The organism is Paenibacillus sp. MER 180 (assembly GCF_023713665.1).
GTDB lineage: Bacteria > Bacillota > Bacilli > Paenibacillales > Paenibacillaceae > Paenibacillus_B > Paenibacillus_B suaedae.
This window is the reverse complement of sequence record NZ_JAMAVT010000018.1, coordinates 1-115,343: the sequence shown is the minus strand read 5'-3', so window position 1 is coordinate 115,343 and position 115,343 is coordinate 1. Positions and strand designations below refer to the sequence as shown.

At 46.6% G+C, this 115,343-nt stretch carries 61 protein-coding genes (1 of these 61 running past the window's edge); 49 read left to right on the top strand and 12 right to left on the bottom strand.

The window, feature by feature from the left end; translation table 11 throughout:
- The 6 genes from M3661_RS23920 to M3661_RS23895 form a co-directional block, all read left to right on the top strand.
- Positions 1-2,474 carry the final stretch of a glycine-rich protein gene (locus M3661_RS23920; protein WP_251489257.1) on the top strand. Its footprint begins 3,088 nt before the window's first position, so the window shows 2,474 of its 5,562 coding nt (coding positions 3,089-5,562); its start codon lies off the left edge, out of view; its stop codon occupies positions 2,472-2,474.
- Between the two features lie 164 nt (positions 2,475-2,638).
- Positions 2,639-3,781, top strand: coding sequence for a copper amine oxidase N-terminal domain-containing protein (locus tag M3661_RS23915; RefSeq protein WP_251489255.1), 1,143 nt, complete (start codon positions 2,639-2,641; stop codon positions 3,779-3,781).
- A 248-nt stretch (positions 3,782-4,029) separates the two neighbouring features.
- Positions 4,030-4,467: an immunity protein Imm33 domain-containing protein gene (locus M3661_RS23910; protein ID WP_251489264.1), complete on the top strand. Its 438-nt coding sequence runs from the start codon at positions 4,030-4,032 to the stop codon at positions 4,465-4,467.
- A gap of 118 nt (positions 4,468-4,585) precedes the next feature.
- Entirely contained in the window at positions 4,586-5,188 is a 603-nt protein-coding gene (locus M3661_RS23905) for a DUF5071 domain-containing protein (RefSeq protein WP_251489253.1), read from the top strand.
- Between the two features lie 297 nt (positions 5,189-5,485).
- Complete coding sequence (locus tag M3661_RS23900; protein ID WP_285853262.1) at positions 5,486-5,902, top strand: DUF4279 domain-containing protein; 417 nt, start codon at positions 5,486-5,488, stop codon at positions 5,900-5,902.
- A gap of 62 nt (positions 5,903-5,964) precedes the next feature.
- On the top strand, positions 5,965-6,468 hold the full coding sequence (locus tag M3661_RS23895; RefSeq protein WP_251489249.1) for a hypothetical protein: 504 nt from the start codon (positions 5,965-5,967) through the stop codon (positions 6,466-6,468).
- Positions 6,469-6,682: 214 nt separating this feature from the next.
- Here M3661_RS23895 and M3661_RS23890 read toward each other — a convergent pair whose 3' ends face one another.
- Positions 6,683-7,156 (bottom strand): hypothetical protein, encoded by a 474-nt coding sequence (locus tag M3661_RS23890; protein WP_251489262.1) that lies wholly within the window; start codon positions 7,154-7,156, stop codon positions 6,683-6,685.
- A gap of 407 nt (positions 7,157-7,563) precedes the next feature.
- On the opposite strand from M3661_RS23890, the gene M3661_RS23885 reads away from it, so the two are divergent.
- The gene (locus M3661_RS23885; protein WP_021260465.1) at positions 7,564-8,370 is read left to right on the top strand and encodes an AraC family transcriptional regulator; all 807 of its coding nucleotides are present in this window, start codon (positions 7,564-7,566) and stop codon (positions 8,368-8,370) included.
- A gap of 77 nt (positions 8,371-8,447) precedes the next feature.
- Entirely contained in the window at positions 8,448-9,410 is a 963-nt protein-coding gene (locus tag M3661_RS23880; protein ID WP_251489247.1) for a proline dehydrogenase family protein, read from the top strand.
- Between the two features lie 22 nt (positions 9,411-9,432).
- Here M3661_RS23880 and M3661_RS23875 read toward each other — a convergent pair whose 3' ends face one another.
- Both M3661_RS23875 and M3661_RS23870 read right to left on the bottom strand, forming a co-directional pair.
- Positions 9,433-10,650: a cytochrome P450 family protein gene (locus M3661_RS23875; protein ID WP_251489245.1), complete on the bottom strand. Its 1,218-nt coding sequence runs from the start codon at positions 10,648-10,650 to the stop codon at positions 9,433-9,435.
- Between the two features lie 529 nt (positions 10,651-11,179).
- Complete coding sequence (locus tag M3661_RS23870; protein WP_251489260.1) at positions 11,180-11,653, bottom strand: hypothetical protein; 474 nt, start codon at positions 11,651-11,653, stop codon at positions 11,180-11,182.
- A gap of 854 nt (positions 11,654-12,507) precedes the next feature.
- On the opposite strand from M3661_RS23870, the gene M3661_RS23865 reads away from it, so the two are divergent.
- The 6 genes from M3661_RS23865 to M3661_RS23840 all read left to right on the top strand — a co-directional run bounded on the left by M3661_RS23865 (position 12,508) and on the right by M3661_RS23840 (position 20,491).
- Complete coding sequence (locus M3661_RS23865) at positions 12,508-13,464, top strand: S41 family peptidase (RefSeq protein ID WP_251489243.1); 957 nt, start codon at positions 12,508-12,510, stop codon at positions 13,462-13,464.
- Positions 13,454-13,717, top strand: a complete 264-nt coding sequence (locus tag M3661_RS23860; RefSeq protein ID WP_251489242.1) for a S41 family peptidase — start codon at positions 13,454-13,456, stop codon at positions 13,715-13,717. The genes M3661_RS23865 and M3661_RS23860 overlap by 11 nt, the downstream gene beginning before the upstream one ends.
- A 168-nt stretch (positions 13,718-13,885) precedes the next feature.
- On the top strand, positions 13,886-14,488 hold the full coding sequence (locus M3661_RS23855) for a YdcF family protein (protein WP_251489240.1): 603 nt from the start codon (positions 13,886-13,888) through the stop codon (positions 14,486-14,488).
- Positions 14,489-15,014: 526 nt separating this feature from the next.
- Positions 15,015-17,363 carry a S9 family peptidase gene (locus M3661_RS23850; protein ID WP_251489238.1) on the top strand — a complete coding sequence of 783 codons (2,349 nt, stop codon included), beginning with the start codon at positions 15,015-15,017 and terminating at the stop codon, positions 17,361-17,363.
- A 150-nt stretch (positions 17,364-17,513) separates the two neighbouring features.
- On the top strand, positions 17,514-18,389 hold the full coding sequence (locus tag M3661_RS23845; RefSeq protein ID WP_251489235.1) for an S-layer homology domain-containing protein: 876 nt from the start codon (positions 17,514-17,516) through the stop codon (positions 18,387-18,389).
- Between the two features lie 128 nt (positions 18,390-18,517).
- The gene (locus M3661_RS23840; RefSeq protein WP_251489233.1) at positions 18,518-20,491 is read left to right on the top strand and encodes a S9 family peptidase; all 1,974 of its coding nucleotides are present in this window, start codon (positions 18,518-18,520) and stop codon (positions 20,489-20,491) included.
- A gap of 132 nt (positions 20,492-20,623) precedes the next feature.
- Here the strand turns inward: M3661_RS23840 and shc are convergent, their stop codons facing one another.
- The gene (gene shc / locus M3661_RS23835; protein ID WP_251489231.1) at positions 20,624-22,516 is read right to left on the bottom strand and encodes a squalene--hopene cyclase; all 1,893 of its coding nucleotides are present in this window, start codon (positions 22,514-22,516) and stop codon (positions 20,624-20,626) included.
- A 421-nt stretch (positions 22,517-22,937) separates the two neighbouring features.
- Here shc and M3661_RS23830 point away from each other — a divergent pair, with 421 nt between their 5' ends.
- Positions 22,938-23,267, top strand: a complete 330-nt coding sequence (locus M3661_RS23830; RefSeq protein WP_251489229.1) for a DUF2834 domain-containing protein — start codon at positions 22,938-22,940, stop codon at positions 23,265-23,267.
- Between the two features lie 361 nt (positions 23,268-23,628).
- Here M3661_RS23830 and M3661_RS23825 read toward each other — a convergent pair whose 3' ends face one another.
- From M3661_RS23825 to M3661_RS23810, 4 genes are all read right to left on the bottom strand, one after another.
- Positions 23,629-24,396: an amino acid ABC transporter ATP-binding protein gene (locus M3661_RS23825; protein WP_251489227.1), complete on the bottom strand. Its 768-nt coding sequence runs from the start codon at positions 24,394-24,396 to the stop codon at positions 23,629-23,631.
- A 12-nt stretch (positions 24,397-24,408) separates the two neighbouring features.
- Positions 24,409-25,077, bottom strand: a complete 669-nt coding sequence (locus M3661_RS23820; RefSeq protein WP_065293289.1) for an amino acid ABC transporter permease — start codon at positions 25,075-25,077, stop codon at positions 24,409-24,411.
- 107 nt (positions 25,078-25,184) lie between these two features.
- Positions 25,185-26,030 carry a transporter substrate-binding domain-containing protein gene (locus M3661_RS23815; RefSeq protein WP_065293290.1) on the bottom strand — a complete coding sequence of 282 codons (846 nt, stop codon included), beginning with the start codon at positions 26,028-26,030 and terminating at the stop codon, positions 25,185-25,187.
- 110 nt (positions 26,031-26,140) lie between these two features.
- Entirely contained in the window at positions 26,141-26,659 is a 519-nt protein-coding gene (locus M3661_RS23810; protein WP_251489224.1) for a thioredoxin domain-containing protein, read from the bottom strand.
- 186 nt (positions 26,660-26,845) lie between these two features.
- Here M3661_RS23810 and M3661_RS23805 point away from each other — a divergent pair, with 186 nt between their 5' ends.
- The 4 genes from M3661_RS23805 to M3661_RS23790 all read left to right on the top strand — a co-directional run bounded on the left by M3661_RS23805 (position 26,846) and on the right by M3661_RS23790 (position 30,678).
- Positions 26,846-27,283: a MarR family winged helix-turn-helix transcriptional regulator gene (locus tag M3661_RS23805; protein ID WP_065293292.1), complete on the top strand. Its 438-nt coding sequence runs from the start codon at positions 26,846-26,848 to the stop codon at positions 27,281-27,283.
- A gap of 51 nt (positions 27,284-27,334) precedes the next feature.
- Positions 27,335-28,552, top strand: a complete 1,218-nt coding sequence (locus M3661_RS23800) for a serine hydrolase domain-containing protein (protein WP_251489222.1) — start codon at positions 27,335-27,337, stop codon at positions 28,550-28,552.
- A 388-nt stretch (positions 28,553-28,940) separates the two neighbouring features.
- On the top strand, positions 28,941-29,096 hold the full coding sequence (locus M3661_RS23795; protein WP_155987265.1) for a hypothetical protein: 156 nt from the start codon (positions 28,941-28,943) through the stop codon (positions 29,094-29,096).
- Positions 29,097-29,175: 79 nt separating this feature from the next.
- Positions 29,176-30,678, top strand: a complete 1,503-nt coding sequence (locus M3661_RS23790) for a malate:quinone oxidoreductase (protein ID WP_065293294.1) — start codon at positions 29,176-29,178, stop codon at positions 30,676-30,678.
- Between the two features lie 105 nt (positions 30,679-30,783).
- Here M3661_RS23790 and M3661_RS23785 read toward each other — a convergent pair whose 3' ends face one another.
- Complete coding sequence (locus tag M3661_RS23785) at positions 30,784-31,554, bottom strand: MerR family transcriptional regulator (protein ID WP_065293295.1); 771 nt, start codon at positions 31,552-31,554, stop codon at positions 30,784-30,786.
- 302 nt (positions 31,555-31,856) lie between these two features.
- On the opposite strand from M3661_RS23785, the gene M3661_RS23780 reads away from it, so the two are divergent.
- Together M3661_RS23780 and M3661_RS23775 are read left to right on the top strand one after the other, a co-directional pair.
- The gene (locus tag M3661_RS23780) at positions 31,857-32,150 is read left to right on the top strand and encodes an RNA polymerase alpha subunit C-terminal domain-containing protein (RefSeq protein WP_065293296.1); all 294 of its coding nucleotides are present in this window, start codon (positions 31,857-31,859) and stop codon (positions 32,148-32,150) included.
- A 124-nt stretch (positions 32,151-32,274) separates the two neighbouring features.
- Positions 32,275-33,048 (top strand): CPBP family intramembrane glutamic endopeptidase, encoded by a 774-nt coding sequence (locus M3661_RS23775; RefSeq protein WP_251489220.1) that lies wholly within the window; start codon positions 32,275-32,277, stop codon positions 33,046-33,048.
- Positions 33,049-33,286: 238 nt separating this feature from the next.
- On the opposite strand, the gene M3661_RS23770 is transcribed toward M3661_RS23775, so the two are convergent.
- Entirely contained in the window at positions 33,287-34,945 is a 1,659-nt protein-coding gene (locus M3661_RS23770) for a S41 family peptidase (RefSeq protein ID WP_251489218.1), read from the bottom strand.
- Positions 34,946-35,207: 262 nt separating this feature from the next.
- Here M3661_RS23770 and M3661_RS23765 point away from each other — a divergent pair, with 262 nt between their 5' ends.
- The 5 genes from M3661_RS23765 (at position 35,208) to M3661_RS23745 (ending at position 39,555) form a co-directional block, all read left to right on the top strand.
- Positions 35,208-35,384 (top strand): hypothetical protein, encoded by a 177-nt coding sequence (locus M3661_RS23765; protein ID WP_251489216.1) that lies wholly within the window; start codon positions 35,208-35,210, stop codon positions 35,382-35,384.
- Between the two features lie 194 nt (positions 35,385-35,578).
- Positions 35,579-35,941, top strand: a complete 363-nt coding sequence (locus M3661_RS23760; protein WP_251489214.1) for a TMEM16 family protein — start codon at positions 35,579-35,581, stop codon at positions 35,939-35,941.
- Positions 35,942-36,025: 84 nt separating this feature from the next.
- Complete coding sequence (locus tag M3661_RS23755) at positions 36,026-36,268, top strand: hypothetical protein (protein WP_065293300.1); 243 nt, start codon at positions 36,026-36,028, stop codon at positions 36,266-36,268.
- A 264-nt stretch (positions 36,269-36,532) separates the two neighbouring features.
- Complete coding sequence (locus tag M3661_RS23750) at positions 36,533-38,023, top strand: leucine-rich repeat domain-containing protein (protein ID WP_065293301.1); 1,491 nt, start codon at positions 36,533-36,535, stop codon at positions 38,021-38,023.
- A gap of 299 nt (positions 38,024-38,322) precedes the next feature.
- Complete coding sequence (locus M3661_RS23745) at positions 38,323-39,555, top strand: S41 family peptidase (RefSeq protein WP_251489212.1); 1,233 nt, start codon at positions 38,323-38,325, stop codon at positions 39,553-39,555.
- A gap of 107 nt (positions 39,556-39,662) precedes the next feature.
- On the opposite strand, the gene rluF is transcribed toward M3661_RS23745, so the two are convergent.
- Entirely contained in the window at positions 39,663-40,376 is a 714-nt protein-coding gene (gene rluF / locus M3661_RS23740) for a 23S rRNA pseudouridine(2604) synthase RluF (protein ID WP_251489210.1), read from the bottom strand.
- Positions 40,377-40,672: 296 nt separating this feature from the next.
- Between rluF and M3661_RS23735 the strand changes: the two genes are divergently transcribed.
- From M3661_RS23735 to M3661_RS23645, 19 genes are all read left to right on the top strand, one after another.
- Positions 40,673-41,485 (top strand): MBL fold metallo-hydrolase, encoded by an 813-nt coding sequence (locus M3661_RS23735; RefSeq protein WP_251489258.1) that lies wholly within the window; start codon positions 40,673-40,675, stop codon positions 41,483-41,485.
- Positions 41,486-41,760: 275 nt separating this feature from the next.
- On the top strand, positions 41,761-42,237 hold the full coding sequence (locus M3661_RS23730) for a phage tail protein (protein WP_251489208.1): 477 nt from the start codon (positions 41,761-41,763) through the stop codon (positions 42,235-42,237).
- Between the two features lie 238 nt (positions 42,238-42,475).
- Positions 42,476-42,853 carry an SH3 domain-containing protein gene (locus M3661_RS23725; protein WP_251489206.1) on the top strand — a complete coding sequence of 126 codons (378 nt, stop codon included), beginning with the start codon at positions 42,476-42,478 and terminating at the stop codon, positions 42,851-42,853.
- Between the two features lie 15 nt (positions 42,854-42,868).
- Positions 42,869-43,264: a DUF6508 domain-containing protein gene (locus tag M3661_RS23720; RefSeq protein ID WP_251489204.1), complete on the top strand. Its 396-nt coding sequence runs from the start codon at positions 42,869-42,871 to the stop codon at positions 43,262-43,264.
- Between the two features lie 213 nt (positions 43,265-43,477).
- Positions 43,478-44,608, top strand: a complete 1,131-nt coding sequence (locus M3661_RS23715) for an amidohydrolase/deacetylase family metallohydrolase (RefSeq protein WP_065293306.1) — start codon at positions 43,478-43,480, stop codon at positions 44,606-44,608.
- The gene (locus tag M3661_RS23710) at positions 44,562-45,674 is read left to right on the top strand and encodes a DgaE family pyridoxal phosphate-dependent ammonia lyase (protein ID WP_065293307.1); all 1,113 of its coding nucleotides are present in this window, start codon (positions 44,562-44,564) and stop codon (positions 45,672-45,674) included. Before M3661_RS23715 ends, M3661_RS23710 begins: the two co-directional genes overlap by 47 nt.
- Complete coding sequence (dagF, locus tag M3661_RS23705; protein WP_251489202.1) at positions 45,667-46,422, top strand: 2-dehydro-3-deoxy-phosphogluconate aldolase; 756 nt, start codon at positions 45,667-45,669, stop codon at positions 46,420-46,422. The genes M3661_RS23710 and dagF overlap by 8 nt, the downstream gene beginning before the upstream one ends.
- A complete protein-coding gene (locus M3661_RS23700; RefSeq protein WP_083189500.1) occupies positions 46,415-47,452 on the top strand; it encodes a sugar kinase in 1,038 nt (345 codons plus the stop codon). The genes dagF and M3661_RS23700 overlap by 8 nt, the downstream gene beginning before the upstream one ends.
- A gap of 9 nt (positions 47,453-47,461) precedes the next feature.
- Entirely contained in the window at positions 47,462-48,175 is a 714-nt protein-coding gene (locus M3661_RS23695) for a GntR family transcriptional regulator (RefSeq protein WP_065293309.1), read from the top strand.
- Positions 48,176-48,814: 639 nt separating this feature from the next.
- Positions 48,815-68,779 carry a non-ribosomal peptide synthase/polyketide synthase gene (locus tag M3661_RS23690; protein WP_251489200.1) on the top strand — a complete coding sequence of 6,655 codons (19,965 nt, stop codon included), beginning with the start codon at positions 48,815-48,817 and terminating at the stop codon, positions 68,777-68,779.
- A gap of 166 nt (positions 68,780-68,945) precedes the next feature.
- Positions 68,946-88,232: a non-ribosomal peptide synthase/polyketide synthase gene (locus M3661_RS23685; RefSeq protein WP_251489198.1), complete on the top strand. Its 19,287-nt coding sequence runs from the start codon at positions 68,946-68,948 to the stop codon at positions 88,230-88,232.
- A 263-nt stretch (positions 88,233-88,495) separates the two neighbouring features.
- Positions 88,496-97,999: a non-ribosomal peptide synthetase gene (locus tag M3661_RS23680; protein ID WP_251489196.1), complete on the top strand. Its 9,504-nt coding sequence runs from the start codon at positions 88,496-88,498 to the stop codon at positions 97,997-97,999.
- A gap of 275 nt (positions 98,000-98,274) precedes the next feature.
- Positions 98,275-100,086, top strand: coding sequence for an ABC transporter ATP-binding protein (locus M3661_RS23675; protein WP_251489194.1), 1,812 nt, complete (start codon positions 98,275-98,277; stop codon positions 100,084-100,086).
- Positions 100,083-101,924, top strand: coding sequence for an ABC transporter ATP-binding protein (locus tag M3661_RS23670; RefSeq protein WP_251489192.1), 1,842 nt, complete (start codon positions 100,083-100,085; stop codon positions 101,922-101,924). The genes M3661_RS23675 and M3661_RS23670 overlap by 4 nt, the downstream gene beginning before the upstream one ends.
- Positions 101,925-102,147: 223 nt before the next feature.
- Positions 102,148-102,708 (top strand): glycerol-3-phosphate responsive antiterminator, encoded by a 561-nt coding sequence (locus M3661_RS23665; RefSeq protein WP_072730802.1) that lies wholly within the window; start codon positions 102,148-102,150, stop codon positions 102,706-102,708.
- Positions 102,709-102,881: 173 nt separating this feature from the next.
- The gene (locus M3661_RS23660) at positions 102,882-103,682 is read left to right on the top strand and encodes an MIP/aquaporin family protein (protein WP_251489190.1); all 801 of its coding nucleotides are present in this window, start codon (positions 102,882-102,884) and stop codon (positions 103,680-103,682) included.
- A 140-nt stretch (positions 103,683-103,822) separates the two neighbouring features.
- Positions 103,823-105,313 carry a glycerol kinase GlpK gene (glpK, locus tag M3661_RS23655; RefSeq protein WP_251489188.1) on the top strand — a complete coding sequence of 497 codons (1,491 nt, stop codon included), beginning with the start codon at positions 103,823-103,825 and terminating at the stop codon, positions 105,311-105,313.
- Positions 105,314-105,490: 177 nt separating this feature from the next.
- Positions 105,491-107,161, top strand: a complete 1,671-nt coding sequence (locus tag M3661_RS23650; RefSeq protein ID WP_251489186.1) for a glycerol-3-phosphate dehydrogenase/oxidase — start codon at positions 105,491-105,493, stop codon at positions 107,159-107,161.
- A gap of 251 nt (positions 107,162-107,412) precedes the next feature.
- Positions 107,413-108,312 carry a chitosanase gene (locus M3661_RS23645; protein WP_251489184.1) on the top strand — a complete coding sequence of 300 codons (900 nt, stop codon included), beginning with the start codon at positions 107,413-107,415 and terminating at the stop codon, positions 108,310-108,312.
- A 65-nt stretch (positions 108,313-108,377) separates the two neighbouring features.
- On the opposite strand, the gene M3661_RS23640 is transcribed toward M3661_RS23645, so the two are convergent.
- Positions 108,378-109,550, bottom strand: coding sequence for an MFS transporter (locus tag M3661_RS23640; protein WP_065293513.1), 1,173 nt, complete (start codon positions 109,548-109,550; stop codon positions 108,378-108,380).
- Positions 109,551-110,039: 489 nt separating this feature from the next.
- On the opposite strand from M3661_RS23640, the gene M3661_RS23635 reads away from it, so the two are divergent.
- The 4 genes from M3661_RS23635 to M3661_RS23620 all read left to right on the top strand — a co-directional run bounded on the left by M3661_RS23635 (position 110,040) and on the right by M3661_RS23620 (position 115,203).
- Positions 110,040-110,498, top strand: a complete 459-nt coding sequence (locus M3661_RS23635; RefSeq protein ID WP_251489181.1) for a GNAT family N-acetyltransferase — start codon at positions 110,040-110,042, stop codon at positions 110,496-110,498.
- A 410-nt stretch (positions 110,499-110,908) separates the two neighbouring features.
- Positions 110,909-114,079 (top strand): collagenase, encoded by a 3,171-nt coding sequence (locus tag M3661_RS23630; RefSeq protein WP_251489179.1) that lies wholly within the window; start codon positions 110,909-110,911, stop codon positions 114,077-114,079.
- Between the two features lie 215 nt (positions 114,080-114,294).
- Positions 114,295-114,732: a LytTR family DNA-binding domain-containing protein gene (locus tag M3661_RS23625; RefSeq protein WP_251489177.1), complete on the top strand. Its 438-nt coding sequence runs from the start codon at positions 114,295-114,297 to the stop codon at positions 114,730-114,732.
- A gap of 12 nt (positions 114,733-114,744) precedes the next feature.
- Positions 114,745-115,203: a DUF3021 family protein gene (locus M3661_RS23620; RefSeq protein ID WP_065293516.1), complete on the top strand. Its 459-nt coding sequence runs from the start codon at positions 114,745-114,747 to the stop codon at positions 115,201-115,203.
- The last annotated feature ends 140 nt before the right edge of the window (positions 115,204-115,343 follow it).

The window sequence follows — 115,343 nt, the reverse complement described above, 5'->3', positions numbered from 1 at the left end:
AAACTAATGGTTCGGATGGGTCAATGAATGACTACCTCTTTGCTGACAATCTGAAGCTGACCAACCAATCAGATAATGAATGGGTTGGACTTGATCCTGTATATCAAAGAATAGAAGTATCAGATCCTAACTATAAACCGCCTGTTACTGGTATGACTAAGACATTCACATCTCTCGGAGCTAACACCTTTGACGTGCCAGCAACTGGTACGTATACGTTAGAAGCATGGGGAGCAGAGGGAGGTACCTCCGGTTACGGAGGTAAAGGTGGATACGCGAAAGGTACGATTACGCTTAACGCAGGAGAAACCTTAACAGTAATGGTGGGAGGTCAAACCGGAACTAACGGCGGTGGGTCTGGACACGGACGCAGCACTGATTCTGGTGGCGGTGCATCTGATATCCGAAAAGGTGGAACAGCTCTATCTAATCGTATCCTAGTTGCAGGGGGCGGCGGAGGTTACGGTGGTGGTAGTATCAAAGGTGGAGATGGTGGAGGTTTAACCGGAAGCACTGGAGAGAAGAAGTACGGTACACCTGGTCAAGGAGGAACCCAATCTTCAGGAGGTACCGGAGGAGATAACAACGGTGGCTCCGGTTCTCTAGGTAATGGTGGATCTAACACAGCCGGAGCTAATTCTGGCGGTGGCGGAGGTGGAGGAGGTTACTACGGCGGTGGTGCCGGAGGTAACGACTATCCTAGCTACGACGATATGGATGACTCGGGTGGCGGTGGAGGTTCTTCCTACATCGGAGGAGTCCAAGGAGGAACCACGACAGCAGGTATGAACTCTGGAAATGGTAAAGTTGTAATAACTATACCGGATAGTCCCGGAACAGGAGCACCTACCAGAGTGGAAAAGGTAATGCTAAACCTTGGAGGTGCTGAGCCGCCTCCTGACGCTTATGAGTATATACCTAAAGTGTCAGATCCAGAGAAAGAAGTCGACGTTCCTGGGCTTGGTAAATTTAAGCCAGGTAACTTCATCAATCTCGATTATGGATTCAGTATCTACTTCCCTAACAACGGTGATTTCTACGGTAACGGTGCTTGGGGAATAAGCAGACCAACTGCGATAGAAGGTAAGGGCTTTGTCAATAATATGGATACAACAGAGTGGACAAAATCAAAAGCAGTTCGATTCGAATATCCAGTTATATACAAGGATCAGATGTATCTTCAAAATGAATGGATAGAGCTTCCGGTAGCTGAATCTAATTTCGACTTCTATGTGCCTTTAGCGGCAAAAGAAAAGATGAGTGCACTGGTCGAATTCAGGGCGATTGCTATTAATGGTGAAGAAGACAATGAGGTGCCGATTAATAAGGTTCGGTATAATAATCTCGCAGCCAGACATAGTGCTATCAAGAGATTCAATATTGATGTAGTAGGTAATATAGGCAACCTCGTCATAGAGGACACAGGTGATTTCAGATTTTCTAATCTATTCAAAAAACCTGTATCTTCTAATCAATGGTTTATACCGAACCTCGTAAAGAAAGTCGATCCTAATAAGCAGAACCAAATTGTTGGGGATACCATCGATATACGAGGTAATAAGGTAAGTGATGAGACAAAGTACTTGAATACTTATGGGTTGTTACTTCACAAGCAGAAGATGCCTATAGAGTTGCCTTTATCTCCAGAGAAGAACAATATAACCGCATTGCAAAAACAACCAATGCGTCTGGGTTATAACGTTCTTGCTGATGTAGAGACTACAGGCAACTATTACGCTAACTTGCAGATAATCCCTTACTACTATCAATTGAATTTACAAACTGGCAAATACACACCAGTGGATGTATACATGTTGGTGAATGGTGAGTATAAGCCGATAAATAAATTCGATATTGTAAAACCTGGATGGGATAACAAAAGTGTCTACCCGTATACCTACTCGCTTAAGTGGGCAGAGGAATCAGGTCGTAGGAATTATTCGAAAGCGGAGGAAGACAATACAGACGCAGTAACTTACTACTCTAAAATGAGAGATACGGATACTGCTACAGGGAAGACTTCTCAACCATCAGGTAGTGACTACCCGTTTGGTACAGCTCAGATCTCCTCACTAACCGGTCGAAATAGAACCTATATCGGATCTGAAAACACTTATGGATATTTCAAAAATCCTGGTTATAAAATGGATACTGAAGAGTTTGGTATGCAAGCACAACGTTGGCACTTTACGTACGGATTACCTTCTTCGGCTGTAGTAGTAGCTAAAGGTAAACCAATTACGAAAGGCAATATTGAGGACTTGCGTAACAACACAAGCGTTATAGTGATGGCCGCGGACATCAAAGCTATTGGAGAGATTTATGCACTTCAATACAAGGTGCCTGGTGGCAATAATGAAATTAAGATAAGCGGTACTAGATATTCAACTACAAGTATTCCTTATTCGGTAATTAACGTGTTCTCAGGAAACAAATCTTCTGCCGATGATTTAGAGATTTCTGGAACACACTAACAACAGCGTTCTGCTGGGTGTAAAAGCCCAGCAGAATTTCTTTTTAAAGGGGATATGTAAATGTATATGGATGAAGCCGGAATTAATATAGCTTTTCTTAGGGTAAGTCGAATGCTGGGTAAATTAGCAATAGATTAAAACGTATAAAAGGAGAAGTGATAAATGTGTTTAAGAAAATTTTGATGGCAATCATCGTTGGTACTACCGTTTTCTCGTCGGTCACTGTGGCGAGTGCAGAGCCTTCTTTACCTGAGGTACGGAAACCGTCCCTTGCAATTGATCTTATTGTAGATGGTAAGAAAGTAACTCTACCAGATATAGAGCCTTATATTGATGATGCTGGCAATACGATGGTTCCTATCCGATTCGTGAGTGAGAAACTAGGGGCCGATGTTAAGTGGGATAATGCGAAACAAATCGTGACTATCACCCACAAAGGCAATACGATTGTAATGCCGGTTGGTTCGAAGAATGTTACTGTAAACGGAAATACTACCACACTTGATGCAATGGCAATCAAGAAAGAAGGTAGGGTCGTAGTTCCTCTTCGGTTTGTGAGTGAGACTCTCGAATCTTCAGTTACTTACGATTCTGGTTATGGTGGTATCAATATGACAAGTTCTTCTTATCAAGAAAAGTTAGATTCTGGTACTGTCACTTTAGATAGATGGGGTCGTGAGCTTCGTCCTAACCAAAGTTCTAAAGAATGGAATTTGATGTCCGACACTCCAAACAATGTGTATTCGATTAAGAAATATATGATCTATCATATGGATGGAGAAATTGTAGCTAAAGATTATAGTAAAAGATTTACTAAAGAAGATCTTGATCGTATTGCTAAGAACGTAAAAGAGTATTACAAACTTGCTCTGAATATCGACTACAGAACTATGAATCCTACTTCTTACTTTAATAAATCTTTCGATCTACTTGGACACAATGGCTATATGGATCGTGAGCCTTTCGATCAGTTTGTGAAATACATGCAAAATAACAAGGTAATAGTAGAAGGATATGCTTTTCCAGATACTAGTGCCATTTATTCTTATCATGGAACTCAGTTCATTAGAACAAAGTTCAAATTCCGTGTACTGAGCGCTAACGACTACACTCAGTTTAACGCTGATAGTTACAAACCAGGAAATAAATCTGATAAGGTAACCTGGGTGAAGAAGGGTCAATGGTACGAAACTTATTCTGACGTTTCCTTATTTACAAATAGTCAAGATATCCAGGGTACTCTAAAGATAGGCTCTACTGGTAACATGTTTACAAAAGGTGCCTATCTGTACAAGGAGTTGAAGTAATTGCATAAGAGGAAACTTACTTCCCTACTTTGTCTAATATTGATATTAGCTCTATTTCCTGTAGACGCCTATACGATTTGTCCATCTAAATTTGGAGGAATACATGGAGATAACAACAAAACAAGTACAACTAGAGGATCTTAGCAAAATTCGTTATGAAGTTCATATTGGAACTTCCAAAAAAGTAGACTATCTAGACATTATGATTCTAAAGTTCTGTGGAAAATATGGGTACGGATCCAGTGGAAATGCGGACATTTTCATTTCCGGTTTCATCCTCTAAAAATACGTTTATTTACATTTGTCATGGCTTGGGGAAAATTAGACATACTATGTTAGCGGCTATTCAAATTACTACCGGTCGTAATTTGGATGGAGTGTCTTTTTCCCTGTGTACACAGAAGGTTGTTGTAACGAACGATGTGCTGGAGCGAAATGAATTTAATTTTATGGCAAGGGACTTTCCGAATGAAGGCTCGGATACGGGATGGAGTTTCTTTACGGGGTATGAAGAAGAAAACGATCCTGATGATATCGATAATTATCAATTTATTTCGATCGGGAAGGTATTGAATATAGATGATTCGATTCTTTCTTTTATAAATCGGGAGCCTCAATGTGCCTTTGAGAGGAATCTTGAAACGAAAGAGTTTTATGAGGTATTTGATTATGAATGGGAAGAGTAGATGCAAGGATTGCAAAAAATTGAGCATCAGCTAATCAAATTTTTTCTTGCTCTAGTATTTTTACAAAGGACGAAACAGTGTTATCAAAATAGTATGGAGCTGGAGGGGGCAGGGCAATATGGACGATCTTAAACAGTTACTAACTTATCTGCATTGGGATACTCCATTAGATAAATTTGAAGAAGCAAAGATTCAATTCAAGAAATTGAAGGATGAAGAGCTCAGAATTCTAGTTCAACCGATTGATAAAAGCCATTGGGATAGTGCTGCTGATGTATTAATAGAAATTGGATATCCGCGAGTACATAAAATACTTCCCGATCTTTTAGAATGGCTTATGGATATAAATTGGCCAGGAGCTAATAGAATATCTGAGTTTTTGGTTTCAATAAAAGCTCCCTTGATACCGTCTATTAAAGAAGCGTTGAATAGTAATGATATGATGTGGAAGTATTGGATTATAGAGTGCGTATTACTAAAATGGTCAGTAGATTTAGTGGAACAAATAACTGATGAATTACTATTCGCAGCTTCTGAATCTGATGAAGAAGCAGTGCATCTATCAGCATTGAAGTTATTGCTTCAATATAAAATGATAGAATCTAAAGAAGTTTTGAATTTAATAGACAGTAAATTACAGGATTTTCGAAACCGCGATATTTTTGAAGAGCTTAATGAATTGAAAACGATGGTGCTAAATGGAAATTCCACAATAGATTGAAATCTTAGAGGTAGGGATGATCAATTAAAGGGTCAAGTTGCCAACGTAAAAGCACCTCCAAGGTTGACGCCCGTATCTTACGATATAAGGGCATATCAAATAAGTAATTCCTTAAGTGTTGATGGAGAATACATTAGAAATGTTTCTATATTAGTAGAGAATGTAGCAGCTCAATTATATTTATATCGCAATGATGAGAATTAGTTTGGGTATCTATTTCATAATGTTGATGAAAACAAAGAAAAACTAAAAAGTGAACTAGCAAGACTTGTGTAAGAAAAGATGAGGTGAAGTGAACTGGGGGAGAAAACAAAAGTAAAAGTTTACTACAGTCTGTTCGGAGATGATTTTGATGTAGACGAAGTGACAAGACGAATAGGGATAAATCCCAGCTCTGTATCACTAAAAGGTGAAAGAATAAATGAAAATCGGACTAGAAAAGAAACATCGTGGACAATTAGTACTGATTATGAGGAATCACTAGATGTAAGTGGTCAATTAAATCAGATCATTATACAGCTTCGCGATAAGTGCGAAATAATTAATACAATTCAAAAAACGTTTCAAGCTACCAACAAGCTTTTTATCGTGATAATCATTGAGGAGGGAATGACTCCAGCATTATACTTAGATTCAGAACAGATTAAATTTGCAAACGATATTAATGCCGAGTTCGATATTGATATCTATGCTAATAATTCGGATTGGGATTGATCAGTCTAGAATAGGATATTGCAAAAGTTTTCAGAGCTATTCCGTTAGTTAAAGGAGAAAAAATGAAGAAAATCAACTTTTTATTAATTGCTGCCTTGATTATTTCTAATGTTATTTGGGGGTACTTATACTTTACGGTAGATCATCCTGCTGTCCATGTATATAACCTCAAAGGTACCGGAGAAATGTGGGACATTACGGATTACAAAATAATTGTGACTCCTAGTAATATACTGCGCGGACATGGAAAGTTAGCGTACAAAGGTGATCCAAAGAATTTTGAGAAGATTACTTCTTATCAATTGAAAGTTGAAGAATTGAATTTGGATGGGAATTATGAAACCGTTTATGTGACTGAAGCAAGTTCTAAAGAAGGGACTGTAGCTATTCCCGCCAATCTAAATGATATAGGTTCTATAACCAGAGAATATTCTTACGATGAACCAAAGAAGGATATACATAACTATAATAGCACTACGTTAACGATTACATGGAATGATAATGATGGTAAGCTTTACTCTGAATCCATACGTCTTTCCATTGAAAATGAGATTAATTTTGATTAATGCATGTTGTGTTGCGAATGAACGTAAATATGATCTTGGAGATTGTTGAGAAGAAAATGCGGAACAGAATTAGGTAAAGAGATGAAATTATTATCTGAATCAGCTGAACCAGTGAAGCCATGTCAAGTTTCCAACGTAAAAACACCTCCAAGCTTGACGCCCGTATCTTACGATATAAGGGCATTTGCTTGAAGGTGTTTTGATTTGTCTCACGTTAGTTATTTTTTATTTTCACTAAAACTTTTGAAATTGCCATCCATAAATTGATAAACATCAAAGTTCCGAAAATATCAGCCACAACTACATTATATCCTGTAAATAGGTTTTCAAAGCGAAATAATGGCGTGTTATAAATGGCTATGAATAAAGATATGATCATTGATAACAGAAACAGCTTTTTCTTGGTTATCATATAAATGCAATACAGGAACGTATAGTAAGCCCAAAATTGCGCGGCATACCATGCATGAGAGAGTCGAATGCCTGCTTTTGTATGTAGAGTTGTTAAAACCAGTACGAGTAATACAAGCAAAGCAATGAAAGGAGCAAATTTAACGAACTGCAAAAGCTTTATGATAAAGCTTTTTTTTGTGCTTGGATGATTAACTTCATTTTGAATCATCTGGTTTGATAAATAATGAATGAAGAACATTAAACCCAGACTAATAGCCAACATTAAAAACATCATCATAATTATTCCTTCTTTTCTAATGTAATCAACTAAGATGTCGTAAGACTGAAAACTTATTTTTAACTTTTATTATTTTATTCTTTATTTAGTAATTTTCAAGTTTTTTTTAGGAGAATGGTTCAGTCGAATACTCCGATTAGGTGGGGATGCATTGAAGTATGTAATGAGTTTTCTGATTACAGGTTCTCTACTTGTATTGCTGTTTCTTTCATGCGATGATCCGGTTACCACAACAGCTTCTTATATTCACTACCTACGAGTATACCGATATAAACAAGAGGGTGGAACATAAAATATCCATCATAACCACAAAACAGTCATAATGATGTGAATGTCTGTTGTTTGCAATGCGATTGGCGAAATTTATGATTGGGAAGTATAGTTGAACATTTGGAGGTTAGAAAATGACAGATGTAACCTTTTACCGTGATGAAGCGCTCCCTTTTCTGGAAGCGAAGCGCTGCCATAAGAGTGACCTGGCATATCAGAAGCATTTTCACGAAGAGTATTCCATCGGTTTAATCGATGAAGGCGAAACGCAGGCATGGTGTGATGGCGACTTGTGGCGCGTTGAGAAGGGGAGAATAATCAGCTTTCCGCCGCTTATCCTACATGCCTGTCAGCCTGCGGAAGATGAAGAATGGAAATACAAAATGCTGTTCATTAAGCCGAAATGGTTCGCTCATCTTGAAATGCCTGATATTAATCGTCTTCAAATCCCTTTCTTGCTCGAAACTGGGAGGAATAAAGCTTGCAGCATGCTGCTCAATCGCACCATGGAGGCACTGACTCGCAGTGCTACTCCACTAGAAATTGAAACATCGTTAATCGAACTGGTGCACAAGCTTGTAGATAAGCATGCATACGATCTGACGCTTGAGCCATATGGAATAATGGAAACGAAGTACGTCAATTTGATCAAGGAATATATCCATGCGCATTATACGGATCGGATCACGCTCGACACGTTGGAGCATGAAGCCGGGATCAGCAGATATCATCTTATCCGCATGTTCAAAAAAGGAACGCATTTGCCGCCTCATGCGTATCAAAATCTACTTCGTATCAATCATGCCAAGAAGGAACTGAAAAAACGGCGCTCTATTGCCGAAATTGCCGTAGATGCCGGCTACTATGATCAAAGCCATTTTATAAAAGCCTTTGCCAAAATAGTAGGGGCAACACCTCAAGCTTATGCTATCTCCGTTTAGATAAGCGCAATTTTTTACAATCGTAACCTCCTCTTATCCTGTAGATTGAACCTATAGATAAGAGGAGGTATCATTTGATGATAACAACGACTAATGTGGAAGAGCAATTTTCTAAAACGATGAAATCCATTGCCCGTCGAGCTGATTTGAAGGCTTTTGTTGAACAGACACCCGCCATTTATCAGCTTTTGCAGCGCGCGGCAGCAAAGTATGTGACAGGGGAGAATCGCCAGGATGGCCTTGAGGTAGGACGAACGCTAGCCGATAAAGGGTACGCTATATCGCTTGAATATATCGGTGAAAATACGACGGATATCCAAGACTGCGAACATGCGGCTCTGGAGCTTACGCTGCTTATTCATACGTTGGCTCAACATGGAATACCAGCTCGCGTATCGTTTGATCTATCTCACATTGGCTTATCGATAGATAGCGAATTGGCCTATAAGAATTTGACAGCAATGGCCGCACTAGCTCGACAGGCCGACGTCGAGCTGTTTGTCAGCATGGAGGAATCAGCTAAGACAGACGCCATACTTTCGATTTATACAAAAGCAGCAGCCGTATATGCGAACCTCGGCATCACACTTCAGGCACAATTGAACCGTACGGCACAGGATTTGAACGATATCTCAGGACGGATTCGCATTGTGAAAGGTGCGTACCAAGAAACGGAGAAGATCGCCATGCCGCGTTCATCTGCCTTAAATGAGCGATATATACAGCTTATAGAGCAGGCCATCCGCAAAGGGCATCGTCTGTCGATCGCTACTCATGACGAGTCTATCATTGATCAAGTTATTAAACGGGGATGGATCCATGAGCCAGGCGTTGAATTCGAGATGTTATATGGGATTCGGCCTGATTTGAGCAGTCGATTGAAGAAGGCAGGTTATCCTGTTCGGATTTATCTGACGTTTGGTCGTGAATGGTATTTGTATCTATGCCACCGGATTGCGGAATACCCGCCAAATGTATTTCAAGCAATTCTAGATATGACGGAGGCTGGAGCAGCAGATCCCGTAAAGAATTATGAATAAATCGGTTCGCATCCCCGCATTTTTATTGGAATTGAAGAGGCAAAGAGACGAAACCCCGCATAAGATAAGTGGGCTGCCATTCGAGTTGCTCGGGCGAAACGGCCAGCTTTAACCGGCTTTGGCGACGTAAGAACGTATCAATTGCAATTCGTCCTTCCAGGCGGGCGAGAGGAGCTCCCAGGCAATGATGGATACCCACTCCGAACGCGATATGATGGTTCCGTTCCCGGGACAAGACCAGCCGATCTGGGTCGTTGAAGTAGTCAGGATCACGGTTGGCCGAGGCAAGTGCGATGAGCACCATGTCTCCCTTCGAGATGAGCTTGCCGTTCCATTCATAATCTTCTCCTATCCAGCGATTCGTTGCGAATTCGACCGGGCCCATGAACCGCAGCAGCTCTTCGACGGCGGAATCCATCAAGGAAGGGGTGTTCCGAAGTTTCTCAAGTTCGTCCGCATGATTCAATAATGTGAATATGCCATTTCCAACCAGGTTGACGGTCGTTTCATGTCCGGCTATGATCAATAGAATAATTGTCGATATCAGTTCCTTTTCCGACAAGGAGTCCCCTTCGGATTCCGCTTGCACAAGCAAAGATAACAAATCTTCCTTCGGATCTTGGCGGCGCTGCTCAATCAAGTTCGTAATATAGTCCGTAAAAGCGTCTATGTCCGATTCGATTTGCTTATATTTCTCCGGGACATTGATGGCTGAGACGAGCGCATGGGACCATTCGCGGAACTTATCCCGGTCTTCGTTGGGCAGACCCAGCATCTCCGATATGACAATAATCGGAAGGGGATAGGCATAATCTTGAATCAGCTCCATGGAGCTCTGATTCACTACTTGATCCAGCAGCGAATTCGCTATGTCCTGGATCCGTTCCTTTAGCTTCTCAATCATGCGGGGGGTAAATGCTTTTTGCACGAGGCCACGGAGCCGGGTATGATCCGGCGGATCCGAATTCAGCATATGTCGAACCATCAGATCCATTTGGGACGAGGGAAGTCCCATTTCCTCGGGCGTGACGAATTGGAACAAATTTTTCTTCAAATAATCGGTCTTCAGTGCGGCTACGGCATCTTTATAGCGTGTCACGATCCAGGCTGTCCTGCCGTTCGGCAAAGTAATTCGGTGAAGCGGATCATGTTCTCTGAGCTTCTCATACAGCGTATAAGCATGATCCTTGAAATCGGATGAAAATGGATTGAACGACGGCAATGTTGGGCTTATGGTCATTCAAGCGCCTCCTTCATTCATATTTGGCGGTTGCCGGACAGACATAACCACACTTTATAATTATACTAATAATAGGTAAATATGACACATGGTACATATATTTCATTTCATTGTCCCCGTCCCATTGAGGATTGAGCGAAGTATGACTGTGGGAATTATGAATCTGTATAAATTATGATATATTTTGTAGAATACAAAACAGCTACGAACTAGCAATTGTACATAAAGAAGAATAAGTTGTAATCGGAGCTAAAGCACTGAGACAACATGTGAAAAATGGGGTGAATATGAAGACCTCATTTGTTGCGGGCTCTTAAAGAACGAGTACCTTAATCAATGAAACCTTGCAATAGATTGAATCTTATAGATAAGCATGATCCTGTAATGGATTATCCCGTTTATCTCGAGATGAGCATATCGAATTGTTAAGAAAGACATGGCAAGTTGCCTACGCAAGAACATCTCCGAGGTTGACTCCCGAATCTTATGAAATGGGAACTTGCTTGAAGGTGTTTTTATTTGTCTCACGTTACTTATTTTTTATTTGCACTAAAACTCTTGATATTTCCATCCATAAATTGATAAACATCAAAGTTCCGAAAATATCAGCTACAAATACATTATATCCTGTAAATTGGTTTTCAAAGTGAAAAAATGGCGTGATATAAATGGCTATGAATAAAGAGAAAATCATTGAAAGCAAAAAAAGTTTTTTCTTGGTCATCATATAAATGCAATAGAGGAACGTATAATAAGCCCAAAATTGTGCAGCATACCATGCATGAGAGAGTCGAATGCCTGCTTTTGTATGTAGAGTTGATAAAATCAATACGAGTAATACAAGTAAAGCAATGACAGGAGCAAATTTAATGAACTGCAATAGCTTTATTATAAATCTCTTCTTTGAACTTGGAAAATTTACTTCATATTGAATCTTCTGGTTCGATAAATAATGAATTAAAAATAGTAAACCTAGACTAATAGCCAACATCAAAAACATCATCATAATTATTCCTTCTTTTCTCATGTAAATTAACTAAGATGTCGTACGATTGATAACTTATTACAACTTTTATTATTTTTATCTTTATTTAGTAAATTTCAAGTTTTTTGAGGGAGATGTTCCCTGAGGACGATAAATAATCCGATTAGGTGGGGATGCGAGTCAAGAATCCATATGATAGCGATGCAATAACATTCACGATGGCAATTTCGGAGGAGAATCTATGGAATTTAATTCAGGTGGATCAAATTTATTTTGCTACCTATGAGTATACAGATATAAACAAGAAGGTCGAATTAGTTTCTATAAAATATCCATCATAGCCGTTGATGGGAAAGAATACATTTAGAAGTGTTATAATAGACTCATTTGAAATAGTGAATCTAGCCTATTTGGTTGAAGATATTGACGAAGAAATTAGGGCGAAAATGACTTTTGTCCAGAGAGACTATGAAAGCCAAGGAACAAAGCGATTGGAGATCTTGACTATTTAGTTGAGAACTATTGGGGTATGGAAACGACCATATTAATTGGAGGAAGTTCACCAATTAAAAGCCAGATGGCGGTATCTAATGATGCGCCTTTTTTGCATTTATATTAAAACAAAAAAGCAGAAAAATAACTGGATTTCATTCTACTTCTAGATTCGGCACCTTGTGCTCCTTTTCCACTGGATGTATAATCATGGGAAATTAATGGAAATCAACAACCCGAACTAAGAGGTAAGCTATCTAGAGTCTGGTTAATTCACAACGGGGGACTATTTTATGTAGCAATACTATTGAGTTAGAAATTGCTGCTCGACCGTTTCGTTTAGATGTTGTTCAAGAAGAGATTCGGAGGGAAAGAATAATATGAACTACGTAAATATATTTGCTGAAATTGTTTCTATCATGCATCAGGATTATGCAGGGTATGAGGAAAAAAAAGGTTGGGATAATCCTGATTATTTTACAGAAAAAATAGAGCGCCTTGAAACCAGTGAATTAATGACACCGCAACTGTTTGCTGAAATTGTGAATGAATACCTTGTTAGTTTCCAAGATCGTCATATGTATTTTCACTTACATAATTCAGAAAAGGTAGAAGTTAAAACATGTGGTTTTTTTGTAAGGAATTACGAAGACACCTTATACGTAACAGAGGTTTATGAAGAGAACAGATTTGGAAAAGGGGCAAGAATTGTTTCTGTCGACGGACAATCGATTTCTTCGATAAGAAAACAGCAACGTGCAATGCTTAGAGAATCTCATCCGGAGAGAGAGGAATGGGATGAAATCCTAAACAAAGCTAAGTATTTTGAGCTTATTAACGAAAATGAAGATGTAGTTAAACTGGAATTGAATTTATATCGACGAACCCCTAAAAAGTCAACTTACGATATTCGTTCTATTAACGAAGACACTTTATTAGTAACCCTTTCTGATTTTGGAGATACCGATCGTATCGTGAATCTAATTGAAAAGCATAAGGATGACCTGCTTGCAAGTAAAAATGTAATTGTTGATGTCCGGCATAATAGTGGAGGAAATGCTCATGCTGGCAATTCTTTAGTGAGATATTTTTATAAAAAAGGAGAAAAGCCAAGTTCTGAACTGAAAGTACGAGAATTTAATTGTTCTGACCGTAATGTGGAACTATTTTTAAAATCGGCCGAGAAAGTTCGAAGCTCAACAGATGATGAAGATACGCTTAAAATGCTAGAGTTTGGTGAAAATCAATTTAAAACCTATCGAAATCAAGGATTTGTTGCTTTTGACTTTATCGGACTATTATTGTGCAAGTGCCGGAGAGGAATTTGTGGGGACTAGTAAAGGATCATCCAAAGTAACAATAGTAGGACGTGCTACTATGGGACTAAATGATTATAGCGACTTAGTTAGTATCAATTGGGACAATCAGTTTACTCTATATTATCCCATATCAAGACTTGAACAGAAAACCGAAGTACACCCAATACACGGAAAAGGAATTCAGCCAGATATCTATATCAAATGGACACCTAAACATATTGAAGAAGATATAGATTTACAGCAAGCCTTGAAATTAATTAATAGAAGATAAGCAATGCACGAATAGATTGTCGAGACTCGGGCCATACCGGTGTCCCAATCTAGTTTGACAAAGTGCTCTATTTGGGGACACCATCATGTGAAATGCCCGAAAAGCCATCATTATTTTGCCCTTCGAGCGATAGATTGCATATATATGATTAGGAGAGGGGGATCAACGTTGTATCTATCTGAGTTAGAAGAAGGAGAGGTATCCAAGGAGCTCGCACATCAGATTTTGTTTCAGGGAATACGAGATGATGACGCTAAGTGCGATTGTATTATTGTGCCGTCTAGCAGAACGAGCAATAAATATAGAACGCCCGCTGCAGTGGAGTTGTATTTCCAGGGACGTTCGTCTAGATTACTCTTCTCAGGCGGATATAATGGGGAATTTATTGAGTCTGAATCCATGCGATCGTTTGCGATAGAAAGAGGTATTCCGGAGAATGCGATCATCATAGAGACGATTTCAACCAATACGAAGGAGAATGTGATTGAATCCTTAGCTGCATTGGATAAACAAATCGGGCTGAACAGTATGAAGCGAATCTTGATCTGCACAGCCTTTTATCACATGCGAAGATGTCATTTAACATTTTTAAGATATGCGCCTTCATGGTTTGAATATAGTTTTCATCCAGTATTAGATCAAACAACTAGGCCAGATAATTGGTGGAAGTATGAAAATGGAACGAAAAGAGTTCAAAAAGAAGTCAATGGATTGATACACTACGCGAAACATGGAGATATTATGGACTTTAATATTGATGAATTGAGATGAGTTAATGGAACTTTGAGGAACACCGATGAATTAGTTGCAAAATAACGAAAGCTTTGATCCAGCTAGATTGTTTAAGCTAAAGGGACACGATAGTTGAATACTTTACATTGTTGAGCAGACTACCACAGTCTGCTCATTTTATTATGCTGATGGGCAGGATAGTTTGAACTATCTTCAACAATTGGCTCGTGGTTGATAGAGGCTAAAATCAGCTTCGTGGGTCGTTACTTGAGCAAAGAACACATATGTTTTTGAACAGCGGCTATTATTGCACAAATAGTCAGCTTAAGAAAATCGTAAGAGTAATGTAAGAAAAAAGAAGATTACGTCCTATAAGATATAGTTATTGAGAGACCGAGAGAAGAAAAGAGTATGGAGCATATAGTATGAACGATTCGATTGACCAAGGCCTTTCAAGGGCTGGGAGTCGTCTCGGATGCAGTAAAAATCAATATTTTCCAAACGAATGTAAATAACATTCATCCTTAAAAATTCAGGGTACCGGCAGAGAGGGGAAACTTAAAGCATGAATGCAAGAAAAAGACTAGTCTCCACAGCGATTGCGGCTATTATGGCCGTATCCATTCCCATGTCAGTCATGGCACAGGATGGAGCGAAACAAGCAGCACCATGGTATCAAGATGGAGTACAGACGCTCATAACGAAGGGAATCGTTGACAAAGGGGTACAACAAAATCAAGAGATTTCTGTTAAAGATTTTATCCGCTATGCGGTGGTATTGCTTACCTATCAACATGGCATCGATCCGATGAAGGTTGCTTCCGAGAAGGGGTGGTTGAAGGAAGGAGAATTCACTTCCGTTGACGCTCCAATCAAACGCGGTGAGATGGCACGCATGATGGTGCGGGCACTCGGCAAGGAACAGGGAGAAACGAGCTTGGCCGAATATGCAACAAGCGCCAAGGCACTTGGGCTCATTCAAGGGAATGCAGATGGAAGCTTGCACGAAGATCAGCCAGTGACTGTAGCTCAAGCGGCTGTTGTGCTTAAAAATTACAGCAATAAAATGCTAGCAACGTTGGACGACAGAGGTGTGGCACAAATTTCCGTGGAAGACTTCATGCGGAGTCCGGGCAGCTTTGGGTATAAGCTTTCTCCAGATGGCAAGTATCTTTCTTATGCGGGTACTTGGGAGAACCGTTCCAATGTGTTTGTAGAGAAAATCGGAGGGAAAAGCGAGCCTATTCGCGTGACAAGCTCAAAAGATCGCGATATCGCCGGCTTCTTCTGGAAAGGCGATAACATTCTATATCGCAAAGATAAGGGCGGAGATGAGAATTTCCATGTATATTCGTCCACTTTTAATGGCAATAAGGAAGTGGATTTGACGCCTTACGACAAGGTCAGTGTTCAACTCGTGAGCGAATTATCTGGTGTGAAAGACGAAATTCTGATCTCGATGAATAAAGAAGATGCTACCATCTTCGATGTATATAAATTGAATGTAAAGACAGGGGAAACGAAGCTGATCGCCAAAAACCCAGGGAACATTACGGCATGGGTAGCTGATCGCCAAGGCAAGATTCGACTCGCTTCTGAAAGCGACGGAGTCGTAAGTACATTGTTGTACCGCGATACGGAGGAAGAAGCGTTCAAACCGCTGGCTACGTTACATTTTGGAGATACGATAAATCCGCTTGGTTTCTCGGCAGACGGTAAATCGATCTATGCGGTCTCTAATAACGGTCGGGACAAGACGGCGCTCGTCAAGCTGAATGTAAAGGGTAAGGAAGAAGTTCTGTATCAGCATCCTGAAGTTGACGTGACTGGAGCATTGTACGACAAGAATCAAGATAAAATGCTGGCGGCTATCTATGTGACAGATAAAACGCATTTGGAGTTTTTCGATGATAAATTCGAGGCGTTACACCGCAAGCTGCAGCAGAAGCTTGGCGTCAGTGAAAGTGAAATCGGACTAAACGATTATAACGAGGATATGACGAGGCTGATCGTTAGTGTTTCGAATGACAAGACTTACGGGATGTATTATTTGTATGATAACGTATCCGGTGAGTTAACATTCTTAGGTAATATGAGTCCGTGGCTAAAACCAGATCAGATGGCTGATATGTATCCGATCTCTTACAAGAGCAGAGACGGATTAACGATTCACGGATACTTAACATTACCGAAAAATAAAAAGCCTCAAAACCTTCCAATGATCGTCAATCCGCATGGTGGGCCGTGGATACGTGATATGTGGGGCTTCAGCCCGGATGTACAATTGCTCGCAAACCGCGGGTATGCCGTACTTCAAATGAATTTCCGTTCATCCATGGGATATGGGAAGTCCTTTATGGATTCAGGAAATAAACAATGGGGATTGAAAATTCAAGATGATATTACTGACGGTGTGAAGTGGGCGATTCAGCAAGGGATTGCTGATCCGAAACGAGTTGGAATTTATGGCATATCGTTTGGCGGATTCTCAGCCTTGACGGGCATTACGAAAACGCCGGAATTGTATGCTGCTGCTGTTGATCATGTAGGTATAACGAATATGTTCTCGCTCTTGGGAACGGTTCCACCGTATTGGGAGAACATGAGAAATCTCTATAACGAACGTGTCGGCAATGTCGAAAAGGACAAAGAAATGTTGAAGCAAGTTTCGCCGGTGTTCCACGTCGATAAGATCGTAACGCCATTATTCGTGGCTCAAGGGGCGAATGATCCGCGGGTGAAAAAAGCAGATTCCGACCAATTTGTCGAAGCACTCAAAAAACGCGGCACGCAAGTGGAGTATATGGTCAAGGATAATGAAGGACATGGCTTCACCAACGAAGAGAACTTGATCGATTTCTTCAGTACAATGATCAAGTTTTTGGATAAATACTTGAAGCCGCAGAGCAAATAAGGTATCCATAGGCGAGGAGTATGGCGTCTGACAGTTGGTGTGGAGTGAACTGCAATGTGATTATAAAGGTTTATTATTTTTCCATCTATGTAACATATTTCAGCATATTCACGTCTAGGGGAATAATAAAGATATGCGGAGGAAAACGAGATGAGAAATGTAATGAAAAAGCCACTGATACTACTCATGTTAATCGCCGTCTTCAGCATGGGCATTAGCGGTTCCGCTTTTGCTCATAAAGAGAACAAGCAGAGTAAGGAAAACGGGAAAGAAAGCTTGAACGCGTCAACAGCAGTGACAATGATCGTAAAAGGCTTGGATTTAAACATCGATAATATTAAATTTATCAAGAAACCGGAGGCAACCGACTATTATACGAAGGTTAAAAACAACTCTTCATACGCGGAAGACTTCATCATCGCTCAATATAACGGGCTAGGCATTGCGAAAGACATTAATCCTTCTGCTAAAGTCACAAGGGAGCAATTCGCCAAATGGCTATTTGGGCAAGTAAGCCATAAAGGAAATTATGCATGGATCGAAAATTTCCAAAGCGTTTCGGATGCCGACCAGGTGACAGACGGATACATGGACAGTATTCAGAAGCTGCTCATTGCCAAAATCGTATCCCTAGACAGCAAGCAACGCTTCTATCCTAAGAGCTATATCACCCGCGCAGAAGCTGCCGATATGATCCGCAAAACGTTAACATTCATTAAAAACACAAAACCGGAAACACCTGATACTTCCGATCTCAACCAAGTAAAAATCATTTCGGAAAAAGAAACGGATTCTGTCACACGAGTTACGTTATCCGCCCTAGCTCCTCACTCTGGATATGGACTCGAGATCACGGGCATCCAATTCTCGAAAGGCGTGGCCACTATTCAATATAGAGTCGTGCAGCCTGATCCTGACAAAATGTACATGCAAGTCATCACGGAGTTAAAAGCTGTGACTTATATACCTTCGGACTACAAAGCTGTATTAGGGGTAGTAAAACCCACAGCTCATTTTCAAGGCTAGTATTGTTGAGCAGGCTGCCGAAGCCTGCTCATTTTGCTAAGCTACCGGGTAGGAAAGTTGAATAATACCCCGAATATAGTATGGAGAGTTTAAAAGCGTATCTTTAGGCACTACGAGGGGGGTTATTAATGGAAATGAATGAAAAAGCATATCTAAGTATAGAAGAGATTATTTCATTACCAACCTTATCAGGTACAAATATAAGTGAAAATGGCAAAAACGTAGCATTTGTCAAGAAGACAGCTAACTGGAAAGACAATACATATAGGAATCATATATGGATATATGAAAAAGATAAGAAGCAGTGTTACCCATTAACAACTGGGGATATAGATAGTACATACCCATTATGGTCTCCAGATTCTAGAGATATCGCATACCTTAGCCCAGTTGGTGACGGGGATAATAAGAAAAATCAGATCTTTATTAAGTCAATAGATGGTGATAGTGGGGTTCAAATTACTGATGAGAAAGAAGGGGTCAGTACATTCAAATGGGAGCCTACTGGCAAGGGTTTTTATTATGTTGCACAGTCAAAAGAATCAGAGGCGATAAAGAAACGTAAGCAACTATATGGAGATTTTCATCATATAGGTAAGGAATACCAGAATAATTGTTTATATTACATTGAAATAGAAAAAGTGATACAAAATGATAACTATGAACACGGAAATAGCGTTGTTTATCAACTAACTGATGGTAAGGATTTTCATATCCATGAATTTGATATTTCAAATGATGGGAAAAAGGCTGTATTTATGGCTACACCAAGCTCAAATATGGGTGATTATATAAATGGAGATCTATACATACTAGATATTAAAGCTCGAGAGCTACAAAAGATGAATATAGATAAGTTGTTGGGAGGGAGCGTCTGTTTTTCTCCTGATGGCAGCAAAATATGCTACTCGGCAAGTATAAGGGAGAAGGATTACTATAAGACCCATATACAAGACAGTACACTCGAGATATATGATATTAATAATGGAGAGCTAATTCAACCTTTAACAGATTTTGATAGTACGGTTATTCCATTACGGTGGACAGCTAAAGGAATATTAATTAGATGGCAGAATAAAACGAATTATCTTATTGGGTTGTTATCTGAGAATGGCACTGTGGAAATGGCAAGCGAAAAAGTAGATGGCTTTATAATGGACGCTTCTATAACAAGGGATGGCAATCATATATCCTATAATAAGGCTATAACAAATGAAACCTTTGAAATCTATGTAGACGATAAAAAAATAACGAATGAAAATAGCTTTTTCAAAGGAAAGCTTAAAAGTAACAGGAAAATAATCTCATGGAAAAGTAGTGATGGTCTTGAAATAGAAGGAGTGTTATCAACCCCAGTAGAGTTTGACGCAAATAAAAAATATCCCTTATTAGTGGTAATCCATGGTGGGCCGGCTTGGGCATCATTTCCGATATTTTCTGACTGTTTTAATGAGAAATATCCGATTGAACAGTTTATCGAAAAAGGCTTTATCGTTTTAGAACCAAACTACAGGGGAAGTTCTGGGTATGGTAATGAATTTTTACAAGCAAACTATAGAAAACTGGGAATTGCCGATTACGATGATGTTATATCTGGAGTGGATAGACTAGTAGACAAAGGGATTGTAGATAAAGATAGAGTAGGAGTTATGGGATGGAGCAACGGGGGATATATATCAGCTTTCTGTTCTACAAATAGTAGTAGATTTAAAGCTATTTCAGTTGGTGGTGGAATAACAAATTGGAGTACTCATTATGTAAATACAGATATACCTTACTTTATTAAGATGCATTTAGGAAATAATCCATGGAATGATCCAGAGATATATACGAAAACATCACCAATGACGTATATTAAATCAGCCTGTACGCCCACCTTAATCCAACATGGCGAAAAGGATGCAAGAATTCCAATTTCAAATGCATATGAGCTATATCAAGGATTAAGGGACATGGGAGTTGATACAGAGTTAATTATATTTAAAGGAATGGCATATAGTTCTGACCAGCCAGGAATTAATATGGCTATTATGAAGCAGAATTTGATGTGGTTCTCATACTATATTCTTGGAGAAGGAATGGAATATTTTAGAATTTATTGATTAATAAATGGATATCCTCACAGAATAGTGCTCAAGTTTATAATCGTAGGCCAAATAACGCGATAGTTGTAAAACTCACAATGGAAAAACGAGAACGGCCCGTAGCGATTGCGGCGCCGTTCTTTTTTAGATCTATGGATTTCCATATCGCTTCTTATAGTGGCTCAGCGTCAGAAGCGGCCAGATATAGCGATAACTGTGATAATGAGAATAGAAGTAACCGGGAAGGCCGGCACCTGTAGGATAAGTGCTCTTCCAGTCGTCTTCATGGAGTAATGCGATAAGTCTATGGATTCCTTGATCGACCTCTGGTGTTGGTTGTGTCTGAACAGCGATTAAGGCGTCTAACGCCCATGCGGTTTGAGAAGGAGTGCTTTCCCCTAAGGGCACATAGTGCCGCAGCCGATCGCTTTGACAGGATTCGCCCCATCCGCCGTCCGGGTTTTGGATGTCTAGAAGCCAACGGGCTCCCTGTTGTAAGGGTTTATGGCTAGCTGGAAGGCCGACCGCTGCCAAACCCGTCAGTCCCGCCCAAGTACCGTAAATATAACAAACGCCCCATCTCCCGTACCAGGATCCATCCTTCTCCTGGTGGCGAACTAGCCAATTTGTTCCCCGTTTGATGAATTCGTGCCGGCTATCGAGTCTGGCAAAGTTCCCGAGATACTCTAAGGTGCGCCCTGTAAGATCGGCCTCCGAGGGATCAATGGCCGCAGATTTGGCGCCGTCTATGGCGAGCCAGGTGAGTATTTCGTTGTCTGTATTTTTCTCAAATGCGGGCCAGCCTCCGTCTTTATTTTGCATGGATAGAGCCCAGTTCAGTCCGCGATTCCAAGATTCCAGGTAAGTAGAATTGGTATTAGATAACCTCCTGATCGCCCGTAGAGCTGCGGTTGTATCATCCACATCGGGATTGATTGTATTGGTCTCCGAGAATCCCCAGCCCCCGGGAATGGTGTCCGGGTTATGAATGCTCCAATCGGCAGTCTTATCCTGCTGTTTGGATAGCAGATACGTGGCGGCACGCCGGATCGCTAGATGATCAGCGGCGATTCCAGCTTCCTGCAATGTGTAGGCAAGCAGTGCGGTATCCCATACGGTTGAGGGGGAGTTCTGCATTGTAGTTGTCCCGTTAAAACGAAATTGCATGTCGGTAAGTCCCTGAATGGCACGGGTGATGAGAGGATGCTGTTGATCATACCCCAGGGCAAGCAGGGCGAGAATCATGAGAATTGTGCTGTTTGCATAGCTGTAGAGGGTACCATCGGCTTCAATTCTTTCTAACATGAACTGCTCGGCCTTGGTTGTAGCTGCTTCGTGGACATAACGGGGGGTGCCGATAAGCAGTTTTAGCCCTTCCTTTATCATGTTTTGTATCTCCTGGAAACTACGGGGGAGAGGATCTCCCTCGTCCATCGTTCGAACATAAAGATCAGATAGATCTGGCGTATGAGCGGAGCTCATCGAGAACTGCTTGTCGCCCATAATGAGCATTGGGATAAGATGAACCCTTGAGTATCCTGAGAAATCATAAATATTAATCGGAAAATAAGTTGGAAAAAGAACAACCTCGAGCGGAATGGACGAGATGGATGCAGGCCATTTCCTCTGACCTGTGGCGGCGAGGATGGCTGTGGTCATGATGTTGGACACTTTTCCGAGACCGCCTTTGGATAAAATATATTGCCTGGCTCGCTGAATAGGTTCGTCTGCCGTCTGGCTGTACCCGGAATAAAGCAGGGCGTAATAGGATTCAACGGAAGCGGACAAGTTTCCTTCTTCTTCATCGGCAAACAGTCTCCAACAGCCATCTGGCTGCTGTGCGGCAAGAATCCGGTTATGCAGCTGCCTGATCAACTCTTCATTCGGAACGTTCAGCAATCGAAAGATAATAATCACATAAGCATCAACTGACGTCCCGTTTTCAAAGCAAAAACGCCAGGATCCATCCTGTCGCTGCTGTTCGATAAGTGTTTTCGTCAGCCGCTCTATTTCATCATCCACTGCTCTTAGCACATCACTCATTTGCATGGTACCTCCGGGGTGGTTTTTTAGAATTATATGCAGGTGGTGTAGTCCATTGTATGAACAAGTTACACATATGGTCTATACGCGGAAAATGATACTGGCTGGGGTAATACAGAAACAAATTTTGATCTGCCATGGCCTTTTATCACATGCGAAGATGTCATTTAAAGTTCAAGGCTTGTACTGCCGCTCTTATTCGGATATGGTTTAATATGGAATTGTGTGATTTTTATAAAAATTTCGTGTGCTCTTTATTGCCTAATAAAGAAGTAGGAGGCAGCCGATGGGAATCGATTGGTATGACATGAACATGATCAACGGGAGAATTGGGTTCAAGGAACAAAAATACATCTGGAGCGCTGTGAAGCCATAGGCTGTTTCCATAAAGATGATGTCATTATTTTAGGGGGGGAATCGTATGAAAGTTCTATATGGGGTCTTATCGTTGCTTGGGATTGTGCTGCCGTACTCTCAGCTCATTCCATGGATATACGAACATGGATTGCAGTTACCTTTGCTTATCGAAGAAGCAGCGAGAACCCGAATTGGCTCATTTGCCTGGTTAGATGTCATTGTATCTGTGATCGTATTATTAGTGTTCATTCGATACGAGGGAAAACGAACCGGGATGAAAATGAGTTTGTGCTGGGTTCCGATACTTGGCACATTAACTGTAGGAGTTTCTTTTGGGCTGCCTATGTTTTTAATGTTGCGAGAACTGCATTTGAAAAAGATGACAGTTGAATAACCCTACGTATAATATCTCTGAAATTCGCTGGAATGGCTGCAGATAGGGGAAATTAATGTGGTCACATTTGTGAAAGACAAAAATTATCTTACGGAAAAAGGGCTCAACCTAATAATCATAACTGGTAGTAAAAAACGGAAAATTAAAGTACGAGGCAACGGCTGTGGAGCATTCGTGAGCAACAGCTTGATGCTGCTCGGTCTAATACCTATATTTACTCCTTGCAGATGGATGGCCAATTAATAGAACCATCTAATGTATGTAAAATATCCCTTTTAGAAGTGAACTTTTTATTACTTGCACAGACGCTGCTGACAATGATGATGCCAGCAGCGTCGTTGTAACATTGAGAAGAGAGGCTTTATATCGAATATTCCGTTGAATATCCATTGAGCGTGTTGACGTAATTTCTAATAAACTTCTTGGTTCTTTCATTTTGCGTGTGCAAAAATAGCTCCTCAGGTGTACCTTCCTCGATAATGTGACCATCAGCCATGAAAATGACGCGGTCGGCTACATTTCGAGCAAAATCCATCTCGTGCGTAACGATAATCATGGTCGTATTTTTCTTCGTAACTTCCTTAATGACATGCAGCACTTCTTCCACTAATTCCGGATCTAATGACGATGTAGGTTCATCGAATAAGATCACATAGGGATCAAGCGCTAATGCTCTGGCGATACCTACTCGCTGCTGCTGACCACCTGAGAGCGCGGCCGGATAATGATGCTCTCTGCCTTCCAATCCGACCTCGTGCAGCAATTGCATGCCGATCTCTACAGCCTGCGCTTTATTCATCTTGCGAGTGATGATTAGGGATTCCGTAACGTTCTCCAGAGCTGTTTTATGTTTGAAAAGGTTATAATTCTGGAACACCATTGCCGTTTTCTGTCGCAGTTGATAGACATCCTTCTTCGTATATTTCTCCGCGTTGATCTGAACACCATCGATTGTAATGTTGCCTTTCTGAGGCTGTTCCAATAAGTTGAGCGTACGTAAAAAGGTGGACTTTCCTGAGCCAGATGGGCCGATGATGGCGATAACTTCTCCCTTATCGATTTGAAGATTGATCCCTTTTAACACATCGGTATTTCCGTAGCTTTTATGCAAATTGTCGATTGTAATCATATGTTGCTCCTCCTATCGATAAGGCTTCTCCATTCTCCATTCAATTCGGGATTGAATCGAGGAGAAGATTGCAGTGACGACCCAGTAGATGAATCCAACTGCCAGAAATGCCTCCAGGAACTTATAAGTAACAGCCGCTTCCAGCTTGGCTTGTCCCAACATGTCTGTGACCCCAATTGTAAAGGCGAGCGAGGTTTCTTTGAAAATCATAATGAAATAGTTCCCGGTCGGCGGGATTGCGGTTCTTGCAGCTTGTGGCAGTACAATTCTTCGAATTGCTTGCCATCTTGTCATACCGACGGATAAAGCTGCTTCAGCTTGCCCTTTATCTACCGATGCCAACGCGGATCGGAAGACTTCCGATAGATATGCGGCGTTGCGCAAGCTTAATGCGATGATGACGGCTGTAACTGCATCCATCGAATTCATCCACGGGAACAGCTGCGGCATACCAAAATAAAATACAAAGATCTGAATGAGGGACGGCGTTCCCCGGAAGTAAGAAATAATTACGAGTAAGATCGGATATATAATCTTCGTTTTATTTGAAATGATCCAAGTAAACACCATGCCTAGCAAAATAGCGAATAAGAAAGCCAGCAGCGTGATGTACAGGACGAGCGGCAAATATTCGAGCAGCGATGGAAACAGCCCAAGCATATATTTCACATCAAAATTCATGGATAGACACCACCAATTGTAGTCTTAATTCATTTTGAATAGGGAATGAAGAAACCCCCTGAAATAGGGGGATCTGTAACATCTAATTATGAGCTGAATGACGAGCTTTAAGGTTTCGTCACGTCAATCTCACTCCATTTGTCCGAAAGCTCCTTCAATTTGCCGGAGTCTTTCAACTCTTGCAACGCTTTGCTGAACTGCTTAATGAACTCTTCATTCTCTTTGCTCTTCACAAATGGAAATGCATTCTCGGTTGTGTAGAGAGGCTTCTCCGAGAAAATCTTCAGCGGCAAGCCTTCCTTTTTAATTCGAGAGTGCGCAACAAAGTTACTGTCAATGAAGGCGTCAATCCGCCCCATGTCCACTTCTTTATATGTACCGCTTACGTCTTGATAGGCACGGATATTGATCTCATTCCCATGCTCTTCATTCCACTTTGTTGCATACTTGTGCATATTGTTGCCAAGCAGGGCACCTAGGTTTTTCCCTTTCAAATCATCCATGGACTTGATATCATCACGGTTATTTTTGACGACGAGAGTAACTGAATAATATGCATAGGGATCGGTAAAGTCATATTTTTCTTTCCGTTCATCGGTAACGGCAATTAGGTTGGCGATAGTGTCGATACGACCGCTGTCCATCATGCCGAATAATCCGGAAAATTCAGCTACCGTCCATTCAATTTCATAGCCTAGTTTTTCACCAACTAGATTCAATACATCGACATCATAGCCTTCAAGCTTTTGGTCCTTACCTTTTGATACAAAAGGCGGATAAATGCCAGAAGTCCCGACGCGAAGCACTTTTTTCGTTGATGCTCCTTGGGCATCCTTCGCGATATCCGAATTGGCAGAATTGCCAGTTTTACCTGTACCACAGGCGGTTAGAAATACGGCAAAGATCGTTAACGTTAACAATAGACGATAGGATTTAGATAAATGCTGCTTCATAATGTCCTCCTGTAGATTGTGCATGCTTGCATCTTATATGTAGTGTAAGCATATGCGTAAAGTCGGAATTGATAGATAAAAATTCAACAAAATGAATGATGACAAAGAGATTACTTTGCCAGCAGCGCTTCGATTTCAGCCTTCAATTCGTCTGCATCAATTTCTCTTGGGAACTGATATTCTTTATTGTTGATAAATACAGTAGGAACCATCCTCACGTTTCTGCGAATGGCTTCTGCCGTGACATGCAAGCTAATTTCCGTGTTATTCGGCTCTTCTTGCAGTTGATAATTGGAAGCTAGCAGATTTTTGATTTCTTGATTGTTCAACTGATCCCATTGGGATTGGGTTTTGAACAATTCTTTGATAATCTCTCTTGCACGCGCAGGATTTTTATAGTCCAAGAACAAGTTCACGAGCGTTCCATTTAACAGCATCTCTCTAGGCTTATCATAATGCTTGACGATAAATTCAACTTGACCTTGTTCCAAGTAGGCTGGCAGAACATCTTCCGCGATGCCGAAGAAGGTTGCGCAGTAAGGGCAGGTTAAATTCAAAAATACCTCAACCTTAATAGGGGCGTCTTTCTGTCCAAAACTCAATTGTCTGTTCTCAATGTGATTGGTCATGTTTAACCCGCTTTCTAAGAAGAATGTTGATACTAGTAAACTATAATTATTCCGACCTATATTGTCAACATTAATTGCCTATCGGTTAAAAGCTACCACACTACAATCCATCATCGAAAAATTTGACTTATTGTAGTTCCCCCTCTAATATATTAGGTATCTAACATATTTCAGAGGGTGAGCTACGTGAACATCTATGAACAAGTAAAACAAATTAATGAAGCTGATTATGCCATTAACCGCTTGATTTTTAAACACTATGAACCATATTTAGCTAGCTCTATCACCACTCAGCAAGCCGTGTTGCTGGATATTGTATACTCTGCCAACAAAATAACGGTAGGTGAGATTGCTATAGAAATGAACATTAGTTCTAGTGCAGTAAGCCAGCTTATTGCGAAGATGGAGAAAAACCAGTTTATTCATCGTGCTATCAATCCTGATAATCGCCGAGAAGTGTTTATTACGCTAGGAATTAAAGGCGAGGAGTACTTTGAAAAGCAAGAATATGTCGAGCGCTCTGTGGCCGATCGTTTATTTTCTAAACTAACTGTTGCCGAACGTAACGAGTTAGAAAGAATTACGAAAAAATTGAAACAAATTGCAGCTGAAGAGTTCATTTGAGTTCTTCTCATCCAATATGTTAGATGACTAATATATTTAGGAGGCTTACTTATGTTCAACTCTATTTATTCTACGCTTGAAAAAATCCAGTTCAATGGTGCAGTTTATGTAGAAACGAGCAATAACGAAATTGTAGATGTAACAATAGGTTTTGCAGATATGAAGAATTCAGTTCCGATTACGGGGGAAACACTATTTAACATTGCTTCTTTAAGCAAAATGTACACTGCTGTAATGGTTCTTCAATTAATAGAGCAGAAGGTGATTCATTTTAAAGACAACCTAACAAAGTGGTTTGATACAAGTATCTTTAAAGATGTAACGATTGAAGATTTGTTGATGCATACATCCGGTATCCCAGAATATATCGATAATTCTTCAGTTGAGAAAATTGAAGATATTTTACATAACAAGGAGCCTTATTTCCTTCCAGGTAGCGGTTGGCTTTATACAAATACAAATTATGTTTTGCTAGCTAAAATTATCGAACAGGCAAGTCAACTTTCTTATGAGGATTATTTACAAAGAATGATCGCCCAACCTCTTCAACTTCAAAACACGACAACGAAGCCAAAATTGAAACTAACTGCTGTCGGTAAGCTATTTGATTTTATAAATAAGAAATATATCCATGCAACAGACGATCCGATTTTTAAAGATATCGATAAGAAACACGATTTTTATGGTGACGGAGGAATTTATGCAACAGCTCAAGATATAGCCCGATTTGTAAAAGGGTTTCTTCAAGGTGAATTAGTATCGCTTGAAATGGTGAATCGCGCCCTTACTCCTTCACCGTTACATAGCTCATATGGTTGTGGGTTTATCATTCAAGACGGTTCTATTGGTCACTCTGGTGGTTGGCCTGGCTATTCGTCGCATTGCTTATGTTCTGTGACAAGCGGAGAGGTGACGGTTCTCTTAACGAATGAAGAGGTAAGCCCTTTTTACGAGCAGCAAATATTAGAATTCTTAAACCAAGCTAGTGAAAGTAAAGAACCTGATGCTCCAAAGCATCCTAGTATCATGAAATTCAATAGTGCTGATCATATTGTCGGTACCTATCAACTCGCTGATGAATATCAAACATCCTTCATAATTAAAGAGGGAATAAACTCGTATATTATTTCTTTCCATGACCAACATGATACCCATTTATTTAAAGTTAAACCTAATCTGTATTGGATTCGAAATACGATGAGTTATATCGATATTTCTGAAGGAATCTTTATTGATGAGGGTGTGGAAATACCGTTTCATAAACTATAGATTAATGAGTGAAACTTGATCATATGAAATAGGGACACACTGGAATACATTCCTAAGCCAAAGGAAGAGCAGTAATCTCAATAAAAATCAATGACTATCCATACATTTATGTTTAAAATCAATACTAACAAATGGATTTTTTTATGTTATGATAATATTAATCCTCTAAAGGAGTCACGGCACCCCAGATATACAGCAAATGAGGAGATTCAATCATTTTTGAATCTAGAGTTTAACAAAGGGGTCTCAATTGATATTCCTTTCCACTGAGAACATGGATCTTTGCTCTCAGGTTGAATTTTTTTTGCTGTTAAGATTGCTGTTTACAAGTCGTTGGTGAGAAAAGCATATTGGGGATGATCGCTAATCCAAAATTGGTGGTACCACGATGTTATTGCGAAGAGCATTTTTCAAGTCCAAAAAAGCAGTACAGCGCAAACTAGGGGGCTCGCAGGGCGGTTATTCACTGGAGTCGGAGCAAACCAAAGCAACATTCCTTGCAAGTAGTTGGGAGAAGGCCTTGGTTTTTATGCATCCCGATTGACTATCTGGATGAATGAGTCAAGCAGGCAGCTGCGCCTATATCTTTTCTACAAATACATTAGCATGTAAGGACGGTAAAAATGATCAACAGACAAACTAAAACAGACGTTATCTTAATTGGTGCCGGAATTATGAGCGCGACTTTGGGGACAATGCTGAAAGAATTAGCACCGGATTGGGAAATTACAGTTTTTGAAAAGCTCGCTAACGCAGGAGAAGAAAGCTCTAACGAATGGAATAATGCAGGAACAGGGCATGCTGCGCTGTGTGAGCTTAACTACACCGTCGAGAAGAAGGACGGAACCATAGATATTAGCAAGGCGATTAAGATTAATGAACAATTCCAGCTTTCAAAGCAATTCTGGGCTTATCTCGTAAGCAGCAATTTAATTCGTAATCCGCAGGATTTTATTATGCCCTTGCCTCATATGAGCTTAGTCCAAGGGGAAAGCAATGTCGCCTTTTTAAGAAAACGTTTTGAAGCGCTATCAAATAATCCGCTGTTTCAAGGTATGGAATTCTCCGATGATACGGCCAAACTATCGGAATGGATTCCGCTTATTATGAAAGGCAGAACTACGAATGAGCCGATGGCAGCTACCAAAATTGACACCGGAACGGATGTTAACTTTGGCGCTTTAACGCGCATACTGCTTGACCATCTGAAGAGCAAAAACGTTGCGATTCAATACAAGCATAGTGTGGATGATCTGAAGCGGACGAAGGATGGCTTATGGGAGCTGAAGGTTCGGAATATGCAAAGCGGTACCGTCGAACGCCATTCGGCAAAGTTTGTCTTTATCGGCGGCGGGGGTGGCAGTCTTCATTTGCTGCAAAAATCAGGAATTCCTGAAGGCAAAGGTATCGGTGGCTTCCCGGTAAGTGGATTGTTCATGGTATGCAATAATCCGGAAATAGTAGAGCAGCATCATGCCAAGGTATACGGGAAGGCTCCTGTTGGCGCTCCGCCAATGTCTGTCCCGCATCTGGATACTAGATATATTGATAACAAGAAGACATTGCTGTTCGGACCGTTTGCTGGCTTCTCGCCAAAGTTCTTGAAGACGGGCTCCATGTTCGATTTGATTACATCGGTGAAGCCGCATAATCTCTTCACGATGCTTGCAGCTGGAGCGAAGAACGTCCCATTGACAAGATACCTTATTCAACAAGTCATGTTATCCAAAGAAAAGCGCATGAAGGATTTACGGGACTTTGTCCCGGACGCAAAAAGTGCGGATTGGGATTTGGTGGTGGCAGGTCAGCGTGTGCAAGTTATTAAAGATACGACACACGGCGGCAAAGGCACACTTCAATTCGGCACAGAAGTAATTAGTGCTGCTGATGGATCGATTGCTGCTTTGCTTGGTGCATCTCCAGGTGCTTCAACAGCCGTTCATGTCATGCTGCAGGTCATTAAGCAATGTTTCCCACAGTATGTGAAGGAGTGGGAGCCCAAAATCAAGCAAATGATACCATCCTATGGTGTATCACTTGCGGAGAACCCGGAGCTATTTAAAGAAATTCATGCGTTAACTGAACGTACGCTTGGTCTTAACAGTGAGCTTCAGCCCGTTGTGTAGACGATAAACATAATGAACAGGCCTTAGTCCTGAGATTTACAGGATCAAGGCCTTTTTAGTAATCAAATATATCAGCTTATATGCCCATTTGTTCTGGGCGATGAGTTATGGATTTGTTGTCTCGAAAGACGCTGCCGAAGCTGCAAGATAATAAGCCAATCCAGTCTGCTGACTCTCGAGCATGTTAAGATGAAAATCATCACTAAGAAAAAATTGAGTCTGTGCGGCAAATTCTTTAGCAGACGTATTGTGCCCATGGTTATTCATAAATGCTAGATGGTATCGAATAAGACTGACTATTTTCTCATCGTTATGCTTAATTCCATCTCGTAAGGAATTAGCCATTTTGTTCATGAATGTCATGGCTTCAACTGCTTGTTCATTGATATTCTGAACTTCCTCAGGAGCAACCTCCAGAGAATCCATCCCGTACGAAGCCTTCAAATACTCATTTTGTTCAATCAGCGCTTTGTTCCACTCTTTTTCGCTTGCAAACCCTATGAACATTTCTTTGTTATCCATAGATTCACCATCCTTACTACACTCAATGGATTTACGTAATGTTTGAACAATGGTGTCCAATCTGTCTTTACGATGGAGGAGCAGCTCCTCTTGCTGGGCAAGAATAGACAATCGATCTGAATGATGTTCCATCATGTCCTTGATTTGATCTAAGGAGAAATCTAATTCTCTGTAAAATAAAATCTCTTGCAGACGTTCAAGCTCTTTCGTTCCATATAACCGATATCCAGCCTCGCTTCTCTTGCTAGGTAAGAGAAGACCGATTTTGTGATAATGATGAAGCGTTTTGATTGTAATATTGGACATCTCGGATACTTCTTTTACGGTGTACAAACGTTTTCTTCCTCCCTTCATTATGTAGTGTAAGGCCTTCCCTAAGAGGAGAGTCAAGACGATGTCAAGACATCCTTCATAACGTATTGACTCCTCCCATAACGTTAAATCCCCCTCAGATGTAAACAAATATCTTTTGTCATAACGTAATCGAATGTATAATCATGGGAGATATTATAAGAACCAGCACCCCGGCCTAAGGTATGGGTAAGGGAGTTATGAGAAATAGTCATAGATGTCGACGGATTGGACCAACATTTAAATAATGTGATGGGTATAATAGATACGTACTATTAACAGCAATAGGAGAGGTGACAACCACTATGACCGCATCCAATAAAACGCTAAGAACTTGCAAACAGGGGCATCAATACTATAAAAGCACGGATTGTCCGACTTGTCCGGTGTGTGAGCAAGCGCGCAAGCCGCAGGAGGGGTTCCTTGCGGTTCTCTCAGCGCCTGCTAGACGTGCGTTGGAGCACAATGGAATAACCACGTTGGCAGAGCTAGCTAAGTATAGTGAAAAAGAGATTATGCAGTATCACGGAATGGGCCCAGCATCATTGCCTAAGCTTAGAAATGCTTTGCAAGAAGCAGGACTGTCGTTCAAACCTTGAAACAAATGAGCATAAAAAGCAATATGAAACGCAACATGAAATGCGAATACGCAAGCTAAAGCAACAATTAAAAGATAGGAAAAAAGAACCGACAAACTTTTAGGTAGAAAGCGGGAGAATGTGGATGTCGCTGTGGGGTCAGATTTTACTATGCGGAGTAGTAGGAGCACTAGTGTACTGCGGTTTGTATGTTTGGACACCAAAGCTGGTGAACAGGGGCGTCTCTCTTTTGTTCTCGTTTTGGTTCTTTTTATGGTCACCAGTCCTTCTATTGATACCCTTGAGTATATTGCTGTATTGGATAGATGGCGGCGTTCTGTCTCTAGCATCCTTCGTAGAGCGATTTCGCTTAACGCCCATTAATAGCCAGGACTGGCTGTGGGTCATTGGAGCCGTTGTTTTTACTATTTTATTTGATCAGTTATTAGAACCGGTAGGTAAATATTTCGCACGCAAACGCCTTTTTGCTCCACCTCCATACCTTCCGGCGCCTTTCAATCCGCTTAAGAAATTTTCCATACCGCCTACTGAATTTTTTCATACACCGCTGCGTCGAAATGGGAAGCTGCTTGCTTGGTTCATTCCGCTGCATTTGATTGCTATGTTCAGCGAAGAGCTAATGTGGAGAGGGTATATGCTTCCCTTGCAAATCGAACTATTCGGTTCATACGCTTGGGTCGTTAACGGATTGCTGTGGGCTTGGTTGATACATGCATGCTTAAAATGGCATTTTATCGGGATGCTTCCGGGCATGCTCATTGCACCATGGATTGCACAGTATACGGGTTCGACATGGGCTTCGTTCGCTGCACATGCAATTGGCAATGCGCCACTCTGGGTCTTGCTATGGATTGGCGTTATGCATACGCCGACTACGAAGGTGGATAAAGGCTGCTAAAGGAGAAACTTCATCTGCACAGCAGTCCAGCAGCTCAGATGCTTCAGTGTAGCAATATCGAAGTGCCGCTCCCATCGCATTCACGTAGACAAGAGGTAGCGGAGCCATAGATTCATTGCTTACAGGAAACTGGAGTAGGGAGTGCGAACATGGTTAGTAATGAAGGAGCAACAGCTTCCACACATGGAAGACGGTTGCTCCTTCCTATGTCATCTAATTAGACCGGTCACATCTGAAGTTATTGCAGTGCTTGAATCGCATATTCCAACTCCACATCTATACTATCAACATACTTGGCCTTAAACGTTTCTCTTGTTAGCGGAATTTGAATATCTGGGGTAACGCCACCTTTTCCGCTAAAGTCGCTGTCGACTTGAATCTCATGGTTGCGGTTCAATGATCTGCCGTCTGGCAATTGTACGACATATCCCTCTGGCAGCTGAATGGTAATCGGAGCTGTGTATAGACCAAATGAGCCATTGGTAGACGTAAATCCAATGATTTTGACATTGGGTAGTCCTTTCAAGGCAAGTGGAATTCCTTCTCCAGAGCTGACCGTTTGACTGTTGATTAAGATGACGATTTTCCCGTTGAACGATGGTTTTGTAGGCGTGAGCGTTCTAGTTTCATTATGATTCAATTCGAATTTGTGGGTATACCTGTTATAATAGCTCGTAATTTCGTAAAAACGTTCCTCCTGTACAAAATGCCGGGCTATATCCGCTACTAATTGGTCCTCACCGCCTCGATTATCTCGAACATCAATGATCAATCCTTTCATTTGATTATCCAGATATGCTTGTAACTTGCTGTTCAATATTTCTTCTGGACTTGTAGCGAAGAGCTCCTTCTGAAAAGAATTAATCTTCAAATAGCCGTACCCGCTGCTTAATAATTGACCTTCAATGATGTCCTGCCCAGCATTCTCCCTTTGTAAAGTTAAAAAGTTGTCGTCGTATGCCTGAAGTGTAACTTTTTGGGTTTTCGTTTCGTTTAGATTGTTAAAGGCGACTTGCACCTCTCTGCCAATTGGGGCTCGTGTCATAAGCAGACCTTGATGATGCATCTTCGCTTGTTCTGTAGCTAATGAGGTAACAATGAAGCCTGAGTTATTATAAGCTTCTTTCGCATCACTGCCATCCCAAGTCACAATCTCTGCACCGACTTTGATTCCTATCTGTTCAGCAGGACTATCCTTAATGACCTTGTTCACGAGTATCGTACCATCATCCAGCCGGATCGCGGTTATGCCGAATCCGCCTCCAATTTCAGCCTTAAGCTCTGCCTTATTTTCTTTAAGACCGACATGACCATCGGGAATGGAGCTGACGTATTCCTTCAAGGTCTGGTAATAGAGCGCTTTATCCTGGTTTTTCTCAGCTTTTTGGAAGATAGGCTCGAACTTACTTCTTAGCGCATCCCAATTGACTTTTTTCCAATCACTGAACGGGTATTCCACTGACAGTCGCTCATTCATTTTTACAAATGCTTGGGAGTAGCTCAGGCTGCTTAAGTCGCTTACCGGATTGTACCTCAATTGCCCTGCGAACATCAGTGCAGCTACAAGCGGGATCACCCCGACGATACAAACTATAATCCGCCATATTCGATACTTAGGAACAAGGATGCGTCGAGAAGGCTTGAATACCTTTTTGATGGTGCAAATGAATACGAGGAATGTCCAAGAATAGATGAGCAAGGATAGATCTGAAGTATTCCCATCTAGAATGCTTATCACTGCTCCAAGAAGGGCGATACTCGGCACAAAGTCTAACCACCTGTAATATTTCTGAATCGGTACAGCATACCAGATCAGTACAAACAAATTCAAAGCGCTAAGGATTAAATCCCAGACCGTAAACCACTTAATGGAATCAATCGTGCCGTAAAAGCTCATGAAAGAGCACCTCTCCCCATAAAATCAGTTTCTATATAATGCCATTCTGAAGCTGCTTGAACGATACATAAATTGTTCCTAAATTTTCGCACGCTCGTGAATACTGCTCTACAGTGTGTCTGGTCTAAACAGCAATCTTATTTGAAATGAGCTGATACTTATGCATAAAAGAATCTTTACATTACTGCTTTTATTAATGTTGTTAGGCATTACCGGTTGTGGAAGTAAATCCATAGTTTCTATAGAGCTAGAGTGTCAAGGGTTGGAACGAGTGGAGAAGTGCAGCAATTATAGCAGTAGTAATGAGCAGATCATGAAGAAGTTCGAAAGGGCAACCGATACAGCGACGAAATTGCCAGGCGCATTAGATTACGCAGCAGAATATCGCATGACCATTACTTATTCTGACCATACGATTGCTAAGTACGATTATCATTAGGTGCAGAGAGAGGAAAGAAAGGGTTACTAGTCGACCTGAATCATTCTGAAGTAGGATACGAAATAGGAAAAACCTATGCCAATCAACTGCGGGAAGTTATCAACAAATCGGGGAAGAGCGAGTAGAAGGAATACGACTGCTTGAACGTACCCATGTAGAATTTCGAATCTGATAAAAATAAAGGGGTGAATACGATGCCCAACTCATCTATGATCTCATTTATCGTTCTTTTTATAGTGCTGCTTAAATCGATACTCAGCAGATTGATTATAGGGCCAGAAAAAACGGAGATTCGTGAAGAAGGCAAGAAACTACAATGGTGGGGCTTGATTCTATTTGCGATCATCTGTTTAGGTGTATTCTTCTACTATTATGATTACATCTATTCCAATACCATCGTATTGAAGATGTTTTGGATATCATTTTTGACGATTACAGGAGCGTTCAATTTTTTTATCGAATGGAAGTATTCCAGCAATCGAAAACAGTGTATCGTAACCGCGATCATTTTCCCTCTAGCTGCATTACTGGTTGCCATTGTTATTTATGAACCTTGATTTCGTACAGACGGCTTCATTTTGGTTTGTGCGCCACCATTTGTACCCGAAGATGTTGATTATACCGTTCAAGAGTTGTTTATATTGAAGAAATATCGGGGTACGAACATTGCATCGATCACAGTAGAGAAGGTGCTTGGGCAGCTTTCTGGGAAGATTTCCATCTGTCAGTTAGCAGCAAACCAACGAGCGGTAGCCTTTTGGAAGAAGTATTATCGGGAACATCATATTGATTACGTTGAAACTCGAGAGTGTATCCCGATAGATGGACTTGAAGGATTGCAAGAAATTATTTCTCAATCCTTTGAAATCCAGCGCACATGTTGAGTCCATATATGATAGATCTCTAGGTACGATGCTTGCTACCCTCAGGCAAATCCAAAGCATGTATCGGGAATAAGACTTGTTCGATTAATTCCTTAATCATTCGATGTATAAGCCAACCTCACGATACCCAACATTCTCCTATTTATTTAGAAAACTTTAGGTGTTACACTAATTTGTCGATAGCGTAACGGATATTCATTATGTCTATTCTTATCAAGAGTAGCTCAAGATAACAAAATACAGTCATCAGAGGGAATGATCATCATGAAGAAACGTGCTGTAAGCTTACTTATTTTTATTTTTCTCCTAAGTTTGGCCCTTCCAGGACAAGCTTCGATGGAAGCGGTTAGCCAAGAACCGATTATTAAAGATGGAAATCTCGAAAAATCGATTCGTTCATGGATAGGTATAAAAGACGATGAACCCCTTACCAAAGCGGATTTAGAATCTCTCACCGTTGTATCTTTGTCAGGTAAAGGAATTAAAGATCTGCAGGGATTGGAGTATGCCGTCAATATCACGGATCTCGATTTAGACATTAATGAAATTACTGATCTTGCACCGCTAAAGAAACTCTCAAAGATCCATACTCTCAGCCTCAAAGCCAATAAAATTTCATCAATTGAGGAATTGTCAGCTCTGAAGCAGTTGAAATATCTAGAAATAAGTTGGAATCGGGTCTCATCCCTAGATGTAGTGAAACAATTGCCTCGTCTAATTGAGTTGGGCGCCGCCCACAATCAAATTTCGAATGTTCCAGCACTCTCTAGTGCCGCAGAATTAGCGTATTTGAAAATGGACGACAATGCGATAGAAGACATAGCTCCTCTCGGCAACATGAAAAAGTTGACATATCTTAATGTATCTAACAATAAAATTAAGGATTTCTCGCCGCTACGAATGCTGTCCAAAAGTCTGACATATCTGGGGATTGATGGACACCAGGTAACTGATCTTAAGCTGCTAGAAGGATTCAACAATCTCGAAGGTCTCTCTGCTAACAACAATAACATCGAGAGTCTTGCTCCTTTAGCAAAATTAACTAACTTGTCTACTTTGGATCTTTCTTCTAACAAGATTAAAGATATAGAACCATTAAACCATTTGAACAAGTTGGATTCCCTCTACTTGAATAACAACCGAGTGTGGAATTTGGAACCGTTAAGAAATTTGAAAGCCCTAAAAATCCTACATTTGAACAACAACCGGGTGTGGGATTTGGAGCCGATTCAAAATAATAGTTATGATTTTCATTGGGATACGGGGGCAGAACGATACGGACTGCAGTTGAACGATAACTACTTGGACTTAAGCCAAGGCACCCAAACCTATAAAATATTTAAAAAATTAAATGCGGATAACTATGGTATTAAGTCTCAGCGTAAGACTCAACGCTTGGTGATCGGCAGCAAGACAGCCTATGTGGGCGACAGTATCTACAATCTAACAGCAGCGCCATTCATTCAGACAGGCCGTACCTACGTACCTATCCGTTTCATTTCCGAGAAACTTGGGGCAAATGTAAGTTGGAACCAGAGTACGAAGGAGGTAACGATTCAAAAAGACAGCAAAACGATTCGTTGGGTTGTGGGGAATAAGCAAGTTAAGATAAACCAGCAAACTGTGATGTCCGACGCTCCTTTACTACTGAGAAATAACAGCACGTTTGTTCCAGTACGCTTTGTGTCGGAGCAGCTTAATACTTCGGTTGAATATTTAGGCAGCAAAAAAATGGTCATCATATTCCCAGAATAAGACCGTATAACAGAACTCAATTTTGGACGCATCTAAGGACAACTGGATTGCGTCCTTTTTCTTTACTTGCTGTTACAGACAGCGCGGAGAACCGTATCGTAAGTTACGGCAAGTTTTTTTGGATTAACGTATAAAGGTTTCTGTTAAAGCTGCTTAATGGCTGGCATGGATTTGATCGAGGAGTGCAGCTTGAAAGTCTTGCTTTGTCATGATAATCTTCTTTCTTGCTTGTAGGGATTTTATAAGTTTATATCGAATATCTCTACCTAACGAGATTTTCGGGGAGAGTGGTGGTTAGGATGGACGAGAAGCATTTACAATTGGATCGTCGACTCTTTATCGTGTCGGAAACAATTCGGTTGGTAGAGCGTGCTTTCATACATTGGGATGATGCAAATCTAAAATCGGATGAGTTGGATCAGATGGCGGAAACATTTTTTGAAAAAGCAGTAGAAGCAGAGACACGTCTTGACTTTCAAAAGGTGATGTGGGAGTTGTTTGGGCGATTGAGGAATGCTCATTCTTGGTACTTCGACAAACTAAAGCCAGCACCTGAGAATGGAAGTCTTAGTTTTTCCTTATTGGAGCTCAAGGAGCAATGGGTTGTAAATCGAGATTTAACGGATACTTTAAAATCAGGTGATTTGGTTCTCTCCATTGAGGGAAAACATCCGTCTGAGTGGTTCAAGGCAATTGAACCGTATACAGGGATAACGAATAAAATCTCTCAAAATATTCGAGCTAACCAATTGCTCTCATCCTTTATTCATAGCAAATCAATCGAAGTCGAAATCGAGGATCAAAACAATTCCCGAAGAACGGTTATTCTACCACGATTAGCGCGCAACGATGATCGGTTTAACTTGTCCCCGAAACCCCTGGAAACTGAGGGGAAATGGATTCAGGAAGGCAAAGTAGCCTTCATTCGAATTCCCAGCTTCGGAGAACCCAAATATGAACAACGCGCATTGGAGCTTGTTCAAGAGTACGGTCATGCTCAAACAATTATTGTTGATGTGCGAGGAAACGGTGGAGGGTCTACGCCAAGCCAGTTGACCAAGAAACTAATGGATCGTCCCTACCGATGGTGGGTAGAACGGTCACGCCATCCTGAATGGCTAAGGAAGCGTCATAGCAGTGGAGATATCATTTTCCCGGAAAATTACAGCTTTGCTGAGTGGCGCCCGGAATGGCAAGAGCCAGCAGGGGAAAGGGAACGTTTTAATGGACAGCTTGTCTTACTTGCTGACAGGTTTGTCGGTTCTGCTGCTGAAGATTTTATCATGCCGTTTAAGGATAATGCTCGAGCAACGATTGTCGGGGAGAAAACTTGGGGGTCAACTGGTCAGCCAATTGTTCGGAATTTCGGTGAAGATATTCAGGTCGGAGTAGGTTCTCTACGCGCTTTCTTTCCAAACGGGGAACCGTTCGAAGGCATTGGTATCACACCGGATATCCAAGTGGAATACAAGCGTGAAGATATTTATAGTGCGCGGGATGCAGTTCTTGAAAAAGCGATCGAGTTAATCTAAGACAAACGTTAAGGAAGTCCATCCTTAAGCAGGATGGACTTGCTCAAAACTTGCCGTTGGATAATAATCCGATGATAAGTTAACTTAAACTTGATGTCCCTTAGTTTTTACCATTCTTTTGGCTCATAATTTAAGTCTCTAAATAATTGAGATAGCTCCTTCTTGGATAAATCTCTCCATTGTCCAACAGGAAGGTTGGTTAAATGAATATTCATGATTCGGATTCTTTTCAATCGGCGAACGTTGTATCCTAATGCAGTGCACATGCGGCGAATTTGACGATTAAGCCCCTGTGTCAAAATGATTTGAAAATCAAATTTTGATAATTGAACTACTTTACAAGGCAGTGTTGTTGTACCTAATATTTTGACACCCTCTGACATCCTCTTCAAGAATTCAGGAGTAATTGGCTTGTCTACTGTAACGATATATTCCTTTTCGTGCTTATTTTCAGCACGCAGAATTTCGTTAACAATGTCGCCATCGTTCGTAAGAAGGATTAAGCCCTCGGAATCTTTATCCAGGCGCCCAATATGAAATATTCGTAATGGATGGTTGACGAAATCAACAATATTCCCCTTTACACCTTTTTCTGTTGTACTAGTGATACCTACAGGTTTATTTAGGGCAATATAGACATTATGCTTTGCTTCTCGGTTTAAGATTGGATTGCCATCTACTCGAACGTCATCCCCAGCTTCAACTTGGCTTCCTATAGTTGCAAGTTTACCATTAATAGTAACTCTTCCATCGGTAATTAATTTATCGGCACCTCGTCTAGATGCTTTCCCAGATTCACTTATATATTTATTAATACGCATGCTGACACATCCTTAATGAGAGGATTATTTAATTAGATACTAACTATACTTTATTTTAAGGATGAATCACATACTATTATTCAGATATAACGGATAAAAATTTGTTCCATAAGTATCCATATCATTTCTGCAGGAGTTAGAAGAATAACGAAAAGAAGGAGTTTATCGAGACTCCTCGAACTTTTATAGTTGGAGTGGATAAATTAGGTAATTATTGTTCGGCAAACTGACGGATTAACTTTAAAATGCTACCTTTTTGATAGGCACGAATAATAAGGGGAAAAGGAAGGTTCATGATGATTCAATTCCAAAAAAATAATATTATTGTTTTTCAAAGTGCACTATATATGACTACCACGGCAATCATTCAAACTAATGAAGCAATCATTATGACAGATCCTAATTGGTTGCCTGCCGAAATTGAAGAAATTAAGCGCTATATAAATAAAATGAAAGGTGATAAGCAACTATATATTATTTACACACATAGCGATTTTGACCATATTATTGGGTCAGGGGCCTTTCCAGAAGCTAAGGTAATTGCATCTAAACAATTGGATGAAAATCCGAATAAAGAAGACAGCATTCAAAAGATTAAACAATTTGATCAAAAATACTATTTACATAGAAGCTATTCACCCGTATATCCAACGGTAGATATTGTTGTTTCAGCGGATGGACATAAATTAGAATTAGATTCGATAACCATGACATTTTATCAAGCACCTGGTCATACGAATGATGGTTTATTTACAGTGATCGAACCATATGGTCTATTTTGTTCTGGAGATTACCTGTCAGATGTTGAGTTTCCGTTCATTTTTAGCAGTTATGAAGACTATGTACATACGATCAATAAAGCAGAAAATATTTTGCTAAATCATCAAATAACGACTCACATACCTGGACACGGATCGACAACACAGAATCAGGAGGAAATTCAAAAAAGGATAAACAGTTCAAAATATTACTTAAAACAGCTTCTTCATGATAACGGAGAGTTAGAAAAATACTTAAGCAGGGAGTATCCATTTTTTGAAGGAATGAAAAGCATTCATGCTGACAATAAAGAGATGGTCAAGGTGCCTTCCCCTCCTTCAAGCGGCTAAATGTCTGCATGAACTGATCCTTCGTAATCGATACGGTCGATCCAATTTGGTTAAATACAGCATGCGATTGGCGGATTGCATCGCCCCGCTAGATGAAGGGATTGGATGCAACAACGTCGTATATCTAGAGATACATTTGTTAATACCAGTCTATGTGAACACCATTTAATAAACCAGCAAATTTGCCAGTCGAAATTTTCCCTTGAATCATCATTTTTGGCATTATATTTGGTAAGAGAATTAGGAAACCAAAGAAAGAGAAATGAGGGATCGAAGTGTCGTATATCGTTGATTTTAAAAATGTGTCTACGGTTGGTTTAGAATCTTCACCTGTAGCAGAAACACTTGCTGGTTTACGTGCTAACGAAGCCCGTTACTTCATGAATAAATACAAACATGAATTTACGGTTGTACCAGCTAGCGAAAGTCAGGAGAACCTTGATTACGTGAATCGAATCTTGAAAGAGGAACGTGATATTGAGTTTGCGGCCAAACCTTTAGAAACGTCGCACTTTCAAGTGGAAAATATTCAAATCACCTACGTTTTTTATGAGGATGGTCTTGGGCTCAATGTCATGTATACGGTGGATGACCCGAAGAAGCGAGCTGTTGGATTTAAGCTTTCTGAGGGGATGGAGGTACCACAGGAGTTAGAGGGGAAGTTTAAGTTTGCCAGACAGAAATCAAAATTGGCGGGAACAATTCGAGGCTCGTATTTTGTGATTAAAGGAGAATATGAATATACATTGTGACAATATGCAGGCCATCCACACTGGATGGCCTTAAAATTTGCCGTTAAAGAAGCGCGATGAACTGTATTACAAGTAAGGCGAGAATGATGTTTTGAGGGATGTGAATGTTCAGCCTCAGCAGCTAGTACGTGGGGTAAGTAACGTTTCATGATATCGAACATTTGTTCTTTTCTGGGAAAGGCTATGATGGTACAATACTCGTATGTGAAGCAGTAATTACATGATGAGGTGTGCGCAAATGAATGATTATATCGTGATCAAGAAGCATAGGTCCAATTATCCCAATCCGCTGACGCTAATAAAGGGACAATCCGTCATTATGGGGGAAAAATATGAAGGGCCTGAGAATTGGGAGAACTGGATTTTCTGCACGACGCAATCAGAGGGGAACCAAAAAATCAGCGGATGGGTTCCGATGCAGCTCCTTGACACTAAGGGGACAGAAGCAATTGTCCTTGAGGACTATACCGCACGAGAATTGAATGTTGATGAAGGCGATCAGCTCGTGGGTCATAGGGAGCTGAATGGTTGGAGATGGTGCACTCACCGGATGAACTCCGAAGAAGGATGGGTACCAGCGGGAAATCTACAACTTGCAGATGATTATTTTTTATAAGGGGTGGTTGGCGCATTGAGTAACTCGCATATTCTAACAAGGACGGAAATAGAAAGACTCCTCGTTTTCATTGATTGTTTTCAGGACGCCGATCATGAACATATTCGAATCGTGAACGGGTATCCTTGTGAAAGTGAAGTGGTTACCGCATTTCGAAAAGCGCTTGATGATAGTGGATTTTTGGTTGTGTTTGATTGGAAAGATTGGCTCGTGGAGCACGAAATCTATCAGGACATCAGGAATCATGTCGATGAACAGATCAGGAGAGCGGATATCGATACGCTTCGTAAACTTATGACCTGCTATATTCGTGGCGATCGATTCAATGAAGGAATGTTCGCAGCCGTTATTCAAAATGGGAATGTTTCGATAATTTTGCGTCGATTAAGAGAGTTATTTCCGGAGGAATAAAGAGAACTATTAGGTGTCTAGTCAACGAGTTATGGCGAAAAAACGATAACTCGTTTTTTATATCCATAAACATTATAACGTTATATTGACGTTGGTAACATGCGGTGCTACTATGAATTCAAACATTATAATGTTTGGCTTGGCCTTAATCCATCCACTATGAAATCAAGTTGTTAGATTGATAGATTGTTTACACGAAGCGAGGTGAGCAGCATGAGCGAACGGATCGTCGTAAGAGACGTGAAGAATGTGGACGGTACAGAAATAGACATCGTAGTTGAAGATGGAATTCTCTCAGCCATCACGGAAGCTGGCAAGGGTCAAGGTGACCGGATATTGGATTATAGCGGTACGGATACATACGTGTCGAGCGGCTGGATTGATATGCATGTCCATGCGTTTGAAGAATTTGATCCTTACGGCGACGCTATTGATAAGATAGGTGTCGAGCAGGGAGTTGCGACCATCATTGATGCCGGAAGTTTGGGGGCAGAGCGAATAGGGGAACTGAAGGAGAAGGCGGAACAATCTGTCACGAATGTGCTGGCATTCCTTAATATCTCCAAAATTGGACTGAAGCGTATCGATGAATTGTCGGATATGTCTTGGATTGATGAATCAGCGGTGAAGGAAGCGGTAGAACGATATAAAGACTTCATTGTTGGCCTCAAAGCGCGGATTAGTCGAAGTGTTGTGCTGGACAGCGGCATTGAACCGCTTCGCAAGGCACGGCAGTTTTCCGAAGACATGGGGCTCCCTGTTATGGTGCACATCGGGTCAGCACCTCCGGATATTGAAGAGATCGTTCCTTATTTGCAGCAGAAGGATGTCATCACACATTATTTAAATGGCAAAGCAAATAACTTATTTGATGCGAAGGGAGAACCGCTTCATGTGCTGAAGGAGGCGGTAGCACGCGGTGTCCATCTTGATGTTGGACACGGAACGGCCAGCTTCTCCTTCAAGGTTGCGGAAGCGGCTAAGTGTCATCACATTCCCGTGGATACAATCAGCTCAGACATTTATCGCGGTAATCGGCAGAACGGTCCTGTATACAGCTTGGCGCATGTGCTGTCGAAGTTCTTGTACTTAGGGTATACGCTTGAAGAAGTGATCGGCGGCGTGACGACACGTGCTGCGGGATGGTTAGGCAAGCCGGAGCTTGGTCGCATTCAAGTAGGAGATCGCGCGAACTTGACGCTGTTCGAAGTACGCAATGAGCCAATTGAACTCATCGATTCAGAAGGCGATGTCCGTATCGGGCATCAACATATCGTAACCAAGGGAGTGTTTGCGAATGGCGAGTACGTTGCATGTAAAGTACGGACTGAAGCGCGTCATTAATGCCAGCGGACGCATGAGTATTCTCGGCGTATCGGCTGTGTCCGATACAGTAATGGAAGCGATGAAGATCGGCGGACAGAGCTATGTGGAAATTGCCGACCTCGTCAATAAAGCAGGCGATTACGTTGCAGCGCTCATCGATTCCGAAGCAGCCGTTATTGTCAACTCAGCATCAAGCGGGATTGCACTATCTGTTGCGGCAATCGTGACGCAAGGCAACCGCCGCAAGAGTCTTCGCCTGCATCAAGATCCGATTGAGAAGAACGAGATCATTATTTTAAAAGGTCATAATGTCCAATACGGTGCACCTGTCGAGACGATGGTCTATTTAGGCGGCGGGAAACTCGTGGAGGTTGGGTATGCGAACGAAGGCAAGGCTGAGCATATCGAGGATGCCATTCATGAGAACACCGCGGCAATTCTCTATGTGAAATCTCACCATGCTGTGCAAAAAAACATGATATCCGTTGAGGAAGCTTGGGAAGTCGCGCAGCGTAATGGGGTGCCGCTCATCGTTGATGCGGCTGCGGAAGAAGATTTGCACAAGTATGTGCAGGTATCTGACCTTGCGATCTATAGCGGCTCCAAAGCAATTGAAGGTCCAACGACAGGCATAGTGGCGGGCAAACGTCAAGCCATCGAATGGGTGAAGGTACAGCTTCACGGGATCGGGCGGAGCATGAAGGTAGGCAAAGAATCCGTGTTCGGACTGCTGCAGGCTTTGGACGAATATATGGTGAAGGAAGACAAGAGCGAACAGGAGAAGGCAGAGCTTGCCAAGCTTATGCCGCTGAATGAGCTCCAGGGTGTCACATGCACGATTGTACAGGATGAAGCGGGGCGTGCAATATACCGTGCTCGCATTCAGATCGATCCTGCTCTGGCCAGCGCGACGGCGAAGGACGTTGTGAAGGGCTTGCAGGAAGGGGAAATCGCTATTTATACCCGTGACTATGGGGTTAGACAAGGATACTTCGATATCGATCCGCGTCCGCTTATGGGGGATGACATGGACGTCATTGAGTCACATATTCGCAAATTAGTGGGAGGGACTACTCATGTCTAATATGGATAAACGTTTATACAAAGGACGCGCGGCACTAAATGTGCTGGCAAACAGTGTGGAAAATGCAAAAGAAATTTTCGAGGCGGCAGAAGGTCATGTACTTGTTGGAGTCCTGTCCAAAAATTATCCGACGGTTGAGTCGGCTGTAGAAGCGATGAAGGAATACGGCGCTGCGATTGACGATGCAGTTTCAATTGGACTCGGGGCTGGCGACAATCGTCAAGCGGCAGTAGTGGCAGAGATTGCGAAGCATTATGGCGGCGGTCATATCAATCAAGTATTCCCTTCGGTTGGGGCAACACGCGCGAACTTGAATGGCAAGGATAGCTGGATTAACAGCTTGGTATCGCCGACTGGGCAGGTGGGATACGTTAACATTTCGACAGGTCCGGTAAGTGCGGATCAGGCAGACAAGGCCATTGTTCCTATTAAGAGTGCAATCGCGCTTGTACGCGATATGGGTGGGAATGCATTGAAATACTTCCCGATGAACGGGCTTGCCTGCGAAGATGAGCTTCGGGCGGTTGCAAAGGCGTGCGGTGAAGAAGGGTTCGCACTAGAGCCGACTGGCGGCATTGATCTGGATAACTTCGAAGCGATCCTGCGCATTGCACTGGAAGCGAAGGTGCCAATTGTCATTCCACATGTGTACTCTTCAATCGTGGACAGTGCAACGGGCAATACGAAGGTAGAGGATATTCGTACTTTATACGCTGTGATGAAGAAGTGGGTCGAGTATTATGCCTAATGTGCCTAAGCTGGGCATGAAGAAGATAGCGGCCTTCGGCGAAGTGATGATGCGACTGACGGTGCCTGGCGTGGAGCGATTAAGCCAGGCAAGTCAGCTGGATTACTCGTTTTCGGGTACAGGCGTCAACGTCAGCTCGCAGCTTGCTCGCTTCGGCCATGATGCCTATTTGATTTCGCGGCTGCCAGACAATCCGCTTGGGGAAGCTGCGGAGGCATATTTGCGCAAGCTCGGGATAGGCACGGCGTTCATTAGCCATGGCGGCAAATACGTCGGCATGTACTTTTTAGAACAAGGATTCGGCCCCCGTCCTGGGCGCGTAACTTATACAGATCGTCTTGGAAGCAGCTTTAATACTGCGCCCGATGATGTGTATCCATATAGTGAGATTGCTGGCAGCATCGATGCGATTCACTTCTGCGGCATTGCACTCGCGATGAATGATAGTGTTCGCCAACATATGAAGGCATTAGCTGCCGCCGTCAAGGCTGCGGGAGGTACTGTCATCTTCGATTGCAACTATCGTCCTGCGCATTGGGGCGAAGAGGGCTATGTGAAGGCAAGAGCACATTATGAAGGGATGCTCAGGTTCGCGGACATTGTCATGATGAATGAGAAGGACGCGATGCTGACGCTCGGGATGGAGACGGAGAAGACGGAGCGGCGCGAACAGCTGGAGGAGTTGATTCCTCGAGTTGCAAAGCTGTATAATATTTCGGTCATAGCAGGTACTCACCGCGCTATTCACGAGAATCAGACGCATTCCTTGCAAGGCTTCATGTATAAGCAGGAATCCTTTACCTTCTCGGAACGATTAACGTTTGCGGTTCATGATCGGATCGGAGCGGGGGATGCCTATACATGCGGTATTTTGCACGGAGAATTCCAAGGCTTCGCTCCAGAGCAGACGGTAGAGTTCGCCGCTGCTTCCAGCATGCTTGCGCACACATTTGAGGGTGATACACCAATGGCCACGGAGCGTGAGGTGCTGCGAGCGATGGTGGAGTCTGGGATAGATGTAGAAAGGTAGGCAGTAACATTGAGATTGTCACGCAACAAACGTCCCTTGTACGTACAGGTAAGAAATATTTTGCGAGAGCGCATTTTGCACGGTGTATATCCGCTAGGGACATACATCCCTTCGGAACCGCAGCTTGAAGAAGAGTTCCAAGTTAGCAAAATTACAGTACGCAATGCAATTATTGAGCTTGTGCAGGAAGGGTATGTGGAGAAAGGAAGCGGCAAGGGAACCAAGGTCATTCGCAATACTTCCGTCTCGAAGCTGTCCAAATGGAAGCGGTTCACGGAAATCCTAGTCGAAGAAGGCCACAAAATTCAGAAAAGAGTCATTCGGGCCGAGGTCATACACAATGAAGCAGGAACGATTCCATTTCCATTGTTCGGGGGACATTGCCTGTGCATTGAACGGGTATATGATTTGAACGGAACGCCATATATTCACTATACCCATTATGTAAGGCTTCAGGAGGAAGGGCTCGATCTATCTGAATTGAGCGAGCAGTCGCTGTATGAATGGCTCGAAGATCAGCATATCGAGCTTGGAAAATATAAAGACGAGTTTGCTGTTGCGACTGCACCAGAAGCTGCGAGATCAATACTTGAAGTCAGTCACGAAATGCCGCTATTAAAGCGTTCCCGCTATTCTTATGACATTGACGGGGCGTTGATTGAATATAGCGAAGGGTATTATCATACGGAACTTCACAGCTATGTTGTCAATTATGATGGTTAAATCCATGCATGTTCGAATCAGATGTACGTAAATTCATAAAAGACAGTAGCCCGCTCTTCATGCAAATTTCAGTTCGATTGCATAGAGGAAGAGGGGCTTCTGTCTTGTTTTGTTTTAGAGGATTGTGCAGCAGTGGGTGAATTGTGAAAAATGATTGACAAAAAACGGTGATCATTTACAAAAAACTAAAGAATTATGCTAATTTATAGTAAATGATATTGTTAATGGCCTCAATACTGTATATAATACGTTATGGAAATCATTAACTTTCTCTACAAAAGGTGCATCTTCTTCCTCCATAGAATTACGCATGTAGAGTTTTATATGAGGAGGTGTCCAGCATCACAAGCAATGCCTAATTTGAGCCTCATACATGTCTATATTCGTTTCTGCCTCTACACTACTTCGTCGCAATTTGTCAGGAACAGGTTTTGCCCGTAATCCAACTTAGATCCCCATCACAGTTTACGATTTTTCAACAATAACCTTGATAGCCACGATCATGACGAGCAATTATAACTTCATATAGCCATGTATCTTATCTCTTCTGCGGATATGATTGTGAACTCTTTTGGAACAGAATCCACTGATGATGTTTCCGGACGCTTACGAATATTTTTCGAATAGGGGAGAGTCAACGTGAACGCGAATCCTAACGAATGGTATCCTTTGACGCAAGCGCAGCGCAGAATCTGGTACACAGAAATGATGCATCCTAATACGTCAGTTACTACCGTTGCTGGAACAATGTACATACGAGGCAAGGTAGACGTTGAGATTTTGAAAATGGCGATATATCAAGTGATCATGCAGCATGATGCCTTCCGAATACGAATCGCAATGACAGACAATCAGCCGAAGCAGCAATTTGCTCCCGTAGAGCAAATCGTCCCTCACGTTGATTACTTAGAGTGGGATAATCAGATTGAAGCTGAGAGCTGGTTACATCGATTTAATCATATTCCTATCCATATGTTCGACCCAGCGTTATATCACTTTGTCGTATTCAACGTCAATGATGAGGAAGCATGGTTCAATTTGAAAATGAATCATATTGTAACGGATGGCGTCTCTTCTCATCTTATCGTTTATAAAATCATGAAGAATTATACAGCAATGTTGAGTGGCAACGCGGACACGGATGAACAAGAGAGCACTTACCTGGATTACATATTCGCGGAACGAGAGTATGAACAATCTGATCGATACGCGAAGGATAAGGCATATTGGCTGGATAAGTTCAGCACAATGCCAGAAGTGATAAGTATCAAATCTTACCCTCCTCATTCAATCGGCACTGAGGCCAGTCGGACAAGCATCACGGTTAGCGGAGAAATGTACGAGAAGCTTTACCGATTTAGCCAGCAGCACAATATCAGTCTCTTTACTCTATTTCTAGGTTCTTTATACGCATTTCTATATAAGACGACAGGGAACAACGATATTGCTGTCGGTGCCGCTTATGCGAATCGAACTTCCAGGCAAGACAAGGATGCGCTGGGCATGTTCGTAAGCACGGTAGCCGCTCGTTTGACGATTACCCCAGACCAAGATGTACTAACCTTCCTACATAACGTTGCCAAAGAGCAAAAAGCAATTTTGCGGCATCAGAAGTATCCTTACAACCAGCTTATTCTTGATTTAAGAGAGCAAAATAATAGTGTTGAGATTCAGGATTTGTACCGTATTTCCATCGATTATATGCCGATACGCTGGTTCAGTCACGGAGAACTAGCCGCCCGCCAACGCAGCAGCTTTTGCGGTCATGAGGTAGACGATTTTGCAGTTCACGTAGAAGATATGATGGATGATAATCAGATCATTTTCAATATCGATTATCGCAAACAGTTGTTCGAAGAGCATGAAGTCATTCGTATCATCGATCAAATGATGACCATCGTTGATCAGATGTTGAGTAATCCGAGCCAGAGCTTGCAGCAGTTGTCCATGATCAGTGATAAGGAAGCTCAGATCATCCTGACACGCTTCAGCAACGGGAATTGGTCAACGCCGCAGCCTGTTGGACGAACGATTCACCAGTTGTTTGAGGAACAGGTCGAACGCACGCCTGATCAGGTTGCTGTCGTGTTCGGAGATCGGCACCTAACCTACAAGGAACTGAATGAACAAGCCAATTGCTTCGCTCGAACATTGCGAGCCCATGGTGTAGCAGCAGAGCAATTCGTAGGCATCATGGCAGACCGCTCGATTGAGATGGTCGTCGGTATACTTGCAATATTGAAGGCGGGTGGAGCCTACGTTCCGATAGATCCTGAATATCCAGAAGAGCGCATTTTATATATGCTGGAAGACTCTAATGCAAGAGTACTCGTATCGCAAAGTCATTTACAGACACGGCTCGGTTACACAGGAACATGGGTATTGCTTGATGATGAGAACGACTATGAAGCAAACCGCGATAACTTGGAGTCGGTCAACGAAGCACATCATTTGGCTTATGTCATCTATACATCCGGTACAACTGGCAAGCCGAAGGGCGTCATGATTGAGCATAAGCAGATTACAGCCTTGGGGGATGCATGGAAGCATGCCTATCAATTAGATGAATCGGGAATTCGGACGCTGCAATGGGCAAGCTTCTCCTTCGACGTATTTACGGGAGACATGGTGCGAGCGCTGCTGTACGGAGGCGAGCTTATCATCTGCCCAAGCGAAGCGCGAGCTAACCCTGAAGCGATATGCGAGCTAATCGCAAGACATCGCATCCACATATTCGAATCAACCCCAGCCCTCGTTATTCCGTTGATGGAATATGTGCATGAACAAGGGAAGGATGTAAGCAGTCTGCGCCTGCTCGTTGTGGGCTCGGATCATTGCCCGGCTGCGGAATATCGCAAGCTGATGGAACGATTCGGCTCGCAAATGAGGATCCTGAACAGCTATGGCGTGACTGAGGCTTGCGTCGATGCGTGCTATTACGAGAGAAATGGTAGTGTGGATTCCATCACCATGCTTCCGATAGGTAAACCACTGCCTTCGGTATCTATGTACATTCTAGACGAGAACAAGGCGCTTCAGCCAATTGGAATTGTAGGAGAGCTCTACATAGGTGGAGCCGGTGTCGGCAGAGGTTATTTGAACCGTGATGACTTGACAGCAGAAAAATTCGTTGATGACCCCTACTCACAAGGAAAGATGTATCGGACAGGTGATTTGGCAAGATGGCTGCCGGACGGAAACATCGAATACCTTGGAAGGCTCGATCATCAAGTCAAAATTCGGGGTAACCGGATAGAAATAGGGGAAATTGAAACGCGCATGCTGCAAACATCACTCGTGCGGGAAGCCGTTATCGTAGCGCGCGAGGATGAAAATGGACTGAAAGCTCTGTGCGCCTATTATGTTGCCGACAGCGAGATATCCGTACAGCAATTGCGTTCAACCCTAGCAGAACAAGTACCGGATTATATGATTCCGTCTTATTTCATGAAGCTGGAACGATTGCCGCTTACGCCGAACGGCAAAATCGATCGGAATGGATTGCCTGCACCGTCTGGTCAGGACTATTCCGGCAAGATTTATGTGGAGCCTCGTAACCAAGCGGAACAAACGCTGGCTAGCATCTGGAAAATGGTGCTTGGAGTCAAGCGAGTGGGTATTTTGGATCATTTCTTCGAGCTAGGTGGAGATTCGATCAAGTCCATTCAAGTATCTTCTCGCATGCAGCAAGCTGGATATAAGCTGGATATCCGGGATCTGTTCAAGTATCCGACCATTGAACAAATAAGTCCACATCTGGTGGAGGTTCAGCGAAAAGCTGAGCAGGGAGAAGAAAGTGGTGAGGTTGGGCTCACTCCTATATTGCGCTGGTATTTTGAGCGAGATGAAGTGAGTCTGCATCATTACAATCAATCCATAATGCTGCACCGCAAGGATGGATTCGATGAAGCGGCACTTCGCAATGCATTGCACAAGATAACGGAACATCATGATGCGCTGCGCATGGTATTCCGCCGCACGGAACAGGGAGAATACGCGGCCTGGAACCGGAGAATCGAAGAAGGCGAGCTTTACCGTCTTGATGTGTTGGATATCAAGGAACGTTCCGCTGGCGTAGAAAGCGAAGAATCTCTTCACAACATGCTCATGGCTGAAGCCGATGTGATTCAGGCTGGGTTCGATATAGAGGCAGGGCCACTTGTAGGCGCAGGATTGTTCCGCTGCCCAGATGGAGATCACCTGCTTATCGTCATTCATCATGCTGTTATTGATGCCGTATCTTGGCGCATTTTGCTCGAGGATCTTGCCACCGGATACGAACAGGCACTTCAAGGCAGCGAGATTCGTCTCCCTGACAAGACCGACTCCTTCCGGTTATGGTCCAGACAGCTTTCAGCATATGCGCAGCAGTTTGACATGAACGAGGAGCTGAAATATTGGCAGCAAGTCGCACAGACGCCGATTACTCCACTGCCGACGGATTACGCGGGAATTGCTCTTCAACGAGATAGCGAATCGGTCACGGTTGAATGGAGTGCTATTGAGACCGAACTGCTGTTGAAGCAGGCGCATCGGGCCTATAACACGCAGATGGACGATCTTCTCTTAACGGCACTCGGCATTGCATTCCGGAGATGGTGTGGGCATGAGCGCATCCGAATTAATTTGGAGGGACATGGTCGGGAGTCGATCCTGCCAGATCTTGATATCACACGCACGGTAGGCTGGTTCACGAGTGAGTATCCGCAGCTTCTCGAGGTGGGCTCTGAGGAAGAACTGCCGCGAATCATCAAGTCGGTCAAAGAAGATTTGCGCAGCATTCCGAATAAAGGGATCGGTTACGGCATTTGTCGATATTTATCCAACACGGGTATTCGTGAGGATTGGGGAACAGCTCCTGAGGTTAGCTTCAACTACTTGGGGCAGTTCGACCAAGATTTCCAGAACAGCGGGTTTTCTCCATCGCCGTATACTACAGGCAGCAATATTGGGGGAGATCAGCAAAGACCTTATCTGCTGGACATGAATGGCATGGTCTCGGACGGTAAATTGCAGTTCGACATCAGCTATGGACGGACACAATATCGTGTTGAGACGATTGAGCGATTGGCAAGCTTGATTCGGGACAGCTTACTTGAAATCATCGAGCATTGTGTGGCCAAGGAGCGAACAGAGCTCACGCCAAGTGACGTGTCATTGCAGCGCATTAGCATTCAAGAGTTGGAGCAGATCGTTGAACGGACAAGCGGTATCGGTGAAGTGGAGGATATCTATGCATTAACGCCGATGCAGAAGGGAATGTGGTTCCATACAGCTATGGACAGCCAGGCGGGGGCCTATTTCGAGCTAACACGTTTAACGCTTGAGGGAACGCTGAACATCGAAGCCTTCGCCGCAAGCTGGAATGAACTGGCGGCTCGGCATGCTGTATTCCGTACCAACTTCCTCGTCGATTCGAACGGCGAGCCGCTGCAAGTTGTATTTCGGAGCAAGCGCATCAGCGTGAAGTACGGAGATTGGCGTTCTCTGAATCCAAATGAGCAGGCTGTGGCGATTGAGAACGAAGCGGCCAAGGAACGCGCACAAGGCTTTGACCTTGAGAATGGGGATGTCATGCGCGTGTCCGTACTCCAGACGGCAGACGAGGTGTATGAAGTTCTGTGGATCTCCCATCACATCGTCATGGATGGATGGTGTCTCCCGCTCGTCGCTGCTGAAGTATTCAACACGTACTCCGCGCTGGTGGAAGACAAGAAGCCGATTCTTGCTTCGGTACCTTCCTATAATCATTACATTCAATGGCTGGAGCGGCAGGATGAATCCGCAGCCGCAGCCTATTGGAACAATTATTTGTCTGGATTTGAAGAGATGACAGAACTTCCGCATAGCAAGGGGCGCAGACATTCTGGTCAATATGAAGCAGGTCAGGTTCAGATCGATCTAGGTACAAGCCTGAGCCTCGCTCTCAATAAAGTTGCAACGCAGCATCAAGTGACATTGAATACATTGCTGCAGGCATCATGGGGAATTTTGCTCCAGAAGTACAACAGAACTTCAGATATCGTATTCGGCAGTGTTGTATCCGGCAGACCGGCAGAACTAGTCGGAATCGAAGAGATGATTGGTTTGTTCATTAACACGATTCCCGTGCGTGTGAGCAGTCAGGCGCACGAAAGATTTGCAGAAGTAATGACGCGTATGCAAGAAGATGCATTGTCATCTGCCAAGCACGACTACTATCCGTTGTATGAAATCCAAGCACAGTGCACCCTGAAGCAGGATCTCATTACTCACATCATGGTGCTTGAAAACTATCCGATGGAGCAGCAGCTCGATCAATTTAACAGTTCAGACGGCAGTGGACTGAAGCTGACAGACGTTACCGTAACAGAACAGACGAATTATGATCTGAACCTCATCATCATACCTGGCGACAATATCGTCATTCGCTTCGATTTTAATAAACAAGCACTCGAAGAAGCGGATATGAATGTGTTGAAGCAGCATCTGTTGCATGTACTGGAACAAGTTGCATCGAATCCGCGGATATCCATAGGAGAGCTGCAGCTGGCGACGGATGAAGAGCGTGCCGTAATGATGAGCGAATTTAATGATACGTTCGTGAATTATCCGCGCGAGAAGTCGATCCATCGATTGTTCGAGGAGCGAGCTGAACAAGAACCAGACGCGCTAGCTGTCGTGTTTGGAAATGAACAGATGACCTACGGAGCGTTGAATGCCGCAGCCAATCGAATGGCTCGGAGACTCCGGCATGCCGGGGTGACGAGCGGTGAACTGGTTGGCATCTGCGCGGATCGATCGCTGGATATGGTCGTCGGCTTACTGGCAATTATAAAGTCCGGCGGGGCTTATGTACCGATCGACCCGGCTTACCCTCAAGAGCGGATTAGTGCAATGCTCGAAGATACATCCATTGCGACGATGGTTACACAGAAGCATCTGTGCAGCTTATGGCCTGAACATCTTAACGTGATCGTGCTGGATGTTAACGAGACAGACGTAAGCAACTTAATGGAAGATATAGAAAGTACAAACCTGTCTATTGATGGGGCTGGAGACGATTTGGCATACATCATCTATACGTCAGGGTCTACGGGGACGCCGAAAGGGGTTTGCGTAACGCACCGCGGGGTGGTCAGGCTCGTATGCGGCGCGACGTATGTCGAGATCGACAGCTCGGATGTCTTCTTGCAAGGTTCCACAATCTCGTTCGATGCAGCAACCTTTGAAATATGGGGAAGTCTGCTGAATGGGGCTGCGCTGGCCATCCTGCCTCCTGGCAATGCGTCGCTTACAGATTGGAGCGAAGCGATTCAGCGTCATCAGGTGACGACGTTGTGGATGACAGCTGGTTTGTTCCAAGTCATGGTTGAACAGCAAATCGAGGGCTTCTACGGAGTCAAGCAGCTGCTTGTGGGCGGAGATGTTGTATCTCCTACACACGTGCGTAAAGTGATGGAGAAGCATAACGGTATAAGGGTGATTAATGGCTACGGGCCGACGGAAAATACAACCTTCACCTGCTGCCATACCATTACGGATGCTGATTTGGATCGAGGCTGCTCGATTCCGATTGGCCGACCGATTAGCAATACGCGAGTGTATGTTCTGGATGAAGCTGGGAACGCCCTTCCTGTTGGCGTATGTGGAGAGCTGTATGCGGGCGGAGATGGCTTGGCACGAGGATACTTGAATCGTCCGGAATTGACAGCAGAGAAATTCGTGAATGATCCATTTATCCCAGGTGAACGCTTGTATCGGACGGGCGATTTGGCGAGATGGCTGCCAGACGGTTCAATCGAATTTATCGGGCGCTGCGACGAACAAGTGAAGATTCGCGGTTACCGGATTGAACCAGGTGAGGTATTAGCCTATCTTCTGCGGGTCGATGAAGTAGGCGAGGCGGCTGTAATCGCGCGGGAGGATTCGAGTGGACAGAAGGAGCTATGCGCCTATTTCACAGCGGAAGTTGAGCTATCGGCTAGTGGACTAAGGGAGACACTGGCTCGTGAACTGCCAGCTTACATGATCCCGTCGCATTTTATTCAGATTGAAGAACTTCCTTTGACACCTAACGGCAAGGTGGATCGCAGAGCCCTGCCTCAACCAGGGGAAGGAATGCGTTTGAATATGCAAATCCAGCCGCGCACGGAACTGGAAGCTAAGCTCGCACTCATCTGGAAGGATGTGCTTGGTCTCGAGAACGTAGGCGTTACAGATTCATTCTTTGAACTGGGCGGCCATTCCTTGCGCGCGACGACCCTCGTCAGCAAGGTGCATCGGGAGTTGAGTGTTGTGCTGCCACTGCAGGATGTATTCCGCTACCCGACGATTGAACAAATGTCTCTCGCCATACAGGGGATGCAGAAGGAAAGCTTTGCATCCATACCTCGGGTGGAAGACCGAGAGTGGTACCCGGTATCTTCCGCGCAGAAGCGGCTGTTCGTTCTTCATCAGATGGAGGGCGCAGAACTGTCCTACAATATGCCGGGCGTCATGGCGATTGAAGGCAAGCTCCATCGCGATCGCTTGGAGGCGGCATTCCGCAGCTTGATAGCAAGACATGAAGTGCTGCGTACCGGGTTCGAAATGCACAACGGGGAACCCATGCAGCGAATTTACAGCGATGTAGAATTTACTGTCGAGCATTGGACAGTTGGAGATGTATCGGAAGCGAAGTCAGTCATTCGCTCGTTCGTACGGGTGTTCCAATTGAATAAGCCACCGCTGCTTCGGGTCGGACTGATCGAAGTGGACGCAGGTCGGCACCTGTTGCTGTTCGATATGCATCATATCATTTCGGACGGGGCATCCATGGGCATTCTGCTGGATGAATTCGTTGCACTGTATAGCGGCGAACAATTGCCTGAATTGCGTCTTCAGTACAAGGATTATGCTTCGTGGCAGCATTCGGAAGCATACTTGTCTAAGATGGAAGAGCAGAAGGCGTATTGGCTGGAGTCATTGCGAGGCGAGCTTCCGGTTCTGCAGCTTCCAGTGGATTACACTCGGCCTGCATTCCGCAGCTTTGCAGGAAGCACGTTGGAATTCATTATTCCTGCCGACAAGGCGGATCAGCTTAAGCAGCTTGGAGCGGGTTCGGATGCCACGATGTACATGGTGCTGCTGGCGTTGTATACGGCCTTGCTTCACAAGTATACCGGACAAGAAGACGTCATCGTGGGGATGCCGATAGCCGGTAGAACGCATGCAGACATCGAGCCGCTTATCGGTATGTTCGTCAACACACTTCCACTTCGCCATTATCCGGCTGGAGAGAAGACGTTCCGCTCCTTCCTGGAGGAGGTTCGGCAGTCCACACTACAAGCGTACGAGCATCAGGAATATCCGTTCGAAGAGCTCGTTGAACATATACAACCAACAAGGGATGTTAGCCGCAATCCAATATTCGATACTGTGCTTGTCCTGCAAAATACGGAAAAAGGCGCATGGTCCATCGATGGACTTGCCGTGACGCCGAATCCGATTGAGCATGCCGTTGCGAAGTTCGACCTTACACTTCATGTCGAAGAAGATGTCGATGGCCTGGCGTGCAGCATTGAATATGCAACCGCTTTGTACAATCGAGAAACGATCGAACGGCTGGCATGCCATTTCAATCAATTGCTGGAAGCAGTCATAAGCAATCCCGAAGCTCGGTTGGAGCAGCTTGGCATCATAACGGAAACAGAGAAGCAGCAATTGTTCGAACAGTTCAACGATACGTCAGCGGATTATCCGCGTGATAAGACGATTCACCGACTGTTCGAGGAACAGGTCGAAAGAACGCCTGATGCGATTGCTGTAACGGGAACAGACGGATTCTTGACTTACCAGGAGCTGAATGAACGGGCTAACAGCTTGGCGTGGGTACTCCGTGCAGAAGGCATCAGGGCAGATAAGCTGGTAGGCATCATGGCTGAGCGTACGACGGATATGCTTGTGGGGCTGCTCGCTATACTCAAGGCCGGAGGAGCTTACGTGCCAATTGATCCGGAGTATCCAGAAGAGCGCATCAGTTATATGCTGAGCGATTCCGGGGCGGATATTTTGCTATTGCCTCGCCATCTGCGGGATCAAGTCGTCTACGAAGGCACCGTGTTGTTCCTTGATGACGAGCAGACATACAGCGGGGACAAGTCCAACCTGCCATCAGTCAACAAACCTTCCGATCTGGCTTATGTCATCTATACATCGGGAACGACTGGCAAGCCGAAGGGTACATTGATTGAACATAAGAACGTCGTGCGGCTGTTGTTCAACAGCAGAAATCTGTTCGACTTCCGTTCAACCGATACATGGACGCTGTTCCACTCCTTCTGCTTCGACTTCTCGGTATGGGAAATGTACGGCGCTTTACTATACGGAGGGAAATTGGTGGTTGTGCCGCAGCTGACAGCCAAAAACCCTGCCATGTTCCTGCAGCTGCTGGCTGAAGAACGGGTAACGATTTTGAATCAGACACCGACTTACTTCTATCAATTAATTCGGGAAGCATTTGCAGATGGAAGTCCTGAATTGAACATTCGAATGGTGATCTTCGGCGGAGAAGCGCTGAGTCCGCAGCTGCTTAAGGACTGGAGAGCGAAATATCCGCGGACGCAATTGATTAATATGTACGGGATTACTGAGACAACGGTTCATGTCACGTACAAAGAGATCACGGAAACCGAGATCGAGCAGGCAAGAAGCAATATCGGATTCCCAATCCCGACCTTGCGCATCTATATTCTGGATGCGAATCGACAATGCGTGCCGATAGGCGTGGCCGGGGAAATGTTCGTCGCAGGAGAAGGGCTTGCACGCGGATATTTGAATCGCCCTGAGTTGACCGCGGACAGATTCTGTGACAATCCATTCGAACCGGGCAGCAAGATGTACAAGACAGGCGACTTGGCGAAGTGGCTGCCTGACGGCAACATTGAATACCTAAGCCGGATTGATCATCAAGTAAAAATTCGCGGATATCGGATCGAGCTAGGCGAGGTAGAAGCCCAAGTAACGAAGGTAGAATCGATTCGTGAAGCCGTTGTTATTGCACGAGAGGAGAATGGCGAAAAGCTGTTGTGTGCATATTTCGTGGCGGATCGGCAATTGACCGTAGGGGAAATGAGAACCGAATTGGCGCAGGAGCTGCCAGCTTACATGATTCCATCCTACTTCGTGCAGATGGAGCGGATGCCGCTTACCTCCAACGGCAAGGTTGACCGCAAGGCGCTGCCTGCACCGGAAGGCAGCATCAACACGGGCAAGGAATACGTAGCGCCGCGTACACCAATGGAAGCTAGCTTAGCCCGCATGTGGGAGGAACTGCTTGGAATTGAGCAGGTCGGCGTGACAGACAATTTCTTCGAGCTAGGCGGACATTCCTTAAGGGCAACTGCGCTGGTTAACAGGGTGCACCAAGAGATGAATATCCAGTTGCCGCTGCGCGATGTGTTCCGCTTCTCTACGATAGAAGAACTGGCAGCTGCCATGTCCGAGATGGCGGAGGAATCCTATTCTTCGATACCAGTTGCTGAGGCTCAGGATCATTATCCGGTATCTTCCGCTCAGAAGCGGCTGTATATCCTTCACCAGCTTGAAGGGGCGGAGCAGGGCTATAACATGCCTGGCATCATGCTGCTCGAAGGCGAGTTGGATCGAAGCAGGTTCGAGGCTGCATTCCGCAAATTGATTGCGCGTCACGAAATTTTGCGTACCGGCTTCGAGCTTGTGCAGGGAGAGGCTGTACAGCGAATACATGATACTGTGGATTTCGCGATTGAATATCGGAAAGTCGAAGAACAAGAGGTTCAGCAGCAAGTAAAACAGTTCATCCGCACATTCGAGCTTGATAAGCCGCCGCTGCTTCGTGTTGGGTTGATCGAGATTGCGGAGACGAAGGAACAGCATGTGCTTCTGTTCGATATGCATCATATTATTTCCGACGGCGTATCGATCGGTATCGTGCTGCAGGAAATCATGCGGCACTATCACGGGGGACAGGTATCGCCGCTTCATATTCAATACAAGGATTATGCGGCATGGCAGCAATCAGAAACCCAGAAGGAACAGTTGAGGCATCAGCAAGCATATTGGCTTGGCCAATTCCAAGGTGAATTGCCGATATTGGAGCTGCCAACAGACTATGCTCGTCCGGCCATGCAGCAATATGGCGGTCTCACGCTGCCATTTAGAATCGATAAGGACGTGGCAGATGGTTTGAACCGAATTGCCGCTGACACCGGAACGACATTGTACATGGTGCTTCTAGCTGCTTATACCGTCATGCTGCACAAGTATACGGGCCAAGAAGACATCGTGGTCGGAACACCGATTGCCGGCAGAACACATGAAGAACTTCAACCGTTAATTGGCATGTTCGTCAATACGCTTGCCATTCGTGCTTATCCGGAAGGTGCTAAGGCATTCCGTTCCTATCTGGATGAGATTAGAAGCACAATGCTGGGGGCCTACGAGCATCAACAGTATCCGTTTGAGGAATTGGTGGAAGGTCTGCAGTTGACTAGGGATTTAAGCCGCAATCCGCTGTTTGACACCATGTTCGCCCTAGACAATACGGACATGAAGGCTGATTCCCTGGGCGAGCTTCAAATGAAGCCATATCCGCTGGAATACACAATATCGAAGTTCGATGTGAGCTTGGATGTGAAGGCAGATGAGGCGGGGCTGGATTGCAGCTTCGAGTATGCGACTTCCTTGTTCAAATCAGAGACGATCCACCGCATGGCAGAGCATTTCAGCCAATTGTTGAAGGACATCGTCAATCACCCGGATGCGCAACTGGGCGAACTAGGGATGCTTACCGTGCACGAGAGCGACGAGATCTTGCAAGTGTTCAATCCAACTCGCTCATTGAAAGCTCCTGACGGAACGATTCATCGATTGTTCGAAGAACAAGCAGAACGGACACCGGAGCAACTTGCAGTCGTGTTCGGGAATGAACACATGACTTACCGCGAGTTGAACGAACGAGCGAATAAGCTTGCGAGAACATTGCGGGCAGAAGGTGTGAAGCCAGATGACTTAATTGGCGTTATGGCCGATCGTTCGATTGATATGGTCGTGGGGGTCATGGCCGTCTTGAAGTCAGGCGGAGCTTATGTCCCGATTGATCCGGAATATCCGGAGGATCGCATTCGCTACATGCTGGAAGATGCGAAGGCAAGAATACTTCTGACGCAGTGTCATTTACAAGATAAAGTGTCCTTCGAGGGAACGTGGGTGCTGTTGGAAGACGAAGCTTCCTATCATGAGGACGATACGAACCTGGAGCCGATTTGCGAGCCTGACCATCTCTGTTATGTCATCTATACATCGGGTACAACCGGCAATCCGAAGGGAGTCATGATCGAGCATCGTCAGCTTGCTGCGATGGCAGAGGCTTGGAAGGCCGAGTATGAATTGCATGAGCCGGGCATTCGCTGGCTGCAATGGGCGAGCTTCTCGTTCGACGTATTCTCAGGTGATCTCGCTCGCACACTGCTGCATGGAGGAGAGCTTGTACTCTGCCCGAGCGATACAAGAGCGAACCCAGGTGCATTAGCAGAGCTTCTTCGCAGCAGCGGCATTCAGATGTTCGAATCGACACCTGCTCTCGTCATTCCGCTTATGGAGCATGTGTATGAGCATGGCCTGGACATCGACAGCCTGAGATTATTAATTATTGGCTCCGATCTGTGTCCTGCAGATGAATTCCGCAAGCTGCGCGATCGCTTCAGTTCACACATGCGCATTATTAACAGCTATGGCGTCACGGAAGCTTGCGTTGATTCGAGCTACTATGAGCCGATTTCATCAGATTCAGTACGTTCTGTGCCAATCGGTAAGCCGCTTCCTTACGTATCGATGTACATTCTCGGTGAGAACTTGTCGCTTCAGCCTGTTGGTCTGGCTGGAGAGCTGTATATCGCAGGCGCCGGAGTCGGACGCGGATACTGGAATAGGCCAGAAATGACAGCAGACAAATTCGTGCGCGATCCGTTCGCTGACGGTCAACGCATGTATCGTACAGGGGATTTGGCGAAATGGCTGCCGGACGGCAACATTGAATTAATCGGGCGCACCGATCATCAGGTGAAAATTCGCGGCTACCGCATCGAAATCGGAGAGGTCGAATCGAAGCTGCAGCAAACGCCGCATATCCGCGAAGCAGCCGTCGTCGCGAAGGAAGATGGAAGCGGGCGGAAGGTACTGTGTGCTTATTACACATCCGAGCGTGAGCTTACGGCAGGTGAATGGAGAGCTGCGTTAGCGAAGGAATTGCCGGCCTACATGATACCATCGCACTTTATGAGGCTTGAGCGAATGCCGCTTACGCCGAACGGCAAGCTGGATCGCAAGGGACTTCCAGCACCGGAAGGCGCTGCGTATACGGGGACGGAATATGAAGCTCCACGCACGGATGCAGAGATTGCGTTGGCTGCCGCATGGCAGAGTGTCTTGCATGTGGAGCGGGTTGGAACGAATGATCATTTCTTCGAACTGGGTGGAGATTCGATCAAATCGATTCAAGTGTCATCGCGTCTGCATCAGGCTGGATACAAGTTGGAAATACGCGACCTGTTCAAATACCCGACGATAGCGCAATTGAGTCTGCAGCTTCAGCCGATCGGCAGGATAGCCGATCAAGGCGAGGTGTCCGGCGAGGCTGAGCTGACGCCAATCCAACGCTGGTATTTCGGACTGGATCTGGATGACATGCATCATTATAACCAGTCGTTCATGCTGTATCGGCAGGACGGATTTAATGAGGAGGCTCTGCGCAAGACTTTACGAACCATCGTGGAGCATCATGATGCGCTGCGAATGGTATTCCGTAAATCAGACGCTGGGGTTACGGCTTGGAATCGGGCAATCGAAGAGGGGGAGCTGTTCGACTTCCTTGCCTTCGATATCGCAAACAGTGGAGATGCTGAACAGGTTATCGAAGCGAAAGCGAACGACATACAGGCTAGCATCGATTTGCAGGGAGGGCCGCTTGTGAAGGCTGGATTGTTCCGCTGCGAGCAAGGCCATCATCTGCTCATCGCGATCCACCATGCTGTCATAGACGGAGTATCATGGCGCATCCTGCTGGAGGATATCGCGGCAGGCTACGAGCAAGCGTGCAAGGGTGACGACATCCGCTTGCCTTCGAAGACCGATTCTTATGCTGCGTGGTCACGGAGTTTAGTCGAATATGCTGCACACACGGATTTGGGTCATGAGCGCAGCTATTGGAGACACGTCTTGAACGCTGGAGCGAATCCGCTGCCGAAGGACTTTGACACAGAATCAAGTCTGCAGCAGGACAGTAATTCCGTCACCGTAGCTTGGAATCAACAGGATACGGAGCATTTACTGAAACGGGTGCACCGAGCTTATAACACCGATATGAATGAGATCTTGCTGGCCGCTCTCGCGATAGCCATACAGAAATGGAGTGGGCACAATCAAATTCTCGTCAACCTAGAGGGTCATGGACGTGAGCCAATCGCAGGCGAATTAGATATTTCACGGACAGTCGGCTGGTTCACAAGCGAATATCCGGTTCTGCTGCAAGCGGAGCGAGATCGAGGTTTGGCGTACCACATCAAGAGAGCGAAGGAAGAATTGCGGCAGATTCCGAACAAGGGAATCGGTTACGGCATATGCCGCTACTTGTCTGAGCCGCAAGATAGCTTGGAATGGGGAGCTGCCCCAGAGATTAGCTTCAACTACTTGGGACAATTCGATCAAGACTCGATGGGAAGCGGCATGATGTTGTCTCCATATTCGAAAGGTTCCGATGGAAGCGCCTTGCATACACGTCAATATGTCCTCGACATCAATGGCGCCATAACTGACGGCATATTGACCTTGGATATGAGCTACAGCGAGAAAGAGTACCGCAAGGAGACGATGGAACTGCTGGCAGGCCATTTCCACGAGAGTCTGCTTGAGATCATCGACTACTGTGTCTCACGTGAGCAGACAGAATTGACACCGAGTGATCTGCTGCTGCAAGGACTGAGTATCGAACAGCTGGAGCAGATTGCTGAAGAGACGAAAGAGCTTGGTATCATCGAAAATATGTACATGCTGACCCCGATGCAGAAGGGGATGTGGTTCCATAACGCTCTCGATGGTCAAGAAGGTGCATCGGGTGCTTATTTCGAACAAACCCGATTTACGCTGCGAGGTGAGCTTGATCCTGCCCTGTTTGCCCAGAGCCTGCACGAACTGGCTGCCCGGCATTCCGTGCTGCGGACGAACTTCTGCAGCTTGGACGGGGAACCGGTACAGGTGGTGTTCCGGGAAGGACGAATTACATTCACGTACGAGGATCTGAGCCAATTGCCAGCTGATGAGCAAGCAGTTGTGATGGAACGTGTTGTCGCGAGCGACAAGCTGCAAGGGTTCGATCTGGAACGCGATCCGCTTGTTCGCGTCACATTGATGCGTACGGAGGCATCTAGCTGCCATGTACTGTGGAGTTCTCATCATATTCTGATGGATGGCTGGTGCTTGCCGCAGTTGACGGACGAGTTGTTCCGCATATACTCAGCTGTCACGAATCATGCAGCCGGAACTACTGAAGCTACTGGAACGGTCGGAATTCCCGGATCTGCCGAATCCATGCGGAACAAAGAGGCCAACCTGCCGGACTATAGCCGATATATCGAATGGCTGGCAGAGCAGGACATGAGTGCGGCGGCAGAATATTGGAACGGGTACTTGGCGGGCTACGAGCAGCAGACACGATTGCCAAATGGGAAGATCACAGGCAAGGATAAGCCATATGTGCTGGAACAAGCGTCCCGCAAGCTCGGAATTGATCTTACTTCCCGTATGATTCGGATTGCCAAGCAGCATCAAGTTACGTTAAATACGCTGCTGCAAGCCGCTTGGGGGATCGTGCTTCAGAAGTATAACGGGACGCAAGATGTCGTGTTCGGCGGAGTCGTATCGGGTCGACCTGCTGATGTTCCGGGTGTCGAATCGATGATTGGACTATTCATTAACACGATTCCGGTTCGTGTAAGCTGCGAAGCCAGCGCAAGATTCTCAGACGTGATGGAGCAGTTGCAAAATGCGGCACTCGAATCTGGGCGATATGATTATTATCCGCTCTATGAGATTCAATCGAGAACGTCACAGAAGTCGGAACTAATCAGCCACATCATGGTGTTTGAGAACTATCCATTGGACGAGCGAATGGAGCAAACCGGAGACGGTAACGACGGAGCTCTCGCTTTAACCGATGTTCAAGCAGCTGAACAGACCAATTATGATTTCAATCTAATGGTCGTGCCGGGTGATGAACTTATCATTCGCTTTGATTTCAACTCGGAAGTGTATGATCGCGGTCATATGGAACGGCTGCATCATCATCTGATGCATGTACTGGAGCAAGTAACAGGCAATCCTGCAATCTCCATTGCTGAAGTGCAGCTCGCTACCGAAGCGGAGAAGGCAGAAGTCCAATCTGCATTCAATGACACAGCTGTCGACTACCCTCGCGAACAGACGATTCATCGGATGTTCGAAGAGCAGGTGCGGCGGACGCCGGATGCTGCAGCAGTGCTGTATGGGGATGACGTCATAACCTACCGAGAGCTGAACGAACGTGCGAACCGGCTGGCAAGGACGCTGCGTGCGGCAGGGGTTGAACCCGATCAGATTGTCGGTATTATGGCAGAGCGTTCTCTGGAGCTAATGGTTGGCATTATGGGGATTCTGAAGGCAGGAGGCGCCTATGTGCCTATCGCACCGGATTATCCAGAGGATCGCATTCGATATATGCTGGACGATTCCAAGGCTCAGGTGCTGCTTGTTCAAGGAAGCGCGGGAGAAGCGGTTGACTTCGCGGGCCGCATCATCAATCTGGATGATGCAGAAGCATACGATGCGGACGGTTCGAATCCTGAGCCAGTCAACAAGCCGACCGATATCGCCTACATCATCTATACGTCGGGAACGACCGGACGTCCAAAAGGGGTTATGGTCGAGCATACTTCGGTCATCAACCGCTTGCTGTGGATGCAGAAGCGCTATCCGATAGGATCGGAAGATACGATTATGCAGAAGACGGCGATCACGTTTGACGTATCGGTCTGGGAGCTGTTCTGGTGGGCATTTGTCGGCTCGAAGGTGCTTATGCTTTCAGTCGGTGGGGAGAAGAACCCACATGCGATTGTGGATGCGATTGAGCGTCACCGAATAACGACGATGCACTTCGTTCCATCCATGCTGCACGCGTTCCTTGAGCATGTGGAGCAAATGACAGATGCAGAGCGTGAGCGCGGTCTCGCACCGCTGCGGCAGGTGTTCACGAGTGGCGAGGCACTGCTTGCCTCACAGGTCGAGCGGTTCCACCGTTATATTGCACCTGCAAGCGGAGCGCAGCTTATTAATCTATACGGGCCGACTGAGGCGACGGTGGACGTAACGTACTTCGACTGCGAGCCAGGCCAGACTTATGTAAGTGTGCCGATTGGCAAGCCAATTGACAATACGAGCATTTATATCGTGAATGAGCATAATCAAGTGCAGCCGATCGGCGTTGCTGGTGAACTGTGCATCGCGGGAGTAGGGTTGGCGCGCGGTTACTGGAACCGTCCAGAGCTGACAGCAGAGAAATTCGTTACAATTCCTTCCGTCGGGGAACGGATGTATCGAACCGGAGACTTGGCACGGTGGCTACCTGACGGCAATATCGAATACTTGGGCCGAATCGACCATCAAGTGAAAATCCGCGGATATCGGATTGAATTGGGCGAGCTGGAAACTGCACTGCTGAATGTCCAAGAAATTCGGGAGACGGTTGTAGTTGCGCGAGAAGAGGAAGACGGACAGAAATCACTCTGCGCCTATTATGTCGCAGATGGCGATCCAACGGTAGGTAACCTTAGAGCGGCGCTTGCTGCTGAACTGCCAAGCTACATGATTCCATCGTACTTCATTCAGCTGGAGCAGATGCCGCTGGCGCCGAACGGCAAGCTTGATCGTAAAGCGCTCCCTGCTCCGAAGGACGTGATTCGGACGGGAACTGATCACGAAGCACCACGAACAGCATTGGAAGTGAAGCTCGTTCGCATATGGCAGGAAGTACTCGGTCTCGATCAAATCGGAGTGAAGGACGACTTCTTCGAATTGGGAGGGCACTCCTTGCGCGCAACTGCGTTGGCAAGCAAGGTAAGCAAGGAAATGCACGTTGCTCTTCCGCTACGGGATATTTTCCACTATTCGACGCTGGAAGCGATGGCGCAGGCGATCGGCGAGTTGGAGAAGCAGGAGCACCGAGCGATTCCTATCGCGCCAATGGCCGAGCATTATCCATTGGCTTCAGCCCAAAAGCGGTTATACATTCTGCACCAGGCTGAAGGAGCGCAGCAGAGCTACAACATGCCGGGGGCGATGTCCGTCAGTGGACACATCGATCGAAATCGACTGGAAGCGGCGCTTCTGCAATTGATTGCACGCCATGACACACTGCGCACAAGCTTCGAAATGGTTGATGGTGAGCCTGTACAGCGCGTACACCAGCACGTTGATTTCGCGTTAGAGTATTCGACTGCGAGAGAGAAGGATATCGATCAGGTTACCGAGCAGTTTGTCCGCGACTTTGATCTGGAGCAGCCTCCACTACTGAGAGTCGGACTTGTCCAACTTGAGCAAGAAGAACAACATCTATTGCTGTTCGATATGCATCACATCATTTCGGACGGGATCTCTATGGACATATTGGTTGATGAGCTTGCTCGCTTGTACAACGGGGAGGAACTTCCTCCACTTGAAATCCAGTACAAAGATTATGTGCTGTGGCAGCAAGCAGAAGCAAGCAGCGAGCAGATGAAGGGACATGAAGAATACTGGCTGCGGACATTGGGCAATGAACTTCCGTTACTGGAGCTGCCGACCGAATTTGCAAGAGGCGAACATCGCAGCTATGAAGGAGATAAGCTGCACTTTGCGATTGATGGGCAGTTGAACGAGAAGCTGCAGCGCTTGGCATCCCAATCGGGAGCAACCCTATATATGGTGCTGCTGGCGGCTTATACGACCTTGCTTCATAAATATTCAGGACAAAATGACCTGGTTGTGGGTACCCCAATTGCGGGCAGAACCCATGTAGATGTAGAACCGCTAATCGGGATGTTCGTCAATTCGCTTGCGATTCGCAATTACCCAAATGATGACAAGACGTTCCGCAGTTATTTAGAGGAAGTGAAGGAATCGACGCTGAGCGCCTTCGAGCATCAGGATTATCCGTTCGATAAGCTGGTGGAGCAGTTAGAGGATGCTTGGGTTCCAGGCCGTAATCCGGTATTCGACACAATGTTCGTCCTGCAGAACGCAAAAGCGCGCACGATCAACCTGGGAGAATTGGCCTTCGAGCCTCTAATTCCATCACACACGGTTGCGAAATTCGATTTAACCTTGGAAATGGCTATCGAAGACGGCATGCTGAGCGGGCAGTTTGAATATTGCACAAAGCTGTTTTCCGCCAACATGATTGCGAATTTCGCAGAAGACTTCTTGGAAATTCTATCTCAAGCTTGCGAGCAGCCTGACATCCGCTTGGAGGATATTCAACTGAGCGGCAGTGCTTATCAAGAGGAAGAATTGGAAGAAGAAATTGACTTTGCATTCTAAATCGCTGCATTTGACACTGTTGTTCGGTTGTTAACGCGTCATTCATGACACTAGGATTGGATTTCGTTCATTCGGGCTGCGTGCAATGGATTGACAGGCACGTACCCGGATGGACGGATGCCGTCCTCTAGGGGCTTTACTTGATTTGAGAGGGGAGATGATCAGAATGGCTTTTGATAAAGAAATCGAATTTTGGAAAGCGAAACTCGATACTGAAGATACGCCTACGACTTTGCCCTACACGAGCACTCCAAGCAGTGAAGCGGCACGACATTATTCCGTTTCTGTTTCGATGCCTGCTGAAATTTCGGAACGAATTATTCGCATGTCTAAGGGCTCGCATCAAGCAGCCTTCATGATTTTACTAGGTGGCATCCAATGCTTGCTGCACAAATACACGAGCGAGAATCGCATCGTCATCGGCATGCCTATCGTGCGAAAAGCAGGGGAGAAGAGACTTCCCATCAATCAAGTCGTCCTATTGAAGGAGAATGTCAATGAAGAGCTCACGTTCAAATCCTTGCTTACTTCACTGAAACAATCCTTTACAGAAGCGATTCGACATCAGCATATCCCCTTCCGGCTCATAACTGAGCAGATGAATGTACAAGAAAAGAATGGCTTGCCTGTCATCAATACGATGGCAGCTCTGAAGAATATACATACCGTTAACTTTATTCCAACGGTTGTTGCAGATGTATTGTTCCAATTTGAGTTCGAAGCTGAGAACCTCCTTTTGAGCGTTGTATATAACGAACGTGTCTATGACTCAGTATTTATATCGCAAATCATTGAGCATTTGCAGCGCGTGCTGAGCATCGTATTGCTTGAGCCAAATTCGAATTTGGGGGATCTTCGCTTACTTTCGGATGAGGAAACATCGCTGCTCCTGCACGGATTTAATACGACGGCTGCAGAGTATCCACGTGACCGAACAATTCATGAACTCTTCACGGAACAAGCACGTCGCACGCCGGATGCTGTTGCGGCAGTTTATGGGCAGCAACAGTTAACATATGCCGAGCTAAATGGAAGGGCGAACAGGCTGGCGCGTACGTTACAGAACGCTGGCGTTCGATCCGATCAGCTCGTTGGCATCATGGCCGAACGGTCGCTTGAAATGATTGTAGGCTTGCTAGCCATCATGAAGGCTGGCGGGGCCTATGTTCCGATCGACCCTGAATATCCGCAGGAGCGCATTCGTTATATGCTCGAGGATTCGGGAGCGCAGACGCTACTGCTTCAAGACCATCTTCGCGAGCGTGTCACCTATGAAGGCACGATCGTGGATATGAATAGCGAACATAATTATCATGACGACGAGACGGAACTTTCCTCTGTGTCCGATTCAAGCAACTTGGCATATGTCATCTATACTTCGGGCACGACAGGCAATCCGAAAGGGGTCATGATTGAACATAGAAGCGCAGTCAATGCGCTATTGTGGAGAATTCGGACATACGGGCTTTCTTCCTCCGACCGGGTTCTGCAATTGTTTTCATTTTCCTTTGACGGCTTCGTCATGAGCGCGTTCTGCTCATTATTGTCCGGCGCAGGTTTATTTTTACTTAAGGAAGAGGACGCGAAGGATCCGCTCGCCTTGCATGGCGCTATCAGCCAATCGGGAATCACGCACTTCATTTGCGTACCGAATCTATACGGAGCGCTGCTCAATGTGATGCAGGCCGAGTCTGTGTCTACGCTGCGTACAGTGACATTGGCTGGCGAGAGTGTCAGCAGTGCATTAGTAGCTAGAAGCAAGGAGCAGCTTCCTGATGTAAAGCTGTTCAATGAATATGGCCCGACAGAGAACAGCGTCGTGGCGACCTGCGCAATCGGCCTCGAGAAGGATCAACCCATCACCATTGGTACACCGATCTCTAATGCGAGTGTGCTGATATTGAATACTTCTGGGGAGTTGCAGCCGTTACATGTGCCGGGCGAATTATGCATAGCCGGTGAGGGGCTGGCGAGAGGCTACTTGAACCGTCCCGAATTAACGGAAGAGAAATTTGCCGCTCATCCATTTGTGCCAGGAGAACGCATTTACCATACTGGTGATTCCGCCAGATGGCTGCCGAACGGCACAATTGAATATTTGGGACGGATTGATCACCAAGTCAAAATCCGTGGATTCCGTATCGAGCTGGGCGAAATCGAGTCGAGCTTGAAGAAGATAGCGGGCGTACGAGAGGTCATCGTGGATGCTAGGCCGGACGGTAATGGCCAACATATGCTGTGTGCGTACATGGTAGCAGACTCTGCGCTTACCGTGAATGAATTGAGAGAGGCGCTGTCTTCCAATCTGCCGGATTACATGATTCCTTCTCACTTTGTGCAAATGGAACAGCTGCCACTTACGCCAAGCGGCAAGCTGGATCGCAAGTCATTGCCCGATCCCCAAGCTAACATGGCTATTGGCACGGAGTATATTGCGCCTCGTACTCCACTTGAAGAACGACTTGCGCAAATCTGGCAGGAGTCGCTTGGTGTGGAAAGGGTCGGCATCAAGGATAATTTCTTCGCCCTTGGGGGACATTCGCTGCGGGCAGCTACATTGGCAAGCAAGCTTCACAAGGAGTTGAACGTCAATGTGCCGCTTCGTGATTTGTTCCGCAATCCGACGATCGAAGAATTGGCTTTGCTTATGGAAGGGATGGAGCAGCAGGAGTTCAGCGCGATTGAACGGGTGAAGGAAAGCGAGTATTATTCGGTATCTTCAGCGCAAAAGAGGCTGTATGTCCTGCAGCAGCTCGAAGGTGCGGAACAGAGTTACAATATGCCGGGTGCCATGCTGCTGGAGGGACTGCTGGATAGAGAACGCCTCGAAGCCTCATTCCGCAAGCTGATTGCACGACATGAGACACTGCGTACCGGATTCGAGCTGATGGACGGAGAACCGGTGCAGAAGGTGTATCAGGATGTAAGCTTTGCCATTGAATATATGCAGGCAAGCGAGGAGGAAGCGGCGCAGAAAACCCGCGAATTTATCCGAGCGTTCGACTTGATGACTCCGCCGTTGCTGAGAGTTGGCTTAATTGAAATGAAACCGGATCGTCATGTGCTCCTCTATGACATGCACCATATCATTTCTGACGGTGCATCTATGGGAGTCGTAGTAGAGGAATTCGCTCGGTTGTACGGCGGTGAGGAGCTGCCACCGCTGCGCATTCAATATAAAGACTTTGCCGCTTGGCAGCAGTCGGAAGCACAGCAGAAGCGCTCGAAGCAGCAGGAGGCCTATTGGCTGCAAACATTTGGCGGAGAACTGCCTGTACTTGAGCTTCCAACGGATTACGCGCGTCCAGCCATTCAGAGCTACGAAGGGGAGACTTATGAATTTACGGTCGATTCGGATATAAGTACGGCATTGCAACGCCTCGCAGCGGATAGCGGAACGACGTTATACATGGTTCTGCTCGCAGCTTACACGGTGCTGCTGCATAAGTACACGGGTCAGGAAGATATTGTCGTCGGCACGACGAACGCAGGGAGAATGCACGACGATTTGCAGCCGCTTATCGGTATGTTCGTCAATACGCTCGCAATTCGCAATTATCCGGCTGGAGAATCGACGTTCCGTGCTTATTTGGAACAAGTGAAGGAGCAGGCGTTAGCTGCATTTGAACATCAGGAGTACCCATTCGAAGAGCTTGTTGAGAAGCTTCATGTTACAAGAGACATGAGCCGCAACCCGCTGTTCGATACGATGTTCTCCCTACAAAATATGGAGAACAAGGATTTTGAACTTCCAGGACTCCAATTGAAGCCGTATGGCTTCGAACACCAAATATCCAAGTTCGATCTCAGCTTGGACGTTGCGGAAGGAGCGGAAGGGCTCGCTTGCAGCTTGGAGTATGCTTCGTCCTTATACAGACAAGACACAATCGTAAGAATGGCGGATCATTATCGACAGCTGCTTCATTCAATTGCACAGTCGCCTGAGGCGCAAATCTCCGTGCTCGGGATGTTGACGCCGGGTGAGCAAGAGCAAATTCGATTCAAGTTCAATCATGATCCGTCAGAAATGGAGCAGAAGCACACGGTTCATCAACTCTTTGAGGAGCAGGCCGCTCTTACACCGGAACGAACTGCGGTCGTGCATGAGAATGAACAACTGTCGTATCGGGAGTTGAACGAGAGGGCGAACCGTCTGGCACGTACGCTTCGTCAACACGGCGTGCAGCCGGAGCAGCTCGTCGGCATCTTGGCAGACCGTTCGCTGGACATGATCGTGGGCATTATGGCGATCTTGAAGGCAGGCGGCGCTTACGTTCCAATTGATCCGAAATATCCGGAAGAACGTATCCGTTACATGCTGGAGGATTCCAAGGCAAACGTATTGGTGACGCAGAGCCATTTACAGTCTCTCTCATCGTTTGACGGTACATGGGTTCTGCTTGATGATGAGTCATCCTATGCTGAGGATGCTGCCAATCTTGTGTCCATCACTGAACCACAACACCTGGCTTACGTCATTTATACATCGGGCACGACCGGACAGCCGAAGGGTGCCATGATTGAGCACAGACAACTGACAGTTATGGCGAAGGCTTGGGAACGTGAATATCGTCTGCGGGAAGAAAGCATTCGCTGGATGCAATGGGCGAGCTTCTCATTCGACGTATTTTCAGGTGATTTGATTCGTGCGCTGCTGCATGGCGGGGAACTGGTTCTTTGCCCTGAGCATGCACGTGCGAATCCGGCTGCAATCTACGAATTGATCCGGAAGCATCGTCTTCATATGTTCGACTGCACGCCATCTATCGTCATTCCGCTTATGGAATATGTGTATGAGAACAAGCTGGATATCAGCAGCTTGAAGCTTGTCGCCGTTGGATCGGACTATTGCCCGCCGGATGAGTTTCAGAAGATGCTGGATCGATTCGGTTCGCAGTTCCGCATCATTAATAGCTATGGCGTGACTGAGACATGCATCGATGCCAGCTATTATGAACCAACGACTCCAACTGTTCCAAGAGCGCTGCCGATTGGAAAACCATTGCCGGGTGTAACGATGTACATTATGGACGGACAGCGTTCCTTGCTTCCGGTTGGTGTCATCGGGGAGCTCTATATCGGCGGCCCATGCGTCGGTCGTGGGTATTGGAATCGTCCAGAGATGACGAGCGAGAAATTCGTCGCAGATCCATTCCTGCAGGATCACCGAATGTACCGCACAGGGGATCTGGCTCGTTGGATGCCGGATGGCAACATCGAATATTTAGGCCGTATCGACCATCAGGTGAAAATACGCGGTTACCGCATTGAGATCGGCGAAGTCGAGTCCAAGCTTCTTAAGGTGGAGACTGTTCGGGAGAGTGTCGTCGTGGCGCGTCAGGATCCGAACGGGACAAAAGCATTATGCGCTTATTTCGTTGCGGATCGCAAGCTGACGGTGAGTGAACTGAGAAGCGCATTGGCCGATGAATTGCCCGCATATATGATTCCATCCTATTTCGTTCAACTGGATCGCCTGCCGCTCACACCGAACGGGAAAGTCGATCGCAAGGCGCTGCCTGCCCCAGAAGCGGGTGCGCACACGGGGATTGAATACGTGGCGCCACGCACGGAAGAGGAGTTAGCGCTGGCGAATGTATGGCAAACCGTCCTTGGTATTGAACGAGTCGGTGTGCTGGATCATTTCTTTGAGCTTGGAGGCGACTCCATCAAGTCTATCCAAGTTGCTTCCCGATTGCAGCAAGCAGGCTATAAGCTTGAAATTCGGGATCTGTTCAAGTATCCAACGATTGCCCAACTGGGGTCCCACTTGCAGAGGGCAAGCAAGGTTGCAGATCAGGGCGAAGTATCAGGTGATGTGCCGCTTACGCCGATTCTTGGATGGTTTTTTGAACAGCAGTTTGCCGATGCGCATCACTATAACCAGTCGATCATGCTGTACCGGAGAGAAGGCTTTAACGAAGCGGCAATCCGCAATGTACTTCAGGCAGTAACGGAACATCACGATGCGCTGCGCATCGTATTCCGACAGAATGATCAAGGTGATTATACAGCTTGGAATCGCGCAATCGAAGAGGGAGAATTGTTCCATCTGGAAGTTCTAAACCTTACTGGCTCAGCATCAGGTGATCATGAGCAGAATGTACGGCAGATCATTGAAGCCAAGGCCACGGAGATTCAGCGCAGCTTCGACCTGCACGATGGGCCGTTGGCAAGAGCCGGATTGTTCCGTACCGATGAGGGGGATCATCTTCTGCTTGTCATGCACCATGGCGTTGTTGACGGTGTGTCCTGGCGCATCTTGCTGGAGGATATCGCTACTGGATATGAACAAGCGTTGAAGGGAGAGCCTGTTCGGCTGCCTGCCAAGACGGACAGCTTCCGCACATGGGCGAATCAGCTCGCGTCATATGCACGAAGCGAAGCCATGATAGAGGAACAAGTCTTCTGGGAACAGGCAGAAGCGAATGCAACGAGTATTTTGCCTTTGCCGAAGGATTTCGAAGCGGAGACATCCTTGCAGCAGGATAGCGAGTCGGTCGTAGTAGAATGGAGCCGGGAGGAGACGGATATGCTGCTGAAGCATGTTCACCGGGCTTATAACACAGACATGAACGACATTCTGCTCGCGGCGCTCGGCATGGCTATACAGCAATGGTGTGGACATGAGAAAGCCTTAGTTACACTTGAAGGACACGGCCGCGAAAATATCATGCCGGAGCTTGATATTTCGCGCACTGTGGGGTGGTTCACGAGTGAATATCCATTCCTGCTCGAGAGCGATCCGAACAAGAGTTTGTCCTATCGAATCAAACGAATGAAGGAAAATTTGCGACGTATTCCGAATAAAGGCATCGGTTATGGCATTCATCGATATTTATCGGACTCAGGTATGTCTGGTACGGAAAATGTATCACGATCAGAAGCATCAGCTCAGCCAGAAATCAGCTTCAACTATTTGGGACAATTCGATCAGGATTTGCAGAACAATGAGATGGAAGTCTCTCCATATTCGGGCGGCGCAGAGATAAGCGTTCGTCAGGCTCGTAACACCACGCTTGATTTTAACGGGATGATATCGGCTGGGGTTCTTGGATTGGAAGTGAGCTACAGCAGCAAGCAATACCGCCGCGATACGATTGACCGGCTTGCAGGATTGCTGAAGGGAAGTTTGCAGGAGATCGTTGCTCACTGCGCATCGAAAGACAAGCCAGAATTGACACCTAGTGACGTATTGGTTAACGGGCTTGGTATTGAGGATCTGGAGCGTATTGCGGAGCAGACGAGGGATCTCGGGGACATCGAGAACATTTATGCACTGACGCCGATGCAGAAGGGAATGTGGTTCCATAATGCGATGGACGGTCAAGCGGGCGCTTATTTTGAACAGACTCGCTTTACGATTCAAGGAGAGCTTGACGTTCAGCTATTCGCAAGCAGCCTAGATGTACTCGCGACGCGCCATGCGGTGCTTCGCACCAATTTCTTCAGCGGCTGGAACGGAGAATTGCTGCAAATTGTATACCGGAACAAGAATCTGGAATTTAGTTACGAGGATCTAACGGAATTGCCGGAGCATGAGAAGCAGGATCGAGTTGAAGCGATGGCGCAAGCTGACAAGCAGCGGGGCTTCAATCTGGAGCGCGATGCGCTCATGCGGGTGTCCGTGTTGCGGACGAGCGTGAACTGCAGTCATGTCATTTGGAGCTCTCATCATATTCTGATGGACGGCTGGTGCTTGCCGCAGCTCACGCAAGAATGGCTCGAGACGTATTCCGATTCCGTAAATGGACGGTCAAGCAGCCGATCGGGAGCATCGCCATACAGTCTCTATATTGAATGGCTGTACAAGCAGGATTACACAGCTGCATCCCAGTATTGGAGCGACTATCTGTCGGATTACGATCAGCAAACGGTTCTTCCTCAGAAGAAATCGAGCGGGCGCAGCGATGTATATATTAGTGACAATCTCGTATTTGAACTGGGCGAGGCTTTAACTGCGAAGATGCATCGGGTAGCGAAGCAGCATCAGCTGACGCTGAACACGCTAATGCAGGCGGCATGGGGCATTATTTTGCAGAAGTACAACAATACCGGCGACGCTGTATTCGGCGGAGTCGTATCGGGCAGACCGGCGGAAATCCCAGGCATTGAATCCATGATTGGACTATTCATTAACACCATTCCGATTCGTGTTGTGTGTGAAGCGGATGACAGATTTGCCGACGTGATGAAGCAACTTCAGGAGAAGGCACTGGAGTCAGGGCGGTATGATTATTATCCGCTGTATGACATACAGGCGCTCAGCGCTCATAAGCAGGATTTGATTAATCATATTCTGGTGTTCGAAAATTACCCGATGGAAGAGCAAATGGAACAGGCTGGTGATGAGCGGGGACAATTGAACATTACTGACGTGCGGGTAGCCGAGCAGACGAGCTATGATTTCAATCTCGTCGTGATGCCTGGCGAGGATATGATGATTCGCCTCGAGTACAATGCCGCCATGTATGATCGAGCAGATATGGAGAGAGTGCGGCAGCATCTGATTCACGTCCTTGAGCAGGTAACAGCTGATCCGGCCATTGCTGTGAAAGATGTCCGTCTGGCGACCGACGACGAGAAGGCAGAGCTGCTGACGGCATTCAATGATACGGAAGTCGAATATCCTCGCGAACAGATGATTCATCGGATGTTCGAGGAGCAGGTTCAGCGGACGCCGGATGCGACGGCGGTGTTGTACGGAGCAGATACGATGACCTACCAGGAGATGAATGATCGTGCCAATCAGTTGGCGCGAACACTGCGAGCAGCAGGCGTTGTTCCGGATCAGATCGTCGGCATTATGGCGGAACGATCGTTAGAGCTAATGGTTGGCATCATGGGGATATTGAAAGCTGGCGGCGCCTATGTGCCGATCGCGCCGGATTATCCCGAAGAGCGCATCCGATATATGCTGGACGATTCCGAGGCTCAAGTGCTGATTGTTCAAGGCAGTGCGGGTGAAGCAATTGATTTTGCAGGTCGCATTTTTAATCTGGATGATGCTGGCTCTTACGATCAGGATTGCTCTAACCTTGAGGTGGTCAACAAGCCAACCGATATCGCCTACATCATCTATACATCTGGTACGACCGGACGTCCGAAAGGGGTTATGGTCGAGCATACGTCAGTCATCAACCGCTTGTTGTGGATGCAGAAGAGGTACCCGATTGGCGCGGATGACACAATTATGCAGAAGACGGCGATCACGTTCGACGTATCTGTTTGGGAGCTGTTCTGGTGGGCATTTGTCGGCTCGAAGGTGCTTATGCTTCCAGTTGGCGGAGAGAAGAATCCGGCAGCAATCGTTGAGGCGATCGAACAGTATGATATTACGACAATGCACTTTGTACCATCTATGCTGCATGCCTTCCTCGAGCATATCGAGCAGCTGCCTGAAACCGAGCGTGAGCGTCTGTCTCCACTGAAGCAGGTGTTCACCAGCGGAGAGGCGCTGTTGGCATCGCAGGTCGAGCGATTCCATCAGTATGTTGCACCTGCCAGCGGAGCACGACTCATCAATCTGTACGGTCCAACAGAGGCGACGGTGGATGTCACGTACTTCGACTGCGAACCAGGCCAAACTTATGTGAGTGTGCCAATTGGCAAGCCGATTGACAACACACGCATTTATATTGTGAACGGGCACAATCAAGTACAGCCGATCGGCGTAGCGGGCGAACTGTGCATCGCGGGCGTCGGATTGGCGCGCGGATACTGGAATCGCCCAGAACTGACAGAAGAGAAATTCGTATTGGTGCCTTCCGTGGGTGAACGGATGTACCGAACGGGTGATCTCGCACGGTGGCTGCCAGACGGCAACATCGAATATTTAGGACGGATTGATCATCAGGTGAAAATCCGCGGCTATCGAATCGAGCTTGGCGAGCTGGAGACTGCGCTGCTGAATATTGACGCGGTTCGGGAGACAGTCGTCGTTGCGAGGGAAGAAGAGAGCGGACAGAAGTCACTTTGCGCCTACTATGTAGCAGACGGAGAAGCAACAGTAAGTGACCTGCGAGCCGCACTTGCCGCCGAACTGCCGAGCTACATGATTCCATCATACTTCGTAAGGCTGGAGCAGATGCCACTGGCGCCGAACGGCAAGCTGGATCGCAAAGCTTTGCCGGCTCCAGAGAGAAGCCTTCAAGTTGAATCGGAATATGTTGCGCCGCGCACGGAAGCGGAACAGATGCTGGCAACCGTATGGCAAGCCGTACTTGGCATCGAACGTGTCGGGATAACCGATCACTTCTTCGAGCTTGGTGGAGATTCCATCAAGTCCATTCAAGTGGCAGCAAGAATGCAGCAGGCGGGCTTTAAGCTTGAAATTCGCGACTTGTTCAAATACCCAACGGTTACACAGTTGGTTCCATACATGCAGCCGATTAATCGAACGGCTGATCAGGGAGAAGTCGTCGGTGAGGTGCCGATGACACCGATTCTTCATTGGTTCGAGCATCAGCAGTTTGCGAATCCGCATCATTTCAATCAGTCGGTAATGCTGTATCGCAAGGATGGCTTTGTCGCAGATGCAGTGCGCAAGGCGCTTTATAAGTTGGTTGAACACCACGATGCGCTTCGTATTGTAATTCAGAGAACGGAACAAGGAGAATTTTCGCTCTGGAATCGATCCCTAGTAGAGGGCGAACTCTTCAGTATGGAAGAGATCGATTTAACGGATCAGTCGGATTTCGCCGCAGCGATTGAAGCGGAAGCAAACCACATTCAAGGCAGTATTGATCTACAGGCAGGGCCTTTGGTCAAGGCAGGCTTATTCCACGGCAGTGATGGTGATCACTTGCTGCTCGTTATCCACCACGCAGTCATCGATGGCGTGTCTTGGAGAATATTGCTTGAGGATCTCGCATCAGGCTACGAACAGGCGCTGAATCAACGCCAAGTACGTCTGCCGATGAAGACGGACAGCTTCCGTACATGGGCGGAACAGCTAGTAGAGTATGCGAATAGTCCAGCGATGGATAAGGAATCTGCTTATTGGCTCGGCGTCGCGCAGACGGAAGTGGCCGCCCTGCCTAAAGACAGCGAGTGCACGGTTTCCTTGCAGCGCGATAGTGAATCCGTCGTGCTCGAGTGGAATCGGGAAGATACAGAACGGCTTCTGAAGCATGTTCACCGTGCTTACAACACCGAAATGGATGATATTCTGCTCACAGCGCTTGGCAGGGCACTCATGAAGTGGCGCGGCATCGAGCGCATACTGGTTACGCTGGAAGGGCATGGACGCGAGTCCATTATACAAGGCATGGATATTACGCGGACGGTTGGCTGGTTTACGACCGAATATCCGTTTGAGCTCGGGATGGAAGCGAACGACAGTCTTGGATCTCAGATCAAGAAGGTAAAAGAGGATTTGCGCCGCATTCCGAACAAAGGAATCGGGTACGGTCTGTTCCGGTATTTATCCAATTCGGGCCAACAGGCTTGGAAAGATGCGCCAACGACACAAATTCGTTACAACTACCTGGGACAGTTCGATGCGGACTTGAGCAATAACGAACTGAGCGTATCTCCATATGCAAGCGGCTCGGAGATTAGCGATGAGCAGGAGCGCAAGTATCCGCTCGATATTAACGGCGTGATCGCAGAAGGCCAATTGACGCTGGGCTTAAGTTACAGCGTCAAGGAGTATCGCAAAGAGACGATGGAGGAGTTGGGTGATCTCCTTACGGAATCACTGAAAGAAATTATCGCACACTGCGAAGCACAGGAGCGGACGCAATTGACGCCAAGTGATGTCTTGTTTAAGGGACTTAGCTTGGAGTGGCTGGATCGGATATCTTCGCAAATGCAGCATATCGGCGAGATCGAGAATGTATATGCATTGACGCCGATGCAGAAGGGAATGTGGTTCCACAGCGCGATGGACAGTCTGACGGGGGCGTATCATGAGCAGACGATGTTCACATTGGAAGGTACGCTTGATGTGGAACTATTCTCCAGCAGTCTGAACGAATTGGCAAAGCGGCACGCTGTGTTGCGAACGAACTTCATTAGCGGCCCTCAAGGCGAACCGGTACAAGTCGTATTCCGGAACAAGCCAATAGGATTTTCGTTCCAGGATGTGCGCGCTCTGAATGAAGAGGAGCAGCAATCCTTCATTCAAGAAACGGTCAGCAGTGACCAACTGCTTGGCTTCGATCTCGCACAAGGTGCCCTGATGCGCGTATCGGCTATCCGTACAGGGGAATTGAGCTGCCGTGTACTGTGGAGCTCTCACCATATCTTAATGGATGGTTGGTGCCTGCCCCAGCTGATGCAAGAACTGTTCGATACGTATGCCGCCTTACTGGAGCGGAAGACGCCGGATAGAACAGCGGTTCCAGCTTACAGCCAATACATTGAATGGCTAGGGCAGCAGGACGAGGAGGCGGCCGGGACTTATTGGTCTGCATACTTGGCTGATTACGATCAGGTAACAGAGATCCCGCAAGAATCATCGGCGGGAATCGATAACGAACCATATAAGGCTGAAAAATGGAGTCGTGAATTGGATGCTGGCTTGAGCGCATCCATTAGCCGGACGGCGAGACAGCATCAGGTTACGCTTAATACTTTACTGCAAGCGGCATGGGGCGTTATTTTGCAAAAATACAATGGCACAAATGATGTTGTTTTCGGCAGCGTCGTATCAGGCAGACCAGCAGAGGTGCCAGGCATTGAGACAATGATCGGCTTATTCATTAATACGATTCCGATCCGCGTCAAGTGCGAGGGAAGCACCAGCTTTGCGGAACTGATGGGGCTGCTTCAAGAACAAGCGCTGGAGTCCGGCAAGTACGATTATTATCCGCTGTATGAGATACAATCTCGCAGTGCGCTGAAGCAGAATGCGATCAGACAAATTATGGTGTTCGAGAACTACCCGATGGACGAACAGCTAGAGCAGGCGGGCGGCGACGAGCTTGGTATGCCATCCTTAACTGATGTAGCGGTGGAGGAACAGACCAATTACGACTTCAACTTGATCGTCGTACCGGGAGAACAGATCTCTATTCGGTTTGATTACAATGCTAACCGCTTCGTACAAGCAGACATGGAACGGTTGATGGGGCATTTGAACAATATTTTGGAGCAGATCGTAGACAATCCACGGCTTGCTGTAGAAGATCTGGAGCTCGCGACGGAAGCCGAGAAGTCGGAAGTGATCCAATCATTCAACGATACACTTACGAACTACCCTCGAGAGATGATGCTGCATCGCTTATTCGAGGAGCAAGCCGAACGACATCCAGATGCAGTTGCCATCTCCTTCCGAGATGTCCAGATGACGTATCGTGATTTGAACGATCGGGCGAACCGATTGGCACGTACATTGCGGGCAGTCGGAGTTGGAACGGATAAGCTGGTAGGTCTCATGTCTGAACGTTCGCCGGATATGATTATTGGCATTCTGGCAATCTTGAAGGCAGGAGGCGGGTATGTGCCAATCGATCCGGAATATCCGGAAGACCGGATTCGGTACATGCTTGAAGATTCCGGTGCGCGAATCATGCTGGCACAGCAGCACTTAACGGGGAAAATTCCAGCAATGGACGCATCGCCACTTGACGCAATTATCATTCTTGACACCGAAACATCCTATGACAGCAACGGTTCGAATCTTGAGGCGAACACAGACGCAAGCAGCGAGAACTTAGCCTATGTCATCTACACATCCGGCACGACGGGTAAGCCGAAGGGGAACTTGACGACGCACCGCAATATTGTACGCGTGGTGAGAGAAACCGAATATATCGACATCACGAACCATGACAACGTGCTGCAGATGTCCAGCTATGCATTTGACGGGTCGACCTTCGACATCTATGGTGCGCTGTTGAACGGGGCCAAGCTTGTTCTTGTACCACACGAGACGCTTCTGGAAGTGCGGCAATTGGCTGAGTTGATCGTACAAGAGAAGATTTCGGTTATGTTCATCACGACGGCGTACTTCAACGTACTGGTTGATGTCCAGGCTTCCTGCTTGAGCAATATTCGGGCTATCTTATTCGGTGGAGAACGGGTATCTGTCAGCCACGTCTGCAAGGCGCTCAATCATGTCGCGCCAGGTACACTCAAGCATGTATATGGCCCGACGGAGAGCACCGTATTCGCGACTTGCCACGATGTGTACGAAGTCACGGAGAATGCGGTGACGGTACCGATTGGACGTCCGATCAGCAATACGTCAATCTATATCGTTGATGCGAACAATAAGCTGCAGCCAGTAGGCGTTGCCGGCGAGTTGTGCGTGGCAGGTGATGGATTGGCACGAGGATATTTGAATCGTCCAGACTTGACGGCAGAGAAGTTCGTCGATTCCCCGTACGTCCAGGGAGAGCGGATGTACCGCACGGGAGACTTGGCGAAATGGCTTCCTGACGGTTCCATTGAATATGTTGGCCGAATCGACCAACAGGTGAAAATTCGCGGATATCGGATTGAGCTAGGTGAGATCGAGGCGCAGCTGCTGAATGTAGAGGATGTGCAGGAAGCGGTCGTCGTCGCACGAGACACTGACACAGGCGAGAAGCAGCTATGCGCCTACTATGTAGCGATGCGTCCGCTTGAGGGGAATCATTTGCGCGAAGTGATGGGTCAAGCTATGCCAAGTTATATGCTTCCAGCGCACTTTATTCAGCTGGAACAGCTTCCACTCACACCGAACGGCAAGGTAGACCGCAAGGCGCTGCCGGCTCCGGAAGAAGGACGGAGCGGAGAGACTTTCGTTGCGCCTCGGACGCCGCTTGAAGCACAGCTTGTTCAAATTTGGCAGGATGTGCTCGGTATTAGCAGTGTAAGCGTGACGGATCATTTCTTCGAGTTGGGTGGTCATTCCCTGAAGGCGACGCTGCTCGTGAACAGACTGCATCAGGAGCTTAATATCGAGTTGCCCTTGAAAGATGTATTTCAATATCCGACGCTTGAAGCGATGGCGAAGCGACTCAGCAATGCGGAGGGAAGCAGGCATGTGAGTATCCCGGTGGCGGCTCCAAGCCAGCATTATCCGGTGTCTTCGGCTCAAAAACGCTTGTATATTCTTCATCAGCTTGAAGGGGCGGAGCTGAGTTACAACATGCCGAACATGATGCTGCTTGTGGGAGCTGTGGATCTTGGGCGATTGGAAAAAGCCTTCAAGAGACTGATTGAGCGTCATGAAACGCTGCGCACCGGATTTGAGATTGTGAACGGCGAGCCTGTTCAACGGATTTACCCGGAAGTAAACTTCGCAATCGAGCATGTGCTCGCAAGCGAGGAAGGTGCTTCGAAGCTTATGCAGCAGTTTGTGCGTTCCTTCCAATTGGAGAAACCGCCTCTGCTGCGAATCGGAGTTATCGAATTGTCCGAAGAACGTTCCATTCTCATGTTCGATATGCATCATATCATCTCAGACGGTACGTCGATGGGCATTCTCATCAATGAGTTTGTCCGCTTGTACAGTGGAGAAGAGCTTGCGCCGCTGCGGATTCAATATAAGGATTACGCCGTATGGCAGCAATCGGATACTCAGCAGGAGGCAATGAAGCTGCAAGAAGGATATTGGCTGAAGGTACTGGGGGGAGAGCTCCCGGTGCTGGAAATGCCGACGGACTCCATTCGTCCGACAACGCAAAGCTTCCGCGGAGATTTGCTGCAGTTCGATCTAGATCCAGTGAGAAGTACGGGGCTGCGGAGAATTGCAGCGGAGAACGGAGCCACAATGTATATGGTGCTGATCGCGCTGTACAAGACGATGCTTCACAAGTATTCCGCTCAAGAGGACATTATCGTAGGTACGCCGATCGCAGGCCGGAACCATGGAGACTTACAGCCGCTTCTCGGCATGTTCGTCAATACGCTGGCCATTCGAAGCTATCCGGCTGCCAGCAAGACTTTCTTATCCTATTTGGATGAAATAAAAGAAACAACGCTTGGCGCCTTCGAGAATCAGAATTATCCATTCGAAGCATTGGTCGAACAGGTGCAAGTGATGCGCGATATGAGCCGCAATCCGGTATTTGATACGATGTTTATTTTGCAAAATGCGGATCAAGGTGAAATGAAGATTGATGGGGTACGACTCCAGTCGGTGCCGAATGAACACACCGTATCCAAGTTCGATTTGACCTTCCAAGCGGAAGAGGATGAAGCGGAAATCGTGTGCAGCATTGAATACGCAACAGATTTATTCAAGCGAGGCACGATTGAGCGAATGGCAAGACATTTCGAACAATTAGTCGATGCGGTGCTGGATAACCCGCAAGCAAGTCTGTCTAACTTGAGCATGGTAACCAATGAGGAAAAGGCGCTGCTTCAGGATAAGTTCAATGATACAGATATGGCGCATCCATGCGACAAGACGGTGCATGAACTGTTCGCGGAACAGGTGGAGCGGACACCAGATGCTGTCGCTGTCGTCTCTGGCTGCGAGCAATTAAGCTACAGAGAGCTCAACCGGAAGGCGAATCAGCTAGCGTGGAAGCTGCGTGAGTATGGGGTGACCGCAGAGCAGCCTGTCGGCATTATTGTCGAGCGAACGCTGGATACAGTCGTCGCAGTGCTAGCCGTACTCAAAGCATCGGGCACATTCGTACCGATCGATCCCGAATATCCAGAGACGCGTATTCGCTACATGTTGGCAGACAGCGGGGCTAAGCTGGTATTGGCGCAATCGGAGCTGCCGGGGATTATTCCTGATGATGTCCGCCTAATTGATGTACGCGATAAGTCCCTGTACCAAGGCGACGGAGCTGACGTACCGAATGGCAGCAAACCGTCCAACCTGCTCTATATCATCTACACATCCGGAACGACGGGCAATCCGAAAGGGGTCATGCTGGAGCACGGCAACATGGTCAACCTGCTGCATTATCAGCAGAAAGGCACGAACATTCCGATGCCTTCGCGGATCTTGCAATATGCGTCCGGCAGCTTCGATGTATGCTATCAGGAAATGTTCTCTGCGCTCTTGTTCGGCGGAAGCTTGTATATGGTCGACAATGAGATGCGCAAGGATCCGGTACGCTTGTTCCAGGAAATCGAAAAGCATGAAATCGACGTGATGTTCATTCCAGTGGCGTTCCTGAAATTCATCTTCGCCGAGCCGGAGTGGGCCGAAGCATTCCCGCACTGCGTGCGCCATATCATTACGGCGGGCGAGCAACTGGTCGTGACACCGCAAGTGCAGGCGTGCTTGAAGCGACTCGATATCTGCCTGCACAACCATTACGGGCCATCGGAGACTCATGTCGTGACGACCTACACAATGACGCCGGAAGTTATCGAGGTTGGTCTGCCGCCAATCGGCAAGCCGATCGCGAACACGAGCATTTACATCGTGAACGACAGCTTCGAGCTGCAGCCGATCGGCGTGAAGGGCGAGCTCTACGTATCTGGGGCATGTGTCGGACGCGGGTACTGGGGGAGAACGGACTTGACGGAGGAGAAGTTCCTTGATAACCCGTTCGCACCTGGTGAGCGGCTGTACAAGACAGGTGACGTAGCGCGCTGGCTTCCAGACGGCAGCATCGAGTATGTGGGCCGAAGCGACCATCAGGTGAAAATCAGGGGCTTCCGCATTGAGCTGGGCGAGGTGGAATCGCAGTTGCTGCATGTACCGGCGGTACAGGAGGCGACCGTGGTGGCGTTGGAAGATCATGCGGGCCAGAAGCAGCTGTGCGCGTATTTCGCGGCAGAGCGCTCACTCACGGCGGGCGAGATGCGGGCAGCATTGTCGCAGGAGCTGCCAGGCTACATGATTCCGTCCTACTTCGTACAGTTGGAGCGGCTGCCGCTGACGCCGAATGGGAAGATCGATCGGAGAGCGCTGCCGAAGCCAGAAGGCGGCATTGAGACTGGAACGGAGTATATCGCGCCGCGTACAGATACGGAAGCAAGACTTGCACGCATTTGGCAGGATGTATTGGGGTTACCGAGCGTAGGCGTGAAGGACAACTTCTTCGAGCTGGGCGGCCACTCGCTGCGGGCAACGACTCTGGTGAGCAGGCTGTACAAGGAAATGAACGTCAACTTCCCGTTAAGAGGTGTGTTCCGTCATCCGACTATCGAGGAGATGTCTCAAGCAATCTCGCAAATGGAGACCTCATTGTATACAGCCATTCCGATTGCCGAGGAGCAAGAATACTACCCGTTATCTTCGGCTCAGTTGCGACTCTATATCATGAGCCAGCTGGAAGGAAGCGAGCTCAGCTACAATATGCCTGGCATGCTGGTGCTTGAAGGACAGCTGAATCGAGATCAATTCCAGACAGCATTTTTGAAGCTCATCGCTCGTCACGAGACTTTACGTACTGGCTTTGAGATGGTAGACGGCGAGCCGATGCAGCGCATCCATCGCAATACGGAATTCACTATTGACTACAGACAGGCATCCGAGGACGAAGTTCCGGAGATGATTGGACAATTTATCCGACAGTTCGACCTGGAGCAGCCGCCATTATTGCGGGTCGGGTTGTTCGAAGTTGGGCAGGATCGGCATATTCTCGTCTTTGATATGCACCATATCATTTCTGATGGTGCCTCAATGAGCAATTTAGTTGATGAATTTACTCGATTGTATGCGAATGAAGAACGGCCGCCGCTGCGTATCCAGTACAAGGATTATGCGGTATGGCAGCAGGCGAGTGAGAATCTTGAGAGGCTGAAGCACCAAGAAGACTATTGGATGAGTATGCTGCAAGGCGATCTTCCGAACACAGAGTTGCCGTTGGATTATGATAGAGCGGCGGTTCGCAGCTTCGAAGGGGAGCAGATCGAATTCGAAATTAACCCGGTTGTGACGGGCCAGCTGAACCAACTTGCTTCTAATCATGAGTGCACGCTGTACATGGTCTTATTGTCCGCCTATCAGATTCTGTTATCCAAATATTGCGGTCAGGATGACATTATTGTCGGTACTCCTGTTGCGGGTCGCAATCATGCCGATTTGGAGCCATTGATCGGTATGTTCGTCAATACCCTCGCGATTCGTAACCGTCCGCAGGGCGATAAAACGTTCCAATCGTTTTTGGCAGAGGTGAAAGAGTCAACATTAGGGGCATTCGAACATCAGGAGTATCCATTCGAGGAACTGATTGACCTCTTGAAGCTGCAGTGGGAGACAAGCCGCAATCCATTGTTCGATACGGTGTTCGTCCTCCAGAATACGGAGGAGCGTGAAGCCGGAATCGGTGGATTGACGATATCGCCTTACGTGACAGATGACTCGGTCAGCGCGAAGTTCGATCTGACGCTGTCTGTATCGGAAGAAGACGATGGTATGAAGGGAAGCTTCCTGTATGCTTCCAAGCTGTTCAAAGCAGCTGGCATACACAGAATGATGAGGGATTACTTGTCAATACTGTCCCAAGTATGCGAGAACCCTCGCATCCGCATTCAAGATATTTCGATAAGTGGACAGCAGACACAGGAAAAGAGCAAGATCGACACGATTGAGTTCGCGTTCTAAAATGTGCTGGCAGCAGGTATTGCGGTAAGGCAGCAACGCCTTAACCGCCTCCACCCAGAGAAACCGCGCTTATCGAACGATCATAGCTAGGGTTGCAGCTCTATCAATTTGGTTAACTAGGTCCACAACCTTGTTCTACATTTGTACATGTACACAAGCGATACATGCTGTACTTGGAATTTATGTAATTGCGGGAGCGCGTGCCCGCTGTGGGGACGCGCTCTTCTATTCCATTACACCCGTTAAGACAGGGAGGTTCACGAATGAAGTCGGTATATGAGAAAGAAGAAGCCTATTGGAATGGAATGTTTGATTCGGATGACAGCATGAGCATCTTGCCATATTGCAGTACACACGGAAGAGAAGCGAACGCGGATACGAATGCCGCCAAAGTGTCTATGATCCGTTCACTCCCAACAGATCTGTCAGACAGAATGAACACTCTTGCGAACGGTTCGGATGTTGCCCTGTACATGATTGGATTGGCAGGGGCCACTTGCTTGCTCCACCATTATACGAACCGAGAAAATGTGCTTGTAGGCATGCCGACAATAGATGAATCGGAAGATGACTCATCACCTCGTGACGTACTCATTATGAAGACGAATTTGACACGCGAAAGCAGCTTCCGTTCCGTATTGGGGTCAATCAAGACAGCCGTCGGAGGAGCATTGGAGCATCGTCATCTTCCGTTTCGGAAAATGGTACACAACCTAAACCTGGAGATGGACACGAACGGACTTCCGGTGATGAATACGGTAGTGTCTTATTCAGCTATACATACCGCTTCTATCGACCTTAGCGTCAGCTCCGACGTCATATTCCGATTCGATGCGAAGGACGATGGCCTTCATTTGGAGGTGCTTTATGATGAAAGCCGCTATGATGCCTCCTATATTGCCACTCTATTCGAACATTTTTTCCGACTGCTTCATTTTGTGTTATTCCAGCCAGACCAGCCTATCGGCAATGCCGTGTTATTGTCCGAAGATGAGAAGCATCGCCTGCTTCATGAATTTAATGACGTGTGGACGGATTTCCCTCGTCAAGCAACACTACATCAGTTCATTGAGGAACATGCGGAGCGACAGCCAGAGGCAATCGCGGTTTCTTATGAAGATACCAAGCTGACGTATCGTGAGCTGAATACCCGGGCGAATCGCCTTGCCAGAACACTTAGATCTGAAGGTGTGCAGCCAGAAGCGCTAGTTGGGCTCATGGCTGAAAGATCGATCGACATGATTGTTGGGATGCTTGCCGTTTTGAAGGCGGGAGGCGGCTACGTCGCGATTGATCCGGAGTATCCGGAGGAGCGCGTTCGCTACATGCTGGAAGACTCGGGTGCTCGTGTCATTCTGGTTCAGCAGCATTTGCAGAATCGTGTGCCAAATACGGAATCAGCAGCTAGACTCCTTATACTTGACGATGAGCAGTCTTATCATGAGGATGCTTCGAAGTTGGAATCGAAGAGTACAGCTGTAGATTTGGCTTGCGTCATCTACACTTCGGGGACAACGGGTAATCCCAAAGGTAACCTGACGACACACCGCAATATCGTACGCATCGTGAAGAATACCAACTATATCGAAATTACGGAGCAGGATAAGGTACTGCAATTATCGAGTTATTCTTTCGATGGCTCCGCATTCGATATTTTCGGGGCATTAACGAATGGGTCCCAACTGGTTCTTGTTCCTCATCATACATTGCTTGATGCACGCAAGCTGGCGGAGCTGATCGAAACGGAACAAATATCGGTCATGCTGATTACTACCGCTTATTTCAATGTTCTTGTTGACGTAAACGTATCCTGTCTGCGTCATATCCGCGCGATATTGTTCGGAGGCGAGCGCTCCTCTGTCGCGCATGTGCGTAAAGCACTTGAACAGACAGGTCCGGGAAGACTGAAGCATGCCTACGGCCCTTCTGAAAGCACGGTATATGCGACATGGCATGATGTGACAGAGATTCCGGAGCGAGCCGTAAGTGTACCGATCGGTCGTCCAATCAGTAATACAGCCATTTATATCGTCAATGAACGAAATGATTTACAGCCGATAGGGGTATCCGGTGAGCTGTGTGTAGCGGGAGAAGGGTTAGTTCGCGGATATTTGAACCGTCCAGAACTGACTGCACAGAAATTCGTTGATAATCCGTTCGTACCGGGAGAGCGCATGTATCGTACTGGGGACTTGGCGAGATGGCTGCCGGACGGAACGATTGAATACGTTGGCCGAATGGATGATCAGGTGAAAATCAGAGGCCATCGCATCGAGATTGGGGAAGTAGAGGCGCAGCTTCTCAAAGTGGCGCCGATTCAGAAGGCGACGATTGTCGTCCGAGGCCGCGAGGACGGAGAGAAGCAGCTGTGCGCATATTATGTAGCAGATCGTCTGCTTCCTGCAGGCGAGATTAGAACAATGCTTGCCAAAGAACTGCCTAGTTATATGATTCCGGCATACTTCATTCAGCTTGAACAGATGCCGTTGACGACTAACGGCAAGGTAGATCGCAAAGCCCTGCCAGAACCGGAAGAGCACGTACAAGCAGAGACGGAATATGTGGCGCCTAGAAGTGAACAGGAAATTCGGCTTGCGAGAGTCTGGCAGGAAGTGCTCGGTCTAAGCCGAGTCGGTGCAAAGGATCATTTCTTCGAGCTGGGCGGCCATTCATTACGAGCGACGACACTGGTCAGCAAGCTGCACAAAGAAGAGAATATCAGCCTGTCTCTGCGCGATGTGTTCCGCAATCCTACTTTGGAAGCGATGGCCGCGCTCATGGAAGATGCTCAAGGACGCAAATTCGCACCCATCCCGACAGTTGAGGAGAAGGATGTATATCCGGTATCTTCGGTGCAGAAGCGATTGTTCATTTTGCATCAGCTGGAAGGAGCTGAGCAGAGCTATAACATGCCAGGGGCATTACTGCTTGAGGGTGATGTTGACCGGAACCGATTGGAGTATGCATTCCGTCAGCTGATCACACGTCACGAAACGCTTCGCACCGGCTTTGAAATGGTGAATGGAGAACCTGTGCAGCGCATTTATCCGACAGTTGATTTTGTAGTGGAAGAGATGTCAGCCCTGGAAAGGTCGGAAGTCGAGGAGCAAATCCGGCAATTCATTCGCGCTTTCGATCTGTCCACAGCGCCACTGTTCAGGGCGGGGCTGATTGAGCTTGCTCCGCAGCGTCACATTCTCCTGTTCGACATGCACCATATCATTTCGGACGGCACGTCAATTGGCATTATGATCGAGGAATTCACAAGCTTATACAGTGGGAATGAGCTTGAGCCGCTTCGCATTCAGTACAAGGACTTTGCTGCGTGGCAACGTTCCGAGGAGCAGATCGAGCAGTTGAAGCGCCAAGAAACTTACTGGTTGCAGCAAATGGAAGGCGTACTTCCTGTGCTTGAGCTGCCTACTGATTATGTACGTCCTGCTGTACAGAGTCATGATGGTGCGCTGTTCGAGTTCTCGCTTGATCGCGAGCAGAGCCAAGACTTGAGGAAATTAGCCGCCGATACGAGAACGACCTTGTACATGGTGCTGCTAGCGGCATACACGATCATCCTTCACAAGTATTCAGGCCAGGAAGACATTGTTGTAGGAACACCGATTGCGGGTCGAACGCATGACGATGTGCAGCCGCTTATCGGTATGTTCGTCAACACGCTGGCAATTCGCAATTATCCTTCAGGGTCCAAGTCTGTGCTTACCTACTTGGAGGAAATCAAAGAAACGACGCTGGGAGCGTTCGAGCATCAGGACTATCCGTTCGAGGAACTCGTGGAGAACGTGCAAATTTCGCGAGATATGAGTCGTCATCCGGTGTTCGACACGATGTTCGCCCTTGAGAATACAGAGCATCGGGAATTCGATCTGGATGGTCTTCAGGTGAAGCCATACGGTGCTGAATACGGCATGGCTAAGTTCGACTTGAATCTGACCGTAACAGAAGATGGCGATGGACTCTACTGCACCATGGAGTATGCTACGGCATTGTACAATCGCTCGACGATCGAAAGGCTTTGCGGCCATTTCCTGCAGGTCGTTGGAAGCATGACTCATAATCCGCAAGCAGCAATCTCATCACTGCAAATGGTAACCAGCGAGGAGAAGGCTCAACTGCAACATGAATTCAATGGTACGGTTATGGAGTACTCAAGTGACAAGACGGTTCATGAACTGTTTGCGGAACAGGTGGAGCGGACGCCGGAAGCTGTCGCTGTTGTCTCAGGCAGCGAGCAATTGAGTTACCGAGATCTTAACCGGAAGGCGAATCAGCTTGCGTGGAAGCTGCGTGAGTATGGTGTGACCGCAGAGCAGCCTGTCGGCATTATTGTCGAGCGAACGCTGGATACAGTCGTCGCAGTGCTGGCCGTACTCAAAGCATCGGGCACATTCGTACCGATCGATCCCGAATATCCAGAGACGCGTATTCGCTACATGTTGGCAGACAGCGGGGCTAAGCTGGTATTGGCGCAATCGGAGCTGCCGGGGATTATTCCTGATGATGTCCACCTAATTGATGTCCGCGATGAGTCTCTGTATCAATGCGACGGAGCTGACGTGCCGAATAGCAGCAAACCGTCCAACCTACTCTATATCATCTACACATCCGGAACGACGGGCAATCCGAAAGGGGTCATGCTGGAGCACGGCAACATGGTCAACCTGCTGCATTATCAGCAAAAAGGCACGAACATTCCGATGCCTTCGCGGATTTTGCAATATGCGTCCGGCAGCTTCGATGTATGCTATCAGGAAATGTTCTCTGCGCTCCTGTTCGGCGGAAGCTTGTATATGGTCGACAATGAGATGCGCAAGGATCCGGTGCGCTTGTTCCAGGAAATCGAAAAGCATGAAATCGACGTGATGTTCATTCCAGTGGCGTTCCTGAAATTCATCTTCGCCGAGCCGGAGTGGGCCGAAGCATTCCCGTGCTGCGTTCGCCATATCATTACGGCGGGCGAGCAGTTGGTCGTGACACCACAAGTGCAGGCGTGCTTGAAGCGACTCGATATCTGCCTGCACAACCATTACGGGCCATCGGAGACTCATGTCGTGACGACCTACACGATGACGCCGGAAGTTATCGAGGTTGGTCTGCCGCCAATCGGCAAGCCGATCGCGAACACGAGCATTTATATTGTGAACGACAGCTTCGAGCTGCAGCCGATCGGCGTGAAGGGCGAGCTCTACGTATCCGGGGCATGTGTCGGACGCGGGTACTGGGGAAGAACGGACTTGACGGAGGAGAAGTTCCTTGATAACCCGTTCGCACCTGGTGAGCGGCTGTATAAGACAGGTGACGTAGCGCGCTGGCTTCCAGACGGCAGCATCGAGTATGTGGGCCGAAGCGACCATCAGGTGAAAATCCGGGGCTTCCGCATTGAGCTGGGCGAGGTGGAATCGCAGTTGCTGCATGTACCGGCGGTACAGGAGGCGACTGTGATAGCGCTGGAAGATCATGCGGGCCAGAAGCAACTGTGCGCGTATTTCACAGCAGAGCGCTCACTTACGGCGGGCGAGATGCGGGCAACATTGTCGCAGGAGCTGCCAGGCTACATGATTCCGTCCTACTTCGTACAGTTAGAGCGGCTGCCGCTGACGCCGAATGGGAAGATCGATCGGAGAGCGCTGCCGAAGCCAGAAGGCGGCATTGAGACTGGAACGGAGTATGTCGCGCCGCGTACAGAGACGGAAGCAAGGCTTGCACGCATTTGGCAGGATGTATTGGGATTAGCAAGTGTAGGCGTGAAGGACAACTTCTTCGAGCTGGGCGGTCACTCGCTGCGGGCAACGACGCTGGTGAGCAGGCTGTACAAGGAAATGAACGTCAACTTCCCGTTAAGAGGTGTGTTCCGTCATCCAACCATCGAGGAGATGGCGAAGGCGATAACCGAGATGCATCAAGAACTTTACACGGAAATACCTATCGCTGAGGAAAAAGCCTATTATCCGTTATCTTCAGCGCAGAAACGGCTGTTCATTGTAAGCCAGCTGACAGGAGCCGAGGTAAGCTATAACATGCCGGGGGTGCTGATTCTCGAAGGAGAGCTGGATCGTGCGCGATTCGAACGGGCTTTCCAGAAGCTGATAGACCGACATGAATCGCTGCGGACAAGCTTCGAGACGGTACGCGGCGAGCCTGTGCAGCGCGTTCACCCGCAAGTGGAGTTCGCTATCGAATATCACCTTGCAGCAGAACAAGATGCAGAGGCGCTGATCACTCAATTCGTCCGTCCATTCCAGCTTAATCAAGCACCGCTGCTCAGAGTCGGATTGATTGAAACTGGACAGGAACGTCATATTCTGATGTTCGACATGCACCATATCATTTCCGATGGCGTAACGATGGGTCATGTCGTGAATGAATTCTCCCGGATATATGCAGGCGATCAACTGCCGGCGCTGCGTATCCAATATAAGGACTATGCTGTATGGCAGCAATCCAATGAATATGCAGAGAAGCTTGCGCATCAGGAATCCTATTGGCTGAAGCAATTGGACGGAGAACTGCCGACGCTCGAATTGCCGACCGATTATGTGCGACCGGCTGTACAGCAGTTCGAAGGTGATGTGGCCTTGTTCACCTTAACGAACAGTCAGGCCGAGCAGCTGCAACGATTAGCGGCAAACTACGGCGCAACCTTATATATGGTTCTGCTTGCAGCATATACCGTGCTCCTGCACAAATATACGGGACAGGACGATATCATTGTCGGAACACCGATCGCGGGCCGCAATCATACGGAATTGGAGCCGCTCGTTGGGATGTTCGTCAATACGCTCGCCGTCCGCAATTATCCAACTGGTGAGAAATCCTTCGCGGAACTGTTGGCCGAGGTGAAGGATACGGCCCTCGCCGCATTCGAGAATCAGGATTATCCGTTCGAAACGTTGGTAGAGAAGGTTCATAAGTCTCGGGATATGAGCCGGAATCCAGTGTTCGATACGATATTCAGTGTAGAGCATGCACAGCAGGATTCTTTCCATATCGATGGACTCCGGATAAGTCCATACCCGCACAGCCATTCTGTCGCGAAGTTCGACTTAACCTTCCATGCCGAACAGAATGAAGAAGGGATACTTTGTGGTCTAGGGTATGCGACTGCTTTATATTCCAGTGAGACTGTGGGGCGTATGGGAGAACATTTCGTGCAATTAATAGATGCCATCATCGCAGAACCGAATGCGAAACTGATGTCTCTGAATATGATGAGCCTGCAGGAAAGAGAGCAGGTCAAGCTGGTATTTAATGATACGATAACGAATTATCCGCGGGAGAAGACGATTCAACATTTGTTCGAGGAGCAGGCAGAGAAATCGCCGGATGCGGTTGCCGTCCAATTCGGAGGAGAAGGGCTCACATACCGCGAGTTGAATGAACGGTCGAATCGCTTGGCGAGAACACTGCGAGGTAAGGGTGTAAAAGCCGGCCGCTGCGTAGGTCTAATGACGGATCGTTCGTTAGACATGATTGTAGCGATTATGGCGACCCTGAAGGCAGGCGGGGCATATGTGCCAATTGATCCGGACTATCCAGAGGAACGCATTCGATACATGATCGACGATTCGGGAACATCGCTTCTAGTCGTTCAACGTCATTTGCAGGCGAACCATATTCCTGCGGATTGCATGGTTGTACTTGTAGATCATGAGGGCTCCTACCACACAGATGGCACGAATCTGGAGCAGCATAATGGGGCTTCTGATCTCGCTTACGTCATTTATACGTCAGGTACAACGGGAATGCCGAAGGGGAATTTAACAACTCACCGCAACATCGTCAGAGTAGTGCGGGATGCGAAATATATCGAGATCGATCAGCATGACACGGTGCTGCAATTATCCAGCTACGCTTTTGACGGCTCGACTTTCGACATATTTGGCGCCTTGCTGAATGGAGCGAAGCTTGTCCTGATAACGCGCGAGGTAGTACTCGACGCTGGACGATTGGCCGACACCATCGAGAGCGAGAAGATTTCGGTTATGTTCATCACTACCGCCTATTTCAATCTGCTCGTCGATCTGAGAGTGGACAGCCTGCGCCATATGCGTGCGATATTGTTCGGTGGGGAGCGCGCATCTGTGAGCCATGTGCGCAAGGCGCTCCGGCATTTGGGTTCAGGCAAGCTTAAGCATGTATATGGGCCAACGGAGAGCACCGTATTTGCGACTAGCCACAACGTTGATGAAGTAGCTGACAGCGCCGTTACCATACCGATCGGACGCCCAATTGGCAATACGGCCGTATATATTGTCGGCGAGGGAGACGTTCTGCAGCCGATTGGTGTAGCTGGTGAGTTATGCGTAGCGGGCGATGGAGTAGCCATAGGATATTTGAACCGTCCAGATTTGTCAGGAGCCAAGTTCGTGAATAATCCGTTCGTTCCGGGTGATCGCATGTACCGAACGGGTGACTTGGCAAGATGGCTGTCAGATGGAACGATAGAGTATGTGGGACGGAAAGACGATCAGGTGAAAATCCGTGGTTATCGAATCGAGCTTGGTGAGGTCGAAGCTCATCTGTTAGACCTTGAGGCGATCCAAGAAGCTGTGGTCATCGTCAGGGAGGAAAGTGACGGGCAGAAGCGCCTATGCGCTTACTATGTAGCAGCTCGTCCGATTACGGCTGGTGAGATGCGGATAGCTTTGGCTCAGCAGCTCCCGGGATATATGCTTCCATCCTACTTCGTACAGCTCGATAAGCTTCCACTGTCACCGAACGGCAAGGTGAACCGGAAGGCACTTCCGGCCCCTGAATTGCATGTGCAGGCAGCCTCGGAATACGTGGCCCCGCGCACGCCGCAAGAAGTACTGCTTGCTCACATATGGAGGGAGGTGCTCGGGCTAGGTCAGGTAGGCGTTAAGGATAATTTCTTCGAGCTTGGCGGTCATTCCTTAAGCTTAATGAGGCTAGTGGAGCGCGTCTATACCGAGACTGAGGTTGAAATCCCAATTCACAGCGTATTCCGGGAGCCGACAATTGAAGCGATGGCGTACGAGATGTTGAAATCCGAACTTGCAGGCAAGGCAGGAAATCATTTTATGAAATTGAACGAAAACGGTCATATCCCTGTCTTCTGCTTCCCTCCGGGACTTGGTTACGGTCTCAGCTACTTGGAACTGGCCAAGCAGCTGGATCATCACTGCATCCTGCATGGCATTGACTTTATCGATGATGCTGAAACTCGGGAGGAACTGCTTGAACGATACGTGAATGCGATCCTTGCTGTTCAACCGCAGCCGCCATTTATATTGTTAGGTTATTCTCTAGGTGGCAATCTGACGTTCGAGGTTGCGAAAGCGTTGGAGTGCCGAGGGTATCCGGTATCGGATGTCATCATGGTTGATTCCTTGCGGAAGCTGAAGGTGCATGAAGTAGACGAATTCGACGGCGACATCGATCAAATGATTGATGGTGTGGAGGAGCTGAAAGATATGCTGGTTCACCATCCTCTTCTCCGCGATCAGGTTAAGAACAAGATGAGGGCGTACTGGTCGTACGCGACTGAACTCGTTAACTCCGACATCATTGATGCCAATATTCATGCACTGATGGCGGAGCCATCCGAGGTGAACCAGGCAGACGGGGAGCAGCTCGCAACATGGCAGGAGGCTACTCGCGGCAGGTATGCGGAATACAACCTACGCGGTGTACACGAAGAAGTGCTTCAACCGCCTTTCTTGGAAGCGAACGCTAACGTCATGCAAGCAATCATTCGGCATATTCTCGAGCAAACAATGGTTGCCCACTAGTTGTACAGATTTCTGGCACCTGATGAAGAAAGGCATGCTTGCAGGCCTGCATCAGTTGGCGATAAGTAGCTGAACGCACACAGACTGCTGAAGTACAAAGGACGCTGATGCATACAGCTTGTTGATATTCACAGCTAACTGAAGTACACAGGCCAACTGATGCTCATAGCCTGCTCATGCGCACAGACTGCTCGACTTCGGCGAAGGCAATGCTGTAGAAGGGGGCAGTTTGTGAGCGGTGCCGCGACTATGGGACACAAAGGGGAGACCTTAACGTGAAGCAGCAAAAAGAAAAAGGTGTGTTTGCCCTATGGAAGTCCGTGGCATGGCTAGTATCATTTGCGAAGTCGCACAAGGGCTGGTTAATTGCCGGTATGCTATGTGCCATTGCTGCGGCGGTGATCGAAATATGGACGGGCAGTCTGATCCAGCAACTGACCGCCAAGGCTGAACGAGGGGATGGGCAGGTAGTTATCAACACCGTGTATATGGTGCTTGTCGTTATTGCGGTAGGCGTTCCCGCGAAATACATGATGACATTCGGCATTGAAAAAGGGAGCGCCCGTGCAATGCGGGATGTACGCAACTCCATGATGCGCCATATCGGGAAGCTTCCTGTCCATTATTTGGACAAGCAGCATTCGGGCGATATGGTCTCGCGATTCACAAACGACATGCAGATCATTAATCAGTTCATGATACGCGACTTGCCGCAATGGTTCTATCATCCTCTGCTGTTTATCGGATGCTTTGCTTATTTGCTCTGGATCCGGTGGGAGCTTGTGCTGCTTAGCGTATTACTTGTGCCGGTCTCTTTGTTCGTATCTCAGTGGATTGGCAAGCAACTGCAGCAATTGACAGAAGAAGCGCAGGAGAGCACGGGACAGATGAATGCCATCGTGCAGGACACATTGAACGGCATGGTGCTTGTCAAAAGCTATTTGCTGCAAGGCTTATTGTTCCGTTCCTATCAATCGCTGCTGCAGCTCACCCTGCTCAAAAAACTGGCCGTCAGCAAAAGAGAAGCCATCATTACGCCGATTTTATTTACGCTAATGATGAGTCCGGTCGTCTTTTCCGTTCTATATGGAAGTTATTTAATTTCACAAGGCTCGTTCAGCACAGGAGAGCTGATTACATTCCTTTACCTGCTCAATCTATGTCTCGAGCCGCTGCAAAACATCCCGACACTTATCACACATACGTTCGAGATGGGCGGTGCATTGAAGCGGATTTATGATGTTGCGTCCCAACCTGTCGAACAGCAAGGAGAGAAGCTTGCAGACGAAAGTTTGAATGATGGTGGCATACGGGATCAAATGCCAATCGCCTTTGAACAGGTTAGCTTTGCCTATGAGAAGGATTCACCGCTGCTGCTTCGGAATTTGAGTTTCGCGGTGGAGCGGGGGAAGACCGTGGCGTTAGTCGGCGCCAGCGGCGGCGGGAAGAGCACTGTCATGAAGCTGATATGTGGATTTTATTCATTGCCTTGTAACGGAGGAACGATACGCGTATATGGACATTCCGTATCGAATTGGAATCCAGATGAGTTGCGTTCGAACCTGTCTGTTGTCACGCAGGATTCCTACTTGTTCAGCGGAACGATAGCCGACAATATCGGATACGGCAGGCCTAATGCTGCGTTTAATCATATTGTCGAAGCAGCTAAGGCTGCTCATGCGCACTCTTTTATTATGGAACTCCCGGATGGCTATCAGACGGAGGTCGGAGAGCGTGGAGGCTTGCTGTCAGGTGGACAACGACAGCGAATTACGATTGCGCGTGCAATCTTGAAGGATGCGCCTATACTGCTGCTCGATGAGCCGACATCTGCCTTGGATACGGAGTCTGAACATCTCGTTCAACAAGCGCTCGACACGCTCATGCAAGACCGAACAACGATCGTCATCGCACATCGCTTGTCAACCATTCAACACGCAGATGAAATATGGGTGATGGAAGGCGGAGGGATCGTCGAAGCAGGAACACACGATGAATTATTGGTCAAGGGCGGCGCTTACGCCAGCTTATATCATCGACAATTCTCTGCTGAGCCATCAGGGCGGGAGGAGGTGGCCTGCACATGAGACTATCTGACATGATTACATATGGGAAAGAAATAGTCGGCATGATGAATTTCATGAGCAAAAAGCATAAGCTGCATTATTACATTGGTATGATTGCGAGCGGCGCCGTAAACACCTTGTTTATTTTATCCTTCAGCTTGTTAGTGCAGAGTCTGGTTAATTATGCCGAGTCAAATGATATATCCCTTATGTATGGAGGACTGTACATTTTGGTGGGCTCCATTCTGCTATTGAACCTGATAGCTCCGCCGTTCACGTATTTGTTTCATCGAAGTGTGGAACTGACGCTGGCGAACATACGTGAACGTTTGTATCGGAAGATGTGCAGCCTGCGAATGTCAATGCTTGAGCGAACCCACAACGGTGAGCTGCTGTCCCGGATGAATAATGATGTGTCGACACTGGAAGTGACCTACTGCGGCATCCTGTTTGCCATGCTGCTCGAGATTATGATTAGTTTTGGCTCTATCATCATGATGTTCGCGCTGCATTGGCAATTTGCTTGCGTTTCTTTACTCGTGCTGCTCTTATCCTTCTATATCAGCTCGCGCTTCGTAAATACGGTACGGAATCTATACGACCGGCATCTGCATGTGACCGCTAAGTTGACTGAGAAATTCTCCGACTTTCTTGGTGGGATTCAGTTGGTAAAGCTGTTCCGCATTCGACCGATCTATGGACAATATGAAGCGTTGAACGAGCAAGTAACGGAACTATCGAGTCAGATTGCCCATAAGAAGGGGCTGCTCGCAGCGGTCAATCATTTCGTCAGTTACATTACGTTTTGCGGAATTATTGTTATTGGGAGTTTGCTGTATGCATACGGGTTCATTTCAATGGGGACGGTAGCGGCATTGGCCGTGCTGCAAATTCACTTGACTCATTCGTTCATGAATGTCGGCTCTACGATGTCGCTTATCCAAAACTCGTTGGCTGGTGCAAGACGAGTCCAGGAGCTGCTTTATGAAGAAGAAGAGCCGGAGAGATTCGGCAGTGAGATCAAGTGTGAAGATGCCATACTTGATATGACCCTTAGACCTGATCTGAACAACGACACTGTGAAACAAACTGGTACAATTAATAAGGCCGACGACATCGATAGTCATACCAACACGGCAGCACCGATGCTCGAACTAGATGATGTTGAATTCTCCTATACTGCTGGAAAAACAGCCATATCCCAAGTATCGATGAAGGTATATCCGGGACAAGTGGCAGCTATCGTTGGCGCCAGCGGCAGTGGGAAGAGCACACTGATCAAGCTGTTGCTCGGATTTTATCCGGTTGAAAGAGGAGAGGTTCGCCTCCTAGGCAAATCATTCGGGCATTATACGCTGGAGGAAATTCGCAGATTGATTGCCTATGTGCCGCAGGAAGCATTTTTGTTTAGCGGAACAATCGAAGAGAATATCCGTTACGGCAACCCACAAGCATCTCATGAGGAAGTGGTGGCTGCAGCGCAGGCCGCATACGCCCATCATTTTATTGAGGAGCTGCCAGATCAATATCAGACTTCAGTAGGGGAGCGGGGCGCCTCCTTGTCCGGCGGGCAGCGTCAGCGGATTGCAATTGCACGAGCATTGCTCAAAAATGCACCGATCCTGCTCCTTGACGAGGCGACGTCTGCGCTTGATACGGAATCGGAGCACTGGGTGCAAAAGGCATTGCAGCAGTTGATGCAGGGGAGGACGACCATCATGGTTGCCCACCGCTTGTCGACCGTGGAACATGCGGATATTATTTTCGTCATGAAGGAGGGAACCGTTGCGGAGCATGGCACGCACCGAAGCTTGCTCCAACATGGCTCCTATTATGCGAGCCTCCAAGGACAGGCTTAAATTCCTATTCTGGAAGTGTCGAAATATAACCTGACATGGAACCTTCGATCCTAATAATCGGAGGTTCTATTCATTTTTTTCACTTCCCGGTGGCTGTGTAAGCGTGTAAGATATAAAAATACTTGCATATGAGCAAAATCACACTTACTATTAGAAAGGTATGAACTGAATTACCACAGCATAGGAATAATTTGAGATCGATTCAACCGAAGGGGCTCGACCAATGAATTTTTATGAACAGCGAATATTGCCCGCATCGAGGCAAATGAAAGACTTGGAGAAAGCCGTAGCTTCACCATACGAATATTTGGTCCTGCTCGATGTCCATATCGCTCAACTCAAGCACGCCTGCAGTATGGTGCATCAAGCGAACAAGAAATTATTTTTGCATATCGATCTGATCCAAGGACTTCAAAGCGACGCTCACGCGACGGAGTACCTTTGTCAGGAGTATCGGCCGTACGGGATTTTGTCGACAAAATCCAGCGTCATTCAAAAAGCGAAGCAAAAAGGCGTCGTAGCTGTGCAGCGCATCTTTTTGATCGACAATAGCGCTCTGGAGAAGAGTTGCAAGCTGCTGCAGACGACGCAGCCCGATGTCATTGAAGTATTGCCAGGGGGCATGCCGAACGTCATTCGCAAAGTAAAAGAACGAACAAGCCTACCAATTTTGGCAGGGGGGTTCATCTCGACGAGAGAAGATGTGGAGCTCGCTCTGCAAGCTGGTGCCGAGGCGGTTACAACCTCAAATACGAAATTATGGACAAAATATGAAAAAAAGTGATTGACAACGCTTACAATTTTAAATAAAATTTAAATCAAGTTAATACTGTTACGGAGACTTGGAGATCTACTTTCAAACGCGTTGTCATCTCTGCTTGCAGCAGATGCGACGTGTGCTTGAACGTAGGTCTCTTTGCATTTTCTTAACAGGAATGAACAACAGGAGGGGTCAATATGTCGGCGTTTTGGGGAGAATTTATTGGAACCATGATACTGATTGCACTCGGCGGGGGCGTATGTGCAGGGGTATCGCTAAAGAAGTCGTATGCCGCTAATTCGGGGTGGATCGTTATTACGATGGGATGGGGTTTGGCTGTCGCGGTCGCGGCGTATTCCGTAGGTTCGATTAGTGGAGCCCATCTCAATCCAGCACTTACATTGGGGCTCGCTTTTATTGGGAATTTTCCTTGGGCTGATGTACCGTCGTACATAGCGGCACAGATGCTAGGTGCTATTGTGGGAGCTGTTCTTGTGTTTCTGCATTATTTGCCGCACTGGAAACTGACGGAGGATCAGGGTGCGAAGCTGGGGGTGTTTGCAACAAGTCCAGCCGTCTATCATCCATTCTCCAACTTAATTAGTGAAATGATTGGAACGTTCATTTTGGTTCTCGGTATTTTGGCGATTGGCGCCAACAAGTTCACGGATGGTTTGAATCCACTAATTGTTGGATTTCTTATTGTCAGTATAGGGTTATCATTGGGAGGAACAACGGGATACGCCATCAACCCTGCACGCGACCTGGGGCCGCGAATCGCGCACATGCTGCTGCCGATCGCAGGCAAGGGCGGTTCCAATTGGAAATATGCCTGGATACCTGTTGTTGGGCCGCTGCTCGGAGGTTCGCTCGGTGGGCTGTTTTATAAAAATGTATTTTTAGGTCAGTCTGATGCAGTAATATGGGCAGTAGCGGGGACCGCACTTGTTATCCTTGTATTTTCGCTGTTCTTGTCTAGAAAAAATGTTATTCGATAAGTACTATCGCTAGTGTATATAATCAATAATTTTTCCGTGATTGCATGATCACTCAATCCTCTTCCATGGATCACGATGAAATGAATCATGATGATTCAATCGATAGGGATTCACCACTACTGAATATGGGGGAATTTTATATGGAAAAGTACATCTTATCTCTTGATCAAGGCACAACGAGTTCCAGAGCCATTTTGTTCAACAAAGATGGACATATTGTCCACGTTGCCCAGAAGGAATTCACGCAAATTTTCCCTGAACCAGGCTGGGTAGAACACAACGCACAGGAGATCTGGGGTACGATTTTGGCCGTCATCGCGACATGTCTCATTGAATCCGGCGTGAAGCCAAAACAAATTGCGGGCATCGGTATTACGAACCAGCGCGAGACAACTGTCGTGTGGGATAAGGAATCTGGCCGTCCGGTATACAATGCGATCGTATGGCAATCGAGACAGACGAAGTCCATCTGCGATGAATTGCAGGAGGCAGGCTACGGGGAATTGTTCCGTTCCAAGACGGGGCTTCTCATCGACTCCTATTTCTCAGGAACCAAGGTCAAATGGATTCTCGATAACGTTCCTGGCGCGCGTGAAAAGGCAGAGCGTGGCGATCTATTGTTCGGGACAATCGATACATGGCTTATTTGGAAGCTCACGGGCGGCAATGTGCATGTAACAGACTATAGCAACGCTTCACGTACCCTTATGTACAATATACATGAGCTGAAGTGGGACGATGAACTGCTGGAGCTGCTAACGATTCCGAAGCAGATGCTTCCAGAGGTGCGTTCTTCTTCCGAAGTATACGGCAAAACGGTGGACTTCCATTTCTTCGGCGAGGAGATTCCGATTGCGGGCGCTGCGGGAGATCAGCAAGCGGCACTGTTCGGGCAAGCATGTTTCCAGCAGGGAATGGCCAAGAACACGTACGGTACGGGATGCTTCATGTTGATGAATACTGGCGAACAGGCTGTGAAGTCCTCTCATGGGCTGCTAACGACGATCGCTTGGGGTATTGACGGCAAAGTAGAATATGCGCTGGAAGGAAGCGTTTTCGTTGCTGGCTCCGCCATTCAATGGCTTCGCGATGGGTTGCGCATGATCAAGGAATCCAAGGATAGTGAGTTATATGCAAGCAAGGTGGAGTCAACAGACGGCGTGTATGTCGTTCCAGCCTTCGTCGGATTGGGTACGCCGTACTGGGACAGTGAGGTGAAAGGCGCGATCTTCGGCCTGACGCGCGGCACTTCGAAAGAACACTTCATCCGCGCAACATTGGAATCGCTCGCTTATCAGACGAAAGACGTATTGACTGCGATGGAGGCCGACTCGTCCATCAAGCTGACCAAGCTGCGTGTGGATGGAGGAGCAATTCAGAACAATTTCCTGATGCAGTTCCAGAGCGACATGCTGGGCGTACCGGTGGAATGTCCGCAAGTATTTGAAACAACTGCACTAGGCGCGGCATACCTTGCAGGTTTGGCTGTGGGATACTGGAGCGACCGGGACGAGATAGCGGCGCAATGGAGCATTGATCGTACCTTTATCCCGTCCATGCAGGAAGAACGCCGCAATGCCTTGTATTCTGGCTGGGGCAAAGCCATTGAGGCAACAAAAGTATTTAAATAAGTGCATGAATATGCTACAATTTTAAATAAGTTAATATTTAAATTCGGTTGGAGAATTGAGAACCGCAATTGCACTTTAGTCTATGACTTTAGTGTTATTGCGGTTTTTTTGTTTTCGATGTGAGCATTAGCGAGTACTTACTTTTCATGCCGTCTTTATGACGAGGGAGGTTATCATATGACAACTGTCTTTTCCGCTATGAAGCGCAAATCTATCGTACAAGCAATGGGGCAGAAGCCGCTTGACGTGATCGTTATTGGAGGAGGAATCACAGGCGCAGGGATTGCGTTGGATGCGACAACAAGAGGATTGAGAACGGCACTATTCGAGATGCAGGACTTCGCCGCAGGGACGTCTAGCCGTTCAACGAAGCTAGTTCATGGCGGTCTCCGCTACTTGAAGCAATTTGATGTGAAGACGGTAGCTGAAGTCGGCAAGGAGCGCGCCATTGTATATGAGAATGGGCCGCATGTAACAACGCCTGAGTGGATGCTGCTTCCGCTTCATCGCGGCGGAACGTTCGGCAAATTCAGCACTGGGATCGGCTTGCGTGTTTACGACTTCCTGGCTGGTGTTAAGCGCAGCGAGCGACGCCGCATGCTGTCGGAGCAAGAGACGCTGAGCCGTGAGCCGCTGTTGAAGCAAGAAGGGCTCTTGGGTGGCGGTTATTATGTAGAATATCGAACCGACGACGCGCGGTTGACGATTGAAGTCATGAAGGAAGCCGTTCGGAATGGAGCCATGGCTCTGAACTATATGAAGGTAGATTCGTTTTTGTATGAAAACGGAAAAATTATTGGCGTCCGTGTTATTGATCAATTGGATGGGGAAGCGTTCGAATTCCGTGCCAAGAAGATTATCAATGCGGCAGGCCCTTGGGTTGATGAGCTTCGTAATAAGGATCATTCGAAGACAGGCAAGCATCTTCAACTGTCCAAAGGGGTGCATCTTGTCATCGATCAGTCGAAATTTCCGCTCAAGCAAGCGATTTACTTCGACACGCCGGACGGCCGAATGGTATTCGCAATTCCGCGCGACGGAAAAACGTATGTAGGCACAACGGATACGTTCTATAAGGCAGATCCGGTTCAACCTGTCATGACGAAGGAAGACCGTGATTATATCATGAAGGCGATACAGTACATGTTCCCTTCGATTCAGCTTACTGCAGACGACGTTGAATCGAGCTGGGCGGGGGTAAGGCCGCTCATCTACGAAGAAGGGAAAAATGCATCCGAGATTTCCCGCAGAGATGAGATTTGGCAATCTCCATCTGGATTGATTACGATTGCAGGCGGCAAACTGACCGGATATCGCAAAATGGCTGAAATGATCGTTGATTTGGTCATGAAGCTGCTCAGCCAAGATGAAGGAATTACATTTACAGCTGCAAAGACAAAGGAGATGCCAATATCAGGCGGGCATGTAGGCGGCTCGACCGATTTCCTGGGATTCGTGGAAGGAAAAATGAATGAAGGCGTACGAAATGGGCTTGATGGGTCACTTGCTAAGCGCTGGGCACGTATGTATGGCTCAAATGTGGATGTAATCTTCGACTTGGCGGATCGTTATCAGAGCAAGACGGAACAAAGCGGTCTTCCGCTAGAAGTGCTTGTCCCGCTCATATATGCCATGGAAGAGGAAATGACATTGAAGCCGGTGGACTTCTTTATTCGCCGTACGGGTGCACTCTTCTTTAACATCCAGTGGGTACGGAAATGGAAGCAGCCGGTCATTGCCTACATGGCTTCTACGTTCGGCTGGACGGAAGAACAGCGCAATCAATATGCAGCGGAGCTCGACACCGCACTGCATCAAGCCGTCGTCCCACAGGTGGAAGCGAATTAGTGTAATGAAGAATAACGGTTACATGGAGAAGACGGGGGATTTTTATCTCCCGTCTTTTTCCATATTTCACAAATATGTAAAGAATTGTTTTTGATGTAGTTTCATACTTATCAGGGGTGGCATGTCGAAGAGTAACAGCAAATCAAGCAACATTGCATCATTTTTCTATGTTGAAGGAAGGAGATGGAATTTGGTTTGAAGTATCGCTTGAAGTATCGTATTAACCCATTATTTTTGGAGGTGCTAATGGTTTGTACAACGAAAAGCCAATTATGAAAAGAACAAAATTACTGGTCGTCCTGTTCTCATTTTCTTTACTTGTCTCCATGTCTGGAATAAGTGCTCTTCTCCCATCGAAGGCTTCTGCTGCAAGCTCTCACGATGACAATTTTTCACCGAAAACGCTAAAGTTCCTTCGGGCCAATACAGGACTTGATGGCGAGCAGTGGGACAATATTATGAAGCTAATTAACAAACCCGAGCAGGATTCACTTAATTGGACCGAGTACTATGGGTACTGCGAGGATATTGATGATGATCGAGGGTATACAATCGGCATATTCGGAGCCACGACAGGGGGAGACAATGACAAGCATCCAGACGGCCCGACCTTGTTCAAGGAATTCGACGCTGCCAGCGGTGCTTCCAATCCTTCGGTTGAAGGAGGCTTGTCTCGAATTGGTGTAAATGGATCAATGAAAGGATCGATATTGAACATTAAGGATAGCGAAAAAGTGTTCTGCGGCAAAATCAAAAAACTGGAGAACAATGATGCGTGGAGAGAGGCAATGTGGCAAACCTTCTATAAGGTTTACATAAAATACAGCGTGGAGCAAGCGCGCAAACGTGGTTTCAATTCTGCTCTGACGATTGGTTCCTTTGTCGATACAGCCTTAAATCAGGGCGCAACTGGAGATTCTGGAACACTTGAAGGCCTTTTGTCCCGTTCAGGCAAAAGCAGCGATGAGAAGACATTTATGAAGAAATTTTATGATGAGAGAACAAAAATTGTAGATACGAATCAATACAATAAGCCGCCTAATGGCAAGAACCGTGTAAAGCAATGGAGCCAGCTGTGGGATATGGAGAAAGCTGACCTCAAGAACGCTGACGAAGCGGTTGTTAAAGTTACTAGTTGGAAAATGAAATGAGTCAAAAATCCCGCGTCCGTTGTTTGGATGCGGGATTTTTTCTGTCATCTTTTTGAAAGGTACAATTAATTCCATCTAACTATCATTAAAAAAGTGATGAAAAGAATGCAGCAGCCAGCTATAAATGGAGCGAATATATTGGCGTCAAATAAGAAACCAGCCAAAGTGGGGCCAACAATATTTCCAACGCTCATGTAAGCATTATTCATCCCGGCTACATACCCCTGCTCATTGCCTGCCATCTTGGATAATTGCGTATTCAACGCTGGCCGAAGCATGGCTGTCGCAAAAAATATGATGGAAGTGACAAGGAATATGCTCCAAAAATGAGTAGCGAATAAAAGTACAATATAGGCAGTTGAAGTTAAGAGAAGAGAGCCTTTGATTACCTTCGTTTCGCCGAATGCCTGAATGATTTTCGCGACAAGCAATGCTTGCATGCCAACGCCGATTATTGCTCCGGTGGTTAGAATGATGGCAATATGCTGTGCTGTGAATTGGAATCGGGTCGTTACATATAAGCCGAGCACGGATTCATAATTGGCGAGTCCGAAAGTCATTACCAGTACAAGCATGAAGAGCATCGCATATTTGGATGTTATTGATTTGGCATACAGCTTGAATATCGATTCCTTGCTTGCCACATGTGCCCGCGCCGCCTCCATCTGTTGCTTGGACAAGCTTTCTGGCAAGCGTATTACTGAAAAAACAGTTGCAGCTATGGCTGCACCCGCGGCGACATAAAGAGGAGCTCTCGTTCCGAAGCCGGCTAGGAATCCTCCTGATCCAGGCCCGACTACAAATCCAAAGGACATGGCTGCGGCGAGCAAGCTATTGCCTCTCGCACGTTCGTCGGTAGTGGTTATATCTGCTACGTAGGCCATCATGGGCGGAACAATCAGAGCTGCCGCGACTCCCTCCAGCAGCCTCGAGGCATACAGCATCCACAGCGCATCTCCAAGAGCGAACAGCAGCTTAGCAGCACTGAATATGACAAGTCCGGCAAGAATAAATGTTTTTCTCCCATATCGATCAGACAGGCTGCCTGTAAGCGGGGACAGCAGAAACTGAGTAATGCCGTAAGCGGCAACTAACAATCCCATCGCCTGACCGTTTGCGTCGAATTCTATGATCAATTCAGGCAGGATGGGCGTAATCAAGCCAACGCCGACCATCACAATGAATATATTGAGCATTAATATTGCGAGTATTTTGTTGTTTTTGAGAAAGGTAACCATACGAAAGCCTCCTTACCGGTGGACTGCACCACATGAATGATGATGTTTTAGCAAGTTGTAGAAACCAAAAAACCTCCTTATCCATAAAGTGCTGGATAGGAGGCAGACATGCGAACACAGAGACACATTGCTCCGCATACGTGCAAAAGCCAGTAAATGTCCGTTCGTTATGGTCAAAAAGCCCACACTAATCCCATCCAGAAAATTCGTACAGGTACGATGTTTTCTTATGCGGAATCGGATTAGTAGATCATTGGCTTGAGGTCACCCTTTCAATGCTTAATTGCTATAGAGCAAAGCATACAGTTTTTTGCAAGGTCAATCCATTTTTTTCTTCCTTAATCCACATCTATTTTGTTGTCGTTAAGTTGCCGTGAAAATAGGGGTTGTCCGCGTATTCGTAGATTTGGTACGATAACGGAAAATAGAGCTGAAATAAAGGAGTACATATAACTGGTGAATTCGTGAAAAGGGAAGGGGACCACGATCTTGCTGCAAATTATCAATTTGAAAGACCGAATGGATTTACTGGAACAGGTGAGTCATTGGCTGTGGCAGCAATGGGCAAGCGATAAGCCGTACGAAGCGATCAAGTACGCGACAGACCATCATGTCCATGTCGACCGTGTGCCGATGACGTTCGTGGCTTTGCTGGATGAGCAGCCTGTAGGTACGGTATCGCTATGGATGAATGATTTTAAGTGTCGTCAAGATTTGTACCCATGGCTGGCGAGCTTGTATGTGACGGAAGCAGCAAGGGGACAAGGAGTCGCGGCTGCGCTTCAACAATATGTTGTTCAAGAGGCAAAGCGGCTCGGATATGACAGTTTATACTTGAATACGAATCATATTGGATTTTACGAGAAACAAGGTTGGGAGTTTGTAGAATCAGCGCCGCTGCTGGAAGGTGGTTATAAACGAATATACAGGAAAAATCTAACATATTAATTGAAAGGGCAGCGGAGAGCTGCCCATTATTTTTGCTAAAAAGAGATAGAATCCCTCTCAAATCCCCGGAATAAACGATTTATTCAATGGATGTTCAATGGGTGTTTTCCCCAGTTTGATGAAAAGGAAACTGATTTTGTATGCTCTTATTTTAGAGTGGTCGCCTCATTACTTGCAAAATTCGACAATCGTGATGAAATGGGTGAAAGCGCCCTTGTAAAGGTTTGCGAGATTCGAATATGTATGGTATTCGTCCTAATTCTGGGAAGATGTTGCTGAGTCGAAAGTGCTATGCGTAAAGAAAAACAGGAATTTAGCTGCATGACTGTAGCTCTGTGTGACGCCGATATTAGGTTTATCGTTCATCTATCGTGAACGTACACCAATATACACATGGGGGATAACTGCAGATGAAACAACAGATGAAACAAATGACGAAAAAACAGAAGAAACAAGAGATGAAGGAGCAGAGGAAACAACGAGCATGGATGAAGTGGACTTCGATTTTGTTGGCGGCCACTGTCGCGACGGGGAGTACAGCGGGCTTCGCAGCAGCTGAGGAGCGAGGATTGCAGGTTCGGGAAGATGCCGCTCAGTTTGGAATTCACAATGTGATCGCACAGCAAGAACCTTCTGGATCTGATTTGCCGTCCGACATGGAAGGAAGACTGCCGATGGCGGAACAGTCTGAAGATCCAGGGATCCCGGAGCCGCCTGCCCGGGCTGTAAAGAGCATAAGCGAGCAGTCGACATACAGCATGGCCGATTTGAATGCACTGTCGTATGAGGAGCTTACAGATCTGCTGGTAAGCATTGATTGGGAAAAGATTCCTGAGTTGTTCAAATTAAATGAGGATAGTCGACGTTTTTATGCGGACGAAAATCGCATGCAAGCGATCATTGATCGGCTGGAGGAGAGCGGAAGACGATTTACAACTGAGGATATGAAGGGTATTCCAACGTTGGTAGAGGTACTGCGTTCTGGTGTATACCTGGGGTATTACAATAAGGAGCTGAGTCGCCTTAATGAGCTGGATTTCCGTGAGAAAATGCTGCCTGCTATAAAGGCGATTATTGATAACCCGTCTTTTACTTGGGGAAATGAAGTGCAGCATTCAGTTATTTCGGCAACGGGAAGACTAATTTCCAACGTCACAGTTGATACGTATATCGTCAACCGGTTGACCGGACTGTTGTCAGACTTTACTGATCGCCAAGAGCAATTAGGAGGTAATTTCTTATCTGGAAAGGCCTTCTACGACGTAATCCAGGGCGTCGGGTATGTTTTGATGTATCGCATGACCGAGCCGGATCAGAAGGCCGAATTCAAAGGCAATATAGACGGATATTTGGAGCAATTATTCCGTCTGGGGAGCGAAGGTTCCACAGCAGAGGATAAGAAATGGCTGACCAGCAATGCAATTTACTATTCTGGCGCGCTCGGGCATTATCATAGCGATCCGGAGAAAGCGAACCGGGTGCTGACGGACGTTATGCAGACGCAGCCGAAGCTTGGGGAGTTCTATTTCGTAGCAGCAGATCAGATTGCACGGAATTACGATGAGAAGGACGCTTATGGCAACCGGGTTGATATCGACGAACTGAAGCAGCGCGGAAAGGAACATTATTTACCGCAGCGGGTTGAATTCGATGATGGCCAGATAGTGTTCCGGGCGGGGGGCCAATTGACCCAAGAGCAGCTTCAACGCTTATATTGGGCGGCGAAAGAAGTGAAGGCCCAATTCCACCGGGTCATCGGCAATGACAAGCCATTAGAGGCGGGAAATGCAGACGATGTACTTACGATCGTCATTTATAACAGTCCGGATGAATACAAGATGAACAAGTTCTTGTACGGGTACGACACGGAAAACGGCGGTATTTATATCGAAGGGGTAGGTACCTTCTTTACGTATGATCGCACGGAAAATCAAAGTATTTATAGTTTGGAGGAGTTGTTCCGGCACGAGTTTACCCATTATTTGCAAGCACGCTTTGAGGTGCCGGGCCAGTTTGGACAAGGGCCGTTGTATCAAGGCGGACGCATGCAATGGTTCGATGAAGGCGGAGCCGAATTCTTCGCTGGCGCCACGCGAATGGAGGGAATTAAGCCCCGCAAGTCGGTTGTCGGCTATTTGGTTGGTGACGAGCCGGGGCAGCGCTTCACTGTGTCGGATACCGTAAATTCAAAATATGGATCATGGCAATTTTATAATTATTCCTTTGCATTATACGACTATTTATATCATCATGACTTCAATGCGATGGATCGGATTCATCGTGCCATCCGGTACAATGATGCGAATGCTTATGAGCAGCAGCTCGCGTCCATAAGCGGCGATGCACGCATGAACGAATCATACCAGCGCTCTATCGACGAGGCGGTTGCCCGCTATGAAGAATTGTCGACACCGCTCGTATCTGACGACTATTTACAAGCGGTGGAGCAGAAGCCGGAACTCGAAATTTACGATGAGATCACGAATGTGGCTGAACTTCGCAACAGAAGCGTTAAGAAAAGCAATTCTGGCTTGTTCCAGACGTTCGAACTGCGCGGCACGTATGTCGGAGGGGCTTCCGCAGGAATCGAACAAGACTGGCAGACAATGAACAAGCTGACGGATGGCTTCTTGCATACGTTATCGGATAAGCCGTGGAATGGATTCAAAACGGTTACCGCATACTTTACCAATTATCGTGTTAATGATGAAGGCAATTTTGTATATGACGTTGTGTTCAATGGCAAGCTTCCTGAAGGGACAGACAGTGGCAAGGATGTTGTATTGCCAGACGGCGGTACCAATTCCGGGAACGGCAACAATAGTAACAGCGGGAACAAAGATGGGGATCGACAACCAGATGTTACGGATCGTGAACCAAACGACACATGGAAAACAGCCATCCGGCTCGACGGTACAGGAAAATCTGTATCCGGTAAAGTGAGTGATACAGATGCGTTGGATGTTTACCGTTTTGACGCGAAGCAGGCGGGAGAATGGATGATCGAATTGGAATCGGCGCAGGAGCGGGGGGTTGCCTGGGTGCTTTTCCACGAGTCTGACCAGGACAATTATAAGGCCTATCCGACTAAAATAGAAGGGAACAGCTTAGCTGGCTCCATTTCGGTTGATGAGCCGGGAACCTATTATTTGCATGTATATGCGATAGCGGAAGGAGATCAGACTTATAATCTGGTAGTTAAGCCGGAAGGGCAGCAACAGCCAGAATCAGAGCTTTCTCTGTTCGAGGAGACTGAACCGAATGATGCGCTAGACATGGCTAACGGACCGGTACCATTTGGCCGGACGATCATGGGAACGCTCGAAAGTGACGACCAGCAGGACATATTTGTCATTGACGTGGACAAACCGAGGGCGCTGAACATTGCCTTGGAGAAGCAGCTTGGCGATCACGTGAATTGGGTGTTGTACCGCGAAAGCGATAATGAGCAGATTCTGTATCCTGTCGACGAGGACGGCAACTTCATGAAGGGAGAAGTCGAGGCGGAGCCTGGCCGGTATCATTTATATGTGTACAAGTTTGCCGATGAGGATGTTCACTACAAGCTCCAAATTAAATAATATAGAATTTCGTTGGCTATAAGTCGGTTACCGATGTAGGTTAATGGTGAGGCGTGTCACTCTTAAATGAGCGGCACGCTTTTTTCATTTATCAAGTGTTTTGTGATTTCCAATTTTATGAACCACAATTATACTTAGTAGAGTGAGTTTGATGTAAGGAAACGGAAAAGACAAGCGATGACAGACAAAAGGGGCAAATAGGCGGTGATATAGCTATGAAAATATCAATCGAAGAAATCGATATTCAGAAGGAAGAAGAAATTATTATACGATGTCATGAAGTCACTGATGAAATCATGAGTTTGATAAGTCGGATAAAAGTAAAAAATAAGATGCTCATGGGCTTTCATGAGGATACGATTCACCAAATCAAGCTCAGCGATGTGTACTATTTTGAATCGGTGGATAACAAGGTATTTATGTATTGCAAGGATAAGGTGTTTGAAGCGAAACAGAAGCTGTACGAGCTCGAACAGGTAGTCGAGGGGAAGAAGTTCTTCCGCGCATCGAAATCTAGTATTCTCAATATCGCGAAAATATCGTACATCAGGCCGTCTATCAGCGGCAGGTTCGAGGCGAGAATGGATAATGGAGAGACGGTTATGGTGTCGCGTCAATATGTGCCGATTCTGAAATCGATGCTTGGTCTATAGGGGGGGACGAACATGAATGTTTCAGAGATTGTAAAAAGCTTTGTAAGAAATTACTTGCTTGTATTTGCAGGCATTGTCATATTCATCACCCTGCTGAATCATCTAAATATATGGGTAGACGGCTCGGATGCTTCGATATTTTCTCTCGGTTTCCATCATATATACGCAATCATGATATGCGCTTTGGTGGGTGTCTTGCCAAGTCCTATGTTCTATTATTCTGCTGATGATATAAGCGAAAAGGGAATGCGGTTGCGAATATTGATCCATTTTGTGATCTTGGAAATAGTGTTGCTTATTTTCACGAATTGGATGGGCTGGGTAACGGGAGTAGTTAACACAATGATACTCGCATTTGAAATCGCAATTATCTCCCTGCTTGTCCGTTGGCTTGAATGGAGCAGTGACAGGAAGGTCGCAATGGAAATCAATGAGAAGCTACAAAAACTAAAAAATGATGAAGAACAATAAGACGGGGAGGCAGTGATATGCTCCCATCATAGTAGACAGTAGGAAAAACAAAACTTCTACTGCTACAATGATGGGAGTTTTTCTAATGTCTAAAAGAAGTCCAGTATCATTAGAAGTAAAATTACATGTCGTACAGCGGT

What these genes read in the sequence shown, in the direction of transcription:
- M3661_RS23910 (WP_251489264.1), top strand. Translation starts at nt 4,030, where the DNA reads ATGCGGACATTTTCATTTCCGGTTTCATCCTCTAAAAATACGTTTATT.
- M3661_RS23905 (WP_251489253.1), top strand. Translation starts at nt 4,586, where the DNA reads ATGGACGATCTTAAACAGTTACTAACTTATCTGCATTGGGATACTCCA.
- M3661_RS23895 (WP_251489249.1), top strand. Translation starts at nt 5,965, where the DNA reads ATGAAGAAAATCAACTTTTTATTAATTGCTGCCTTGATTATTTCTAAT.
- M3661_RS23890 (WP_251489262.1), bottom strand. Translation starts at nt 7,156, where the DNA reads ATGATGTTTTTAATGTTGGCTATTAGTCTGGGTTTAATGTTCTTCATT.
- M3661_RS23885 (WP_021260465.1), top strand. Translation starts at nt 7,564, where the DNA reads ATGACAGATGTAACCTTTTACCGTGATGAAGCGCTCCCTTTTCTGGAA.
- M3661_RS23880 (WP_251489247.1), top strand. Translation starts at nt 8,448, where the DNA reads ATGATAACAACGACTAATGTGGAAGAGCAATTTTCTAAAACGATGAAA.
- M3661_RS23875 (WP_251489245.1), bottom strand. Translation starts at nt 10,650, where the DNA reads ATGACCATAAGCCCAACATTGCCGTCGTTCAATCCATTTTCATCCGAT.
- M3661_RS23870 (WP_251489260.1), bottom strand. Translation starts at nt 11,653, where the DNA reads ATGATGTTTTTGATGTTGGCTATTAGTCTAGGTTTACTATTTTTAATT.
- M3661_RS23865 (WP_251489243.1), top strand. Translation starts at nt 12,508, where the DNA reads ATGAACTACGTAAATATATTTGCTGAAATTGTTTCTATCATGCATCAG.
- M3661_RS23850 (WP_251489238.1), top strand. Translation starts at nt 15,015, where the DNA reads ATGAATGCAAGAAAAAGACTAGTCTCCACAGCGATTGCGGCTATTATG.
- M3661_RS23845 (WP_251489235.1), top strand. Translation starts at nt 17,514, where the DNA reads ATGAGAAATGTAATGAAAAAGCCACTGATACTACTCATGTTAATCGCC.
- M3661_RS23840 (WP_251489233.1), top strand. Translation starts at nt 18,518, where the DNA reads ATGGAAATGAATGAAAAAGCATATCTAAGTATAGAAGAGATTATTTCA.
- shc (WP_251489231.1), bottom strand. Translation starts at nt 22,516, where the DNA reads ATGAGTGATGTGCTAAGAGCAGTGGATGATGAAATAGAGCGGCTGACG.
- M3661_RS23830 (WP_251489229.1), top strand. Translation starts at nt 22,938, where the DNA reads ATGAAAGTTCTATATGGGGTCTTATCGTTGCTTGGGATTGTGCTGCCG.
- M3661_RS23825 (WP_251489227.1), bottom strand. Translation starts at nt 24,396, where the DNA reads ATGATTACAATCGACAATTTGCATAAAAGCTACGGAAATACCGATGTG.
- M3661_RS23820 (WP_065293289.1), bottom strand. Translation starts at nt 25,077, where the DNA reads ATGAATTTTGATGTGAAATATATGCTTGGGCTGTTTCCATCGCTGCTC.
- M3661_RS23815 (WP_065293290.1), bottom strand. Translation starts at nt 26,030, where the DNA reads ATGAAGCAGCATTTATCTAAATCCTATCGTCTATTGTTAACGTTAACG.
- M3661_RS23810 (WP_251489224.1), bottom strand. Translation starts at nt 26,659, where the DNA reads ATGACCAATCACATTGAGAACAGACAATTGAGTTTTGGACAGAAAGAC.
- M3661_RS23800 (WP_251489222.1), top strand. Translation starts at nt 27,335, where the DNA reads ATGTTCAACTCTATTTATTCTACGCTTGAAAAAATCCAGTTCAATGGT.
- M3661_RS23795 (WP_155987265.1), top strand. Translation starts at nt 28,941, where the DNA reads ATGTTATTGCGAAGAGCATTTTTCAAGTCCAAAAAAGCAGTACAGCGC.
- M3661_RS23790 (WP_065293294.1), top strand. Translation starts at nt 29,176, where the DNA reads ATGATCAACAGACAAACTAAAACAGACGTTATCTTAATTGGTGCCGGA.
- M3661_RS23785 (WP_065293295.1), bottom strand. Translation starts at nt 31,554, where the DNA reads ATGAAGGGAGGAAGAAAACGTTTGTACACCGTAAAAGAAGTATCCGAG.
- M3661_RS23780 (WP_065293296.1), top strand. Translation starts at nt 31,857, where the DNA reads ATGACCGCATCCAATAAAACGCTAAGAACTTGCAAACAGGGGCATCAA.
- M3661_RS23775 (WP_251489220.1), top strand. Translation starts at nt 32,275, where the DNA reads ATGTCGCTGTGGGGTCAGATTTTACTATGCGGAGTAGTAGGAGCACTA.
- M3661_RS23770 (WP_251489218.1), bottom strand. Translation starts at nt 34,945, where the DNA reads ATGAGCTTTTACGGCACGATTGATTCCATTAAGTGGTTTACGGTCTGG.
- M3661_RS23760 (WP_251489214.1), top strand. Translation starts at nt 35,579, where the DNA reads ATGCCCAACTCATCTATGATCTCATTTATCGTTCTTTTTATAGTGCTG.
- M3661_RS23750 (WP_065293301.1), top strand. Translation starts at nt 36,533, where the DNA reads ATGAAGAAACGTGCTGTAAGCTTACTTATTTTTATTTTTCTCCTAAGT.
- M3661_RS23745 (WP_251489212.1), top strand. Translation starts at nt 38,323, where the DNA reads ATGGACGAGAAGCATTTACAATTGGATCGTCGACTCTTTATCGTGTCG.
- rluF (WP_251489210.1), bottom strand. Translation starts at nt 40,376, where the DNA reads ATGCGTATTAATAAATATATAAGTGAATCTGGGAAAGCATCTAGACGA.
- M3661_RS23735 (WP_251489258.1), top strand. Translation starts at nt 40,673, where the DNA reads ATGATTCAATTCCAAAAAAATAATATTATTGTTTTTCAAAGTGCACTA.
- M3661_RS23725 (WP_251489206.1), top strand. Translation starts at nt 42,476, where the DNA reads ATGAATGATTATATCGTGATCAAGAAGCATAGGTCCAATTATCCCAAT.
- M3661_RS23715 (WP_065293306.1), top strand. Translation starts at nt 43,478, where the DNA reads ATGAGCGAACGGATCGTCGTAAGAGACGTGAAGAATGTGGACGGTACA.
- M3661_RS23710 (WP_065293307.1), top strand. Translation starts at nt 44,562, where the DNA reads ATGGCGAGTACGTTGCATGTAAAGTACGGACTGAAGCGCGTCATTAAT.
- dagF (WP_251489202.1), top strand. Translation starts at nt 45,667, where the DNA reads ATGTCTAATATGGATAAACGTTTATACAAAGGACGCGCGGCACTAAAT.
- M3661_RS23700 (WP_083189500.1), top strand. Translation starts at nt 46,415, where the DNA reads ATGCCTAATGTGCCTAAGCTGGGCATGAAGAAGATAGCGGCCTTCGGC.
- M3661_RS23685 (WP_251489198.1), top strand. Translation starts at nt 68,946, where the DNA reads ATGGCTTTTGATAAAGAAATCGAATTTTGGAAAGCGAAACTCGATACT.
- M3661_RS23680 (WP_251489196.1), top strand. Translation starts at nt 88,496, where the DNA reads ATGAAGTCGGTATATGAGAAAGAAGAAGCCTATTGGAATGGAATGTTT.
- M3661_RS23670 (WP_251489192.1), top strand. Translation starts at nt 100,083, where the DNA reads ATGAGACTATCTGACATGATTACATATGGGAAAGAAATAGTCGGCATG.
- M3661_RS23665 (WP_072730802.1), top strand. Translation starts at nt 102,148, where the DNA reads ATGAATTTTTATGAACAGCGAATATTGCCCGCATCGAGGCAAATGAAA.
- M3661_RS23660 (WP_251489190.1), top strand. Translation starts at nt 102,882, where the DNA reads ATGTCGGCGTTTTGGGGAGAATTTATTGGAACCATGATACTGATTGCA.
- glpK (WP_251489188.1), top strand. Translation starts at nt 103,823, where the DNA reads ATGGAAAAGTACATCTTATCTCTTGATCAAGGCACAACGAGTTCCAGA.
- M3661_RS23650 (WP_251489186.1), top strand. Translation starts at nt 105,491, where the DNA reads ATGACAACTGTCTTTTCCGCTATGAAGCGCAAATCTATCGTACAAGCA.
- M3661_RS23640 (WP_065293513.1), bottom strand. Translation starts at nt 109,550, where the DNA reads ATGGTTACCTTTCTCAAAAACAACAAAATACTCGCAATATTAATGCTC.
- M3661_RS23630 (WP_251489179.1), top strand. Translation starts at nt 110,909, where the DNA reads ATGAAACAACAGATGAAACAAATGACGAAAAAACAGAAGAAACAAGAG.
- M3661_RS23625 (WP_251489177.1), top strand. Translation starts at nt 114,295, where the DNA reads ATGAAAATATCAATCGAAGAAATCGATATTCAGAAGGAAGAAGAAATT.
- M3661_RS23620 (WP_065293516.1), top strand. Translation starts at nt 114,745, where the DNA reads ATGAATGTTTCAGAGATTGTAAAAAGCTTTGTAAGAAATTACTTGCTT.